Source organism: Rhodococcus sp. H-CA8f, from assembly GCF_002501585.1.
In the GTDB taxonomy this organism is placed as follows: domain Bacteria; phylum Actinomycetota; class Actinomycetes; order Mycobacteriales; family Mycobacteriaceae; genus Rhodococcus_F; species Rhodococcus_F erythropolis.
Genome location: NZ_CP023720.1, coordinates 854,425 through 968,119 on the forward strand (window position 1 = coordinate 854,425; position 113,695 = coordinate 968,119).

Annotated in this window: 111 protein-coding genes (1 of these 111 cut by a window edge); 66 read left to right on the forward strand and 45 right to left on the reverse strand. The window is 62.3% G+C overall.

All coding sequences use genetic code 11. The features are described from left to right. The first annotated feature begins 83 nt into the window (after positions 1 to 83). A complete protein-coding gene (locus CPI83_RS04120) occupies positions 84 to 1,619 on the forward strand; it encodes a LuxR C-terminal-related transcriptional regulator (protein ID WP_021345644.1) in 1,536 nt (511 codons plus the stop codon). Here CPI83_RS04120 and CPI83_RS04125 read toward each other — a convergent pair. Continuing rightward, positions 1,554 to 2,141, reverse strand: coding sequence for a TetR/AcrR family transcriptional regulator (locus CPI83_RS04125; protein WP_019745447.1), 588 nt, complete (start codon positions 2,139 to 2,141; stop codon positions 1,554 to 1,556). The two genes, CPI83_RS04120 and CPI83_RS04125, sit on opposite strands and share 66 nt — an antisense overlap. A gap of 95 nt (positions 2,142 to 2,236) precedes the next feature. Between CPI83_RS04125 and CPI83_RS04130 the strand changes: the two genes are divergently transcribed. The 4 genes from CPI83_RS04130 to CPI83_RS04145 all read left to right on the forward strand — a co-directional run bounded on the left by CPI83_RS04130 (position 2,237) and on the right by CPI83_RS04145 (position 7,058). Beyond that, entirely contained in the window at positions 2,237 to 4,015 is a 1,779-nt protein-coding gene (locus CPI83_RS04130) for an ABC transporter ATP-binding protein (RefSeq protein ID WP_084325467.1), read from the forward strand. A 75-nt stretch (positions 4,016 to 4,090) separates the two neighbouring features. Further along, the gene (locus CPI83_RS04135) at positions 4,091 to 5,302 is read left to right on the forward strand and encodes an acyl-CoA dehydrogenase family protein (RefSeq protein WP_097388120.1); all 1,212 of its coding nucleotides are present in this window, start codon (positions 4,091 to 4,093) and stop codon (positions 5,300 to 5,302) included. Beyond that, positions 5,299 to 6,324 carry a phosphotransferase family protein gene (locus CPI83_RS04140; protein WP_021345641.1) on the forward strand — a complete coding sequence of 342 codons (1,026 nt, stop codon included), beginning with the start codon at positions 5,299 to 5,301 and terminating at the stop codon, positions 6,322 to 6,324. Before CPI83_RS04135 ends, CPI83_RS04140 begins: the two co-directional genes overlap by 4 nt. Further along, on the forward strand, positions 6,321 to 7,058 hold the full coding sequence (locus CPI83_RS04145) for an SDR family oxidoreductase (protein WP_097386826.1): 738 nt from the start codon (positions 6,321 to 6,323) through the stop codon (positions 7,056 to 7,058). The genes CPI83_RS04140 and CPI83_RS04145 overlap by 4 nt, the downstream gene beginning before the upstream one ends. Before the next feature lie 4 nt (positions 7,059 to 7,062). On the opposite strand, the gene CPI83_RS04150 is transcribed toward CPI83_RS04145, so the two are convergent. Then, positions 7,063 to 7,608: a hypothetical protein gene (locus CPI83_RS04150; RefSeq protein WP_007729604.1), complete on the reverse strand. Its 546-nt coding sequence runs from the start codon at positions 7,606 to 7,608 to the stop codon at positions 7,063 to 7,065. 144 nt (positions 7,609 to 7,752) lie between these two features. Between CPI83_RS04150 and CPI83_RS04155 the strand changes: the two genes are divergently transcribed. The 4 genes from CPI83_RS04155 to CPI83_RS04170 are packed head-to-tail and all read left to right on the forward strand — an operon-like array spanning position 7,753 to position 10,232. Further along, positions 7,753 to 8,253, forward strand: a complete 501-nt coding sequence (locus tag CPI83_RS04155; RefSeq protein WP_019745441.1) for a methylated-DNA--[protein]-cysteine S-methyltransferase — start codon at positions 7,753 to 7,755, stop codon at positions 8,251 to 8,253. Further along, positions 8,240 to 8,794: a sigma-70 family RNA polymerase sigma factor gene (locus CPI83_RS04160; protein ID WP_097386827.1), complete on the forward strand. Its 555-nt coding sequence runs from the start codon at positions 8,240 to 8,242 to the stop codon at positions 8,792 to 8,794. Before CPI83_RS04155 ends, CPI83_RS04160 begins: the two co-directional genes overlap by 14 nt. Continuing rightward, positions 8,791 to 9,390, forward strand: coding sequence for a methylated-DNA--[protein]-cysteine S-methyltransferase (locus CPI83_RS04165; protein WP_097386828.1), 600 nt, complete (start codon positions 8,791 to 8,793; stop codon positions 9,388 to 9,390). Before CPI83_RS04160 ends, CPI83_RS04165 begins: the two co-directional genes overlap by 4 nt. Continuing rightward, positions 9,387 to 10,232, forward strand: a complete 846-nt coding sequence (locus CPI83_RS04170) for an AlkA N-terminal domain-containing protein (RefSeq protein WP_097386829.1) — start codon at positions 9,387 to 9,389, stop codon at positions 10,230 to 10,232. The genes CPI83_RS04165 and CPI83_RS04170 overlap by 4 nt, the downstream gene beginning before the upstream one ends. Before the next feature lie 3 nt (positions 10,233 to 10,235). Here the strand turns inward: CPI83_RS04170 and CPI83_RS04175 are convergent, their stop codons facing one another. The 5 genes from CPI83_RS04175 to CPI83_RS04195 all read right to left on the reverse strand — a co-directional run bounded on the left by CPI83_RS04175 (position 10,236) and on the right by CPI83_RS04195 (position 16,130). Then, positions 10,236 to 12,461 carry an MMPL family transporter gene (locus CPI83_RS04175; protein WP_097386830.1) on the reverse strand — a complete coding sequence of 742 codons (2,226 nt, stop codon included), beginning with the start codon at positions 12,459 to 12,461 and terminating at the stop codon, positions 10,236 to 10,238. 102 nt (positions 12,462 to 12,563) lie between these two features. Next, positions 12,564 to 14,114, reverse strand: coding sequence for a bifunctional 3'-5' exonuclease/DNA polymerase (locus CPI83_RS04180; RefSeq protein WP_097386831.1), 1,551 nt, complete (start codon positions 14,112 to 14,114; stop codon positions 12,564 to 12,566). 47 nt (positions 14,115 to 14,161) lie between these two features. Further along, positions 14,162 to 15,025 (reverse strand): biotin-dependent carboxyltransferase family protein, encoded by an 864-nt coding sequence (locus CPI83_RS04185; protein WP_097386832.1) that lies wholly within the window; start codon positions 15,023 to 15,025, stop codon positions 14,162 to 14,164. After that, the gene (locus CPI83_RS04190) at positions 15,022 to 15,654 is read right to left on the reverse strand and encodes an allophanate hydrolase subunit 1 (RefSeq protein ID WP_097386833.1); all 633 of its coding nucleotides are present in this window, start codon (positions 15,652 to 15,654) and stop codon (positions 15,022 to 15,024) included. Before CPI83_RS04190 ends, CPI83_RS04185 begins: the two co-directional genes overlap by 4 nt. Further along, a complete protein-coding gene (locus tag CPI83_RS04195) occupies positions 15,651 to 16,130 on the reverse strand; it encodes a MarR family transcriptional regulator (protein WP_097386834.1) in 480 nt (159 codons plus the stop codon). Before CPI83_RS04195 ends, CPI83_RS04190 begins: the two co-directional genes overlap by 4 nt. A gap of 75 nt (positions 16,131 to 16,205) precedes the next feature. Here CPI83_RS04195 and CPI83_RS04200 point away from each other — a divergent pair, with 75 nt between their 5' ends. Beyond that, entirely contained in the window at positions 16,206 to 17,039 is an 834-nt protein-coding gene (locus CPI83_RS04200) for an alpha/beta hydrolase (RefSeq protein ID WP_097386835.1), read from the forward strand. 4 nt (positions 17,040 to 17,043) lie between these two features. On the opposite strand, the gene CPI83_RS04205 is transcribed toward CPI83_RS04200, so the two are convergent. From CPI83_RS04205 to CPI83_RS04215, 3 genes are all read right to left on the reverse strand, one after another. Next, positions 17,044 to 17,487, reverse strand: coding sequence for a hypothetical protein (locus CPI83_RS04205; RefSeq protein WP_020970887.1), 444 nt, complete (start codon positions 17,485 to 17,487; stop codon positions 17,044 to 17,046). Between the two features lie 101 nt (positions 17,488 to 17,588). Then, positions 17,589 to 18,965: an NAD-dependent succinate-semialdehyde dehydrogenase gene (locus CPI83_RS04210; protein ID WP_021345629.1), complete on the reverse strand. Its 1,377-nt coding sequence runs from the start codon at positions 18,963 to 18,965 to the stop codon at positions 17,589 to 17,591. Between the two features lie 99 nt (positions 18,966 to 19,064). Next, complete coding sequence (locus CPI83_RS04215; protein WP_097386836.1) at positions 19,065 to 20,378, reverse strand: DUF3533 domain-containing protein; 1,314 nt, start codon at positions 20,376 to 20,378, stop codon at positions 19,065 to 19,067. A 171-nt stretch (positions 20,379 to 20,549) separates the two neighbouring features. Between CPI83_RS04215 and CPI83_RS04220 the strand changes: the two genes are divergently transcribed. The 10 genes from CPI83_RS04220 to CPI83_RS04265 are packed head-to-tail and all read left to right on the forward strand — an operon-like array spanning position 20,550 to position 31,134. Continuing rightward, a complete protein-coding gene (locus CPI83_RS04220; RefSeq protein ID WP_019745427.1) occupies positions 20,550 to 21,182 on the forward strand; it encodes a DUF4178 domain-containing protein in 633 nt (210 codons plus the stop codon). Beyond that, on the forward strand, positions 21,179 to 21,679 hold the full coding sequence (locus tag CPI83_RS04225; protein ID WP_046379342.1) for a DUF2617 family protein: 501 nt from the start codon (positions 21,179 to 21,181) through the stop codon (positions 21,677 to 21,679). The genes CPI83_RS04220 and CPI83_RS04225 overlap by 4 nt, the downstream gene beginning before the upstream one ends. A 26-nt stretch (positions 21,680 to 21,705) precedes the next feature. Next, a complete protein-coding gene (locus tag CPI83_RS04230) occupies positions 21,706 to 22,083 on the forward strand; it encodes a DUF4247 domain-containing protein (protein WP_044480673.1) in 378 nt (125 codons plus the stop codon). Between the two features lie 29 nt (positions 22,084 to 22,112). Next, positions 22,113 to 22,583 carry a DUF350 domain-containing protein gene (locus CPI83_RS04235; RefSeq protein WP_024487862.1) on the forward strand — a complete coding sequence of 157 codons (471 nt, stop codon included), beginning with the start codon at positions 22,113 to 22,115 and terminating at the stop codon, positions 22,581 to 22,583. Positions 22,584 to 22,627: 44 nt separating this feature from the next. After that, complete coding sequence (locus tag CPI83_RS04240) at positions 22,628 to 24,157, forward strand: polyamine aminopropyltransferase (protein ID WP_232816948.1); 1,530 nt, start codon at positions 22,628 to 22,630, stop codon at positions 24,155 to 24,157. Between the two features lie 52 nt (positions 24,158 to 24,209). Further along, entirely contained in the window at positions 24,210 to 24,950 is a 741-nt protein-coding gene (locus CPI83_RS04245) for an enoyl-CoA hydratase-related protein (RefSeq protein WP_097386838.1), read from the forward strand. Positions 24,951 to 24,955: 5 nt separating this feature from the next. Further along, on the forward strand, positions 24,956 to 26,509 hold the full coding sequence (locus CPI83_RS04250; protein WP_170320384.1) for an acetolactate synthase large subunit: 1,554 nt from the start codon (positions 24,956 to 24,958) through the stop codon (positions 26,507 to 26,509). 48 nt (positions 26,510 to 26,557) lie between these two features. Then, positions 26,558 to 27,235, forward strand: coding sequence for a GAP family protein (locus CPI83_RS04255; RefSeq protein WP_097386839.1), 678 nt, complete (start codon positions 26,558 to 26,560; stop codon positions 27,233 to 27,235). Between the two features lie 18 nt (positions 27,236 to 27,253). Beyond that, complete coding sequence (locus CPI83_RS04260) at positions 27,254 to 29,176, forward strand: SEC-C domain-containing protein (RefSeq protein ID WP_047888290.1); 1,923 nt, start codon at positions 27,254 to 27,256, stop codon at positions 29,174 to 29,176. Positions 29,177 to 29,211: 35 nt separating this feature from the next. After that, positions 29,212 to 31,134, forward strand: coding sequence for an SEC-C domain-containing protein (locus CPI83_RS04265; protein ID WP_232816863.1), 1,923 nt, complete (start codon positions 29,212 to 29,214; stop codon positions 31,132 to 31,134). Positions 31,135 to 31,170: 36 nt separating this feature from the next. On the opposite strand, the gene CPI83_RS04270 is transcribed toward CPI83_RS04265, so the two are convergent. Next, positions 31,171 to 32,601, reverse strand: coding sequence for a coniferyl aldehyde dehydrogenase (locus tag CPI83_RS04270; protein ID WP_019745418.1), 1,431 nt, complete (start codon positions 32,599 to 32,601; stop codon positions 31,171 to 31,173). A gap of 109 nt (positions 32,602 to 32,710) precedes the next feature. On the opposite strand from CPI83_RS04270, the gene CPI83_RS04275 reads away from it, so the two are divergent. The 5 genes from CPI83_RS04275 to CPI83_RS04295 all read left to right on the forward strand — a co-directional run bounded on the left by CPI83_RS04275 (position 32,711) and on the right by CPI83_RS04295 (position 38,412). Continuing rightward, positions 32,711 to 33,508, forward strand: a complete 798-nt coding sequence (locus tag CPI83_RS04275) for an enoyl-CoA hydratase (RefSeq protein ID WP_029256329.1) — start codon at positions 32,711 to 32,713, stop codon at positions 33,506 to 33,508. A 44-nt stretch (positions 33,509 to 33,552) separates the two neighbouring features. Beyond that, entirely contained in the window at positions 33,553 to 35,073 is a 1,521-nt protein-coding gene (locus CPI83_RS04280; protein ID WP_029256328.1) for an acyl-CoA synthetase, read from the forward strand. Positions 35,074 to 35,193: 120 nt separating this feature from the next. Next, on the forward strand, positions 35,194 to 36,360 hold the full coding sequence (locus tag CPI83_RS04285; RefSeq protein WP_019745415.1) for an acyl-CoA dehydrogenase family protein: 1,167 nt from the start codon (positions 35,194 to 35,196) through the stop codon (positions 36,358 to 36,360). A gap of 42 nt (positions 36,361 to 36,402) precedes the next feature. Beyond that, a complete protein-coding gene (fabG, locus tag CPI83_RS04290; protein WP_029256327.1) occupies positions 36,403 to 37,143 on the forward strand; it encodes a 3-oxoacyl-ACP reductase FabG in 741 nt (246 codons plus the stop codon). A gap of 72 nt (positions 37,144 to 37,215) precedes the next feature. Beyond that, positions 37,216 to 38,412: a CaiB/BaiF CoA-transferase family protein gene (locus tag CPI83_RS04295; protein ID WP_097386840.1), complete on the forward strand. Its 1,197-nt coding sequence runs from the start codon at positions 37,216 to 37,218 to the stop codon at positions 38,410 to 38,412. Positions 38,413 to 38,417: 5 nt separating this feature from the next. On the opposite strand, the gene CPI83_RS04300 is transcribed toward CPI83_RS04295, so the two are convergent. After that, positions 38,418 to 39,638 carry an acetyl-CoA C-acetyltransferase gene (locus CPI83_RS04300; RefSeq protein ID WP_097386841.1) on the reverse strand — a complete coding sequence of 407 codons (1,221 nt, stop codon included), beginning with the start codon at positions 39,636 to 39,638 and terminating at the stop codon, positions 38,418 to 38,420. A gap of 310 nt (positions 39,639 to 39,948) precedes the next feature. Here CPI83_RS04300 and CPI83_RS04305 point away from each other — a divergent pair, with 310 nt between their 5' ends. Continuing rightward, a complete protein-coding gene (locus tag CPI83_RS04305) occupies positions 39,949 to 41,139 on the forward strand; it encodes an acyl-CoA dehydrogenase family protein (RefSeq protein WP_097386842.1) in 1,191 nt (396 codons plus the stop codon). Between the two features lie 50 nt (positions 41,140 to 41,189). Here CPI83_RS04305 and CPI83_RS04310 read toward each other — a convergent pair whose 3' ends face one another. Next, positions 41,190 to 42,860 carry a chitobiase/beta-hexosaminidase C-terminal domain-containing protein gene (locus CPI83_RS04310; protein ID WP_097386843.1) on the reverse strand — a complete coding sequence of 557 codons (1,671 nt, stop codon included), beginning with the start codon at positions 42,858 to 42,860 and terminating at the stop codon, positions 41,190 to 41,192. Between the two features lie 181 nt (positions 42,861 to 43,041). Here CPI83_RS04310 and CPI83_RS04315 point away from each other — a divergent pair, with 181 nt between their 5' ends. Further along, positions 43,042 to 43,932, forward strand: coding sequence for a LysR family transcriptional regulator (locus tag CPI83_RS04315; protein WP_020970870.1), 891 nt, complete (start codon positions 43,042 to 43,044; stop codon positions 43,930 to 43,932). Here the strand turns inward: CPI83_RS04315 and CPI83_RS04320 are convergent. Then, the gene (locus CPI83_RS04320; protein WP_021345613.1) at positions 43,866 to 44,810 is read right to left on the reverse strand and encodes a LysR family transcriptional regulator; all 945 of its coding nucleotides are present in this window, start codon (positions 44,808 to 44,810) and stop codon (positions 43,866 to 43,868) included. The genes CPI83_RS04315 and CPI83_RS04320 overlap by 67 nt on opposite strands. Before the next feature lie 187 nt (positions 44,811 to 44,997). Here CPI83_RS04320 and CPI83_RS04325 point away from each other — a divergent pair, with 187 nt between their 5' ends. The 6 genes from CPI83_RS04325 to CPI83_RS04350 are packed head-to-tail and all read left to right on the forward strand — an operon-like array spanning position 44,998 to position 51,056. Next, a complete protein-coding gene (locus CPI83_RS04325; protein WP_046379331.1) occupies positions 44,998 to 46,557 on the forward strand; it encodes a long-chain-fatty-acid--CoA ligase in 1,560 nt (519 codons plus the stop codon). Further along, positions 46,554 to 47,600, forward strand: a complete 1,047-nt coding sequence (locus tag CPI83_RS04330) for an MBL fold metallo-hydrolase (RefSeq protein WP_097386844.1) — start codon at positions 46,554 to 46,556, stop codon at positions 47,598 to 47,600. Before CPI83_RS04325 ends, CPI83_RS04330 begins: the two co-directional genes overlap by 4 nt. A 37-nt stretch (positions 47,601 to 47,637) precedes the next feature. Next, positions 47,638 to 48,399 carry a crotonase/enoyl-CoA hydratase family protein gene (locus CPI83_RS04335; RefSeq protein WP_042952989.1) on the forward strand — a complete coding sequence of 254 codons (762 nt, stop codon included), beginning with the start codon at positions 47,638 to 47,640 and terminating at the stop codon, positions 48,397 to 48,399. After that, positions 48,396 to 49,208: an enoyl-CoA hydratase-related protein gene (locus CPI83_RS04340; protein ID WP_020970866.1), complete on the forward strand. Its 813-nt coding sequence runs from the start codon at positions 48,396 to 48,398 to the stop codon at positions 49,206 to 49,208. The genes CPI83_RS04335 and CPI83_RS04340 overlap by 4 nt, the downstream gene beginning before the upstream one ends. A 30-nt stretch (positions 49,209 to 49,238) precedes the next feature. Then, the gene (locus CPI83_RS04345) at positions 49,239 to 50,141 is read left to right on the forward strand and encodes a LysR family transcriptional regulator (RefSeq protein ID WP_019745405.1); all 903 of its coding nucleotides are present in this window, start codon (positions 49,239 to 49,241) and stop codon (positions 50,139 to 50,141) included. A gap of 3 nt (positions 50,142 to 50,144) precedes the next feature. Beyond that, a complete protein-coding gene (locus CPI83_RS04350) occupies positions 50,145 to 51,056 on the forward strand; it encodes a LysR family transcriptional regulator (protein WP_042952988.1) in 912 nt (303 codons plus the stop codon). Here CPI83_RS04350 and CPI83_RS04355 read toward each other — a convergent pair. From CPI83_RS04355 to CPI83_RS04375, 5 genes are all read right to left on the reverse strand, one after another. Next, a complete protein-coding gene (locus CPI83_RS04355) occupies positions 51,053 to 52,015 on the reverse strand; it encodes a nitronate monooxygenase family protein (RefSeq protein ID WP_046379330.1) in 963 nt (320 codons plus the stop codon). The genes CPI83_RS04350 and CPI83_RS04355 overlap by 4 nt on opposite strands. Further along, complete coding sequence (locus CPI83_RS04360) at positions 52,012 to 53,667, reverse strand: AMP-binding protein (protein ID WP_029256319.1); 1,656 nt, start codon at positions 53,665 to 53,667, stop codon at positions 52,012 to 52,014. The genes CPI83_RS04355 and CPI83_RS04360 overlap by 4 nt, the downstream gene beginning before the upstream one ends. Positions 53,668 to 53,708: 41 nt before the next feature. Next, entirely contained in the window at positions 53,709 to 54,473 is a 765-nt protein-coding gene (locus tag CPI83_RS04365; RefSeq protein WP_007729494.1) for an SDR family NAD(P)-dependent oxidoreductase, read from the reverse strand. A gap of 54 nt (positions 54,474 to 54,527) precedes the next feature. After that, on the reverse strand, positions 54,528 to 55,658 hold the full coding sequence (locus CPI83_RS04370; protein ID WP_047888285.1) for a thiolase family protein: 1,131 nt from the start codon (positions 55,656 to 55,658) through the stop codon (positions 54,528 to 54,530). A gap of 134 nt (positions 55,659 to 55,792) precedes the next feature. Beyond that, a complete protein-coding gene (locus CPI83_RS04375; protein ID WP_176450530.1) occupies positions 55,793 to 57,256 on the reverse strand; it encodes an MFS transporter in 1,464 nt (487 codons plus the stop codon). A 195-nt stretch (positions 57,257 to 57,451) separates the two neighbouring features. Between CPI83_RS04375 and CPI83_RS04380 the strand changes: the two genes are divergently transcribed. Next, positions 57,452 to 58,609 (forward strand): acyl-CoA dehydrogenase family protein, encoded by a 1,158-nt coding sequence (locus CPI83_RS04380; protein ID WP_020970861.1) that lies wholly within the window; start codon positions 57,452 to 57,454, stop codon positions 58,607 to 58,609. Between the two features lie 66 nt (positions 58,610 to 58,675). Here CPI83_RS04380 and CPI83_RS04385 read toward each other — a convergent pair whose 3' ends face one another. The 3 genes from CPI83_RS04385 to CPI83_RS04395 are packed head-to-tail and all read right to left on the reverse strand — an operon-like array spanning position 58,676 to position 61,798. Next, a complete protein-coding gene (locus CPI83_RS04385) occupies positions 58,676 to 59,896 on the reverse strand; it encodes a CoA transferase (protein WP_097386845.1) in 1,221 nt (406 codons plus the stop codon). Positions 59,897 to 59,927: 31 nt separating this feature from the next. Next, positions 59,928 to 60,926, reverse strand: coding sequence for a MaoC family dehydratase (locus CPI83_RS04390; RefSeq protein WP_047888283.1), 999 nt, complete (start codon positions 60,924 to 60,926; stop codon positions 59,928 to 59,930). Then, the gene (locus CPI83_RS04395; protein ID WP_047888282.1) at positions 60,923 to 61,798 is read right to left on the reverse strand and encodes a CoA ester lyase; all 876 of its coding nucleotides are present in this window, start codon (positions 61,796 to 61,798) and stop codon (positions 60,923 to 60,925) included. The genes CPI83_RS04390 and CPI83_RS04395 overlap by 4 nt, the downstream gene beginning before the upstream one ends. A 200-nt stretch (positions 61,799 to 61,998) precedes the next feature. Here CPI83_RS04395 and CPI83_RS04400 point away from each other — a divergent pair, with 200 nt between their 5' ends. From CPI83_RS04400 to CPI83_RS04420, 5 genes are read left to right on the forward strand one after another with little or no spacing between them, the layout of a single operon-like run. Then, positions 61,999 to 63,150: an acyl-CoA dehydrogenase family protein gene (locus CPI83_RS04400; protein WP_003940468.1), complete on the forward strand. Its 1,152-nt coding sequence runs from the start codon at positions 61,999 to 62,001 to the stop codon at positions 63,148 to 63,150. Between the two features lie 31 nt (positions 63,151 to 63,181). Further along, positions 63,182 to 63,928, forward strand: a complete 747-nt coding sequence (locus CPI83_RS04405; RefSeq protein ID WP_003940169.1) for a GntR family transcriptional regulator — start codon at positions 63,182 to 63,184, stop codon at positions 63,926 to 63,928. A 44-nt stretch (positions 63,929 to 63,972) separates the two neighbouring features. Beyond that, positions 63,973 to 64,425: a MaoC family dehydratase gene (locus CPI83_RS04410; protein WP_020909210.1), complete on the forward strand. Its 453-nt coding sequence runs from the start codon at positions 63,973 to 63,975 to the stop codon at positions 64,423 to 64,425. 40 nt (positions 64,426 to 64,465) lie between these two features. Next, positions 64,466 to 65,662, forward strand: a complete 1,197-nt coding sequence (locus tag CPI83_RS04415) for an acetyl-CoA C-acetyltransferase (RefSeq protein WP_069145568.1) — start codon at positions 64,466 to 64,468, stop codon at positions 65,660 to 65,662. A gap of 60 nt (positions 65,663 to 65,722) precedes the next feature. Then, positions 65,723 to 66,112: a metalloregulator ArsR/SmtB family transcription factor gene (locus CPI83_RS04420; protein WP_097386846.1), complete on the forward strand. Its 390-nt coding sequence runs from the start codon at positions 65,723 to 65,725 to the stop codon at positions 66,110 to 66,112. A 7-nt stretch (positions 66,113 to 66,119) separates the two neighbouring features. Here CPI83_RS04420 and CPI83_RS04425 read toward each other — a convergent pair whose 3' ends face one another. The 3 genes from CPI83_RS04425 to CPI83_RS04435 all read right to left on the reverse strand — a co-directional run bounded on the left by CPI83_RS04425 (position 66,120) and on the right by CPI83_RS04435 (position 68,350). Next, positions 66,120 to 66,617 carry a glycine zipper family protein gene (locus tag CPI83_RS04425; protein WP_019745392.1) on the reverse strand — a complete coding sequence of 166 codons (498 nt, stop codon included), beginning with the start codon at positions 66,615 to 66,617 and terminating at the stop codon, positions 66,120 to 66,122. A gap of 111 nt (positions 66,618 to 66,728) precedes the next feature. Next, the gene (locus tag CPI83_RS04430; RefSeq protein WP_097386847.1) at positions 66,729 to 67,379 is read right to left on the reverse strand and encodes a pyridoxamine 5'-phosphate oxidase family protein; all 651 of its coding nucleotides are present in this window, start codon (positions 67,377 to 67,379) and stop codon (positions 66,729 to 66,731) included. Positions 67,380 to 67,396: 17 nt separating this feature from the next. Continuing rightward, positions 67,397 to 68,350, reverse strand: coding sequence for a DNA-3-methyladenine glycosylase (locus CPI83_RS04435; RefSeq protein WP_019745390.1), 954 nt, complete (start codon positions 68,348 to 68,350; stop codon positions 67,397 to 67,399). Positions 68,351 to 68,395: 45 nt separating this feature from the next. Here CPI83_RS04435 and CPI83_RS04440 point away from each other — a divergent pair, with 45 nt between their 5' ends. Further along, positions 68,396 to 68,947 (forward strand): ribonuclease H, encoded by a 552-nt coding sequence (locus CPI83_RS04440; RefSeq protein ID WP_007729467.1) that lies wholly within the window; start codon positions 68,396 to 68,398, stop codon positions 68,945 to 68,947. Positions 68,948 to 68,952: 5 nt separating this feature from the next. Here the strand turns inward: CPI83_RS04440 and CPI83_RS04445 are convergent, their stop codons facing one another. The 3 genes from CPI83_RS04445 to CPI83_RS04455 form a co-directional block, all read right to left on the reverse strand. Continuing rightward, positions 68,953 to 69,951 (reverse strand): MDR family oxidoreductase, encoded by a 999-nt coding sequence (locus CPI83_RS04445; RefSeq protein ID WP_019745389.1) that lies wholly within the window; start codon positions 69,949 to 69,951, stop codon positions 68,953 to 68,955. Between the two features lie 105 nt (positions 69,952 to 70,056). Beyond that, positions 70,057 to 71,190: a 12-oxophytodienoate reductase gene (locus tag CPI83_RS04450; protein WP_019745388.1), complete on the reverse strand. Its 1,134-nt coding sequence runs from the start codon at positions 71,188 to 71,190 to the stop codon at positions 70,057 to 70,059. Positions 71,191 to 71,194: 4 nt separating this feature from the next. Next, entirely contained in the window at positions 71,195 to 71,722 is a 528-nt protein-coding gene (locus CPI83_RS04455) for a nuclear transport factor 2 family protein (RefSeq protein ID WP_019745387.1), read from the reverse strand. 125 nt (positions 71,723 to 71,847) lie between these two features. Between CPI83_RS04455 and CPI83_RS04460 the strand changes: the two genes are divergently transcribed. Next, complete coding sequence (locus CPI83_RS04460) at positions 71,848 to 72,753, forward strand: amidohydrolase family protein (RefSeq protein ID WP_172403435.1); 906 nt, start codon at positions 71,848 to 71,850, stop codon at positions 72,751 to 72,753. 21 nt (positions 72,754 to 72,774) lie between these two features. Here the strand turns inward: CPI83_RS04460 and CPI83_RS04465 are convergent, their stop codons facing one another. Together CPI83_RS04465 and CPI83_RS04470 are read right to left on the reverse strand one after the other, a co-directional pair. Next, positions 72,775 to 73,518 (reverse strand): SDR family oxidoreductase, encoded by a 744-nt coding sequence (locus CPI83_RS04465; RefSeq protein ID WP_019745385.1) that lies wholly within the window; start codon positions 73,516 to 73,518, stop codon positions 72,775 to 72,777. A 27-nt stretch (positions 73,519 to 73,545) separates the two neighbouring features. Further along, complete coding sequence (locus CPI83_RS04470; RefSeq protein WP_007729451.1) at positions 73,546 to 74,484, reverse strand: 3-oxoacyl-ACP reductase; 939 nt, start codon at positions 74,482 to 74,484, stop codon at positions 73,546 to 73,548. 369 nt (positions 74,485 to 74,853) lie between these two features. Here CPI83_RS04470 and CPI83_RS04475 point away from each other — a divergent pair, with 369 nt between their 5' ends. Then, positions 74,854 to 76,449: an acyl-CoA synthetase gene (locus CPI83_RS04475; protein ID WP_097386848.1), complete on the forward strand. Its 1,596-nt coding sequence runs from the start codon at positions 74,854 to 74,856 to the stop codon at positions 76,447 to 76,449. 56 nt (positions 76,450 to 76,505) lie between these two features. Here CPI83_RS04475 and CPI83_RS04480 read toward each other — a convergent pair whose 3' ends face one another. From CPI83_RS04480 to CPI83_RS04490, 3 genes are all read right to left on the reverse strand, one after another. After that, a complete protein-coding gene (locus tag CPI83_RS04480) occupies positions 76,506 to 77,753 on the reverse strand; it encodes an Nramp family divalent metal transporter (protein ID WP_021345600.1) in 1,248 nt (415 codons plus the stop codon). Between the two features lie 128 nt (positions 77,754 to 77,881). Further along, entirely contained in the window at positions 77,882 to 78,373 is a 492-nt protein-coding gene (locus CPI83_RS04485) for a nuclear transport factor 2 family protein (RefSeq protein ID WP_003939809.1), read from the reverse strand. A gap of 32 nt (positions 78,374 to 78,405) precedes the next feature. Next, positions 78,406 to 79,281 (reverse strand): TIGR03619 family F420-dependent LLM class oxidoreductase, encoded by an 876-nt coding sequence (locus CPI83_RS04490; RefSeq protein WP_060937959.1) that lies wholly within the window; start codon positions 79,279 to 79,281, stop codon positions 78,406 to 78,408. Positions 79,282 to 79,419: 138 nt separating this feature from the next. On the opposite strand from CPI83_RS04490, the gene CPI83_RS04495 reads away from it, so the two are divergent. The 4 genes from CPI83_RS04495 to bphC all read left to right on the forward strand — a co-directional run bounded on the left by CPI83_RS04495 (position 79,420) and on the right by bphC (position 83,589). Continuing rightward, complete coding sequence (locus tag CPI83_RS04495; protein WP_020970849.1) at positions 79,420 to 80,328, forward strand: IclR family transcriptional regulator; 909 nt, start codon at positions 79,420 to 79,422, stop codon at positions 80,326 to 80,328. Positions 80,329 to 80,404: 76 nt separating this feature from the next. After that, positions 80,405 to 81,274, forward strand: coding sequence for an alpha/beta fold hydrolase (locus CPI83_RS04500; protein WP_019745379.1), 870 nt, complete (start codon positions 80,405 to 80,407; stop codon positions 81,272 to 81,274). A gap of 180 nt (positions 81,275 to 81,454) precedes the next feature. Then, on the forward strand, positions 81,455 to 82,633 hold the full coding sequence (locus CPI83_RS04505) for an acyl-CoA dehydrogenase family protein (protein ID WP_003940250.1): 1,179 nt from the start codon (positions 81,455 to 81,457) through the stop codon (positions 82,631 to 82,633). Positions 82,634 to 82,668: 35 nt separating this feature from the next. Continuing rightward, a complete protein-coding gene (gene bphC / locus CPI83_RS04510; RefSeq protein ID WP_020909199.1) occupies positions 82,669 to 83,589 on the forward strand; it encodes a biphenyl-2,3-diol 1,2-dioxygenase in 921 nt (306 codons plus the stop codon). 64 nt (positions 83,590 to 83,653) lie between these two features. Here the strand turns inward: bphC and CPI83_RS04515 are convergent, their stop codons facing one another. The 3 genes from CPI83_RS04515 to CPI83_RS04525 all read right to left on the reverse strand — a co-directional run bounded on the left by CPI83_RS04515 (position 83,654) and on the right by CPI83_RS04525 (position 86,523). Then, entirely contained in the window at positions 83,654 to 84,967 is a 1,314-nt protein-coding gene (locus CPI83_RS04515) for a bifunctional o-acetylhomoserine/o-acetylserine sulfhydrylase (RefSeq protein WP_019745377.1), read from the reverse strand. A 37-nt stretch (positions 84,968 to 85,004) separates the two neighbouring features. Next, the gene (locus CPI83_RS04520) at positions 85,005 to 85,520 is read right to left on the reverse strand and encodes an OsmC family protein (RefSeq protein ID WP_019745376.1); all 516 of its coding nucleotides are present in this window, start codon (positions 85,518 to 85,520) and stop codon (positions 85,005 to 85,007) included. Between the two features lie 241 nt (positions 85,521 to 85,761). Next, complete coding sequence (locus CPI83_RS04525) at positions 85,762 to 86,523, reverse strand: enoyl-CoA hydratase-related protein (protein ID WP_029537047.1); 762 nt, start codon at positions 86,521 to 86,523, stop codon at positions 85,762 to 85,764. A 116-nt stretch (positions 86,524 to 86,639) separates the two neighbouring features. Between CPI83_RS04525 and CPI83_RS04530 the strand changes: the two genes are divergently transcribed. Beyond that, positions 86,640 to 87,233, forward strand: coding sequence for a TetR/AcrR family transcriptional regulator (locus CPI83_RS04530; protein WP_019745374.1), 594 nt, complete (start codon positions 86,640 to 86,642; stop codon positions 87,231 to 87,233). Between the two features lie 24 nt (positions 87,234 to 87,257). Here CPI83_RS04530 and CPI83_RS04535 read toward each other — a convergent pair whose 3' ends face one another. Further along, complete coding sequence (locus CPI83_RS04535) at positions 87,258 to 87,944, reverse strand: TetR/AcrR family transcriptional regulator (RefSeq protein ID WP_070386443.1); 687 nt, start codon at positions 87,942 to 87,944, stop codon at positions 87,258 to 87,260. 223 nt (positions 87,945 to 88,167) lie between these two features. On the opposite strand from CPI83_RS04535, the gene CPI83_RS04540 reads away from it, so the two are divergent. From CPI83_RS04540 to CPI83_RS04605, 14 genes are all read left to right on the forward strand, one after another. Beyond that, positions 88,168 to 88,971, forward strand: a complete 804-nt coding sequence (locus tag CPI83_RS04540; RefSeq protein ID WP_019745372.1) for an SDR family oxidoreductase — start codon at positions 88,168 to 88,170, stop codon at positions 88,969 to 88,971. Between the two features lie 56 nt (positions 88,972 to 89,027). Then, on the forward strand, positions 89,028 to 90,149 hold the full coding sequence (locus tag CPI83_RS04545) for a DUF5938 domain-containing protein (protein WP_019745371.1): 1,122 nt from the start codon (positions 89,028 to 89,030) through the stop codon (positions 90,147 to 90,149). 73 nt (positions 90,150 to 90,222) lie between these two features. Further along, on the forward strand, positions 90,223 to 91,743 hold the full coding sequence (locus CPI83_RS04550) for an AMP-binding protein (RefSeq protein ID WP_029256300.1): 1,521 nt from the start codon (positions 90,223 to 90,225) through the stop codon (positions 91,741 to 91,743). Between the two features lie 205 nt (positions 91,744 to 91,948). Then, positions 91,949 to 93,328 (forward strand): MFS transporter, encoded by a 1,380-nt coding sequence (locus CPI83_RS04555; protein WP_020909195.1) that lies wholly within the window; start codon positions 91,949 to 91,951, stop codon positions 93,326 to 93,328. A 136-nt stretch (positions 93,329 to 93,464) separates the two neighbouring features. Beyond that, positions 93,465 to 94,007, forward strand: coding sequence for a VOC family protein (locus tag CPI83_RS04560; protein WP_020909194.1), 543 nt, complete (start codon positions 93,465 to 93,467; stop codon positions 94,005 to 94,007). A gap of 2 nt (positions 94,008 to 94,009) precedes the next feature. Next, positions 94,010 to 94,774, forward strand: a complete 765-nt coding sequence (locus CPI83_RS04565; protein WP_019745367.1) for an SDR family NAD(P)-dependent oxidoreductase — start codon at positions 94,010 to 94,012, stop codon at positions 94,772 to 94,774. After that, entirely contained in the window at positions 94,764 to 95,684 is a 921-nt protein-coding gene (locus tag CPI83_RS04570) for a 3-keto-5-aminohexanoate cleavage protein (RefSeq protein WP_019745366.1), read from the forward strand. The genes CPI83_RS04565 and CPI83_RS04570 overlap by 11 nt, the downstream gene beginning before the upstream one ends. A 58-nt stretch (positions 95,685 to 95,742) precedes the next feature. Further along, positions 95,743 to 96,099: a hypothetical protein gene (locus tag CPI83_RS04575; protein WP_127160019.1), complete on the forward strand. Its 357-nt coding sequence runs from the start codon at positions 95,743 to 95,745 to the stop codon at positions 96,097 to 96,099. Continuing rightward, the gene (locus CPI83_RS04580; protein WP_020909192.1) at positions 96,099 to 96,533 is read left to right on the forward strand and encodes a hypothetical protein; all 435 of its coding nucleotides are present in this window, start codon (positions 96,099 to 96,101) and stop codon (positions 96,531 to 96,533) included. Before CPI83_RS04575 ends, CPI83_RS04580 begins: the two co-directional genes overlap by 1 nt. After that, positions 96,530 to 97,525, forward strand: a complete 996-nt coding sequence (locus CPI83_RS31155; protein ID WP_029256297.1) for a dihydroxyacetone kinase subunit DhaK — start codon at positions 96,530 to 96,532, stop codon at positions 97,523 to 97,525. Before CPI83_RS04580 ends, CPI83_RS31155 begins: the two co-directional genes overlap by 4 nt. Positions 97,526 to 97,554: 29 nt before the next feature. Further along, complete coding sequence (dhaL, locus tag CPI83_RS31160; protein WP_020909190.1) at positions 97,555 to 98,187, forward strand: dihydroxyacetone kinase subunit DhaL; 633 nt, start codon at positions 97,555 to 97,557, stop codon at positions 98,185 to 98,187. Next, positions 98,184 to 99,077, forward strand: coding sequence for a 3-keto-5-aminohexanoate cleavage protein (locus tag CPI83_RS04595; RefSeq protein ID WP_020909189.1), 894 nt, complete (start codon positions 98,184 to 98,186; stop codon positions 99,075 to 99,077). The genes dhaL and CPI83_RS04595 overlap by 4 nt, the downstream gene beginning before the upstream one ends. Continuing rightward, positions 99,070 to 100,800, forward strand: coding sequence for an IlvD/Edd family dehydratase (locus CPI83_RS04600; RefSeq protein ID WP_097386849.1), 1,731 nt, complete (start codon positions 99,070 to 99,072; stop codon positions 100,798 to 100,800). The genes CPI83_RS04595 and CPI83_RS04600 overlap by 8 nt, the downstream gene beginning before the upstream one ends. Continuing rightward, the gene (locus CPI83_RS04605) at positions 100,787 to 101,542 is read left to right on the forward strand and encodes an SDR family oxidoreductase (RefSeq protein ID WP_029256294.1); all 756 of its coding nucleotides are present in this window, start codon (positions 100,787 to 100,789) and stop codon (positions 101,540 to 101,542) included. Before CPI83_RS04600 ends, CPI83_RS04605 begins: the two co-directional genes overlap by 14 nt. Before the next feature lie 5 nt (positions 101,543 to 101,547). On the opposite strand, the gene CPI83_RS04610 is transcribed toward CPI83_RS04605, so the two are convergent. The 3 genes from CPI83_RS04610 to CPI83_RS04620 form a co-directional block, all read right to left on the reverse strand. Continuing rightward, positions 101,548 to 102,333, reverse strand: coding sequence for an IclR family transcriptional regulator (locus CPI83_RS04610; protein ID WP_019745363.1), 786 nt, complete (start codon positions 102,331 to 102,333; stop codon positions 101,548 to 101,550). 92 nt (positions 102,334 to 102,425) lie between these two features. Continuing rightward, a complete protein-coding gene (locus CPI83_RS04615) occupies positions 102,426 to 103,982 on the reverse strand; it encodes an alpha/beta fold hydrolase (protein ID WP_097386850.1) in 1,557 nt (518 codons plus the stop codon). 84 nt (positions 103,983 to 104,066) lie between these two features. Further along, on the reverse strand, positions 104,067 to 104,882 hold the full coding sequence (locus CPI83_RS04620; RefSeq protein ID WP_019745361.1) for a MerR family transcriptional regulator: 816 nt from the start codon (positions 104,880 to 104,882) through the stop codon (positions 104,067 to 104,069). Positions 104,883 to 105,010: 128 nt separating this feature from the next. Here CPI83_RS04620 and CPI83_RS04625 point away from each other — a divergent pair, with 128 nt between their 5' ends. From CPI83_RS04625 to CPI83_RS04640, 4 genes are all read left to right on the forward strand, one after another. Next, a complete protein-coding gene (locus tag CPI83_RS04625) occupies positions 105,011 to 105,961 on the forward strand; it encodes a TauD/TfdA family dioxygenase (RefSeq protein ID WP_020970840.1) in 951 nt (316 codons plus the stop codon). A 143-nt stretch (positions 105,962 to 106,104) separates the two neighbouring features. After that, entirely contained in the window at positions 106,105 to 107,235 is a 1,131-nt protein-coding gene (locus tag CPI83_RS04630) for an ABC transporter permease (RefSeq protein ID WP_097388122.1), read from the forward strand. After that, positions 107,232 to 107,918, forward strand: a complete 687-nt coding sequence (locus CPI83_RS04635; RefSeq protein ID WP_097386851.1) for an ABC transporter ATP-binding protein — start codon at positions 107,232 to 107,234, stop codon at positions 107,916 to 107,918. Before CPI83_RS04630 ends, CPI83_RS04635 begins: the two co-directional genes overlap by 4 nt. 27 nt (positions 107,919 to 107,945) lie before the next feature. Continuing rightward, positions 107,946 to 108,497: a TetR/AcrR family transcriptional regulator gene (locus tag CPI83_RS04640; protein WP_021331952.1), complete on the forward strand. Its 552-nt coding sequence runs from the start codon at positions 107,946 to 107,948 to the stop codon at positions 108,495 to 108,497. A 9-nt stretch (positions 108,498 to 108,506) separates the two neighbouring features. On the opposite strand, the gene CPI83_RS04645 is transcribed toward CPI83_RS04640, so the two are convergent. Continuing rightward, entirely contained in the window at positions 108,507 to 108,881 is a 375-nt protein-coding gene (locus CPI83_RS04645) for a nitroreductase family deazaflavin-dependent oxidoreductase (RefSeq protein ID WP_097386852.1), read from the reverse strand. A gap of 110 nt (positions 108,882 to 108,991) precedes the next feature. On the opposite strand from CPI83_RS04645, the gene CPI83_RS04650 reads away from it, so the two are divergent. Continuing rightward, complete coding sequence (locus tag CPI83_RS04650) at positions 108,992 to 109,645, forward strand: TetR/AcrR family transcriptional regulator (RefSeq protein WP_097386853.1); 654 nt, start codon at positions 108,992 to 108,994, stop codon at positions 109,643 to 109,645. Here CPI83_RS04650 and hutG read toward each other — a convergent pair. The 4 genes in view from hutG to CPI83_RS04670 are tightly spaced (at most 43 nt apart) and all read right to left on the reverse strand, a layout consistent with a single transcriptional unit that may run on beyond the window. After that, positions 109,642 to 110,610 (reverse strand): formimidoylglutamase, encoded by a 969-nt coding sequence (hutG, locus tag CPI83_RS04655; RefSeq protein WP_021331955.1) that lies wholly within the window; start codon positions 110,608 to 110,610, stop codon positions 109,642 to 109,644. The two genes, CPI83_RS04650 and hutG, sit on opposite strands and share 4 nt — an antisense overlap. A 23-nt stretch (positions 110,611 to 110,633) precedes the next feature. Continuing rightward, entirely contained in the window at positions 110,634 to 111,827 is a 1,194-nt protein-coding gene (gene hutI, locus CPI83_RS04660) for an imidazolonepropionase (protein WP_021331956.1), read from the reverse strand. Positions 111,828 to 111,864: 37 nt separating this feature from the next. Next, positions 111,865 to 113,538, reverse strand: a complete 1,674-nt coding sequence (gene hutU, locus CPI83_RS04665) for a urocanate hydratase (protein WP_019745352.1) — start codon at positions 113,536 to 113,538, stop codon at positions 111,865 to 111,867. Positions 113,539 to 113,581: 43 nt separating this feature from the next. Beyond that, positions 113,582 to 113,695, reverse strand: the end of a protein-coding gene (locus tag CPI83_RS04670) for a cytosine permease (protein WP_020909179.1). Its footprint extends 1,323 nt past the window's final position; 114 of the gene's 1,437 nt are visible here — the last part of the coding sequence; its start codon lies off the right edge, out of view — the gene reads right to left on this strand; its stop codon occupies positions 113,582 to 113,584.

Sequence of the window (113,695 nt, forward strand, 5' to 3'; positions counted from 1 at the left end):
CCGCATGCTTCGATCGCTGTCTCATCCGAAGCGGATGAGACGGGATTTCCACGGCCGTCGAACGTCTCGAGTATCTTCGACACATGATCGAAGCCGTGCGTGACGCACTTGCCTCCGGTGAGGCGGAGCAGGCTCGACGCGTCCTGCGGAAGAACTGGCTCCGTCTGATTCTCGAATCTCATACCAGGGAACTCGAGCAACTCTGCCTTGCGCATCCCGATCCGCACGATCCACACATCCTGCTGATACGGGCGTGCTGCCGCGACCTCAGCGGCGATCCGTACGGCGCGGAGTTTCTACGCGGGCAGGGTCTACGGGTCGCGTCCGACGATTTTGTCGTCTGTTTCACCGACCTACTGCTCGCTCCGGACACCTCGACCAAGGCCGTCATCGCCGATCGCGCGCGTCACGCCCTCGCCCAGTGCGAGCCCGAGGACGATTACCCGTCCGCACTTTTCCTCCTCGGGTGGACCGAGATCAGGCTTCGTCGTGATCTACCTCGCGCCATCGCGCTACTTCGCTCCGCCGGCGATGAAGCGCGGTTGCAGTCGCGTGCGGAGACGTTGCGTCTCGCGCAATCCAATTTGGCTTTTGCACTCACCCACGCGGGAGTGTTCACCGAAGCCGAACAGATCCTCGACGGCCTTCCTGCCCGAGAGGTTGCATCCGACTGGGAACGCTTCGAAGGTGGACTCCCACAGTCGAATCGAGGGTGCATCGCCTATTGGCGTGGCGACTTCGAGGAAGCGATCGCTCAGTTCGACTCGATAATCGTGGAGGGCAGTCCCGGAACCAACTTCGAGGCGCTCGCCCGTCTGTACCTGGTGATGAGCCTGATCGCTCTGAACCGGAAAGACCGGTACCACAACGCCGCTCGGCTGCTGCGAGGCGTGAGCACTGCGGACAAGCACGGCATTCCTTGGGATACGCTGCGGCGCGTCACCACGGCCTGGCTCGCCCACGCTCAGGGGCAGGACGAGCAAGCGCGCCGCATCGCGAAGCCCACGCTGACCAGAACAGGTGCTGCGGTCGCTCACGCGCTGCTCGCCGAGCTCTATCGAGTCTTGGGGGATCCGGAACCGTCGGCGCAGGCGCTTCGGTTGGCAAGCTCGGCCGCGCTGCCGCGATATGCGCTGGTGAGCACACTTGTCACCTCTGCAGCGCTGAGCTCCGTCGCAGGGCGTGGGCCGCAGGCGCACGAGCAGCTGGATCGTGCGCTGGCTGAGGCAATCCCGGAGCAGATCCTCGCCCCCTTTCTCAGCGGCGATCCGGTAATTGTCGATCTCTTGAACGCGCACGCAATACAGGGGTCGAGACACCAGGACCTCCTGCGCACGATTCTGGAAAAACGGAGCCGGCTCTCTGCCCAGCTCGCCGGAGTCCTGACCGAACGCGAGAACGAGATTCTCACTTTTCTGCGCACCACGATGACTGCAGACGAGATCGCTGCGCACCTCGGCATCGCCTATCCCACTGTGAAGACTCACATTCGCTCGATTTACCGCAAATTAGGTGTGGCCAAGCGGCGTGCCGCTGTTCAAGCAGCCGACAACCTAGACCGCGGGATCGGGGGCGATTCCGCGACGGAGGCTGCGAACCGTCAGATCCAAGGCTTGTAGTCGAGTCCCGGAACCGCGGTTCACGTAGTCCATCGACGTGTAAAGCAGTGACCACAGTAGGTTCTGCACCCAGTCCGAACCCATGTCGGGGTCGATGGACCCGTCGGAGTGTCCGCGTTCGATGGCGTCGGTGACTCCGTCGTCGTTCGACGCGGACTCGGCAAACGAATCTTCTTGATAGACGCCGGGAGTGAAGAACAGGACCGTCAAAAGGTCGGCCAGTTCGAAGTATTCGTGGCAGAGGCGAACCAGTGCCTCGGCTCCGGTGCCCTCACCGAGTCGCGCCGCTGCTGCGGCCTCACCGACGGCGCGAGTGGCCTCGGCCGCGACTGCGTCGACCAGGTCGGATCGTTCGGGAAAGTAGCGGTGCAAAGTGGTCCGGCCGACCTTCGCGGCCGAAGCGATCTCGCTGAGGGTCGCAGCAGGCTTGGATGCGAACACCGAAACGGCAGCATCGAGGATGGCCTTCCGTGTGCGCTCGCGGGTCGCGCTTTGTTCTGGTGCGCTGTGGATCGTTGTCACGAATTCGAAGCGTAGCCGTGTCCGGTTTCGGTATCCAGTGTTTCCGAATCGGAATTTCTCTTGCCCTTTATGGAACATTCGTGTTCCATAAATTCATGCTTGAATCCGACGCTTCTCAGCCCGCACCGAAATGGAGCAATCTCCGCGTCCTCTCGGAGTTCGCTCGACCGCATCTGCCGTCGCTCCTCCTCGGATTGGTACTGGCGCTGTGCGGCTCGGCGGCGACGCTGGCAACGCCGATGGTCACCAAGTGGGTTCTCGACACCCTCGATACCGGTGCGTCGCTGAAGGGACCGATCCTCACGCTCGTCGTCCTTCTGATCGTCGGTGCTGTGCTCGGTTGTGCTCAGTGGATCGTTCTCGGAACCGCCGCCGAGAAGGTTGTCTTCGACGCCAGGTCTTCGCTGGTGAGGCGATTCCTGGCGGCGACCGTACCTTCGCTGCAATCGCGATCCGTGGGTGAATTGGTCACCCGGGTCACGTCGGACACCTTGCTGCTGCGGGAGGCGGCGTCGTCGGCCGCGGTGAATATTCTGAACGCAGCCGCGTTGACCATCGGAACGATTGTTCTGATGGGCGTTCTGGATCTGCCGTTGTTGGGGGTCACCATGGTGGCAATCGTGTTCGCCTCCATACTCTTTGCCGTTCTGATGCCTCGGATTTCCGCAGCCGAAGCGCGAACCCAGGAATCGCTCGGTCAGCTCGGCGGCGTACTCGAGGGTGGCTTGCGTGCGATCCGGACGGTCAAGGTTTCCCTCGCCGAGGATCGCGTCGGCGCTCTGGTGACGACCAATGCGTCCGATGCGAAAAAGCATGCGATCACGGCGGTTCGAGTGTCGGCAACCGCGTGGACTGTCGCGTGGACCGCCATTCAGGGATCGATCATTGCCATCCTGGGCTTCGGTGCCTGGCGAGTCGCCGACGGCGAAATGGCAGTCTCGACGCTCATCGCGTTTCTGCTCTACGCCTTCACCCTGATGGGGCCGGTGTCGGAGCTTGCGCAGAACGTGACTTCCGTTCAGTCGGGAATCGCGGCAGCTATCCGGATTCGCGAGATGCAGTCGTTGCCCACCGAGCAGTACGACGAGGTCGTGGACGTGGTCGCGAAAACAAATGCTGCCGCGCCGCTGATCGAGTTGCGCGACGTCACCGTGAGTTACCACGGGTCGAGCCAGCCGGCGTTGCGCGATGTCTCGCTGGTCATTCCGACGCGTGGGCACATGGCCATCGTCGGCCCGTCGGGTGCCGGAAAGACGACCTTGCTCTCGACTGTGCTGCGATTTGTCGAACCGCGATCGGGTGAGGTTCTCCTGCATGGAGTCGGTTACGACGCGCTCGATCACCGCGCTGTGCGCGAGAGTCTCGCGTACGTGGAGCAAGAGACACCGGTGGTGCCCGGAACGATTCGGGAGAACGTCGTCTTCAGCCATCCCGACGCGACGGACGAAGAAGTCCAGGCCGTTCTGCGCCTGCTCCGCCTCGACGACGCGATCGAGGCCCTGCCGAACGGACTCGACACCGCTCTGACGGCCACCTCGCTGTCGGGCGGCCAACGTCAGCGGATCGCGATGGCACGCGCAGTTCTGCGACCGAGTGCTTTGCTTCTGCTCGACGAAGCCACTGCCCAGGTCGACACACTCACCGAAGCCGCGATTGTCGACGCGATCAACGAACGTGCACGTACCGGGGCCGTGGTGACTATCGCTCACCGGCTCTCAACGGTGCGTGACGCCGACTGGATCGTGGTCATGGAAGACGGTCGGATCCGCAACATCGGCAACCATGACGAGCTCATGGACAAGGACGATCTGTACCGCGACATGGTGGTTGCCGGCCGGCTCGATCAGGGCGAGGCGATGCTCGAAGATTGTTGACCCGGCGCATCGGCATGTGCGAGAGTGCTGTTACCGAGCGATCGCTCGGTCGGGAAGTTCTTTCGGAGGTGGCTGGTGGCAATCGATCTGACGTACGCGCCCGAGGTGGTGGCGCTGATCGAGAAGACGCGCGACTTCACGCGCAACGTAGTGCTCCCCATCGAAGACGAACACGCCGGTGACATCGCCGTCGCGGGTGGCGATGCCATCCGCATCGAGATGCAGGCGGCAGCAAAAGAAGCCGGTGTCTTCGCACCGCATGCACCGATCGAGTACGGCGGCCACGGACTCAACATGAGTGATCGCGCGCCTGTTTTCGAGGAAGCCGGCTACTCGCTCTTCGGGCCGACGGCGCTCAACATCGCTGCGCCGGACGAGGGCAATGTTCACATGCTGGCCCACGTCGCGAACGAAGCACAGAAGCAGCAGTTCCTCGCGCCGCTCGCAAGCGGGGACATGCGGTCGGCATTCGCCATGACCGAACCCGCGCCGGGAGCGGGATCCGATCCCTCGGCTTTGAACACCCGCGCCGAGAAAGTCCCCGGTGGCTGGAAGATCAACGGTAAGAAATGGTTCATCACCGGCGCCGACGGCGCCGGATTCTTCATCATCATGGCGCGCACCTCCGGCGAGCCCGGGCAGCGCGGCGGAGCGACCATGTTCCTGACGCCGACGGACACAGCGGGTCTCATCGTGGGTCGACACATCGACACCCTCGACAAGGCCATGATCGGCGGGCACTGCGAGGTCACGTTCGAGGATCTCTTCGTTCCCGACGAGGCCGTTCTCGGTGAGGTCGATCAGGGATTCGCCTACGCGCAGGTTCGTCTCGGTCCCGCCCGCATGACGCACGTGATGCGCTGGCTCGGTGCAGCACGCCGCGGCCACGACGTCGCCGTGGCCAGGGTTGCCGAACGAGAAGGCTTCGGCTCGAAACTCGGTGATCTCGGAATGATCCAGAAGATGGTCGCCGACAACGAGATCGACATCGCAGCCAGTCGCGCACTTCTGGTGCAGGCCTGCTTCGAACTCGATCAGGGCGGGCACGCGAGCAACGCGACGTCCATCGCCAAGACCTACGCGGCCGAGGCGATCTTCCGGATCGTCGACCGCTCCATTCAGATGTGTGGCGGAATAGGCGTGTCCGGCGATCTGCCGCTGGCACGGTTGTCCCGCGAAGTGCGTCCCTTCCGCGTTTACGACGGTCCGTCCGAGGTTCATCGCTGGGCAATTGCGAAACGTGTTGTCGGCGCCGCAAAGCGCGCTGCTCGGGAGGAGTCGAAGTGACGGACTTCCCAGGACTCGATCTCGCGGCGCTCCACAAGTATCTGCAAGCCGCAGGCGTCGAGGTGAGCGGTGAGTTGCGAGCCGAACTGATTTCAGGCGGCAAATCCAATCTCACCTACGGAATCTTCGACGACAACTCGAAGTGGATTCTGCGTCGTCCACCCACGGCCGGCCTGACGCCTTCGGCGCACGACGTTGCGCGCGAGTTCCGAATCACCTCGGCGTTGCAGAACACTGCCGTGCCGGTCGCGCCGACCGTCGTGCTGTGCGAGGACGCCTCGGTGATGGGTGCGTCGTTCACGGTGGTCGAGTTCGTCACCGGTCAAGTGATCCGGACCAAAACCGAGTTGGAAGCTGTTCCGGCAGAGCTGGTCACGCAGTGCACCGACGAGTTGGTGCGTGTTCTCGCTGCCCTGCACGACGTCGACTACAACGCAGTGGGTCTCGGCGAACTCGGCCGACCCGACGGTTACGTAGCCCGCCAGGTGAAGTTGTGGGCCGGTCAATGGTCACGCGTCAAGACCGAGGACTCGGCCGATGTGGACAGGTTGGCGTCGAGCCTCGCGGAATTGATTCCGGCTGAATCGGCCTCGTCGATCGTGCACGGCGACTACCGGATCGACAACACGATTCTCGCGGCGAACGACGTCACCAAGGTTGCCGCAGTGGTGGACTGGGAACTGTCGACGCTGGGAGATCCGCTGGCGGACATCGCGATGATGTGCGTCTATCGGCATCCCGCGCTGGATCTGGTTCTGGGTGAGCCTGCTGCGTGGACGAGCCCGTCGCTACCGTCCGTTGTCGATCTGGCGCAACGGTATTCGTCCGTTTCGGGTCGTGAACTGGCGCATTGGAACTTCTACATGGCGCTCGGGTTCTTCAAACTCGCAGTCGTGGCGCAGGGCATCGATCACCGATTCCGAGCAGGAGCCACCGTCGGCGGGGGATTCGACAAGGCTGGATCTTCTGTGCCGGAACTGATCTCGGCCGGACTCAACGCACTGCAAGGGAAATTCGAATGACTCGATCAGCACTGGTCACCGGCGCCTCCAAGGGAATCGGGCTCGGCATCGCAACACGCTTGGCTTCGCAAGGGTACGGGCTGACCATCACGGCGCGTGATGCCGAACGGCTCGCCGTTGTCGCCGAAGAACTTACGCGCGCCGGATCGCCGGACGTCGTCGTCTCGGCCGGCGACATGGCGGACGAGAACTTCGCCGCAGCACTCGTAGCCACGCACGGCGAGCGGTTCGGCTCCATGCGAGCCCTCGTCCTCAACGCCGGAGTGGGAACCAGTGGGCGAGTGGCTGACTACCCCATGCGACGTTTCGACAAGACCGTTGCCGTCAATCTCCGGACACCGTTCGCACTATTGCAAGCGTCGCTGCCGCTCCTGCGTACAGCGGCGGACGCGGACCTCGCCGGCGGAGCAAAGGTGATCGCTCTCGCCTCGATGGCCGGTGTGTATGCCGAGAGCGGGCTGGCCGTCTACGGAGCCACCAAAGCTGCGCTGATTTCGATGGTCGAGGCACTCAACGCCGAGGAATCCGGAAACGGCGTCAGTGCGACGGCCATCGCTCCCGGTTACGTCGATACCGACATGTCGGCGTGGACGCACGATCGGATCACACCGGACACCATGATCAAGGTCGACGACATCGTGGAGTTGGTGGACGGTCTGCTCAAGCTCTCGTCTCGAGCGGTGGTTCTGAAGGTCGTCATGACGCGTGCTGGGACCAACGGCTACTCCGCCTGAAATTTCAATCCAGCTTGGCTTCGCCCCGCTTGCGAAAGAAGTGAAAGCCAGGCACTCCGACGATCGCCTGCCGCAGGTCCTTGACCACTCCGAGGAGTTCGTGGATCTCGGGTGAGACGGAGTCGAGGGTTCCGAGGATGGGCAGCACCGCGGCCACCCGGTCGGTGAGCTCCGGTAGTTGGTCGATCAGCTTGATCGCGGCGCTGACCTCTGCCTCGGAAAGGTCGTCGGCGAACCTGGCGGCCAACGGCGCGAGCTGTAGGGCGATGGGCTCGTAGATCTCGAGGAGTTGTCCCGCGATGTCCGAGGTCTGCTCGACGGCCTCGACCAGCGTCTCAGCTCGAACGGTCACGGCGGCGGCTCCGATGACGACGCGGTCGGCGTTGTCGGCGATCTGGTTGATGCGTGCCACCAACCTCTCGACCGAGAAGAGGAGCGCCTCGAGTCGAGTGGGCAGGGTGACCGCAAAAGCGACCGTGGACAGGGACCAGTGCACCACGTCGCCGACGGAGCGGACGACGGTGGAGCTGCCGGGCAAAACTAGAGCCATCCCTCGATACTGCCTGATGTGACGTCAAAGTACAGGTAAATCTCACATTCACGAGGCCAGCGGCGTCTTCGAGGTGTCGGTGCCGGCACGGACAATCAATTCACCCGCTGCCTGCTGCACCGCGCAACCTGGAAGGATCGAGACATGACGGCTATCCGTACGCACACCGTGATCGACTCGCCGATCGGGGCGTTGACGCTGGTAGCAGCAGGTGACGACCTCTGCGGGCTGTACATGGCGGAGCATCGCCACAAGCCGGACGAGTCCACGTTCGGTGATCGTTCCGCGGCGGTCTTCGGTGAAGTCGAATCGCAGCTCACCGAGTACTTCGAGGGTGATCGCACGGAGTTCTCCGTGCCGCTGGCGCCCGTGGGTACCGAGTTCCAGAAGCGGGTGTGGGATACCTTGCGAACGATCCCGTACGGCGAAACCTGGACATACATGGAGCTCGCGCAAACTTTGGGTAACCCGCTTGCGATCCGTGCCGCCGCCGCGGCAAACGGCAAGAATCCGATCAGCATCATCGTTCCCTGCCATCGTGTGGTCGGTAGCGACGGAAGTCTGACCGGTTTCGCCGGCGGCCTCGAACGCAAGCGGTTCCTGCTCGACCGCGAGCACGGCGGCGAATCGGATGTCCTCTTCTGATGCGCTCGGCTCACAATTCGGTGATCGGGAACGTCTACCGATCGTGAGACTCAAACCGTTCGAAGACGTCGTGACCGAATACGGTGCAGTGGTCCTCCGTGTCTGCCGTGCGGTGGTCGGTCCCGTCGACGCCGAGGACGCGTGGTCCGAGACGTTCATCGCAGCGATGCGGGCATATCCGGATCTGAATCCGGACGCGAACATCGAAGCCTGGCTGGTGACCATCGCGCACCGCAAGGCAATCGACATCACCCGAGTGCGCGCCCGCGTGGCCGTGCCGACAGACGAGGTTCCGGAGTTGCCGACGCGAATCGGCGTACCCGGAACGTGGGATCACGAACTCTGGGACGCACTCGAACAGCTACCGCTCAAACAACGTGCGGCAGTCGCCTATCACTTTCTGGGTGGGCTGCCGTACGCAGAGATCGCGGACATCCTCGGCAACACCCCGGCAGCCGCCAGACGCGCGGGTGCCGACGGTATCGCCACACTACGAAGAACCTACTTGTCCGCTACCGCTACGGAAGGGAGTCACTCATGAGTAACGATGTGTTCGAGGCACTTCCAGCCGTTGACGCTGACGACATGATCCGCCTACGGGCGCGCCTGGCTGCGCAGGCGTCCGAAGCTGAATTGATCGACGTGGCATATCGAACCGTCGATTCGCCGGTCGGAAAGCTGCTCCTGGCGGCGACCGATGTCGGCCTGGTGCGGGTTGCCTTTGCCGTCGAAGGGCACGACCTCGTTCTGGAACGATTGGCCGACACCGTCAGCCCCCGTGTGCTTCATTACCCGCGCAGGCTGGACACTGTCGCTCGCGAGTTGGACGAGTACTTTGCCGGTGCGCGTCGAGAATTCGATCTGCGCTTGGACTTCCAACTCGCGAAGGGGTTCCGACGCGAAGTGTTGCGTCATCTCCCCGAGATCGAATACGGCCACACTGCAAGCTATTCGGTGGTCGCAGCAGCGTCGGGAAGCCCACGTGCCGTGCGTGCCGTGGGGACCGCATGCGCAAAGAATCCGCTGCCGTTGGTGGTCCCGTGTCACCGGGTGGTGCGCAGCGACGGCAGCCTCGGGCAGTACGCCGGCGGCCCCGAACTGAAAGCGATTCTGCTGGATCTGGAAGCCGGCCGGTGAGCGCAGTGACGCTGCGCTTTCAGGCACCCTACGCAGTCGAACCGCTCACCGGTGCCCTGCGGGCTCACTGCGTCGCAGGCCTCGAGCGTCACGACGACGGTGTTCACACCAGAGTCGTACCGTTGCCTTCCGGCCCGGTAGTTGTGTCGGTGTCGTGGACAGACGACGGTGTCGTCATGGATTCCGATGTGCCGGCGGAGGATTCCGCAGTGCTGGAGGTGATCGTGCGTCGTTGGCTCGACCTCGACGCCGATCACACTGCTGTCGAAGCAGCGTTCGGTAGCGATGAGTTGTTGGCCCCACTCGTTGCCGCCCGTCCAGGATTGCGGGTGCTCGGCTCGGTGGACGGTTTCGAGACCGCAGTGCTCACCGTTCTGGGGCAACAGGTTTCGCTCGCCGCAGCGAGGACGTTCGGTGGTCGTTTTGTCAGCGCATTCGGAGCGCCGGTGGAAGGGGAGTTTCTTGCCTTCCCTGATCCGGACGCGGTTGCAGCGCAATCGCCGGAGGACATACAGAAAGCCGTCGGATTGACCACAGTGCGCGCAAGAACAGTGCACACGTTGGCAACTGCGGCAGCGAACGGTCTCGATCTCTCCTGGGATGCGGATCCTGTCCAATTTCGACAAGAGTTGTTGGCGCTACCGGGAATCGGACCGTGGACCGCTGACTATCTCACTGTTCGAATTCTCGGTGATCGCGACGCCTTCGTACCCGACGATCTGGTGTTGAAGCGAGCGTTGGGGGTCTCGTCGGGCAAAGAAGCCGCAGCGTTGTCCGAGCGCTGGCGACCCTGGCGAGCGTACGCACTCTTTCATCTGTGGACCAAGGAAGCGTTTCTGTAGTGGTCAATCTTTCGCGCGGGCCAGTTCGGACGGCCACCATATACGTTTCCCGATGTCGTGAGAGAGCGCAGGCACCAGGACACTGCGCACGATGATCGTATCGAGCAGCACACCGAAGGCCACGGCAAATCCGATCTCGGCGAGGAAGACCAGCGGCAGGATGCCCAGTACGGCAAATGTTGCGGCCAAGACGATTCCGGCTGAGGTGATCACACCCCCGGTGACCGCAAGACCGCGCAGGACACCTGCGCGGGTGCCGAATTCTCCGGTCTCCTCTCGCACACGGGTCATCAGGAAGATGTTGTAGTCGATACCCAGAGCGACCAGAAACACGAAGGCGAACAGTGGGAACGATTGATCCGCCCCGGCGAACCCGAATACGTGTGTGAAGAAGAATCCGCTCACACCGAGCGTCGCCGCGAAGGAAAGCACCACGGTGACAATGAGAATCACCGGGATCAGCAGAGCACGGAGCAAAGCGGCCAAGACCAGGAAGATCACCACCAACACGATCGGGATGATCAGGTTTCTGTCGCGGACCGAGGCCGCCTGGACATCGAGGGTGGTGGCCGTGCTGCCGCCGACGAGCGCGTCGGCGCCGGGCACGTCGTGGACGACACTCCGCAGTCGCTTGACAGTTTCGAGTGCCTGCGGCGAATCGTAAGAGTCGGCGAGGGTTGCATTGATCATGGTTCGGCCGTCGATCGGTGCAACGGTGAAAGCCGCAGGGGCGCAACCCGCAGCGGCGGCTTGTGCGACGGCAGCGGGGTTGGTCTTGATCAGCTCGCTGACCTTTGCGACGTCCACCTGGGTGCAGACGGCGCCGGGATCCTGCGAGATACCTTCGACGCCGCTGGCTGCTTTGATGACGGCGTCGGCCTGGTCGGCGTTTGCGGTGATCACGGCCGGTGCGCCGGCTCCGGGATCGAACTTCGAGTCGTAGAGTTCCTGTCCGACAACGGCGTCGGGACGATTGGTGAAGCTTTCGGTGGATGTCAGGCCATCGGTTTTGAGACTGCCGATCCCGGCCGCGAACAGGATGATCAACAAGACTGTGGCGCCGATCCACAGTGGGCGGTCCTTGCTGCCGACGGCCTCGGCGATCTTGCCCCACATCCCGTGCGTCGTAAGGTCTGCGGCGTGATCGACCTTGGGCTTGCGCGGCCAGAAGACCCACCGTCCGGTGGCGGCCAGAGCGACCGGCATGAACGTCATCATCACCAGATAGGTGCAGGCGATCCCGATGGCGGCGACGGGTCCGAGGCTCTTGTTGGAGTTGAGTTGAGAGAACGTCAGGCAGAGCAGACCGAGAATGACGGTGACAGCCGAAGCGGTGATGGCCGGCGCAGACTCGCGCCAGGCCTTGATCATCGCGTCGAAGCGGTTGGGATACGTGTGTAGTTCTTCGCGATAGCGAGAGATCAAGAGTAGGGCGTAGTCGGTACCGGCACCGATCACCAACACGAAAAGGATGCCTTGAGATTGTCCGGTCAGAGTGAGTAATTCGGCTTTCGCGAGGAAATAGATCACCATCGACGACAAGCCGATGGCGAGGAGCGCGGAGAACAGCGGGAAGAACCACAACACCGGCGATCGGTACACGACAAGCAGGATGAGGATCACGACCAGGAGTGCCGCGCCAAGGAGCGCTCCGTCCAGACCGGCAAAGGCGTCGATGAACGCAACGAGTAGCCCACCTGGCCCGGCTGGGAGTACCTCGACATCACCAGCTGCTTGTTTTGCTGCGTCGATGACGTTCTGCTCGGTGGTCGCCAGGACATCGCCTGCCACGGATGTGTCTCCGTCTTTGGCGACGAGTGGCACGAAGATCGACGCAGTTGTGCCGTCGGCGGAGTACTGAGTGGGCTGCATACCGTCGGCGTCTACCCCGGAGATGCCGGCAATGGCGCCGTAGGCCGAGTTGATTGCAGATTTGTCCGCCTCGGTGAGGGCCGAATCTCGATGGAACAGAACAAATCCAGGGATCGTCTCGACTGCGAGGAAGTTCGCGGATTGGTTGCTGACGATTGTCGATTCGGCGGAACTCGGGAGGTACGAGGCGTTGTCGTTCTTTTGAACCTCGGCGAGTTTGCCCTGGAAAGAACCGCCGAATCCGCCTGCGACGAAGGCAAAGATTGCAAGCGCGATCACGGTGAAGATCGGCACGCGAAGGCGTTTGACCGTTCCGCGCTCGTTCCGTTCTGCATCAGTTGTATCCAGCTTGGTCATGGTTCTCCTCGAACACAGTCGACCAGCACCAACAAAGCAACATTTTCCAGTAGAACACGCAATACGGGCGCGGTGGAACCACTTGGAGTGGAATTGACGACGCTACGAAGTGCTTTTGCCGTAAGTCTCGCGGGCTGCGACGTCCATGGGAAAACGAACGACTGTGTCGCCGAACAACAATCGAGTTGCCGAAGCCGCGGCGGCCAGCACGTGGGCGGCACCTGACTCGGGGTTTCGGGTATGCACGACCACTTCGTCGTGCTGGAAGAAGACCAACTCGCCGTCCGGATCTTCGGCGAGGCGGCGCCTGAGGTCGGCGAGCAGGCACAACGCCCACTCGGACGCAGTGGCCTGAACGACGAAGTTTCGCGTGAAACGACCGCGGGCATGAGCGTCGCCGTGGGAGTAGAAGTCGGGAGACGGTGGGGGACAGGCCCGGCCGAGCAGTGACTTCACCACCTCGCCGCGCTCACCTGCCTTGGCAGCTTGCTCGACGTACTCGACGGCGACCGGGAATCGCTTCCGCAACAAGATGAGCAGTGCTTTGGCTTCACCCGCCGTCGCCCCGTACAGGACTCCGAGGATTGCGACCTTGGCTTTTGCGCGATCCCCGCCGAAGGCTTCGGCACCGACAAGTGCGTACAGATCGTCGTCGCCGGCGGCAGCCATCATGCGGCGGTCGCCGGACATGGCGGCCAGAATTCGGGGTTCGAGCTGACCGGCGTCGGCGACGACGAACACGTGGCCCGGATCTGCGACGACGCTCGAGCGCATGGTCTTAGGAATCTGGAGGGCCCCGCCGCCCCGGCTCGCCCACCTGCCGGACACGACACCACCGGGAACGTAGATCGGGCGGAATCGATCGCCCCGCACCCAACTGTCCATCCATTGCCAACCGTTGGTGCTGTACAGCTTGGCGAGTTCGCGGTGACGTAGGAGCAGCGGCACAGCCGGATGATCGATTTCCTGCAGAAACCACTTGCGCGTCGACGGTAGTTCGATGCCCTGACGCCCGAACGCCTCGGTGATCTCCACCGAAGACGAAGGATTGACGGTGCGCCCGAAGACCTCGCTGATCTGGGCGGCAAGTTCCTGCATGCGTGCGGGGAGGTCGTATCCCGTCGGCCGCGGCCCCAGTCGTTCTTCGAGGAGTTCGCGGTGCTTCTGCGTCGAGAACGGCAGGCCCGTGTGCGTCATCTCGGCGGCGCTGAGAGCGCCGGCCGATTCTGCTGCGATCAACAAGTCCAGTCGAGCGTCCGTGCCGATGGTTGCGCGCTGATCGGCGAATTCGGTGGCGACGGCGAGAGGATCGAGAACGGGTGCAGTGTCGAAGAGTCCGAGTCGATCGTCGTCGAACTCCTCGGCAGACGGTGACGGTTTGCCGACGCGCATTCCGAGTATCGCGCGGGTCAGGGAGATGTCGTGGCACCGCTGAACCCGTACGCCTGCCCGCAGTAGCGGTGGGTACACGGTCGCCGTACTCGGCCACACCCACCGCGGGTGCTCGGCTTCCTCGATGGTGCGCACCGCTGCGATCAGGTCGGGGTATTCGACGGGATCGGCGAGCGGCGTTCCACCGGGGTCGGTCCGTAGGACAGTTGCCGTCACAGCTCCCGTGGACGTCGTACTACCGGGGACCAGGACAACTCGCACGACATCAGTGTGACGGCAGGGTCCGACACGCCATCGCTCGGCGCTGCTCAGGCCCCGACGAACCGGATGTGCTGACCCGGGCGGGCTTGGCCGAGTCGGTCGATATCTGCGTCCGCGACCACTCCGACCACCGGATACCCGCCGGTGATCGGGTGATCGGTGAGGAACACGACAGGTTGGCCGCTGGGTGGGATCTGGATCGATCCGAGCGCTACGCCTTCGGTGGGGAGTTCGGCGTCATTCGTTTGTTGCAGCAGTTCGTCGGTGCCGACACGATCGAGTCGCGCCCCGATTCGGTCCGAATCGGTGGAGACCGCCCACTGCCCCCGCAGGAGCGATTCGGGGTTGGTGAATCGATCTGCGCGCGGCCCGAATACGACTCGAATCTCGAGAGTCTCGTTTGTCATCGGTGGAACTGGTGCAAGGTCGACGAGCGAGAACGCGGTCGGCGAAGGCCCGATCGGGAGAACAACCTTGGGCTCGAGAGGCGCCGGACCTATCCCGGACATGGTGTCGGTGCTGCGCGATCCCAGGATCTCGGGAACCACAATGCCGCCCCGGACGGTCAGATACGTCCGCAGGCCACTCGGTGCGTAGTCGAGGCGGACGGTCTGACCGACGTCGAGAGCGATCACGCTCGAATGCCCGACCGGAATGCCGTCGCGGTAGGCCTGTGCGGGCGCCCCGGTGAACGCGATCGTTGCCTGTTGCTGCGCTCGAATGCTCAATCCGCCCAGGAGGACCTCGACGCCTGCCGCGCTCTCGTCGTTGCCGACGAGCCGGTTGCCGAGTTTGAGCGATCGCCTGTCCGCAGCACCGGAAACCCCGACGCCTGAGCGAAGGTGTCCGGTCCGTCCGAGGTCCTGGATCAAGCTCAGCGGCCCGGTGTCGAGTATCTCCAGACCGCTCATCGGTCGTCCTCGTTGACGAAGCGCACGCGGCACCCGGGCTGAACGGCGGCCGGTGGCGTTGAGTTCAGGTCCCACATCACGGCGTCGGTGCTCCCGATGATCTGCCAGCCACCCGGCGATGCCCGCGGGTAGATCGCGCTGTATCCAGCGGCCAGGGCGACGGAACCGGCTGGCACTGCGGTTCGCGACTGAGTTCGACGTGGAACGTCGAGCCGAGTGTCGCCTGAAGTCAGGTAGGCGAAGCCGGGTGCGAATCCGATGAAGGCGCAACGCCACATCGCCCCGGTATGGGCCGCAACCACCTCGGAACGGCTCATTCCGAGTGACTGTGCGACGTCGTCGAGGTCGGGCCCGTCGTACCTGACGGCGATGGTGAGTGCATCCGTCTCGGAATGCTCGTCTGTGGTCGCGGCAGAATTGGTTTGCTCGAGATCGTTCAAGCACTTCCGGACGTACGTGAGATCTGCGGCCGGGGTGCACGTGACCAGGACCGTGCGAGCTGCGGGGAGGAAGTCTTCGACCCCGACCGGGGTGTTACGCGTCAGTGCTTCGGTGAACGCGAGAACGTCAGCTTCGGAATCGAGGTCTACGAGAAATGCGCGTTCTCCCGCGGGAAGTATGCGAGTCACAGGGAGGGCTCCCGATCGATTCGAGTCCGCTCCACGTCCGCTCGCATCGCCACGATGAAACTCGCGATGGTGGCTCGCTCGGCCGCGGTGTAATTCCCGACGGTGCTCGCAGCCCGTGAAATGAGGGGGCCGAAGAAGCTCTCGCCCAGAGTGACCGCCGATGGTGTGACCTGCAAGATCACTCGCCGGCGGTCCTCCGAATCTCGCTCCCGAGCTACGTGGCCCGCTTTGACCATCCGGTCGACCAGTGCAGTCACCGACGCCGAGTTGATCCCGAGCTGTGAGCCCAACCAACCTGGCGTCGCCGATGTGTTCGAGCGCTCGGCATCGAGAAGACAGATCAGTGCGCGGACGTCGGTGGAGTGCATTTTGTATTTGTTCGCAAAGCCGGAAACCGCCACGTTCAAGTCGACGGTCAGTGCGCGAAGCGAGTGGACGATCGCCATTGCTTCGTCTTCTGCATCACCGACGTTCATGGATGCCTCCAGCCCTGGTGTGTTGTCTCTCGATTGTCTACTATCTCGATAGTCGAGAGAAAATGGGGGTGGGGAATGGACTTCAATCGCGCATACGACGCCGTACTGACCAAATGGCCGCAAAAACCGCTGGGTGTGGATCTCGCAGGCCGGTTCGGCCGAACGCATGTGAACGTCTGTGGACCTGAAGACTCGCGGCCGTTGATCCTTCTGCCCGGGGGAGGTGCCACTTCGACGGTGTGGTTCGACAACGTTGCGGCGCTGTCGAAATCCCGGCGTGTTTTTGCCGTCGACACCCTGGGCGATGCCGGACTCAGCATTCCCAATGGTGATCCGATGAAGTCCGTCGACGATCTGATCGAGTGGATGGACTCGATAGTCGATTGCACCGGCGCCGACACCGTCGATGTGATCGGACATTCCTACGGCGCAATGATTGCGTTGGCCTTTGCGCTGCATCGACCGGATCGTGTCGGGAAACTTGTTCTGCTCGATCCTAATTCGAGTTTCGCCGGCATGAAGGCGGGCTACCTTCTGCGTGCGCTTCCGCTGTTGCTGTCCCCGTCGCGAGCACGCCGAAAGCGACTGTTGGAGTGGGAGACGGGTGAGTCGAGTATCGACTCCGACTGGCTGTCTCTTGTGGAAGTGGGCACTTCGGATCTACCGCGACCCGATCTCGTAGTGCCTCAACGCCCTTCGAAAGAGGACTTGAGCGCACTGGATGTCGAGTTGCTGGTGGTCCTCGCACAGGACGGACGGGTGCATGATGCGGAAACGGTGTCGAGGTCGGTGCGGGAGAGGATTCCCGCAGCACGTGTCGAGGTGCTGAAAGATGCTTCACATCACAGTATTCCGATGGTTCCCGCCGATGAACTCAACCGGGTGCTCGTCGACTTCTTGGAGGGCTAGCGGATCAGGGTGCGACGACGCACCCCGGACCGATCGGGGTGGCCGGATTGACATCGACCGTTGTGACCGGCCCGCCCGCTGACGTCTGGTAGGCCATCAGAGAATGTTCGCCGGGTGCGGTCGGAGTCCACAGCGTGACGGCGTGGCCGAGTACAACCGGCAAGGTGAAATAGGGATTGACGGTGTCCCAGATCAATTCCTGCGGGAACATGGTCGACGCCCGGTTCAGGTCGACAATCGAGACGTTCGACTCGTCCAACGCTGCTGTCCTGGCAACCACCAGATACGTGCAGCCCGCCCCGTACGGCGTTGTCGGCCCGCTACTGAGACCCGGAAGGACCGTGACGTCTACTACGTCCGCGGAAGCTGACGTCGCGGAACAGATGGCGGCGCTCGCGCTGATGGCGGCGGCGATCACGGTAGTGCGAGCGATTCGTGAAAGTGTCATACCAGCAGGTCGGTTTCATCCTGCGGAGCGTTACAGTTGAAAGGCCCCGACCTCAACAGAGATCAGGGCCTTCCTTTGTATTGCGCTACTTTTGCACCGAGCTACTTCTTGGAGACGCGGAGCAGCTTCTTGTTCACGAACTCGTCCATTCCCCACGGACCGAGCTCGCGGCCGACTCCGGAGCGCTTGACTCCGCCGAAGGGCAGACCGGGCAACGTCGTTCCGTGCTCGTTGACAAACGCCATTCCCACGTCGAGATCGGCAGCGACCGACCGGGCGGAATCGAGATCGCTGCTCCAGACGGACCCGCTCAGACCGTAGACCGACGAATTGGCAAGTTCCACAGCCTCGCTGGCCGACTTGACCTTGTAGACGACGCCGGCAGGTCCGAACAGTTCTTCGCTGTAAGCCCGCATGTCCGGGGTCACGTCTGCGAGCAACGTCGGCTGAACGTAGGCGCCCGGGCCGTCGATCTTCTTCCCACCGGTGAGCAGCGTTGCTCCCTTGGACACAGCGTCGTCGATCTGCTCGATCAGAGTGTCTGCCGCGCTCTGTGAGGACAGCGGGCCCAGGACGGTGGATTCGTCCAACGGGTCACCGGCAGAAACGGATTCGAAGGACGTCGCCAATTTGCGGGTGAAGTCGTCGTAGAAATCTTCGGTGACGATGAAACGCTTGGCCGCATTGCAGGCCTGGCCGGCATTGGACAGACGCGCCTTGGTTGCGGACTTGACGGTGGCATCCATGTCGTCGGAATCGAGGACGATGAACACGTCCGATCCGCCGAGTTCGAGGACGACCTTCTTGAGATTTCGTCCCGCAGTTTCGGCGACGCTGGTGCCGGCGCGTTCGCTGCCAGTCAGTGACACGCCTTGAACTCGTGGATCGGCGATCATGTCCGCGATCTGCTCGTTGGTCGCGAAGACGTTGACGTAGGCGTCGTCCGGCAATCCGGCTTGTCGCAAGATCTCTTCCATCAGCAGAGCCGACTGCGGACAGTTGGACGCGTGCTTGAGAATGATCGTGTTGCCCAGCATGAGATTCGGTGCCGCGAAGCGGGCGACCTGGTAGTACGGGAAGTTCCACGGCATGACGCCGATCAGGGCACCGATCGGTCGCCGGTACACAACCGACTCCTCGGCCCCGGGAACGTCGAGTCGTTCTTCCTCGAGCAAAGCCGGACCGTGGTCTGCGTACCACTGATAGATCGCGGCCGAGAGTTGTACTTCGCCCTTGGCCTCGCGGACCGGCTTACCCATCTCCAACGAGATCATTCGGGCCAGTTCGTCCGCCCGCTCTGTGTACAGTTCGGCGGTCTTGCTCAGGACTGCCGCACGTTGCTGTGGCGCACTGTTGCGCCAGGTCAAGTAGCCGCGATGCGTGTTCGCAAGTGCGGCTTCAACTCCGGCGTCATCCAAAGTATCGAATTCCCTGACGGTTTCACCTGTCGCGGGATTGACTGTTTTGTAATTAGCCATAGTTGTACAACGTGCGGAAGGGGGTCGAAGATTCCCGAAACGCGCAATCACATTGAATCGGCCCAACAGGTTTCGATCAAATCCCGGCTGGGTACCATCTCACGCCACCTTGGGGCGATGGGTGCGTTCGTAGCCCTTGCGGTCGTAGAAACGGGTGGTCACGATGCCGAGTACGACGCCGATCAGTAGACCCACCAACGTCATCCAGACGGCATGCAGCAGCCCTGCCTCACCGCGTGCGCCGAAGAACAGGATCGATCGCGTACCCATGTAGATCTGGTGCATCGGCTCGAATTGCGCCAGCCAGGCATACAACCTGGGGCTGGCTTCGAGGGGGATGGTGCCACCGGACGAGGGCAGCGCGAGAATGACGAACACGAACAGGTTGATCAACATGCCCAACGAGCCGAATGCGGCCATCACCGACATCGCCGTGATGCCGACTGCAGTGATGACCAGCGCGCCGTACTCCCACAATGCAAGCCCGTGAGTGACCGGCATTCCGAGGGCGCGACTGATCCACTGGAACAACGCGGAGACTATGCCGGACAACACGATCATGAACGCCCATTTGACGAGCAGCGTCCGAAACCTGTTGATACCCACAACGTCGTTCTGAACGAAGAGCGGACCGAATTCGGTAGGCGCATATCCGAGCATGCCGTCCACCAAGGAATTGACCACGGTTGCTCCGGTGAATCCCGCAAGGACCAACAGCAGCGCGAAATAGAATGCAACCAAACCGAATCCGGTGCCGTCGGGAAGCGGATCGTGGGCCACCGTGAGTACGTTCACCGGATTTTCGAGCAGCAGGCGGCTCGCTCCTGAGATCTGGGTTCCGGTGCCTCCCGCTTCCAACTGCTGGGTGACCAGGGTGGTGAGTTGCTCGCCCATGTTCTTGTTGACCGAGGCGAGGGCTGTAGTTCCGATCGACTGGACCAGAGATGCGGATACGGAACCGGCGCGCGGATTGGTGTAGATCGTGATGATCGGTTGCTCTACGTCACCGGCGACGACGCTGGCCTCCGCCAGGATGATCGTCCTCTTCGTGAAATCACTGGGAATCACGATCGCGCCGTACAGCGTGCCGGAGTTCAACCGAGATTGGGCTTCGGCGAAACCGATCTGCTGCAGGTCGATCTTCTGGTGGTCGATTCCGTTTTCGAGGCCGGCGACGATGTCGTTTCCGAAATTCTTGCGGTCGGCGGGGTCGCCGCCGGGGAGGGTGTCGCCTTCGTCCTGGTTGACCAGGGCGATCGGGAACTGGTCCAGGTGTTTCTTGGGGTCGAGTATTCCGCCCATGTACAGCGCTGCCAGCGCCGACATCAAGAGGGTGACCACTATCAACGGCGTCAACCAGAATCGTGGTGTGTGCATGACGGTGCGGGCAGACGGCTCCGTGTTCTTGCTCATCGTCAGTCGACCGGCTTTCTTTCGCGCGGAGTTCCTCGGGCTGAGCGTAAACGCAAAGGTGCGCCGGGGCAGTCTTTCGATCTGCCCACGGCGCTGGAGACCTGCCCGGCCGGCGGCGGGTCAGCTTGCCGGCAGTCTCATCCGAAAAGGCTGAGAACGGATCGGTAGGGTATGGCCCGCGGCAACCCTGCCGAGACGATTTCGGAGAAACCGTTGACCAACGTGCTGATAGTTGTCCTGATACTCGTAGTGATCGCTGCCGTCGCGTTTGTGGTCCTGCGTGGACGCCAGGGCAAGCCGAATGCTCGCGTGGACCCGCTCGCCGACTATCCCGAGGTGTACGACCCCCACAAGATCGGGGTCGGCGACATCATCACGTACGCGGGTATCGACCACGTTGTTCGAGGGACCATCACGCTCGACGAAGAGGGATACATCTGGCGTGAGCATCTTCTCGACGGGTCGACCGGTCGTCGTTGGCTGACAGTGGAGGACGACGAGGGCGAACTCGAGATGACTCTCTGGATGCGTCGAGAAGGAACCAACCTGGTCCCGAACGGCGACGTCATTCTCGACGACAAGGTTCACCGCAAGATCGAAAGTGGAACGGCGAAGTTCACGGCCGAGGGTACGACGGGTACGGCCCCCTCCGGCTCGATGGAATACGCGGACTACGCGACCGCCGACAAGACCGGGCTGATCGCATTCGAGAAGTGGGCGCGCGGACAGTCGTGGGAGGTTTCCACGGGACGGGCGGTCACCCGCAGCGAACTCACCGTCATCCACTCGGGCCCACCGGAATGAGTCTGTATCGACTCGATGTGGAACCGACCGACGTGAATGCCTCGGCACTGGGGTTGGTGCTGGGAGCCCCCTCGCCGCCGACCCTCGCCGAGTTGGTGATCGAAACTTCCGATGCGACGTTGACACTCGGAGTGCTCGGGGCATCTCACGTGGTGACGGCCCGGGCATCGGGAAAGGAACTGACCGAGCAGGTTTCGTGTGATGCTCTTGCCGCCGGCGGTGAACCCTTGCCGGCAGTGGAGTCCACGGGAAACTACCGGTTCGAGTCTTCCTCGCTGGTCCTGGACCGAGTCGAATTCGATTCGGAAGCTGCATCGTTGAGAGAGTCCGCCGGCCAGGACGGTTGGATCTGCGGATCCTTTCCCGGCGACGACACAGCGTTGACCGCGTTGTGTGGCGTGCGAGACCGCCAGGGGTGGAGTTGGCAGAGTTGGCATTTGTACCCGGGGGAGGGGACAGGAGTGATCGTGAAGACGCGCAGTAGGTGGCGCCCGTGAGGGGGCGGACGTGGTTTGCTCCGGTGATGGTGGCAGCCGCAATTATGTTGTCGGCGTGCGGTGGTGGAGCCAAAGACTTCATCGCGGACAACTATTCCAAGACGTCCCAGGATGGCGACGTCGTGTTGTACTCGTCGAAAGATCCAGTGGGCACGACCGTCTCACGGATTGTCGACGCGGACGAACCAGCGGCGCGAAGTGCTGACGGCGGCAACGAATACCTGCGCTACGACGATGACATCGTCACTGTCAGTTCGGCTTCGGGCGGTGGCAGCACCATCAAGGTAGAGGACATCGACGGCACGTATCGCAGCGGCGGATACGCGTACCTGGGACCGGGCTTCAACCCGGGATCCCCGGCGGGTGGAAGTAGTGGCAGCGGCGGCTCGGGTAGTGCCAAATGACGGTAGTGCTCAATGAGAAGGAGAACGGCGTGACGAACATCTTTGCATCCACTTCCGTCGAGATCGGAACGGTGGATCCGGCATTGCTCGTCGGGGGCGTTCTCGGCACCCTCGCCTACTTCGTCGTCGGCGTAGCGGTTCTGGCGACGGGATTCCTGGTCCTCGACCTCATGACACCCGGAAATCTCCGCCACCAGGTTTACGTCGACAAGAACCCGAACGCTGCGATTCTGTTGGCTTCCAACCATCTTGCGCTGGCGATCATCGTGGTGACGGCAATCCTGACCAGTTCGGACGGCTTTGCCCAGGGACTCGCCGACTCCGCGGTGTACGGACTGTTCGCGATCGTGTTGCAAGCGATCGCGCTGCGTTTGATGAACGCATTCCTTCCCGGCAAGTTGGTTGCACTGGTGCAGGATCCGAAGATGTGCGGCGCCGCGTGGGCGGTGGGTGTGAGCTTGTTGTCCATCGGTTTGGTGAACGCCGCAGCGCTCACCTGATGGTTGCCGCTGATCGCGATGTGAAAGTTGCCGAGCGTTCGACGATGCTCGGCTCACGCGCACGCGTGCTTCTCCTTGCGGCTGTTGCCGCGTGCGCGGCGTGCGGCCTGATCTACGAGCTGGCCCTGTTGACGCTCAGCGTGAGTCTGACCGGCGGCGGCATCACCCAGACGTCGTTGATCGTCGCGGGATTTGTTGCGGCGCTGGGTATCGGAGCGCTGGCCGCCAAACCGCTGTTGGGGCATGCGGCCATCTCGTTTGTGACCGTCGAAATCCTGCTCGGGCTGATCGGCGGATTCAGTGCCGTCACGCTGTACGTGACCTTCACGTTCTTCGGTTCCAGCGCAGCAGTTCTGGTGGCTGCGACCGCGCTGATCGGTATCCTCGTGGGTGCCGAAGTGCCTCTGCTGATGACGCTGTTGCAGTCCGGTCGCAGCGACAACGACGCACAGAGCACCGGAAAGGTATTGGCCAACCTCAATGCAGCCGACTATCTCGGCGCGCTGATCGGCGGCCTCCTGTGGCCGTTCGTATTGTTGCCGTGGGCGGGCATGATTCGCGGTGCCGCACTCACCGGCATGATCAATCTCGTGGCTGCGGCAGTTGTCGCGCTGATACTTCTTCGGTGGCAGCTCAGCCTGCGTGCACGATTGATCGCCGTCGTCGCAATGCTGTTGGCGGCGAGCTTGATCGGGTGGCTGCTGATCGCGGCCTCGGACATCGAGACCACGTCGAGGCAGCGGCTCTACACCGATCCCGTGGTGGCCGCCGAGCGATCGGTGTACCAGGAAATCGTCGTCACCGAGCGGGGAAACGACGTGCGACTGTTCCTCGACGGAGACCTGCAGTTCTCCAGTGTCGACGAGCATCGGTATACCGAGTCGCTGGTGTATCCGGCCCTGGTCAACGACCCACGGCGCGTGCTGATTCTGGGCGGAGGTGACGGCCTCGCTGCACGGGAAGTGCTGCGAATGAACAGCGTCGAGCAGATAGTTCAGGTGGAACTCGATCCGGCAGTCATCGAGTTGGCCAACACGCGTCTTCGTGATCTGAACGCGGGAGCACTCGAGGATCCACGGGTGGACGTCGTACTCGACGACGCGTTTCGGTGGTTGCGCGAGCGTCCGGATCCAGGCTTCGATGCGGTCATCGTCGACCTCCCGGATCCTGACACCCCCGCACTTGGCCGCTTGTATTCGATGGAGTTCTACGGACTTGCCGCTGCCGCGATGAATCCGGGCGGGCTGATGGTCGTCCAGTCCGGCAGTCCGTACTCGACGCCGGATGCGTACTGGAGAACGGTGTCGACGGTATCGGCTGTCGGACTGAGCGTCTCGCCCTACCACGTTTTCGTGCCGAGCTTCGGTGACTGGGGATACGTGCTCGCGCAAAGAGGTTCCACGCCGCCCGAGCTTCGTCTGCCCGCTGGTGTGCCGAACCTGCGGTTCCTCGACGAGCCCACCCTGGCGTCGGCCTCGGTGTTTCCTCGCGATCGCCCGAGGCGGGAAATGGAGCCTTCGACACTCGACCGGCCGCGCATCGTCGACGATATGCGCAAGGGCTATGAACGCTGAACTCCCGACCGAGTAGCTTGAATCGAGACTCTCGGCCACGACGGAGGTACGGATGACTGTTCGGATCGAGGAGCACGCACCGGGAGTCCGGTTGCTCACGATGGACCGCCAGGAGAGGCGCAACGCGCTCGACGCGAAGACTTACCGCGAGCTCACGAACGCGATCCTGGAGTCTGACGACGATGACGCAGTGCGGGTTTCGGTGCTGACGGGCGCCGGTGGTGTCTTCACCAGCGGCAACGACATCGGAAGTTTCCAGGACACTGCCGGGAAAGACGGCGGCGAGGCCAAAGACCTGCTGATCGCACTCGTCACCGCACGCAAACCGATTGTCGCAGCGGTCGAAGGGTTTGCAGTCGGAATCGGCACCACGATGTTGTTGCACTGCGACTTGGCATTCGCGGGGCGAGGTACACGATTCCGATTGCCGTTCGTTCCGCTCGGGCTCTCGCCCGAGGGCGGATCGAGTTACCTGTTGCCGCAGATCGCGGGGCTCAAGCGGGCAACGGAACTACTGATGCTCGGAGAAATGTTCGGGGCGGAGGAGGCTGCCGAAGCCGGCCTGATCAATCGAGTCGTGGAGGCCGAGACCGCGCTCGACGTGGCATTGGAGCGCGCGGTGCGCATTGCAGACTCCCCGGCTGAATCGGTGACGCTGACGAAGATGCTCCTCCGCCGCCCACATCTCGATGCCCTGCTGGAAACCATCGACGTGGAGTCGGATCATTTCGCGAGACGGCGGCGATCCGACGAAGCGCAAGAAGCCTTCGCAGCTTTCATGAAGAAGAGGTGACCGAAATGAATGGTGCACAATCGCTTATCCAGAGCTTGGTCGACTCGGGTGTCGAGGTGTGCTTCGGCAATCCCGGAACGTCCGAGATGCATTTTGTTGCCGCACTCGATTCCGTTCCCCAGATGCGTGCGGTACTCGGTTTGTTCGAGGGCGCCGTCACCGGTGCCGCGGACGGGTACGCGCGTATCGCCGGAAAGCCTGCCGCGACGCTGCTTCATCTCGGCCCCGGAATGGCGAACGGACTGGCGAACCTTCACAACGCGCGCCGCGCCCACACCCCCATCGTGAACATCGTCGGGGACCACGCGACCTACCACCACGGTTTCGACGCTCCACTCGAATCGAATATCGACGCGCTGACCGAGTGGCTGGAGGGATGGAGTCGACGTTCCGACTCCACCGCGACCGTCGGTAGCGATGCGGCCGACGCCGTTGCCGCCTCCATGGATCCGCCCGGACGCATTGCCACACTTGTCCTCCCCGCCGACGTCTCGTGGAGCGAAGGTGGAGTTCTTGCGGGTCCTCGAGACATACCGGGGCGGGCGGAAGTAACTGCAGCACAGATCGACTCGGTGGTAGGCGCGCTCAATGCCGAGGGGCGCGCCACGCTACTGCTGGGCGGCGTAGCGTGTTCCGAAGCCGGACTGCGCGCCGCTTCCCGAATTGCAGTCGCGACCGGTGCACAGATTCTGGTCGAGACCTTTCCGGCCAGGCTTCAACGCGGTGCGGGACTACCGTCATTCGAGCGCTTGGGATACTTCGCCGAGCACGCCACCGAACAACTTCGCGGAACAACTCAGCTCGTCCTGGCCGGCGCGGTTTCGCCGGTCTCGTTCTTTGCGTATCCCGGAAAACCGAGCGATCTGGTCCCGGACGGCGCCGCGGTGACAACGCTGGCGAATGTCAGCGACGATGTTGTCGGCGCGTTGGAAGCAGTGGCGGAACTCGTGGCACCCGGAGTGGAACCCGTTCTGCAGGAGGCAAATCGGCCGTCGCTGCCGAGCGGGCCTCTCGACGTGCGAAATTGGGCCGACGTGATCGGGGCCCTGCTGCCAGACGACTCCATCATCTCCGACGAGGCGGCCACTTCCGGTTGGGCGATCCCGATTGCCCTTGCCGGAGCGCCGCGCCACGACGTGCTCACGCTCACCGGAGGTGCCATCGGCCAGGGCATCCCGGTGGCGACGGGCGCCGCTGTGGCAGCGCCGGAGCGGCCGGTGATCAATCTCGAAGCCGACGGAAGCGCGATGTACACCATCACGGCGTTGTGGACGCAGGCGCGAGAACAGTTGAACGTCACGACGATTCTGCTCAACAATCGCGCATACGCCATCCTGCGTGGCGAACTGCAACGAGTCGGCGCAGAAGGTGGCGGCGTCGTCGCACAGTCGATGTTGGATCTGTCGTCTCCGAACATGGACTACGTCAAGATCTCCGAGGGGTTGGGAGTGCCCGCGTCGCGGGCGAACACAGCGGAGGAGTTGGCCGAACAGTTTGCCGCAGCGCTGGCGGAACCCGGCCCGCATCTCATCGAGGTCATGCTGCCTCCGCCGTCGTGATTTCGACCTCGAATCGATCGTCGATTTTGCATTCAACTGGAGGTTTTGGTGCTAGCTGCGATCGGTCTGTCTCTTCCGATTGCCCTCGGCCTGCTTTTCGTCTCGATGCCCATGGCGGTGATCGTGCTCGTCATGATCACCGCTGGAGCACATCGAGGGGCGGCATCTTTTCTACTCGGGTGGGTCCTCGGAATCTCGGCAGTCGTTGCGGTGACGATCGTGATCGCGGACTATTCGTTTGCGGAGTCGGAGTCGTCGCAGACTTCGGTGTGGTCGAGCGTCGTACGAATCGTGTTGGGGCTCGTTCTGTTCGGATTGGCGTACAAGCAGTGGCGAGCGCGTCCGAGGGACGGAAGTGATCCGACAGTTCCGAAGTGGATGAAGAGCATCGACGGCTTGACTCCGCGGAAGGCGTTCGGGTTGGCGTTCTTGTCCGCGGCGGTCAATCCCAAAAATGCAGCGCTGGCGGTATCCGGTGCGGCCACTATCTCGGTCGCCACGAATGTTGTTGCCCAACAGATTGTTGCCGCGGTGATCTTCACGGTCATCGCGAGCGTCGGCATCGCGTCGCCGATCCTGGTCAAGGTGTTCTCCGGCAAGCGAGCCGACGAGATCCTCGCATCAGCGAAGTCATGGATGACCGCGAACAACGCAGTGATGATGACGGTCATCCTGGCAATCCTCGGTGCGACCGTGCTGGGCGAGGGGCTCAGTGGACTGCAATAAGTCGCCTACCATTGGCGGGTGACTGATTTCGACGACGAAACCGCTGGTTCCGACGCTGCTGGTTCCATTGCCTCCGCTGCTTTGGCTGTTCTGCGCGAGCAAGGCCCGCTGAGTCTCGAAGAGTGGGCGACCCATCTCGAGGAGTACGGAGCTGCGACCGAGTTGGCCGACGTGCTCGAGTATCTGTCCGAACCGATGCTCGGGTACCTGCCCAACGGAAAGTACGTCGCCCTCGACACGGTCCTCGAAGGGCTCGTGTTCACTCACCGGCTAAGCGAGCTCGAGATTGCGTCCGACATCCTCGACGCGAGCCCCGATCTGGAACCGATCTTGGCATTCGGCGACGGCGACGGCGACGGCGAGGACGGGGCGATCCGGGTGGCCCTGGCGGAAGAAGCGGCCGTGGAACGTGGAGCTGCTCCCTTCCGGAGTCGACGAGTTGTGGTTCTTCCAGCCGGAACCCTCGGCGAGTGCGCCGACGGTGATCTCATCGGCCTGGCAGTCGAAGACGGAAGACTTGCGTTTCGTCTGGTCGAGATCGAGGACGAACCCGATCTTGCTCCGGCGCTCGGCGAACTCTTCGAGGAGGACGGAGTCGAGGCCCTGGATTCGGTGTGCTGGCAACTCCTGCTCGAGGATCCGTCTCTCTTCACGGTTCCTGTTGCGCCGCTGGGTGAGATCTTCGAGGCGGCAGGTTACGAGCACGAGCGTGAACTACTGGCTCGGCGGGGATTCGACTTCGATGCCTACGACCTGCAGATTCGGACAGCTTTGGTCGCCAGTACCTACGACCTGACCCACGACGAGGCCGTCGCTGCTGTTGCATTTGTCGATCTGGCGGACCGCGGATACACCGATGCCGTCATCGCCGACTTCGACATCGTGGACTGGGCTCGCCGTCACGTCAGCGCCGCCCCGGACTTCTTTGTCTCACTGGCAGATCCGGGTGCTGCAGTGGCCGTGTTCGATCTCGGATTTCGGAATCAGGACCCGGTGACCGACGCAATCCTCGAAGCGCTTGCGTCCGAACTGGCCGAGCGAGGGCCACGGTCGGTCAGGGCGGCGGCTCATTGGCTCGCCGGTAAGGCCGTCGATCGGCTGGGGCGCGTCCTCGAAGCGGAGGCGCACTACGAGAAAGCGCTCCTTGCCGAATCCGGTTGGGGTCCGGCCTTGTTCGAGCTGGCTCAGTTCGCGTCGGACCGCGGCGACGCGACCCGGGCGCTGTCACTGCTCGGGCGGATCGACGGCGGAAGTGAAGAGAATCTCTACGCCGTACTGCAGGACTTCGTCCCAGTCGATCACCCGGAACTCGGGCGAAACGACAAGTGTTGGTGCGGTTCCGGCCGCAAGTACAAGGTCTGCCACCTCGGAAAGGCCGATGAATCGGTCAAGGCAGATGGTCGCTGGTTGTACAAGAAGGCGTGCCTGTTTGCGTTTGCCTCCGAATTCGTCGACGTCGTGACCGGGCTCGACGATCTCGAAAACGCGAATCTCTCCGAGGACGAACTGATCGCCGCCACGATCTTCGACGGCTCGGCACTGGACGTGGCTCTGTTCGAGGGTGGGATCTTTGCCGACTTCCTGGCCAGACGCAGCGAACTACTTCCCGAGGCGGAAGTAGTGACAGCCGCACAGTGGCTCGGGGTCCGGAGGTCGGTGTACGAGGTGATCGAAACTTCCGACACCGGCGTCGTGCTGCTCGATCGTGTGTCCGAGGAAACCGTCACCGTTGGTCACCCGGTCGAAGGAAAGCCCGGCGACCTGATCAGTGCCAGGCTCCTGACGGCCCCCACTGGTGCGCTTGCGGTGGGCGTTGTCGTCATGTCCTCGGAATCGCAGGCTGCGAGGGTACTCGAGGTTCTCGCTTCCGAGGAACTCGACGCCGAAGAACTGGTCCGCGAGTCGCGTGGAGGCGCCGATCACTCGACCGATGACCGGTGACGATGTATCGAGTCGACCCCGTTAAAGTTGGATAGGTGAACGAACCGATGGATGCCAATGACTTGATCGCCGAAGCCGCGATGGAGTTGTTGCGTGAGCACGGCCCGCAGACAGCGGCGGACTGGGGCACCCTGTTGGCCGATGCCGGCCACGGTACAGCCGACGACATGGCCGAATTCGTCGAGTACGTCGAGGACCCACTGCTCGGCTACTTGAGTGAGGAGCGGTACGCCGCACTCGACACGTTGTTCGAGCATCGAGTGCTGACCCATCGGCTCACCGAAGCCGAAATAAAGTCCGGCGTTCTCGACGCGAACCCTGATCTGATGATGCTGCGGGTGTTCCTCGATCGTGACGACGACGAGATTCATGGCATCAGCGTCGTGCACCGCGGGATCGACGACGACCTGTTGGCTGATCGTGGGATCGAAGATCCGGAGTTCCCGCACGACGAGGGTTTTCTCCTCGACACCGATACTCTCGCCGAATGTTCTGCGGGCGATTTGATCGGACTGTTCGTCGCTGACCGTGAGCTGACGCTCTGCACCATCCCCGAGGTACTGGATCCCGCACCCGGATTCGGCGAGAGCCTGGGGACGGTCCTCGCAGACATCGGTGCTGACACCCTCGATGCCATTGTCTGGCAATTGATGCTCGACGAGCCGTCGCTGTTCCGTCAGCCCACCGCACCGCTGGGCGAAATGCTCGAGGCGGCAGGTTACGTCCGCGACGGTGATTACGTTGCGGTCGACGGATTCGATTTCGAGGCATACCACCTGGCGAACCGAGCCCGCATGCTCGAGGTTCGGGAGAACCTGCACCCGGAAGAAGCCGCCTCGGTGATTGCCTTCGTCGATGTGGTCATGGCCGCGAAAGCCGAAGCCGTCGAGGATGTCTCGGACTGGGCGCGCAAGCAGATCAAGGAGGATCCGCAGACCTTCGCCGGCATCGCCGAGCCGCCCGCGGCTGCGGCAGCGTTGGAGCTGTTGTCCGAACTCGACGATCATGATTCCGTATTGCATTCTGTTGCAACTGCTCTCGCCGAGAATGGGTCGCGTCGTGTCAAGCCGGCAGCGCATTGGCTGGCAGGCAAGGCTTCGGATCGTCTCGGCAAGATCCTTGTCGCTGAGGCGTCGTACGAAACGGCGCACGATCTCGATCCCGACTGGACTCCCGCGATCTTCGATCTGGCACTACTGGCGGCCGATCGCAGCGACGTGACCCGCGCGCTGGCACTTCTCGGCCGGATCGAGGGTGGCGAGTCCGAGGTTCTGCACGAGGTTCTTCAGCGCTATGCCCCGGCCGAGCACCCCGAACTCGGCCGAAATGACAAGTGCTGGTGCGGTTCCGGTCGCAAGTTCAAGGTCTGCCATCTGGGCAAGTCCGAGGTGACGTTCGATGATCGGGCCAACTGGCTCTACGTCAAGGCTCAGTTGTTCTCGCGCACACCGGAGTACTTCGACGCCGTGTTCGATCTTGCGCTCATCCGTGCCGAGCAGTTCAACAGCGAAGAAGCACTGACGTTGGCCGTCGAAGGCGGATTGGCCGTCGACGCTGCCTTGTTCGATGCGGGTATTTTCGCGGCATTTGTCGAGCGGCGCGGAGAACTGTTGCCTGCCGACGAACGCGAACTGGCCGATCAGTGGTTGCCGATTCCGCGCTCGGTGTACAAGGTCGCCTCGACGGAGCCGGGACAGTTGGTGACCCTCAGCGACGTCCGCAACGGGCATCTGGTGAAGGTCACGGACGAGTGGGGCTCAGTCAATCTCGAGCCGGGCACGCTCGTCTGTGCACGCGTTCTCCCCGCCGGCTCCACGATGCGCACCTTCGGTGGCATCGAACCGCTTGCAGCAGAGGACAAGAAGGAACTGATCCAACTGATCGAGTCGGTGGATACCGAACCGGGTCAGCTGGTGGAGTTCCTCAGCCGCGGCCTTGCCGGTGCGCCTTTCCGGTAGCGTGCACTACCAAAAAGGCGCACGGGGCCGGAGGCCTCAGGGCGTGACCTGAGCCAACATCATCTGCTCGAAACCCTCACCGTACGGCGGGAGCATTCCCCATTCACCGCGCGGGTCATGCTGCGCTGCTTCGAATACCGTTCGGGCGTGACTGAACTCGAGGAAACCCTCGCGGCCGTGGTAGTGCCCGATACCCGAAGCTCCGACGCCGCCGAAGGGTGCGTCGCTCAGGCCCGGGTGTGACATCGCGTCGTTGATGGTGACGCCGCCCGAGACGGTGCGTTCGAGCACGGATTCCTTCTCGTCCAGGTCGGTTCCGAAGTAATACAGCGCCAACGGTTTCGGCCGTGAATTGATGTCGGCGACGACGCTGTCGAGTTGGTCGTACGGCAGGATCACGACGGCCGGTCCGAAGATCTCCTCCTTCATGATCTGCGCGTCGGTCGGAGGGTCGACCACGATTCGCAGTGGGCGGCGGCGAGTGTCTGCGGAGAGTTCTTCGTCGGGAACGGTGATGATTCGTGCCCCACGCTCTTCCGCGTCCGCGATGTACCCCTCGATGCGTGCGAGGTGACGATCGCTGACTATCGAGACCATGTCTTTGTTGTCGGCGATCGTGGGGAACAGTCCGGTGAACTGATCGGTGAACGCGTCGATGAACGCTTCTGTGTTCTCGCGCGGGACGTAGATCAGGTCGGGAGAGACGCAGAGTTGGCCGGCATTGGTCGACTTCGCGATGGCCAAACGTGATGCAGCAGAGCTGATATCGGCACTGCGGCTCAAGACGCTCGGTGACTTGCCGCCGAGCTCGAGGGTGACCGGCACCAGGTTCTTCGCAGCATTGGCCATGACCAGCTTTCCGACGGTTGTGCTGCCGGTGAAGACGAGGTGGTCGAAAGGCAGCGACGTCAGCAGATCAGCGACCTCCGGTCCACCTGTCACCACCGCGACCTCCACGGGGTCGAGCGTTCGACGCGCCGCCTCGGCCAGGACCGCCGCAGTGTTCGGCACGATCTCCGACGGTTTGAGAACGGCGCGATTTCCCGCTCCGAGGGCGCAGGCGAGCGGGCTCAGGAGAGTGAAAAGGGGAGCATTCCAGGTTCCGATGATGCCGATCGAACCCTTCGGCTGGTACGACACGTACGCCGTGGCACCCAGCTGATCCTGCATCGCCCCGGTGGCTCTCGGTGAGCGAATCATCCACTCTTCGAGTGAATCACGAACGTGCTTGAGTGAAACCATGGATCCCAGAACATCATTCATCACCGAGTAGGCCGGGATTCGGCCGCCGAAGTCTTCGTTGATCGCTTCGGTCAGATCCTTGTGGTTTGCCACCAGAAGATCGACGACGCGTTGGATGCGCTCGCGTCGTGTCTGCGCGGACGGAAGACCAGCGGCGCGAGTTGCTTCCTGCTGGGCCCGCAGAATCTCTTCGAGATCGGTGGTGACGGCGGCATCGGTGCTCATGGGCACTCCTCGTAGTGGCGAAGTATTGACCGGACCGTATCGACGCGGCGCGAACAGATGCCCCTTTCGTCTCGTTGACCGGGACGGATTCGATTGGTAGAGAGAACACATGTCGCAGACACAGGTAGAAGACACTGCAGTGAAGATTTCCGTCGAGGAGTCGGTGGGACTCGGATTCCTGACGCTCGATCGGCCGGCGCGGCGCAATCCGCTCTCGGCGGAGACCATGCGCGAGGTGACGGCTGCCCTTCTCGAATTGTCTGCAGACGAGCGCGTGCGGGTCGTGATCGTGCGCGCCGAAGGCCCGGTGTTCTCCGCCGGCCACGATCTGACGGAGATGATCGGGAGAACCCTCGAAGACGAGCGGGCGATCTTCGACGGCTGTACCGAGATGATGGAGACCGTACAGCGGATTCCGCAGCCGGTGATTGCCGCAGTACAGGGCCCGGCTATCGCGGCGGGCTGCCAACTGGCCGCGTCGTGTGATCTGGTTGTTGCTGCGTCGAACGCTGTCTTCGGTACTCCCGGCGTCAAGATCGGACTGTTCTGCTCGACGCCCATGGTGGCCCTGAGCAGGGCAGTAGGGCGCAAGCGCTCGATGCAGATGTTGCTCACCGGGCAGACGATCGACGCCGACACCGCTGCGGACTGGGGTCTGGTGAACTTCGTCGTCGCGCCCGAAGACCTGGACCGAGAGGTGCGCGAACTGGCCGGCAAGATCACGACGGCCAGCCCCCTGACGGTGAAGATCGGTAAACAAGCGTTTTATCACCAGATCGATCTGCCGCAAGCCCAGGCGTACGAGGCGATGGCGGAAACGATGGCAACCAATGCCGTGACCTGCGACGCTCAAGAAGGTATGCAAGCTTTTGTGGACAAGCGAAAGCCTGAATGGCGCAATAAGTAACGATCGCTCTTCCGGTTTAGTTGGACGTCCTATAACCTGAGCGAATGAGCCTGGATCCACGCACCAACACCGTCGACGGAGTGCTTCGGCGCTCGGCAGCCAAGTACCCCGACCGCGTAGCCGTCGTCTTCGAAGATCGCACTCGCACCTACCGCGAACTCGACGACGCGGTGACGCGGGTCGCGGCCCACTTGCTCGGTCTGGGCCTCGAACACGGCGACCGCGTCGCGGCATACGGAACCAACTCCGACGCCTATGCAATCGGATTCCTTGCCTGTGCGCGAGCAGGTTTGGTGCATGTTCCGGTCAATTACGCACTCAAGGGGGAGGAACTCCGGTACCTCGTGGCGCAGTCAGGCGCCCGCGCGGTGTTGGTGGATCCGGCATTGGCGTCGACGCTCGACTCGGTTCGCTCCGACCTCGATCTCGACCACGTGATCGCACTGCGGGACGCGGAACTGTCGGTGGTCACGATCGGCGAGGCCGGCGAGGTGCCTGTTTTCGAACCGCGTGCGACGTCGACGGATCTGGCGCAACTGCTGTACACCTCGGGCACCACCTCGAAGCCCAAGGGCGCCATGATGTCTCACGGCGCGCTGGTTCACGAGTACGTGTCCTCGGTGATCGCGCTCGGGCTCGACAAGAACGACAACCCGCTGATCTGCATGCCGATGTACCACTCCGCGGGCATGCACGTCTTCATGCTGCCGTACCTGTCCGTCGGTGCGACGGTCAGTCTGATGCAGGCGCCGGACATCCCGGAGATTCTGCGCCGCGTCGAAGCAGAAAAGATCGGATCGCTGTTCCTGGCCCCGACCGTGTGGGTACCGTTGGCCAACCATCCGGACCTCGAGACCCGCGATCTGTCTTCGCTCAAGAAGGCGCAGTACGGCGCCTCGATCATGCCGGTCACGGTGCTCAATCGTCTGCGTGAGCGTTACCCGGACATCGGCTTCTACAACTGCTTCGGCCAGTCCGAAATCGGTCCGCTGGCAACAGTTCTCCAGCCCGGCGAGCATGCTGATCGTCCGTCTTCTTGCGGGCGAGCGGTGTTCTTCGTCGAAACCCGTGTCGTCGACGCCGACGGAAACGACGTTGCCGACGGTGAGTCCGGTGAGGTTCTCTACCGCTCACCGCAGCTGTGCAACGGCTACTGGGAAAATCCGGAAGCCACCGCCGACGCCTTCCGCGACGGCTGGTTCCATTCGGGCGATCTTGTCGTGCGGGACGAAGAAGGGTTCATCACGGTCGTCGACCGAATCAAGGACGTCATCAACACCGGCGGCATCTTGGTGGCGTCGCGCGAGGTCGAAGATGCGGTCTACACACACCCGGCTGTGGCAGAAGTTGCCGTGATCGGTACGCCCGACGAGAAGTGGATCGAGGCCGTCACCGCGATCGTCGTGCTCAAGGACGGCAACGACGAGTTGACGCCTGAGGCGTTGATTGCCCACGTCAAGGAGCGAATTGCCCCGTTCAAGGTCCCCAAGCACGTGCGTTTCGTGGCCGAACTCCCGCGAAATCAGAGCGGAAAGCTGCTCAAGCGGGAACTGCGCACCGTCTGACACCTGCTATAGGTTCTGCCTTACCTTCGGTTCGTTTTCAGGTCTTTGACTCCGATTGCCTCACGGTATTGACTTCGGAGGACGGCATGGACTTCGGAAACAGCAAGGTGAGTGGTGGGAATGCAGGTCGATGCAGATGACTTCGCAGATATCTTGGCGACTGCGCGGGAGTTCATCCGTAAGGAAGTAGTTCCGCGTGAGCAGGAGATTGCCGACACCGACGCCATTCCTGAGGACATACGCAAGAAGGCCGCAGCCATCGGGCTGTTCGGCTACGCGATTCCTCAGGAATGGGGTGGGCTCGGACTCGATCTCACCCAAGACGTCGAACTGGCAATGGAATTCGGCTACACGTCCCTGGCGCTGCGTTCGATGTTCGGTACCAACAACGGAATTGCCGGGCAGGTGCTGGTCGGCTTCGGTACCGACGAGCAGAAGGCTCAGTGGCTAGAGCGCATCGCCTCCGGCGACGTCGTGGCTTCCTTTGCTCTCACCGAACCCGGCGCGGGCTCAAACCCGGCCGGCCTTCGGACCAAGGCCGTTCTGGACGGATCCGAATGGGTGATCGACGGCAACAAGCGGTTCATCACCAATGCTCCACTGGCACAGCTGTTCGTGGTGTTCGCGCGCACTCGCCCGGCGGATTCCGATGGTCCGGGAATTGCAGTCTTCCTGGTTCCGGCTGACACGCCAGGAGTCACAGTTGGTCCCAAGGACAAGAAGATGGGTCAGGAAGGTGCCTGGACCTCCGAGGTCACCTTCGACAACGTCCGGGTTCCCGAGTCGGCCCTCGTCGGTGGCGACCAGGACACCGGATACCGCGCAGCGATGACGTCTCTCGCGCGCGGACGAGTCCATATCGCGGCGCTCTCGGTGGGAGCAGCACAGCGAGCGCTCGACGAATCTGTCGCGTTCTCCGTGGTCACGGAACAGGGCGGCACCGCTATCGGTGACTTCCAGCTGGTTCAAGCGATGCTGGCTGACCAGCAGGCCGGTGTCATGGCCGGGCGTGCGATGGTGCGTGAGGTGGCTGCGCGGTACGTCAGCGGTGAGGATCGACGTCTCGGCCCCTCGGCGGCAAAGCTTTTCTGCACCGAGATGGTGGGCAAGGTCGCGGATCTCGCCGTGCAGATCCACGGTGGCAACGGGTACATGCGCGGTGTGCCGGTCGAACGCATCTACCGTGAAGTTCGCCTGTTGCGCCTGTACGAGGGAACCAGCGAGATCCAGCGACTGATTCTCGGCGGTGGGCTCGTGGCGCAAGCGAAAAAGCAAAACCAGCGCTGACACCTTTACCTGACGAGCTTTAACCTCACGAACGGAGTGGACATGGGATTGTTGGACGGCAAGGTTGCGGTAGTGACCGGCGGAGCGCAGGGCATCGGGCTCGAAATTGCGCGCACCTTCATCAAGGAAGGTGCGACCGTCGTTCTCGGCGACATCAACGAAACCGTCGGAACGGCTGCGGTCGCCGAACTCGGTGGAGAGTCGGTCGCCCGTTTCGCTTCCTGCGACGTGCGTGATTCCGGACAGGTCGAGGCCATGCTCGATCTGGCCGAAAGTGCTTTCGGTCCAGTCGATGTCATGGTCAACAACGCCGGCATGACGCGCGACGCCACGATGCGGAAGATGACCGAGCAGGACTTCGACGACGTGATCGCCGTTCACCTAAAGGGCGCCTGGAACGGAACACGCGCTGCCGCAGCCCGCATGCGCGAGCGTGAGACGGGCGCAATCGTGAACATCTCGTCGATCTCCGGCAAGGTGGGCATGCTCGGGCAGACCAACTACTCGGCCGCCAAGGCCGGCATCGTCGGTCTGACGAAGGCCGCGGCAAAGGAGGTCGCGTTCAAGAACGTTCGCGTCAACGCCGTTCAGCCCGGACTTGTCCGCACGGCGATGACCGAGGCAATGCCCGAACGGATCTGGAACGAGAAGCTTGCCGAGATCCCGATGGGGCGTGCGGCCGAGCCCTCGGAGGTTGCTTCGGTTGTACTGTTCCTCGCGAGCGAACTCTCGAGCTACATGACGGGCACGGTTCTCGAGATCACCGGCGGCCGCCACATCTGACCCGTCCTGTTCGAGTGCAAGAATTCAGAGTGTAAAACTTCTGGGTGTAAAACTTCTGGGGTGACTACTGACATGGGACAGCCGAACTCGGATCTTCCGCTCGACGGAATCACCGTGGTTGCACTCGAACAGGCGGTGGCGGCACCGCTCGCCACCAGGCATCTCGCGGACATGGGTGCGCGGGTGATCAAGATAGAACGCGTCGGCGAGGGCGATTTCGCGCGTCACTACGACCGGGCGGTTCATGGTCAGGCGTCACACTTCGTGTGGCTCAACCGTTCCAAGGAATCGATCGCTGTCGACGTGAAGTCGGAATCCGGCCGGCAAATCGTTCTCGATCTTGTCGCGCGAGCCGATGTGTTCCTACAGAATCTGGCACCCGACGCAGCTGCGCGACTGGGGTTCGGCGCGGAGGAACTGCGCGAGAAATTCCCACAGCTCGTCGTGATCGACATGTCCGGATACGGCAGTGCCGGCCCACGGCGTGAGCGCAAGGCGTACGACATGCTGGTCCAAGCCGAGACCGGAATGATCTCCGTGACAGGCACACCGGAGACGGCCACCAAGACGGGTATCCCGGTCTCGGACATCGCCGCTGGAATGTACGCGCTGACTTCGATTCTGAGCGCCCTGTTCCGTAGAGAGCGAACGGGTAAGGGAGCGCTCGTCGAGGTCTCGATGTTCGATTCCACCGTCGAGTGGCTCGGGCATCCGATGTACATGAAAATGTATGCAGGAAAGCAGATTCCGCGGGTCGGGCTCGGCCATGCGGCGATCGTTCCCTACGATTCGTATCCCACGGCCGACGGCGAGATCCTGATCGGCGTCCAGAACGATCGTGGATGGCGTGCACTGATGGTGGACGTGTTCGAGCGAGAGGATCTGGTCGACCATCCGCGCTTTTCCACCAACATCGTGCGCGTCGAAAATCGCGGCGAGGTAGACGAATTGGTGGGTTCCCTGACTCGTCTGTATTCGACGGCAGATCTGGATCAACGCCTTGCCGCCGCCGGTGTCCCGGCCGCTGCACTCAACGACATGGCAGGTCTACTGGAACATCCGCAGTTGGAGAAGCGTGCCAGGTGGAGGTCCGTGGGCACCGAAAACGGACCGATCGATGCCGTGCTACCTCCGATGACGTACTCGGACGTCGAAATGCGCATGGGTGACGTTCCGGCACTCGGCCAGCAGACGGATTCTCTACTGGCCGAGTTGGGGCGTACGGGCGACCAGATCGCGGACCTTCGCCGCGACGGATCGATCGGTTAACGCTTCTAGCGTCGCAGGTTCTCGAACACCGCTGCAATCCCTTGTCCGCCACCGATACACATGGTCTCGATCCCGTACCGTCCCTGGCGCCGGTCGAGTTCGCGCAGCAGATTGGCGAGGATCCGCCCACCGGTGGCACCGACAGGATGTCCGAGCGAGATCCCGGAACCGTTGACGTTGAAGCGCTCCTCGATGTCCTGCGCGCTCAATCCCCAAGCCTTGGCGCACGCGAGAACCTGTGCGGCGAATGCCTCGTTGACTTCGATGAGGTCGATGTCGTCGAGCGACAGATCGACACGGGAGAGAGCTTTCGCCACGGCAGGCACCGGTCCGATGCCCATCCGGTTCGGCTCCACACCCGCCACACCCCAGCTGACCAGTTTCGCGAACGGTCGCAGGCCAAGGCGTTCGGCGTTGGCCGCAGTGGTGACGATGGCCGCGGCTCCGGCGTCGTTCTGGCCGCAGGCGTTTCCGGCGGTGACTGTGGCTTCGGGGTCGACTCGACCTCGAATAGGGCGCAGTGCAGCAAGATCGGACAGCTGAATCCCTCGGCGTGGATGCTCGTCGCGAGTGACGACTGTCTGCTCACCACGGCGCCCGCGCACCGAAACGGGAATGGTCTCGTCGTCGAAATACCCGCTGTCCTGGGCATGAACGGCCCGTTCGTGCGATCGCACCGCGTATCGGTCCTGCTCGTCGCGGGTGATCGAGTACTCCCGGCGCAAGTTCTCGGCGGTCTCGATCATGCCGCCTTCGACCGGGAAGTTGACTCCGCCGGAGTTCGTGCGCGGTTTGGCCAATCGGTCGTGGAACTCGACCGAAGGGCGCTTTGTGCCCCAACGCATATCGGTGGAGTAGAACTCGGTTCCGCTCATGCTCTCGGCGCCGCCGGCGATGACCAGATCACTCATCCCGGTCTGTACCTGCATCGCGGCGTAGATGATCGCCTGCAATCCCGAACCGCAACGGCGATCGAGTTGTATTCCGGGAACGGACACGTCCAGACCGGCGTCGAGTGCCGCGATTCGTCCGATGGCCGCGGCCTCTCCGTTGGCGTAACCCTGACCGAAGATGACGTCGTCGACATCGGTGGACGCAATGCCGGTTCGTTCGACGAGGCCACGCACAACAGTGCTGGCGAGAGTGGTGACGGGAACGTCCTTGAAGACTCCGCCGAATCCGCCCACCGGGGTGCGAACGGCTTCACAGATGACTGCGTCGTGCATGGAATGCGCCTGTCTCGAGGAGAGGTGGGGAATGCGTCGCGTGAACGGGCCGATCGAAGGGCCCCATAGCGACCTGGCCACTCGAATATCCAGCACGCGTGGCGCGGTTGTCAACAGCAGGAACGACCTGTTCGGACATAGTTTCCGCCATACGGTTCGTATGCGAAATCGACTTTGACACATATACCGTTCGGGGATTGAATGGATGCAGCGTCTCTGCCGCACACATGTCGCGGTGGGGTGAAAGTTCCTGGAGTCGAATCAGTTTCGTCGACAGGAGAGCACGAAGTACCGACAGACAGGTGGAACAGTGACTCGTTTGGCGCAGACGGCGGGATTGACCGAGACCCAGAGCGACATCGTCGGGGCGGTACGCGAGTTCGTCGATCGTGTGGTCATCCCCGCGGCGCAGGAGCTCGAACACTCCGATACGTACCCGACCGACATCGTCAAGCAGATGAAGGACATGGGTCTGTTCGGACTGACCATCGACCCCGAGTACGGGGGTATCGGCGAATCATTGCTCACCTACGCGCTGTGCGTCGAAGAGTTGGCCCGTGGATGGATGAGCGTGTCCGGCGTCATCAACACGCATTTCATCGTGGCTCACATGATCTCCGCGCACGGGACGCCGGAACAGAAGGCGAAGTACCTTCCACGTCTGGCGTCCGGGGAACTCACCGGCGCATTTTCCATGTCGGAACCGGCCCTGGGTTCCGATGTTGCTGCCATATCGACCAAGGCGAAGCATACGGAGTCAGGCGATTACGTGATCACCGGCCAGAAGATGTGGCTGACCAACGGTGGTTCGTCGACGTTGGTGGCAGTCCTCGTCAAGTCGGACGAGGGCGCGGAGAAGCCGCACAACAATCTGACGACGATATTGATCGAGAAGCCCGCAGGTTTCGGCGAGGTACTCCCGGGCCTGACCATTCCGGGCAAGCTCGAGAAGATGGGCTACAAGGGAATCGACACCACGGAGATGATTTTCGACGGCTTCGAGATCGGAGCCGAAGAGGTCCTCGGTGGCATTCCTGGCTTGGGATTTCGGCATATGATGGACGGCGTCGAGGTCGGCCGGGTCAACGTCGCCGCGCGTGCGTGCGGAATCGCCCAGCGCGCTTTCGAACTGGCTGTCACCTACGCCAAGCAGCGCGAGACGTTCGGCAAGCCGATCGCCGAGCATCAGGCCATCGCGTTCCGGATCGCCGAAATGGGCACCAAAGTCGAAGCGGCACATCTGATGATGGTCAACGCTGCCAGGCTCAAGGACTCGGGTGAGCGCAACGACGTCGCCGCGGGTATGGCGAAGTATCTGGCGAGTGAATTCTGCTCGGAGGTCACGCAGGACAGCTTCCGTATCCATGGTGGATACGGCTACTCAAAGGAATACGAGATCGAGCGGTTGATGCGTGAGGCGCCGTTCCTTCTCATCGGTGAAGGCACCAGCGACATCCAGAAGCAGATCATCAGCAAGGGCTTGTTGCGCACCTACAACTGAGCCGACAAGCGGCACCGCGAACATGCGCGGTGCCGCTTCGTCGTGTCGGATCAGCGGGTGAAGGCCAGGGTTGTCACCGGTGACCGATTGCCGTATGCGTCAACGGCTTCGACACGGGCTTCGTATGCGGTGCCCGCTGCGGCATCGGGAATCGGAATGTCGAGGCTGTTCGGCCGCGGCATGAAGTAGAAGTCCGAGAGCACCTTCGACGAGACCACCTTCGCTCCGGTGGCTGTGTCCGTGACCTCGACGGCGTAGTGGTGCACCATCTGATCGTCCTTGGCCTGCGCGATCCTCAGTGCGGTCGCACCGTTTTCGCCGGTCGTCACCGAGAGCGGAGTGCTCGAGGTGAACTCCGGCGCGTGCGTGTTCCGTGCGCCCGAGGTGTAGCGGAAGTTGTCCTTGATCTGCTGGTTGGTCGACCCGTCGAGCTCGACCGTCCACCCCGAACCGCTCAGCGTGCCCGCGCTCGAGTACGGCGGCTGCCAGTTGGCTGACCACGCGCCACCGGCGTAGATGTCGTGCTTGTCTGCCGCCATGTTGATGCGGTTGATTTCCGTGCGGTCCTGGTAGACCTCGACGAAGAGCGCTTGGGCAGTGGGTGATTCGAAACGGTTCGCGAGACCGGACTCGGTCACCATCTGGTAGCCGTGATCGATTTCGATGTACGACATCGAGCCGTCGTTGACCGACGTGAAGTCACGCTGATGGATCGACCGGTCGTCGTTGTTGTTCAGATGTGAGTGCCCGGAGAAGAAGATTGCCTGAGGGAAGGCGCTCAAGTCTTCGGTCAGTCGAGGGTTCGACGCCTGCTGGCCGTCCATGGCTGTGTTGCTTGCCGGCCGGTGTCCCTGGACCAGGATCGGCTTGGTCAGGTTCCCGGACTCCGCGGTGATTTCGGTCAGGCGGGACTTCAGCCAATTACGTTGCGCTGAATCATTGTTGTATGTCTCGGTGTTGACCGTGAAGAGATGGACACCGCTGACATCGGATTCGTAGTATCCGCCACCGGAATCCGGGAACCACTCCGCCGGATATCCGGCTCTGATTGCCGCGAGACTTGCATCGTGATTGCCGTTGGAGATCAGGAGTTGTGTGTCGTTCATGCCCTTCCTGGCGAGGTTTGCCTGGAAGATTTCTGCGACGATCTTGTGGTCAGGCCCCTTGCCGTCTCCGTTGTCGTTGATCATGTCGCCGTTGGAGAGGATCGCGTCGGGTTTCGGGAAGATGGAACCGATTGTGTCGAAAAAGCTTTCGTACTTCTGGTCGTTGTTCGCGTGGTCGCCGACGTGGACGTCGGACATCACGACGACCTGAGCCAGCGGCTTCTCCGAGGTCTTGATCAGGTAGCCGAACGAGACTGCCGCGCTCGCGTGATCGCCGCGGAAAGCGGCGACAGTGACGTTGGTGTCCTGTGCGATCTGCAGCGGACGTCCCGGTGTGGCAGCTTGGCTGTCGGTGGTGGGTGTCGTTCCGTCCAAGGTGTAGCGGACAGTGGCGCCGCGCTCGGCGGTGAAGGTCAGATCGACAGGGTGCTCGTACCGTCCGCCGGGGACGCTGACGCCGGGCGCTGCGGGCGGCGTGTTGTTCTCGCCCGAAGAGCTACCCCATTCGAAGGACGAACTGCCCCAGCTGGGTTCGGCTTGGGATTCGGCGGGGGCGATGCCGGGAACGGCGAGAGCCGCGGTCACGGCTGCTATCGCGATGGTCGTACGTCTCACGAGGATTCCTTGTCTTCGACGCGGTGGTTCAGACCCATCCGTAATTGGTCTGGACCAATTACGCTAGGTGGCGCCGGGTAGAAAAAGGTGTGTCCTGTATGTCCGACTAGTGAAGCGTGCATGAACACCGTCCGCGCTTGCCGGCGGTACTGTCGGCTGCGCTTATGGCAAAGTCGATGGCGTGGACCTACGTCAGATCGAGTACTTCCTTGCCGTTGCCGGTGGGGAGTCCCTGTCGACCGCTGCGCAGAATCTGTCGGTCACCAAGCCGTCGCTGTCGCAGGGTATTCGTGGTCTCGAGCGTGAACTCGGAGTCGAACTGTTTCACCGTGTCGGTCGCGGTTTGGTTCTGACGGCGGCAGGTCGGGCGTTGGTAGGGCCGGCGCGGCAGATGATGCGCAGCAGTGCGGCCGCATTCAATGTCGCGACCGGGACGGCCGACGAGCCTCGTGGGCGGCTCGACATCTGCTCCGCGGCACATGGTCTCGAAGGTCCGATCGCACGCATCGTGGCGGACTTTCGTGAGCGGTGGCCTGCTGTGACCGTTCGGGTCGGTGAACTGCCGCAGGGTGCAACGTCTGAGCAGGTGTTGGCAGACGGCGCATGTGAGGTGGTCTTCAGCTATTGGCCACCCGACATGTCGGCGCTGTCCACGAAAGTGATCGGGGTGAACGAATACTGGCTGGCAGTGCCGTCGGGGGTTCATCCTGACGTCTGGCCGAATGGTGTGAAACCCGCTGCGGGAGAGCCGGTGTCATTGACGGCTTTGCCCGATCTCCCCGTGGTGGGTGTGCTCAAACACTCGCGGGCTCGGCTTGCCATCGAGTCGTCTCTGCAGGCCGCCGGGGCCCGGACTCGGATGTCGACGGAACTGGCGCAGCGGGAGACCGTCGGCGCGTTCGTCTTTGCGGGTTTGGGTATGGCATTCATGGAGCGTTCGTTGGCCGAGAGATCGGTCGCGTCCGGCGCGGAGATATTTCCGGTGGAGCCGGCGATCTCACTGAATTACGGCATCGAGTTCGATCCGGAGACGCTCTCGCCGTTGGGCAGGCTGTTCGTGGACGGCTTGTGACGTGTGGAGACGTTCTCGATGTACGCAGACCCGGCCGGCGAGAGCGGGCCGTCGCGGTAGACCAAGATCGTCTGCCGCGTGATCGGTGGGAAAAGCGAGCGAACCTCAGATGCTGGGGAGTCTTGTTCGGCGATCGATCTGGGCAGCAGCGCGGCGCCTACACCTTGCCCGACCATTTCCCGGACGGCAAGGCGATCAGGTACTTCCACGACGACGTTGGTGAGCTCCAGATCGTCGTCGATCGAATGCCCGCGCCGAAATGTCGATGCCTCGACCACCATCGGCAGGCGCGCAACCACGGCGCGCGGAACCGGATCGGGGAGGTCTGTGGCCAGGCGAACGGGGATCGACAAGACCGTTTCCTGGGTACTCACGGCAATTTCTCGAAGCCCGTCGGAGACATCGGTACCCGGGTGGGTCTCGAGAAACCCGAGTTCACACGTGCCCGCTCTGACCAGCGCGCGCACGTCCTGTGCGTTCGGGACGGCGTTCGTGGAGAACCGAATTCCGGGCGCCGTCAGATGGAGGCGTCCGGCGACCTCTGCGACAGGGTCGATGGCAAGATCGGACTGAACAGCTATGGCGAGTTCGCCGGCGCGCAGAGCGGTTACTGCGGCCACCGCGGCTTCGGCCCGAGCAACGTCGGCGAGCAGCGCACGTGCAGAATCGGTAATTGCCAGTCCGACTGTGGTGGGAGCCAGACCGCGAGTGGTGCGCTCGAAGAGTGTGGCTCCGAGTGCTCGTTCGAGGTTGCGTACGGCCTGCGAGAGTGACGGTTGCGAGATACGCAGGACGTCCGCGGCGGCGGTGACGCTGCCGTGATCGACGACGGCGACGAGATACTGCGCGCTGCGTATGTCCATCCCGGGTGCCTGCATCTGGCAAATTCTCCCAGATGACCGGACCTTGGCGGCGGTGACTTGCTGCGACCTGCAGACATAGGTCTCAGCTATGGCTCTGTGCGCCTTCTCGTCTTTGTGGCGCAGGCCATAGCGATGATCGACTGTTCCAGTACCACCGACCGCGGTTCGTGCTCGGTGAGTACCTGGAACACAGGAGCGTGATGTGAGCGAGCTTCACCTACCCAACCGGATACGCCACTCGGCGTCGACACGGCCGTCCGATCCGGCGATCACGTGCGGCGACCGAACTTTGACATGGGCTGAGCTGGATGGCGAGACCAGTACCTTGGCGAGCGCGCTGGCAGAAGTGACCGCTGCCGGTGCTCGCGTCGGTGCGCTACTGCGGATGGGGCTCGAAGGTGCGGAAACCTTCATCGCGTGTGCGAAGGCAGGCGCTGTGTTCATCCCGTTGAACTGGCGGCTCAACCCACTCGAACTCGTCGACATCGCCGAGGATGCGGAGCTCGACGTCTTGATCGTCGATGACGAGTTCGCCGCGGGGGCGGCGGCGATGTCCGCAGCGTTGCCGGAGATCGAGGTCATAACCGTGGGAGCTGCAGGGGGCCTGCCGGATTCGCGAACCTGGGCGGAGTTCGTGGCCTCCGGGAACGGCGTCGACCCCGGACATGGGCACGATCCGGACGCAGCAGTTCTGCAGCTGTACACGTCCGGGACAACCGGCCGGCCCAAGGGCGTCGTGGCCACGCACCGGAATCTGTACAACGAGCCCGAGGGGTTCGATGTCTACGAATTCGGTTCGAATGCAGTCGCACTCGACGCACTTCCCCTCTTTCACATCGCCGGCGCCGGCTGGATGAGTACGTGCTTGTCGGCCGGAGTGCCATTGGTGCTGCTCGGAGACATGGCGCCGGCTCGGGTCGCTGATGCCATCGCGACTCACCACGTCACCCACGCATTTCTGGTGCCTGCCGTCATTCAGACGCTGGTAGATCTGCCCACTCTCGACAGTTTCGATCTGACCAGCCTGGAGGTGGTCGCCTATGGGGCGTCGCCGATCACTCCGGCACTCCTCGCTCATGCGATGACTGTCTTGAACTGCAAATTCGTCCAGCGATACGGGATGACCGAGACAACGGGTTCGGTATCCGTCCTTCGTGCCTTCGACCATCATGTGAGCGGTCCGCGTTCGGAGTTGCTCCGCTCGGCGGGAAAACCGATGATCGGCGTCGAGATCTCCATTCGAGACGTCACAACTGGTGAGGTATTGCCGCCCAACAAATCCGGTGAGATCGTTGCGCGCAGCAGAAACAACACTCGCGGGTACTGGCGACGTGACCGAGAGACCGCGGAACTGTTCACTCAGGACGGCTTTCTCCGAACAGGCGACGCCGGCCATTTGGACGACGAGGGGTATCTGTTCGTCACCGACCGCCTCAAGGACATGATCATCACCGGCGGTGAGAACGTCTATCCGATCGAGGTGGAATCCATTCTGGCCGAACACCCCTCGGTTGCCGAGGTCGCGGTGGTCGGGGTTCCGGACAAGCGCTGGGGTGAATCCGTCACCGCGGTGGTCAAACTGGTCGACGGTGCCGACGTGCCGAGCGTCGACGAGTTGATCGCGTTCAGCACAGCGAAGTTGGCGTCGTACAAGAAACCTCGCCAGATCCATTTCGTGGACTCCTTGCCTCGCAACGCGAGCGGGAAACTGCTCAAGTCGAGCCTGCGGACCATGCTGAACGCGAGCGGAGAAGCATCATGATCGTGACCGAAGACGTCGGTGTCGCACAACGTGAGGCGTGGGCGAACAAAGTCCTTCCACCGGTGGAACAGGCGCGGGACGGACTGTGGTCGATCCCTGTTCCCATGCCGGACAACCCTTTGCGTTACGTGCTCGTCTACGCACTCGCGCTCGACGACGGACTTGCCCTCATCGACGTCGGTTGGGATCACGAACAGTCGTGGCAGGCTCTCGTCGACGGCATAGCATCGATCGGATACCACGTTTCCGAAGTGCGCTATGCGGCAATCACGCACCTGCATCCCGATCACTTCGGTCTGGCGCCGCGTCTTCGGCAGGTCAGCGGCGCAACGCTTGCGATGCACGTGGCCGACGCGACGCTCCTCGGATACCACGGTCCCGAGCAGACCCGCGACGACATCAGTGGCTGGAACCTGCAATTGTCCGAACTCGGCGCACCGGCCGAAGTGCTCGACGCGTCTCGGGTCGACCTGGTGCGGTTCGCTGAGCACGAAACCATCGACATTGTTCTGGGAGATGGTGATTCACTCGATCTTCCCGGGTGGAATCTCCGGGCTCAGTGGACACCGGGGCACACTCCCGGACATCTCTGCTTCGTGGAAGAGGACAGAGGCTTGTTGTTCAGCGGCGATCACATGCTGCCGAGGATCAGCCCGAACATCTCCACGATTCCCGGTGAACTCGAGAACCCGCTTCATCGTTATCTTCTCTCGCTCGAGGCGACGACAACACTGGGCGAGTGTGAAGTGCTTCCGGCACATGAATATCGATTCCGTGGGATCGCCGATCGTGCACGTCAATTGATGGGGCACCACGAGGAGCGATTGGCGGAGATCGTGGCTGCGGTTCAGGATGAGCCCGAATCCACGGCCTGGGAACTCTCACGCACGATCTCCTGGTCTCGCCCGTTCGAACAGATGTCGCCGCGACTACTTCGCTTGGCAGTCCGCGAAACCCATGCTCATCTCGTTGTTTTGGCCAAGCGGGAGATCGTGACACCGTCCGGCGGCACACCCGTGCGCTGGAGCATTCGCGCGCAGTGACCTTTCAAGAATCTCATCACGGAAGTAGGAACCGAACATGAGCGTCGTGCTCACCGACTTCGCCGACGGCGTTGCCGTCATCACCCTCAATCGTCCCGAGGCCAAGAACGCGGTCAATCTCGAACTTGCCGAAGCCTTGGCTGCCGCCATCGACGAGTTCGAGAACAGGTCCGACCTCACCATCGGTATTCTGACCGGATCCGGTGGAACCTTCTGCGCCGGTATGGATCTCAAGGGATTTGCGCGCGGGGAACGGCCATCGCTGCCGGGTCGTGGTTTTGCCGGTCTGACCGAGGCTCCGCCGTCGAAGCCGCTGATCGCAGCCGTCGAGGGGTGGGCCCTCGCCGGCGGGTGCGAACTTGCGTTGGCGGCCGATCTGATCGTGGCGTCCACGGATGCGAAATTCGGCTTGCCCGAAGTGAAGCGTGGGCTTGCCGCGGCCGCCGGTGGCCTTTTGCGTCTGCCCAAGATCCTCCCGTACCAGTTGGCCATGGAAATCGCGATCACCGGGGATCCGCTCAGTGCCACCGTGGCGCATCATCACGGCTTGGTCAATCGGCTCGCCGAACCTGGACAGGCACTGACCGTCGCACGCGAGCTTGCGGCCCGAGTAGCGGCAAACGGTCCACTGGCTGTTCGCGCGACCAAGCAGGTACTGGCAATGTCCGCCAAGTACACTGATCCGGATGCCTTTGTCGCGCAACGCGAATTCATCGATCCGGTCTTCACCTCACGTGACGCCAAGGAAGGTGCAACGGCGTTTGCCGAGAAGCGCTCTCCCGTGTGGAGTGGCTCATGAGTGCCGAGACGATCGAGCGCGCGGCCGTAAGCATCGAACGTGACGGTGCTGTCGCGACGATTGTTCTGTGTCGGCCGCACCGCCGCAACGCTCTCGATCTCGACGCCTGGATCGCTCTACGTGAAGCAGTCCTCGAACTTCAAGAGGATTCGCAGATTCGCTCTGTGATCCTGACCGGCGCGGACGGGACCTTCTGTGCGGGCTCCGATCTGGACAAACGCGGCTCGTCGCACCCGCTCGATCGCATGCGTGTCATCAACGCAACGGCCATCGCACTGGGTGAGTTTCCCAAGCCTCTGGTGGCGAAGGTCGACGGGTTTGCCGTCGGAGCCGGATGGAACATGGCGTTGCTCTGCGACTTCGTCGTAGCAGCCAAGGGTGCGAAGTTCAGCCAGATCTTCGCCAAACGGGGGTTGTCTGTCGACTTCGGGGGTTCGTGGATCCTGCCGAGACTGGTCGGCCTCCAGCAAGCGAAGCGACTGGTGATGCTCGCCGAGACGATCGACGCACAGGAAGCCTACGAGCTCGGGCTGGTGACCTATCTGGTCGAGCCGGGTGAACTGGACGAACACACGTCGAAGCTTGCGCAGCGGCTCGCTGACGGTCCGCCAGCCGCACTGAGTCAGTCTGCCGCCATGCTCGAACATCACACGTCACTCTCGTTGCGGGAAGCCTTGGACAACGAGGCGAGGGCGCAAGCGGTCAATTTTGCGACGGATGCTACCGACGCGGTTCGTGCCTTCGTGGAAAAGCGGGAGCCGGTCTTCACCGGAGAGTGGGCCGTACCAGGGCTAACTCGAGTGGAGTGAGCGTCAGATCGCTGGTCGTATGATGGATGAGTGGATCTGCATTTCGTTACCTACTTCGTCGCTGTCGTCGACCACGGTGGGATAACGAAGGCCGCTCAGGCTCTCTACATTTCGCAGCCCTCGCTGTCACAGGCAATTCGCACGCTCGAGCGTCGACTCGGCGCCACGCTGTTCGACCGGACCGGCAGACGGTTGGTTCTTACCGACGCGGGCCGCACGTTCGATCTCGCGGCCAGGAGAATCCTTGCCGACGTCGAGCGCGCGAAGGCGAAAGTGACCGCCGTTCGCGAACTCGAGTTCGGCCGGGTGGACGTCGTCTCGTACTCGGCGTTCTCCATCGATCCGATGGTCGAGTTGGTTCGTCGATTCCGGGCCAACTTTCCGAAGATCGTCGTGCGCGTCCTCGACACGTACGGCCCGGCCGGGGTCGACAATGCGTTACGGCGAGGGTCGGCCGAGGTCGGCGTCACCGATCTGAGTATCGGGTACGAAGGTTTGGTCACGGCTCCGATTGCCGCTCAGGAGTTGGTACTCGCCACCCATGCGTCGTTGTCCGGGCGGCTTGCAACGCCGTTGGCGGATCCGGTTCCGCGAACGCTCTTGCACAGTTTGCCGCTGGTGGTCGATCTCGGTGATCAATCGAATCAGTTCCGGGGTCTACTCAGCGAAGGCGCCGAGAATGTAGTCGTGGACTGTGTTCACCCAGTGACGACGTGGGAACTGGTTCGCCGCGGAATTGGCGCCACTGTCGTGCCGAGAAGGGTTGCGCAACAGCAGATGACAGACGTCTGCGCCTTCTCCTTCGACCCGCCGCTGACACGCGACGTCGGCATCGTCTATCGCTCGGGCGAGCAATCCCCGGCAGCCGCTGCATTCATCGCGACGGCTGCGGAAATGGCCACCTCCGCCGTTCCGTCCAAGGAAGAGGAGTGAACTGTGGAGTTCCGGCAGATGGAGTACTTCCTCGCGGTCGTCGAAAACAAGGGGATCAACGGCGCCGCAGCTGCTTTGGGCGTTGCTCAGCCGACCGTGTCACAAGCGTTGCGCGGGCTCGAACGTGAACTGGGAGTGCGGCTTTTCCATCGCATCGGGCGCGGCATGGTCCTCAGTGCGGCCGGTCGCAGCCTGGTCGGCCCGAGTCGACAGGTTTTGCGAGACGTAGCTGCGGCGGCTGAACAGTTGACGGCATCCGATGGCGCCATCGTCGGTCGCCTCGACATCATGGCTTTCCCTGCACTGACCTCGGGGACGATCGTCGATCTGATTGCGGAGTTCTGTCGACGGTATCCGCAAGCACGAGTCAGATTTTCGGAACTCGAGCGTGAGGACAATCTGGAAAGTCTCATCAGGGACGGCCACTGTGAATTCGCGGTGGCTCATCTGCCTCTCGAAGCGGGCGAAGGGCTCGAGATCGTCGAATTGGGGGAGCAGGAGTACCGCCTGGTCTACCCGGCGGGAACCGAACTACCCGAGGGGCCGGTACGCCTTTCGGAAATGCCGGACATTCCCATGGTATTCGTTCCTCGCGGGGCAGCGATGGGCGACGCGATCGAAGATTCGATCCGAAAGGCCGGTACCAGAACGGAACTCGCGGTGGTGACCGAGCAACGGGAGTCACGGCTCCCGATGGTCATCGCCGGCCTCGGCGGTTCGTTGGTCGAGCGCTCGGTGGCGAAATCGATGCCTGGTCAGGTCGTGGAACGGGCCTGCGAGCCGAGATTCCTGCGTGCGTACGGTCTCGCCTTCGACCCCTCGACGTTGTCGCCGGTGGGACAGGTATTCGTGAACCTGATCCACGAGTACCTGTCCGACGAGTACCTGTCCGACGAACACCGGTCACAGCACTAGAGTCGGCAGATGCGTTCTCGAGCGGCAGCGTACTCGGCGGCGAGACGCTCTACTACTGCATGCGTCGGAAGTACGGCGTCGATCGCTCCGATGCCCTGTCCGGCGCCCCAGATGTCACGCCACGCCTTGGTATCGGTGTCGGTGGTCGCGAAACTCATTGCGGAAGGATCGGATTCGGCTAGGTTGTCGGGGTCCAAGCCGGCGGCAACGATGCTGCCCCGCAGGTAGTTTCCGTGTACTCCGGTGAACAGGTTGGAATAGACGATGTCGGAGGCCCCTGAACCCACGATCATCTCCTTGTACGCAGGATCCGCGTTAGCCTCTTCGGTTGCGATGAAAGCTGATCCGACGTATGCCAAATCGGCTCCGGCCGCGAGCGCAGCGAGAATCGAATCACCATGAGCGATGGCACCTGACAACAGCAGTGGACCGGCGAACCACTCACGAATCTCCCGAATCAGGGCAAACGGCGACTGCCTACCGGCATGACCACCTGCCCCGGCAGCTACCGCGATCAGTCCGTCGGCGCCCTTCTCGATCGCCTTGCGTGCAAAGCGATTGTCGATGACGTCGTGAAGAACGATTCCACCGTATGCGTGGACGGCGTCGTTGATGTCGGTGCGAGCGCCGAGGGACGTGATGACGATCGGAACCTCGAACTCGGCGATGGTCGCCAGATCCTCTTCCAAGCGGTTGTTGGACCGGTGGACGATGAGGTTGACGGCAAATGGCGCCGACGGATTATCCGGGTGCTCACGATCATGGTCCTCACGAGCGACGGTGATCAGTTTGAGCCAATCCCGAAGTGCCGACTGCGGACGAGCATTCAGTGCCGGGAAGGACCCGATGATCCCAGAGGTGCACTGCGCGATGACGAGGTCAGGAGTCGAGATGATGAACATCGGTGAAGCGAGAACCGGGACACGCAGTTGCGACGTCAGGTCTGCGAAGGTCGTCACCTGGAACCGCCTTTCTGATCGACGGATTCGAGAAGTCTCGAGCGGAGGTCGGTCTTGAGGACCTTACCGGCAGCCGATGTCGGAAGGAGTTCTACCTCGACGACCTCGCGAATCTTCTTGTACGGCAGCACCTGCTCGGCGACAAACGCCTTGATCTGCTCGGCGTCGAACTCGGCGCCCGGAATCATCACCACGAAGGCTACGGGCTCCTGGCCGTTGCTCCCCACTTCGCGGCCGACAACCGCGGCAGTCGAGATCGCCGGGTGCGAAACCAGAATCTCTTCGAGTTCACGCGGATAGACGTTGTACCCCTTGTAGATGAGCATGTCCTTCGCCCGGTCACAGATGAAGAGGTATCCGTCCGAGTCCAGGTACGCGATGTCACCCGTGTCCAACCAGCCGTCGACGAACTGTTCTGCGGTGGTTTCCGGGTGTCCGAGATAGCCGTCGGTGACCTGAGGCCCACGCACCCACAGTTCGCCGCGTTCGTTCTCGCCCAGAACGGTCTTCCGGTCCAGCTGATCGCGAATCTGGATTTCGGTGTCGAAGATCGGGAGGCCGACGCTGCTCTGCCGGTACTCCGAGCCGTTGATCAGCGGAGCTGCCGTGACCACACAGGTGGCCTCGGTCAGCCCGTACCCCTCGACGACGAGCGCTTTGGGAAATGCCCGGCGGAGTGCGGCGAGCGTGACGCTGTCGATCGGGGCAGCGCCCGAAGATACGACGCACACGCTGTCGGTGTTGCGCACCGTAGCGTCGGGATGAACCGACAGTGCATGCCACATGGCAGGAGACCCGGTGAGATAGGTGGCCTCGTGCTTTTCGATCAGCTCGAGCATCCGGCCGGGTTCGAACCGACCGGCAAATACCTGGGTGAGACCGGAAATCAACAGGAACGACGTGTTGAGCAACGAATGTGCGTGGAAGAGAGGTGAGACCACGATGGTCGCCCCTGTTCCCGGCGTCGGACCGAGCACGTCGAGGCCGTCGATGCGTCGAGGCGTGACGAGACCGTCAGGACCTGCCTCCAACTCGTGCCCGGTTCTCCACCCACACATCTGCGTGATGTTGCCGACGACGTTGCGGTGAAGAACACGAACACCTTTGGATACTCCGGTGGTTCCGCCGGTGAACGCGATGTGTGCGATGTCGTCGCTTCGGACGGAGGCAGGGGTGAATTCGGTGGGTAGATCGGCGATGAAGGCGTCGAACGCGACGACCGACTCCGGTGTGTCGAGCGCACCCTCGGTGTCCTGGACCATCACGATCGTACGTACGGAGGTTCCGGAAGAGGCCGCGAGCAGTGTGTGCAGCTGCGAACTCTGAGTGACCGCAGCAACGGCGGACGTCTCCTCGATCTGCTTGCGCAGTCCAAGTTCTGGCTGCAGCGGATTGACCAATGTAACGGTCGTCCCGGCCTGCAGGCAGCCGTAGTAGGCCTGGAGGAACTCGACGCAGTTCCCGAGATGTAGCAACACGACGTCGCCGACGCCGACCCCGGCCTGCCGCAGTGCGCCGGCGAATTGTGCACTGCGCTGACCGAGTTCGCGGAACGTGCATGTGCGCTCGCCGTCCACGACGGCGAGGCGATCACCGTAGAGCGCCGCCATGCTGGGTGCCCAGTAGGCCATGGTGGTGTCCGGGTAGTGCATGTTGTGGCGCAGTTGTGGATTGGCGATCACGCTGATGCCCGTCACCGGGGAGCCATTCGGATAGCGCCGTCGAGTCTGATGGTTTCGCCGTTGAGATAGCCGTTCTCGAGCATCGAGACGGCCAGCTGGCCGAACTCGTCCGGGCGACCCAGCCGTGAGGGGTTGGGAACCGAGGCTTCGAGGGCCGTGCGCACGTCTTCGCGCAGGCGCGCCAGCAGGGGAGTGTCCATGATGCCGGGAGCAATGGTGTTGACGCGGATTCCGCGGCTGGCGAGATCGCGGGCAGCGGTGACCGTCATACCGACGATGCCGGCTTTGGACGCCGTGTAGTTGATCTGACCGATCTGACCTTCGAATGCTGCGACCGACGCCGTCATGATGATGGCTCCTCGCTCACCGTCCACGGCATCGAGTTCTGCCATCCGCTCGGCGCCGAGACGGAGTGCGTTGAACGAACCGACAAGATTCAGTTTGACGACGAACTCGAAATCTTCGACCGATCCGGCTTTTCCGTCCTTGTCGAGAATGCGCATGCGACGCCCGGCACCCGCGCAGTGGACGACGCCGCGAAGGCCGCCGCGCTCGTGCGCCGCGTCGAGTGCTTCGGCGAATTGTTCGCTGTCGGTGACGTCGGCCGGGGCGAATTGCGCGGCAGCTCCGAGATCGGCCGCCACCTGCTTACCGTCGGACGAAGGCAGATCGATCAACGTGACCTGCGCTCCGGCGTCGAGCAGCCGTCGAGCGGTTGCCAGGCCGAGACCTGAAGCGCCGCCGGTGATCGCGGTGGAAAGTCCCTCGAGTTTCATGGATCAATTCTTCTTTCCTGCTGGATGACGTGTCGGCCCGAAAGCGTTGTCGGGTCAGATCAATTCGAGAATGGTCGCATTGGCCATGCCGCCGGCCTCACACATCGACTGGAGACCGTATCGAATTCCGTTGTCGCGCATGTGATGTGCCAGGCGAGTCATCAAGATCGCACCTGATCCGCCGAGTGGGTGGCCGACCGCGATAGCGCCGCCGAGCGGATTCACACGATCGATGGCTGCGCCGGTTTCAGCCTGCCAGGCAAGCGGGACGGGGGCGAAGGCCTCGTTGATCTCGAAGGCACCGATGTCGTCGATGGACAATCCGGAGCGGTCCAGTGCCTTTGCGGTGGCGGCAATCGGACCGGTGAGCATGATGACCGGGTCGTCGGCTGCGACCACTGCGGTGTGAATACGAACGAGCGGCTTCCAACCGCGTGCCCGGGCGTACTCGCTGGTCGTGACGAGTGTGGCGCCCGCCCCGTCGGAGATCTGCGAAGAGTTGCCGGCGTGGATGACACCGTCGGCGTCGAAGGCCGGGGGCAACTTCGCGAGCGACTCCAGACTTCCACCTCGCCGAATGCCTTCGTCCTGGGACAACCCGGCGATCGGAGTGATCTGCCCGGTGAATGCTCCAGCATCGGTGGCGCTGGCCGCGAGCTCGTGTGAGCGGAGGGAATATTCGTCCAGAGCCGTTCGTGTGAGTGCCCATTTCCGGGCCATCATCTCGGCGCCGGTCCCCTGGCTGAAACTGTCCACACCGTAGCGTTCGAGTACCGAAGGCGGGAAATGCTCACCGTTCTTGCTGGCGGTTCCCATCGGAACTCGCGACATCGATTCGACGCCTCCGGCTACGACCACGTCGTTCTGACCGGAGATGACGGTGGCGGCAGCAAAGGAAACTGCCTGCTGGCTCGATCCGCAGGCCCGGGTCAGTGTGACGCCGGGAACGCTGTCGGGCCAGCCGGCGGCGAGTGCCGCTGTGCGGGCGATGCTTCCGGCCTGTTCGCCGACCTGACTGACGCATCCCCAGATCACGTCGTCGACCGTGGCCGCGTCGAGTCCGGTCCGTTCAGCGAGTGCACGCAGTACATGTGCGGACAGTTCGGCCGGATGGATCTCCGAGAGGGCGCGTCCTCGACGGCCGATCGGTGTACGTACTGCGTCGACGATGACGGCATCTCGCATGTATCTCTCCTGCTGTTCGTGCCCGGTGTTGCGATTGTGCGGTCGGGGCGTGCCTCGAGTCGATCACGAGCGGGTCGACCCGGCAATGTCTTTCGGTGAATGGCTTTGTTAGCGAATGGCTATACGTGGAGCATTCAGCCGCGGATGAGCTTGCGATCGCGCTCGGGATTGGCGAAGACGAGGACCAGAACCGCGGCGACGACTCCGATGATGCCGATTGCCTGGAAGGACTGGGCGTAACCGTCGGCCGGGGTTGCTGCGTTGTCCACGATGACTCCCGTTGCGTAGGGAGCAATCAGGCCGCCGATCGACATGATGGCGAGGAAGAATCCCATGGTGCCTGCAGTCTGCTGCGGCGGGCACAGTTCGGAGATCGCAGCGTTGATGAGCGGGAAGGTGATTGCCGAGAATCCGTAGCCGATCGAGACCATGGCGACAGCGACGATGGGAGTGGAGATCTGTGGCAGGAACAGGAGAATCGATCCGCAGATCAGAACGCCGACGCAGGGAACGATGACGCGAACCGTGCGAGAGGTGAAGCCGCGGCCGATCAACTTGTCCGTGACGGAACCGGAGGTGATCATGAGGACGAGGCCGACGATCGAGGGCAGTGCGAACATCGAACCGGCTTGCATCGCACTGTATCCGAGGCCGACCTCGAAGTACGACGGCAACCAGGTGAGAACGACGGTGGTCAGTGCGTAGATGGTGGCGATGAGGAAGCAGCAGCTGACGAAGGTGCGGGAGAGCAGGATCTTGCGCCACGGAACGTTGGGCTCGGTGACTGCCTTCGTTGCCGTCCCGGTCGCCTCGGTTGCTTCTGTATCTGCAGTCTTGGTCGCCTTGACGGCCTTGCTCGTGTACGGGCCTTCGGACCAACCGGCCAGCCAGCAACCCATCCACACGAGTCCGAGGACAGAGAGCGAGAGAACCGCTGCGCGCCAGCCGTAGTGAACGGCGATGAAGGTCAGTACGGGCGCGAGGGCGATCTTCGCGACGGAGGCGGATCCGGCGAGCATTGCACCGGGAAGGCCGCGCTTGGCCGGCGGGTGCCACGAGTACGCGGCGGTGTGCATCAGCGCCGAGCTGGGGCCTTCGGCAAATCCGAGGAGCATGCGCGAGACGATCAACATCGCGAGGCTGGCACCGAGAACGAGGGGGAGCATGACCACGGACCAGATTGCGGCCAGGATCAACAGAGCCCAACGTAGGGTCAGGTACTTGTTGAGCGGTCCGGCGAGAAATCCGCCGATGCAGAACATCAGGAAGAACAGCGAGCCGACCATGCCGATTTGCGAAGACTTCAGTCCGAGCTCGCGAGCGAGGGGCTGAGCGATGATTCCGAGGACTGCTTTGTCCGCGTAGTTGACGATGTAGAGGAAGACGACGAGCCCGGTCATCGTCCACGCACGCTTGCGGGTACCGAAGACGGGGACTGCTGACGAATCTGGCGTTGCTGTTGCTTCGGGCTGGACGTCGTTACGCTGTGGCGCGATGGGGGTCACGTGGCGTCCCTTCGAGACTGGTGGGCGGATGCGATCGTGCTCGAAGCGCGGCCTCGAAGCGATCGGTGGTGTTGTGTTTGCCGGCTGACCCATTCAACGTGTTCTGGATCACTTTGAGCAATGTCGCGTCGATGATCGGAACGATAGCGGTTGCCTATGTATCGCAGGTCAGGCCATATTGGTACGCCCTATCGGACGCATAGCCGATGAGTGTTGGATCGAATACGGAACGTTGAGGCAAGGTGAGATCAGGATCACCCTGTTCCCTTGACCGACTGGAGTTCATACATGCAGCGCACCGTGTTCAACGAGGATCACGAGGCATTCCGGGCTACCGTCCGCGATTTCATCGCGAAGGAAGTAACCCCGGTCCACGAGAAGTGGGAAGAGGACGGTCACCCGCCCCGTGACTTCTACCGACGACTCGGAGAGCTTGGCGTACTCGGAATTCAGGTGCCGGAGGAATACGGCGGAGGCGGCGAGAAGTCGCTCAAGTTCAACGTCGTCGTCGCCGAGGAGGTTGCTGCCGCCGGGGCGTCTTTCGGCTCGCAGTCGGTGCATACGAACCTGATCCTGCCCTACCTGCTCGAGTACGCGAACGACGAGCAGAAGAGCCGCTGGTTGCCGGGCTTCGCCTCCGGCGATCTGATGTTCGCGATTGCGATGACCGAACCGGGAACAGGGTCGGATCTGGCGAACATCGCGACGACGGCCAAGCTGTCGGAGGACGGTACGCACTACGTGGTCAATGGTTCCAAGACGTTCATCACCGGCGGGGTACTTGCCGATCGCGTCCTGGTAGTGTGCCGCACCGCGCCGAGCACAGCGGAGAACCGACGCACCGGGTTGTCGATCCTGGTGGTCGACACGTCGTCGCCCGGATACTCGGTGGGGCGCAAGATCAACAAGATCGGTCTCAAGACCTCCGACACTGCGGAGCTTTCGTTTGTCGACGTACAGGTGCCCGTCGAGGACCGGCTCGGAGAAGAGGGCGACGGATTCAGCTATCTGACCCACAACCTGGCTCAGGAGCGGTTGACCATCGCTTTCGGAGCGGCCGCCACTGCCAGTGCAGCGCTTCGCTTTGCCATCGACTACGTCAAAGACCGCAAGGTGTTCGGTAAGCCCGTCGCGGCATTCCAGAACACCAAATTCGTTCTGGCCGAATGTGCTACCGAGGTTGATGCCATCCAGCTGGTGTCCGACAACGCACTCGAATGTCATGACCGCGGCACTCTGACGATTCCCGACGCCGCGAAGGCGAAACTGTTCTGCACCGAGGCAGCAGGCCGAGTTATCGACAAGTGCCTCCAATTGCACGGCGGGTACGGCTACATCACCGAGTATCCCATCGCGCGTCTTTACGCAGACACGCGTGTCACACGAATCTACGGTGGCACAAGTGAAGTCATGAAGACCATCATCGCGAAGGATCTTGGTCTCTGACGCACTCTCGACATGTTTTCGGCCTCGGAACATTTGTTCCGAGGCCGAAAACATGTTCCAGGTAGATCAGTTCGCCGGAACGCCGACGATGCCGTCCGCGATCAGTGCCGAAGCGTGATCAGCAGTGGTTCCGAGGACATCCGCGAGCACCGCAATCGAATCGCCGCCGACCTCGGAGGCCGGTCCGGTGCTCAGGTGTGCGCCGTCGAACGAGGCTGGGTTCGCGGCAGCCAGATAACTTCCGATTCGAGGCTGATCGAGTGCGGAGAACATCGGGTTGTTCTCCAGTTCACCGGAATTCACCACTTCATCGAAACTGCGGTACCTCTCGAACAGAACCGACGATGTGTCCAGCGCTGCAGCGATCTCGGCGCCGCTGTGTTCCCGGAACCAATGTGAGAACAGAGCAGTGAGTACCTCTCGATGACGGTAGCGATCCGCTTCGGTGGAGAAGTCGGCTCCGAGGGCACCTTCGACGGCGTCGACAGCCGCCGTGGTGCCGGTGACCGACGCAAGGTCACGGAAATGCCGAGTAGTGAGTGCAACGATCATGAACCGTTCGTTGTCGCTGGAGACGAAATCGATTCCGTACGTGCCGTAGACGGCGTTTCCGCCGGACTCGCGACTGCGACCGTTCACTTGTACTTCGGTGAGGTAGCCGAGTGTTCCTGCGGTGGCCAATGCGACGTCTTCGAGTGGCAGCGTGATCTGCGTGCCGTGTCCGGTCGAGTCACGTTGGCGCACTGCGGCAGTGATCGACAGGGCGGCATAGAGCCCGCAGGCGACGTCCCAGGCGGGCAGTGCGTGGTTGACAACTCCGGCGTAGTCGGCGGGGCCGGTGATCTGTGGAAATCCCAACGCGGCGTTGACCGTGTAGTCGACCCCGGGGCTGCCGTCGCGGCGTCCGAGAACCTCGAGGGTGATGACGTCGCTACGCAACTGGGCCAGGGAGTCGTGGCTCATCCAGGTGCGACCGCCGGCATTGGTGACCAGGATTCCGCCGCCAGGTCCCGGAGCCGTGACCAGTTGGCGAATCAGTTCTTGACCGCGCTCGGCGCGCATGTCCACTGACAGTGACCGTTTGCCTTTGTTGAGTCCGGTCCAGTAGATGCTTTCACCCGTGTCGGTGACGGGCCAGCGTTTGTAATCGGAGGCACCTCCGATCGGGTCGATCCGGATCACCTCGGCGCCGAGCTGGGAGAGAGTCAGTCCGCACAGGGGTGCGGCGACAAAGCTCGAGACCTCGACGATGCGAAGCCCGGACAGCGGGCCTTGGGTCTGAGTCATCTGTGATCCTCCGTGGTAGAAGAGTGTGCGATCATGCCATCAACACGGTGAAACGCCAGTCGAGAACCGGAGTCTGTGTTGCAGAAGCATTGTGGGAGAACACGAGCGAACGCAGTTGCACTGCGGTTCCGTGTTCGAGGGGCGACGAACTTTCGACGTGCAGTTCGCTCGTGAGGGTGTCGCCCTCGTGAACGGGCCCGGTGTGATCGCACGAGTGCCATCCGAGAACCGTCACCACATTGGGCAGAGCGCGAGTTGCCTGGGCAAGTGCAATTCCGATGGTGTGGCCGCCGTAGACGAGGCGACCGTGGGTGCCGACGCGATCGTCGTGGTGCGTCGCTGCGATGTTCAAGCTCAGCCGGGCAAGTTCGGGTGCACTGGTGACGACGTCGCCGCTGCTACGGAATACCGAGCCCACCAAATCCGACTCGAAGTGCCTGCCGGGTACCCGATCTCGATATGTGTCGAGGTCCCAACCGTCAGGTGATACGTACGGCGCCGGTTCGGACGGACCGATCACGGAGAGGTCGTCGGCGTGGCGAGTTCTCGTCTCGATCGGGTCGGGGCTCAGTGGGAGCATGGCGCAGCGGTAGAAGTCGAGGACCGTGTTGCCATTCTGATCAGCGGACGTCATCCGTAGCGCGGCAAGTCCGGTGGCGCCGCGTCCCGGCTTGGCCGAGTTCTCGCGTAGACCGACAACCTCGGTGCGCGTGTACAGGGTGTCACCGAGTACCGGGAAACGGTGGAATCGCAGTCCACGGTAGAAGAGGTTTGCCTTGACGTGGTGTGTGACCACGGTTGACTGGCCGATGGCGACGTCGGTGACCAGTCCTGGATTCGCCACTGGTGCAGCGGAACCTGTGACGCTCGACGACAGGTGTGCGTCGAGAGGCAAGCGCATGCGGTCACCGAGGATCGCCTGATGGGAGGCGGCGAGTCCACTGGTCAACGTCACCGCTGGTGCTTCGTCGAAGATCTGACCGTGGGTGAGTTCGTCGAAGTACGGTCCTCCTACGTAGTGCTCGCTCATACGGTGACTCCTTCGGCCCGGGCAAGCGTACGACGCGCTGCCACGGCCACTGCTTCGTCGAGCATTTGGCCGTCGAGCTGGGCGGCGCCGGAACCCAGGGTTTCGGCTTCTTCGAGTGCGGTCAACACCCGTCTGGCGTCATCGACGGCGTCGTCCGAAGGAGTGAATGCGGTAGTGGCCGAGTCGATCTGCGCCGGGTGGATGACCCATTTACCGTCGAACCCGAGAGCGCTGGTCCAGTGCGCGGCGCGGCGGAAGGCGTCGTCGTCGGTGATGCCGAGAAAGGGTCCGTCGATGGCGGCGACGCCGGCTGCGCGGCAGGCGATCAGGATTCTGTCCTGGACGGCAAGCCAGTGTTCGGGCAGTGCCGAGCGTGAGCGACCCAGCGCTGCACCGAGATCTGCGTATCCGATGATCGCGGCCTGCAGACGAGGAGTCGCGCGGGCGATGGAGTCGGCATTCTGGACGCCGAGCGGAGTTTCGATCAGGGCTTGCAGGGTGGTGTGGTGCCCACCGGCAGCGAAGAGGATGTGCTCGGCCTCGAGGAGTTCGTCGGCGGACTCGACCTTCGGGACGATCACGCTCGTCAGCGATTCTCCGAGGGTGCCGCAGGCGATCAGGTCGTCGCGGGCCCATGGTGTGGTGAGGCCGTTGATTCGGACCGAGATGGTGCGCGCCTTACCGAACTCGTGCACCAAGGAGCTCACGAGGGTTCGCGCAAGGTCCTTGTTCGCCGAAGTGACGGCATCTTCGAGGTCGAGAATCACCTCGTCTGCGTTCGAAGAGAGTGCCTTGCGGGCCTTGCGCTCGTCTGAACCCGGAGCGACCAGGGACGCGCGGCGTCTGGTCGCGCGGTAGTGGTTCTCGTCCATAGTGTGTCGATTACCTCGATCTGGTGATCAAATGTACGGCCAGTTGCGAAATAGATGTGCTGCCGTGAACGGCGTTGATGTGCAGCGAACTGCCTCGATGCTGGCAGTTGCTGCGTATCGATGTCAAGGCGCGGTATTGACATTGCGCGAACAATATCGAAATATGGCCGTACAAACTTATTTCAAGTCGAGGCGGATTCATGCTCAAGCTCAACGACGAAGAGACATTCCTGATCGAAACCGTGCGCCGGTTCGTCGACCGAGAGGTCAAGCCCACGGTCCAGGAGGTGGAGCACGCGAACGAGTATCCCGAGAAGTGGATCGATCAGATGAAGCAGATCGGGATCTACGGCCTCGCGATTCCCGAGGAGTACGGCGGATCACCGGTGTCCATGCCCTGTTATGCGCAGGTGACGCAGGAACTGTCGCGCGGATGGATGTCCCTGGCAGGAGCGATGGGTGGACACACAGTGGTCGCCAAGCTCATCTCGCTGTTCGGTACCGAAGAGCAGAAGGTGAAGTACCTGCCGCGAATGGCAACCGGCGAGATCCGGGCAACGATGGCCCTCACCGAGCCCGGCGGTGGTTCCGATCTGCAGGCCATGACGACCAATGCCAAGAGCGACGGCACAGATCTGGTCGTCAACGGCGCCAAGACATGGATCACCAATGCCCGCCGGTCCGGCGTGATCGCCTTGCTGTGCAAGACCGATCCCAGCGCAAGCCCTCGTCATGCGGGCATCTCGATCGTTCTCGTCGAGCACGGCGAAGGGCTGACCGTGTCCCGCGACCTCCCGAAGCTCGGATACAAGGGCGTCGAGAGTTGTGAACTGTCCTTCGACAATTACCGCATCTCCGAGTCGGCCATTCTGGGCGGTACTCCCGGAAAGGGTTTCGGGCAGATGATGAAGGGGCTCGAGACCGGCCGTATCCAGGTGGCTTGCCGTGCACTGGGCGTCGCCACGGCCGCACTCGAGGATTCACTTGCGTACGCGCAGCAGCGCGAGAGCTTCGGCCAGCCGATCTGGAAGCACCAGTCGATCGGCAATTACCTCGCCGACATGGCAACTAAGCTGACGGCCGCACGGCAGCTGACGTGGCACGCGGCACAGATGTACGACAGCGGCGAGCGGTGCGACATGGAGGCAGGCATGGCCAAGCTGTACGCCTCCGAGGTGGCGATGGAAATCGCGTTGTCCGCCGTCCGCATTCACGGCGGTTACGGCTACTCGACGGAGTACGACGTCGAGCGGTATTTCCGTGATGCGCCACTGATGATCGTCGGGGAGGGAACCAACGAAATTCAGCGCAACGTGATCGTTTCGCAACTGGTTGCCCGCGGCGGTCTGTGACGGACCGGTGAGCAAGTAGGATCATGTCGCTATGAGCGGTAAGGAAAGAGAGACGGAGCCGGCGTACCAACGCCTCTCTCGTGAGCTTCGTCAGCAGATCTCTGCCGGTACCTACCGCGACGGCATTCAACTGCCCACCGAATCCGAACTGGCGCAGCATCACGGCGTGAGTCGGCAGACGGTCCGCCGAGCCTTTCACGATCTTGTTGCCGAGGGCATCGTGTACCGAGTACCCGGGCGCGGGACTTTCGTGACCGAGAACAGCGGCCGCTATCTCCGTCATCTCGGATCCATCGAAGATCTCATGAACCTTTCGCGGGACACGACGATGGAAGTGGTGTCACCGCTGCAACGGCGCGTGGACATCGAGGCGGCCAGTCGGCTTCGGCTCGACACCGACGTCGTGTACACCGTGGTCTTCCGACGGATACACGAGGGAGTTCCGTTCGTGCAGACGACGGCGCATCTGCCGGAGGCGATCGCGCGGCAGATCATCGACCTGCCCGCCATGGCGGCCGGTGCGGTGAGCGCCAATACGGTGATCGGCCTGCTGGAACCGCTGATCGACAGTCCGATTGTCGAAGCAGCACAATCGATCACGGTGTCCCCGGCAACGGCAGACGTTGCCAGGGACGTCGATTGCGAGATCGGCCACGCCATGTTGCGGGTGGACCGTTTGTACTCCAACGCGCAGGGCGTTGCCAACGAGTTGTCGGTGAGCTATTTCTTGCCGGAGCAGTACACGTATCGGGTCACGCTGCGCCGCGGCGCACATTAGCGCTGCACTTTTCTTTGCTGTTCAACACCTTTCAGGAGAGAACTATGCGAATTTTCAACGGAATCGACGAAGTTGAGACGGCTGTCGGTGAGCACTTGGGCTACAGCGCGTGGTTTCCGGTCACACAGGATCGGATCGACAAGTTCGCCGACGCCACCGAGGATCACCAGTGGATTCACGTGGATCCCGAGCGCGCAGCGCAGGGTCCGTACGGCGGCACCATCGCCCACGGCTATCTGACTCTTTCGTTGTTGCCGGTGCTCGGCGCTCAGGTGATGCGTGTCGACGGAATCTCCATGACCGTGAACTACGGCAGCAACAAGGTGCGATTCCCCGAACCGGTCAAGGTCGCTTCTTCGGTGCGGGCAGGTGCGGAGATTCTTTCCTTCGAGCGCACCGCGAAGGGCGCGACGATTGTCGTGCGGTACACGATCGAAATCGAAGGAGCAGGTAAACCTGCGCTGGTGGCGGATACCGTGCGCCTGTTGGTCTCCTGAATCCTTTTCCATTCTTCCAGAACGAGATTCGAGGTCAGTTGTGAAACGAGCAGCATTGGTCGCGCCGGTCAGAACCGCGGTGGGCCGTTTCGGAGGGGCACTTCGTGACGTGCCTGCGGAAAGTTTGGCTGCCACTGTCGTCAAGGAGACCGTGCGTCGTAGCGGAATCGATCCGTCCCGCATCGACGACGTCGCGATGGGGCAGTCGTATGCCAATTCGGAGGCACCGTGCATCGGAAGGTGGGCGGCGCTCGAGGCCGGGTTGCCGATTTCGGTAGCCGGCTTCCAGACGGATCGCCGATGCGGAACGGGTCTGCAGGCCATCGTTACCGCGGCCATGATGGTCCAGACGGGTGCTGCCGACGTGGTTCTCGCGGGCGGCGTCGAATCGATGAGCGGGATCGAGCACTACACCACCGGAGCGCGGTGGGGCACCAAATCCGGTGGGCTGCAACTGTTCGACCGCCTCGATCGTGGTCGAGAGCGCTCGCAACCCGAGTGGCGTTTCGGCCGAATCAGCGGAATGATCGAAACGGCCGAGAACGTCGCGACACGCTGCGGGATCACGCGGGAAGAGTCGGACGCCTTCGCCGTCGAGAGTCACCGAAAAGCTACACTGGCAAGAGAATCCGGCCGATTCGATGCCGAAATCGTCGCCGTCGAACTGACGGATCGAAAAGGGAACGTCACACAGTTTCGTGCTGACGAGGGGATCCGTCCGGATACCTCACTCGAAACCCTGGCACGGCTGCGTGCGGTGTCCGAGGGAGGCGTCGTGACCGCCGGTAACGCCAGCCAACAGAATGACGCTGCGGCAGCGATGTTGGTGGTCGCCGAGGATCGCCTGGACGAGCTGGGGCTGGAACCCATCGGGTTCCTCGACAGTTGGGCCGCGGCCGGTTGTGAACCGGCGCTGATGGGCCTCGGACCGGTTGCCGCCGTCTCGAAACTGTTTGCTCGCACAGGGGCAGGCTTTGCCGACTTCGATCTGGTCGAGCTGAACGAGGCGTTTGCGTGCCAGGTTCTCGGCGTCGTGAAGGAATGGGGCTTCGAGGACCTCGATCGACTGAACGTCAACGGTTCCGGCATCTCGCTCGGGCACCCCGTGGGAGCGACGGGTGCGCGTATGGCAACAACCGCGCTTCACGAACTCGGCCGTCGCGGCGGCGGAAAAGCGCTGTTGACCATGTGTATCGGCGGTGGCCAGGGCATGGCAGCCGTGGTGGAGTCTGCCTGACGAGGTTCGCTTCTGGGTACACTTGCGGCGGGGGATCGGAAGTTCTACGGAGGCAGTCGGTTGACGAATGCAGGCGCAGCAGACACCAGTGGCGCGCTGAGCGTCGAGGATGTTCGTCGCGCCAGGGCTGCACTCGAGGGTCTCGATGTCACCAGTTGGTCCGGTCGCTTCGAGCTTCTCTCCGACGCCAACCGTCTGCGTCTGTTGCTCGGCCTTCACCACGCACCGGGTATCTGCGTCACGGATCTGTCCGTGGCGCTGGGGATGAGCGGCACAGCCGTCTCACATGCGCTGCGGCTACTGCGTAGCCAGGGGTGGGTGAGCGCGACGCGCGACGGCCGATCGATGCGATACCAACTGGCAGACGACACCGTTCACCAGCTGTTGCATTCGATCGGCGCCACACATTTTCACGACGAGACACCCACCCCAGGGCACACGCACAGCTGAGCGTCTCTCAAGGAGTCGCGAAGAACTTCTCGACGGCCGGCGCAGCGTTCGGGTTTCCGTTGGTGATTCCCGCGCCGACTCCGGCAACCGTGCCGATGACTCCACCGACGATGCAGCCGGCGATGAAGTTCGGGAAGATCGACAGGCAGCCGATTCCGACGCCGAGGTTGGCTCCGATGAGCGTCGACTGCACGCCGCCGTTGTTCCAGCCGATATTGACCTCGTTGGCCATCGTGTCGAACGCGGCTTGCTTCGGATCGTTACCGGGGAAGAGCATCAACGCCGCCTGGCTGTTCGACTCGGCGGTCGGTGTCAGTAGGGGTTGGGACGGATCGAAGCCCGCATTCGGGGGCGCTGCGACCGCGGTGCCGGCTCCGGCGCCGACAGCGGCGACGACGAGTACGGACATGGTGAGAGTTCGGGACAGTTTCATGGGGACGGCCAATCTGTCTGTGTGGAACCAGTCGTGAATGGTGGCGGTGCAGTTCGTTAACCAGAACTCCACCGTCTGGATCGATCGTGCGGACCTCCTCGGGCACAACGGGACCCGTCGTCTCCGCGCGACGGGCCGTGTTTGGTGGCTACCCGACTCAGGGGGCCCTGAAACCGCCCAGTCTCATTCGTTTTTCGACAACCGCGCGCGCAATTCTTCGACCTCGGCAGTAAGCCGATCGACCTCGGCTTGCAGGGGTTGGCGTGCCAGAGCGAGGGATTCGTCCATGCGCTCCTTTTCGAAGCGAGGTGTGATATTTCGACTGCAGTTCCAGTCGAACGCTTCGACCTCGACGACGATGGAGCGCTGCGCTTTTGCTGTCATGGTGCCGCCGGGGACCTGCAAGAGTTGTTGCAGCAGTTCAGGGTCCTCGTCCGCTTCGATCACGTGTGCACGCCCGTAGATCTTCAATCTCGTTCGCGTCGGGTAATCGATGACGAACAGCGAGATGCGATTGTTCTCTTCCAGATTGCCGAGCGTCACGAACTGCTGATTGCCGGGGAGATCGGCGAATCCGATTCGATTCGGGCCCAACATATGCAGGAATCCGCGCGGGCCGCCGCGATGTTGGACGTACGGCCAACCGTCGGGCGTCACAGTGGACATGAAGAAGGAATCCACGGATTTCACGAATCCCTGAGCGCGGAAATCGAATTCCATCGGGCCTTCGTCGGGCTGATCGAGCTTTGAACCGTAGACGGTGAAACTCCCGGTCGACCGCTGACGCTCCACCGCAGCGGGGGAGAAGGCGATGTGTGCGTATCGGGTCGACATTCTTTATCTCCTGGTGCTCAGTGCCAGCGGTGGTCGGCAACGGCAGTTCGCGGACCGAACTTGGGTTTGACGGCTTGGCCGCTGACCTGCAGAAGCCTCACGGCACGGTATCGATGCGGTTGGAGGGGAGCGAGGTACTGCACCATCTGGGCGTCGTCGATCGGTTCACCCAGGAGCGACCAGCCGACGACCGCAGCGAGGTGGTAGTCGCCGACCGAGAGTGCGTCCGAATCGCCGAAGGCGCGCTGAGCCACTTCCGCGGCAGTCCAGATCCCGACGCCGGGCACCGCTCGCAATCGTTTGGTCGCTTCGGCCCGGGGGAACGATGACGCCTGCTCGAGGCGGTCGGCGACCCGAGCGCACTGAACGATCGTCTTGGATCTCGCGGGATCGACATTTGCGCGATGAAACTCCCACGACGGCATTCGTCGCCATTGGTCCGCGGTGAGTGGAACTCGCATTCCGTCGGGCGCGGGGCCGGGTGGGCGCTCCCCGAATTTGGTCAGCAGCCGGCGCCATGCGGCAAACGCGTCGATGCCGTGGACGCGTTGCTCGAGGATCGCGGGAACGAGGGCTTCCATGACGCGTCCGGTGCGGCCGATGCGCAGATGAGGGAAGCGTCGATGAGCTTCGGCGAGCTTGGGATGCTCGGGCGCAAAATCTTCGGCCTCGTCGTCGAGACCGAGCAGAGCTTCGGCGCCGGTCAGAAATTCCGTGGCGCCGGGACCCCAGGCCTGTACCCGGACCGTATGGCGATCCGACTGCGTGATGCGGTAGGTCACAGGACCCGAAAGTTGGCGGGAAACTCGCCAGATCGCTCCGTCGGCTGACCGTCGATGTGCGGGGTCGCCGGGTCCGCGCTGATGCGGGCTGAGCGTCAGCGCGGCATCGAGCGGTCGCTGAGAAGTCACCGTGACTTCGTCGACCGGAGATAGCGGCGTCATCGAGGTCAGCGTATCGCCACCGTCCATCCTCCGTTAAGGCGTGTGTCGGTGGCGCAACGTATTGTCCGAGCCATGATCATCGTGAGCACCGACGGATCCTGTCTGCGAAACCCCGGCGGGGCTATCGGCTGGGCGTGGGTCAATCACGAGGGTCCGAGCATGTCCGGCGGAGAAGCGTCCGGCACCAATCAGATTGCCGAGTTGCGTGCGCTCTTCGAGGCCGTCGTCGCCCATCCCGGTGCTGATCCTCTGCTCATCGAATCCGACTCGCAGTACGCCATCAAGTGCGCGTCGGAATGGCTGCCGAGTTGGAAGCGCAAGGGCTGGAAGACCGCGAGCGGCGGGGCGGTCAAGAACCTGGAACTGGTGCAGAGCATCGACCGAGCCATCACCGATCGAGTCGGTCCGGTGCGCTTTCGTTGGGTGCGCGGGCACGTCGGCAACCACTACAACGAAATGGCAGACAAGCTGGCCGGCGAAGCCGCACGCGCCATCGTCTCGGGGGACATCGCATCGGTCCCGCTTGCTGCCCCGGTGAAGAAGGAACCGACCGCCGTGAACTCCCCTTACAAGGAGAAGTCCACGACGGCCGAAGAACCGGCAGATCTGTTCACACTTTTCTGAGCGGTTCAGAAACCGTCGGCAACCTGAACCAGCGCCCGGCCGGTGTACTTGCCTTCGCGTACCTGATCGATCACCGAGACGACGTCGCGGACGGCAACGAGGTTCGTGATCTCCTTCAGATGACGTGGGGCCAAGTCGGAGCCCAGACGGGCCCACAGCGCGCGACGGGGTTCGATCGGCATCAATACCGAGTCCATGCCCAGCAGTGAGACTCCGCGGAGAATGAACGGCAGCACGGTCGTAGGCAGCGCGGCGCCGCCGGTCAATCCGCTGGCGGCCACAACACCGCCGTAGTTGATCGTGCTCAGAACGTGAGCGAGGGTCTTCCCACCGACGCAGTCGACCGCCGCCGCCCACTGCGATTTTCCGAGCGGGCGAGGCTTGGCGTCGGGATCTTCGGGGAGCCGGCCGATCACCGAAGACGCACCGAGTGACGTCAGAAGGTCTGCCGCGCCTGGCTTGCCGCTGGAGGCGACCACGTCGAAGCCTGCGCTTGCCAGAAGGTCGACGCTGACGGTGCCGACTCCGCCGCTCGCGCCCGTCACCAGGACGGGACCGTCGGCGGGCTTCACTCCGCTGGCCAGAATGGCTTGGACGCTCATGGCTGCGGTGAATCCTGCCGTGCCGATCGCAGCAGCGTCGGCGGTGGAAATGCCGTCGAGCTTCACGACCCACTCGGCAGGCAAACGGGCGATCTCGGCGTAGCCGCCGTTGCGGGCGGTCCCGATCTCGTAGCCATGTGCGACGACCTTGTCGCCCGGGGCGAATGCGTCGGACTCGGAGGCAATGACCTCGCCGGCGACGTCGATGCCGGGGACGATCGGGTACTCGCGAACCACCCCGCCTTTCGGGGTGACCGCGAGCGCGTCCTTGTAGTTGACGCTCGAATACTCGACGCGAATGGTGACCTCACCTGCCGGGAGGAAGGATTCGTCGACGGTTTCGGGGGCGAAGTCGATGGTGCCGTCGCTTTCGCGGGCGACCCAGGCGTTGAAAGTAGTCATGGGTCGAACATAAAGGCCTTCGGCCCTGTGCGCCTTTTCGGTAGTGCGAACTACCGGAAAGGCGCACAGGGGCGGAGCCCCTAGATCAACACAGGGGCGGAGCCCCTAGATCAAGCTGCCCTCATGCACCGCTCGATCGAAGGCCGGCAGCGGACTACCGTCGCGCAGGGTTGTCGCCAATGCCGGATCGGCGAGGTGGAGACGGCCGATCGCGATCAGATCGAACTCTCCACTGCCGATGCGCTCCTCGAGCTGTGGGATGTTGTCGACGACAGGGGCGACGCCTTCGATGCGGCTGTCCCGCAGCGACTTTCCGATACCGACGCTGCCGACGGCCATCGTGACGGCGCCGGTCAATTTTTTCGCCCAACCGGCCAGCGAGAGATCGCTGCCTTCGAAGGCGGGGACGTCGAAGCGCCTGATGCTGGCATCGAGAACGTCGACTCCGGCGTCGACCAGCGCGCCCAGGATGACGCCCAACTCCTCGGGAGTCTCCGCGATCTTCGCGGTGAAATCCTGCTGCTTGTGCTGCGAGAAACGGTAGATGATCGGCAGATCCGGTCCGATGGCCGCGCGGATCGCAGCGACGACGGCGGCCGGGAACTTGGTTCGACGCTCCAGGTCGCCGCCCCACGCGTCGTCGCGCTGGTTGGTGCCCTCCCAGAAGAAGGAATCGAGGAGGTAGCCGTGACCGCCGTGGATCGCGATACCGTCGAAGCCGAGTTCGACGGCGTGCTTCGCGCTACGGACATACGCGTCGATGACGTCCTGGATGTCTTGCTCGGTCATCGCTTCGGTGCTCGCCTGCGCGCGTTCGACGTAGGCCGCGGAGTACGAGGTGACGCCGAGCGGACCCCACTCGCCCGAGGGACGCATCGGCTTGAGCGAAGGGTCCATCTGCGTCATCGCGCCCCACAGAGGCCCGACGTGCCAGAGCTGAGGCACGATCTTGCCGCCAGCAGCGTGCACGTCGTCGACTACCTTGCGCCATCCGGCCTGAGCAGCGGGAGTGTGGAGGTTGGGGACGTTGGCGTGGTCGACAGCAGTCTCGTGATCGATCGCGACGCCTTCGGTGACGATCAGTCCGGTACCGCCCTCGGCGCGTCGGCGGTAATAGTCGGCGACGTCGCGGCCAGGCACGCCCTCGATGGAGTACGTGCGCGTCATCGGCGACATGACTATGCGGTTGGACAATTCGAGCGAACGGATGCGGAGCGGTTGGAACAGCGGGTTGGTCACTTCGTCACAGCGCTTTCATGAATCGGAAGAATCCGGGGTCCTGGTCGACACGGAGCCGGGTGAGGGTTCGGTAGCTGATCAGCCACTTGCCGTCTTCTTTGCGGTATTCCTCGTGGTAGTGGCCGTAGCCGTGCAGGTGTAGTTCTTTCTCGCCGTCGTTCCACCACAGCATGTCTTCCATCGCCCAGATACCGGTTGCGGTGGTGGGTGAGGTCAGCACGATTTCGGGAGTGTGTGCGTGGTGCGCCGTGGTGAGGGGGATGTCGCCGTCGAGCATGTTCCGAATTGCCGCGGTGAGTTTGTCGATGCCCACTACCTGGTTCGAGGTGTCACCGGTCTTGGGTTGCTTGTCTGTCGGGAGTCCGCCCCACGTCTCGCTGACGACGTCTGCGGTGTGCAGGGTTGGGTAGACATGCCACTGCTTGGTGTCCATGCAGCGTAGGCGCGCGGCGAAGACACGTTTGATTTCCTCGATTGCGAGCAGTTCCTCGACGGCACTGATCGATCCCACTTCGGACTCGGCCTGAGACATTCAACCTCCAACGGTGATCGGCAAGATGGGTTCACATTCGGGTGCTCAGCGCGGGCCGTCAACGACCTGTCCCGGTGAGCGCGACGGCACTCGGTATGGTCGAGCGAACGAAAGGGGTGTCAGACGTGTGTACCGAAGAGGTCCCATCGACCGGACCGGAGGAGATCGCCGAGGTTCGGGCTTTCTGGCGCGAGTTGGGTGTTCCTGGCGTGATCGACGTCCATACCCATTTCATGCCGAAGAGCGTCATGGACAAGGTGTGGGGCTACTTCGATTCGGCGGGACCGATGATCGGTCGACCATGGCCGATCGCGTACCGACTTGCCGAGGAGGAGCGGGTACACCGTCTCCGCGAGTTCGGTGTCCGGGCTTTCACGTCGATGATCTACCCGCACAAGCACGCGATGGCCGAGTGGCTCAATCAGTGGGCCGTCGAATTTGCCGCGCAAACACCTGATTGCCTGCACACGGCCACGTTCTATCCCGAGGAGTCGGCGGCGTCGTACGTCGGAAAGGCCCTGGATTCGGGCGCGCGAATCTTCAAGTCCCACATCCAGGTCGGAAACTACGACCCGAACGACCCTCTGCTCGACAAGGTCTGGGGTCAGCTCGAGGACTCCGAGACGCCCATCGTGATCCATTGTGGATCGGGACCGGCGCCGGGGGAGTACACGGGACCTGATCGCATTGCTTCGCTGCTCGCACGGTACCCGCGCCTGTCGTTGATCGTCGCCCACATGGGGATGCCCGAGTACAGCGAATTCCTCGATCTGGCAGAGGCTTACGGCAACGTCCGCCTGGATACGACCATGGCGTTCACCGATTTCACGGAAGAGCAGTGCGCCTTCCCGAAGGCAGACGTTTCACGGCTCGTCGACATGCAGGACCGGATTCTGTTCGGTAGCGACTTCCCGAACATTCCGTACCCGTATCTCACGGCTTTGCAAGCGGTTACGCGCTTCGATCTCGGGGACGAATGGCTGCGAGCCGTCGTGCACGACAACGCTGCGAAACTCTTCTCGGTGAGCTGAGCCCACCGAGAAGTATTTCGCTCAGCGCAATTTGATGCTGCCGCCGTCGGCCATCAACGTCTGTCCGGTCATGTACTTGGAATCCTCGCTCGCCAGGAATACCACGACGGGAGCGATGTCGGTTTCGGGATCACCGATGCGTCCGAGAGGTACCTTGGCAACCGATGCGGCTGCGCGCTCGGGGAAGGCTTCCTGCCACTTGACGACGCCTTCGGTGGCGGCGAACGGGCAGACCACGTTGACCCGAATGCCTTCCGGCGCCCACTCGTTGGCGACGACGCGCGTCAGGCCTCGCACAGCTTCCTTGGCCGCAGCGTAGGACGTCTGGGTGGGCATTCCGTCCAAACCTGAACCCGATGCGAAGTTGACGACCGAACCCTTGGTCTTCGCGAGTTCGTCGTGGCATGCCTGCATCAGGTGGACAACGGGGTAGAAACCGGTGTTGAAGGACAGGTCGAACATGTCCTGCGTGGTTTCGAGCAACGGAGCCTGACGGGATGCGTGAGCGTTGTTCACCAGGATGTCGAGCTTGCCGAAAGCCTCGAGCGCGGCGTCACGGATCTGCTCGGCCGAACCGGCGGCAGCAAGGTCGACGTTCAGGAACTTGCCGGAGCCGGCCAGTTCTTGTTCGAGGGCCTGGCCCTGCTCGTCGTTGATGTCGACGAACAGGACCTTCGCGCCTTCACGGGCGAAGACTCGGGTGATAGCGCGACCGATTCCGCCGGCGCCGCCGGTGACGATCGCTACCTTGCCGTTCAACCTCATGAAAACGCTCCTCTTCGTAAGTGCTGCTTAAACTGTTGCGGTCTCGTCGACTGCAAGTGCGATCTTTTCGAGGCCGGCGATGCTGTAGGCAGCGTAGGTCTCGTACGGCCCACGGCCGGAGAAGTAAGACGAGAGCTGACCACCGAGTTCTTCGACGGTGAACGCGGATCCGGCTGCGTCGAAACGGTTCTCGACCTTGGGTGCTTCCATCAACGCCACCATCTTGCCGTAGACGACGAAGACCTGTCCGTTGATCTCGTCGGAATCGGGGGATGCGAGGTAGCTGACCAGGGTCGCGACGCGCTCGGGTGCAAGCGGATCGAGGCCGACGACGCCGGTGTTGTTCTCGCCGAAGGCTTCTGCCGTCATGGCGGTGCGGGCACGGGGGCAGATCGCGTTCGTGCGGACGCCGTAGCGGGAGAGACCTGCTGCGCTCGAGAGCGTCAGAGCGGTGATGCCGGCCTTGGCTGCCGAGTAGTTGGGCTGTCCGGCGCTGCCGAAGAGGAAGGCCTCGGAAGAGGTGTTGATGATGCGGCCGTAGACCGGTGCGTCGGCTGCCTTACTGGCTGCGCGCCAGTGGACTGCGGCTGCGTGCGAGGTGGCGGCGTGGCCCTTGAGGTGCACGCGGATGACGTCGTCCCAATCGGATTCGGTCAGGTTGAAGATCATCTTGTCGCGCAGGATGCCTGCATTGTTGACGAGGATGTCGAAGGATCCGAAGTTCTTGACAGCCTCTTCGATGATGCGCCCGCCGAGTGACCAGTCGGAGACGTCGCCGGTGATGGCGAGCGCCTGTCCACCTGCGGCCTTGATCTCGTCGACCACGTCGTTGGCCGCTGCACCCATGTCGTTGACGATGACGGCTGCACCGGCAGCCGCGAGTCCGAGTGCTTCGGCGCGACCCAGGCCGGCGCCGGCGCCGGTGACGGCGGCAACTTTGCCTTCCAAGCTCAGTGATTGCGTCATGTCGTGCTCCTTCGATCCGGGCTGGCGGGTAGGTACAGCAAAATTAGTATTCATTCTAATTTGAAGTCGAGAGTTCGGCAGTCTTTCCGAAAAAATCATTCGAGCGAAATCAGAATTAGTTCTAGTTTTGAGCAGAAGTTTGACCAACTGAGGAGCAGTCTCACTCAGCGGGAGCGGTGATCTGGGTCACGAGCGCTGCATGCCACCTTGGGTCGACGCGGCGATCCCACCGCGTACGCGTTTGCGTCACCACCGATCCGCTCAGTTCTCGGCCGCATTCGTCGGCTCCAGGGTCGGATAGTTCTCACCGAAAACGCAGTACGGTCGGCCCCGAATTCACCGGGCCGGACATCAAGGAAGGCACAAGCAGTGTCACTGAATTTGGCAGATCTGTACGAGGGCATTTCGGATCTGATTCCGGACCGCACGGCGCTCGTGTGCGATGGCCGTCGTCGCACCTACGTCGAACTGGACGAGGGATCGAACCGCATTGCCCGCCACTTGGCGAGTGTCGGTGTCGGGCCGGGCGATCACGTCGCTCTGCACATGCGCAACAGCGTCGAGTTCGTCGAGAGTTTGCTCGGCTGCCTCAAGATTCGTGCGGTCCCGATCAACGTCAACTATCGCTACGTCGACGCCGAACTGACCTACCTGTACAACGATTCGCAGTCGGTGGCACTGATCGTGGACGAGGAGTTCGTTTCCGTCGTGGAGACGGTTCTCCCGGCCGCGCCCGGCATCAAACACGTCGTTGTCGTCGGCGAGTCGGCCGTCCGCGATATCGAAGGCGTCGACGTCGTTCGATTTGCCGACGCTGCCGCGGAGCAGCCCGCCACTCGTGACTTCGCGCCCCGCAGCAACGACGACCTCTTTGTCATTTACACCGGTGGCACGACGGGGATGCCCAAGGGTGTCATGTGGCGTCATGAAGACTTCTACTTCGCGGCGCTCACCGGCGGAAATCCGTTCGGTCCGCCGCACACGACCGCACAGGCTCTGTTCGCCGCGGTGCCGAACGTTCCCGCGATGAACATGCTCAGTACCGCACCCCTGATGCACGGTGCGGCGTCGTACTCGCTGTTCACCGGATTCTTCATGGGTGCCAACGCAATTCTCATGGCGCGGTTCGACGCGAAGACGACCCTGCAGCTCGCCGGGAGTGAGAAGGCCGTCTCCATCACCGTCGTCGGAGACGCGATGGCCCGTCCGCTCGCAGACGAATTGGCAGCAAACGCAGCAGATTACGACCTCGGCACGGTCGGCATGGTCTCGTCCGGCGGGGCCTTGTTCTCGCTCTCACTGCGGGAGCAGCTCAAGTCGATACTTCCGAACCTGGTGATCCGCGACGGATTCGGCTCCTCGGAGTCGGGCGTCGACGGCAATCTCGAGATCGGCGAAGACGGACTGATGCGCATCGCCGCTCGCGACGAGACCCGCGTCGTGGACGAAAGGATGCGGCCGCTGGAGCCGGGATCGCCCGAGACCGGTTACATCGCTCGCAGTGGTCACGTGCCGGTCGGTTACTTCAACGATCCGGTCAAGACCGCGGCTACGTTCCCGGTGATCGACGGGGTGCGGATGTCGGTGCTCGGCGACGTCGGGCGCGTGGAAGCCGACGGCTCGATCGTCCTGCTGGGGCGTGGTTCTCAGTGCATCAACACCGGCGGGGAGAAGGTGTACCCCGAAGAGGTCGAGCAGGCACTCAAGAGTCACCCGGCGGTGCTCGACGCTCTGGTCGCGGGAATTCCGGATGCGAAGTTCGGTGAGCGCGTCGCTGCGGTCATCACGACCCGAGAAGGTTTCGACGTTCCGGACGCTGCCGAGATCGGTGAGCATTGCGCGTCGCAGGTCGCTCGGTACAAAGTGCCGCGCACCGTCATGAATGTTCCGTCGATCAGGCGTTCTCCCAGCGGAAAGGCCGACTATCGCTGGGCCAAGGCCACTCTCGCCGAGCAAGTTTCCTAGTCCGGCCGGAGCCATCCAGCGCGTTTGTGAGGGACGCGTTGGGTGGCTCTGGTGCTCTAGCCTGTCACCGTCAGAACCAGCAGAGCGACGTTGAGTGCAACGATCAAGCCGGCCGCAATCCATGCCGCGACGGTCGTGAACGGGGCATTGCGCGCGTCGCCCATGAGTTCGGGGTCCGAGGTCATTCGCACCAGCGGGATGATCGCGAAGGGGATGCACAGGCTCAAGACCACTTGGCTGAGCACGAGTGCCAGCGTCGGGTCGACGCCGAGTCCGAGCACGATCAGTGCCGGGATGAGAGTGACGATTCGGCGTGTGATCACCGGAATGCGAATGGCCAGAAGACCATGCATGATCTCGGCGCCGGCCGCGCACCCCACGGAGGTCGACGCGAGTCCGGAGGCGAGGAGTCCGATCGCAAACACCACGGCTACACCCGGACCGAGTGAATTCTCGATCGCGGCATGCGCGCCGTCGATGGTGTCGGTGCCGGGTACTCCGCGCAGCGCCGAAGCGGCCAGAAGCAGCATGCCGATGTTCACGCCACCGGCGATGATCAACGCGACTACGACATCCCAACGGGTGACTTTGAGTAGTCGCTGCAACCGTGGCCCGGGTTTGATGTGGCCGTGGCGATCACGTGCCAATGCGGAGTGAAGGTAGATCGCGTGCGGCATGACCGTTGCTCCGAGCATGCTGGCGGCGAGCAGTACGGTCTCGGTTCCTTCGAAGCGGGGGACCAGTCCGGCGACCGCTTCGCTGCCGGAGACGTCGGTGAAGGCGAGCCCGGTCAGGAAGCCGATGGTGATGATGGCCAGCAATCCCATGACCACGAACTCGAAAGTGCGCTGTCCGCGCCGACTTTGGATCGTCAGGATCACCATCGACACGCATCCGGTGATCAACCCGCCGAGGAAGAGCGGGATGTTGAAGAGCAGGTTGAGTGCGATGGCGCCGCCGATGACCTCGGCCACGTCGGTCGCGATCGCCATCATCTCGGCCTGGAGCCAGAAGGCGCGGCGGTTGTTCTTACGCAGGCGCTGACCCAGCATTTCGGGCAAGGATCTGCCGGAGACCAGCCCGAGTTTCGCGGACAGGTACTGCACCAGGACGGCCATTGCATTGGCGAGTACCAGCACCCAGATGAGGAGATAGCCGTACTTCGCGCCGGCGGTCAGGTTGGCGGCGACGTTACCCGGATCGACGTACGCGATTGCCGCGACGAACGCCGGACCGAGCAGGGCGATGGATCTTCCCGTAGGTCGTCGGCGCGGAGTCGTCGGCTCTTGCGTACTGGTGCTCATCGGTCTCCTGGTCACACGTACTCGGACCTGTTGGTTCGAATATGTGAACTATAGAGTTCGGGGAGCCGAACTTTCAATAGCTGTGCGCGGTCAGCGACCGCAGAGGGTCCCTAACCGCGCACAGGCGGTTAGGCAGTCACCCCGGCAGCCAGGAGAGCGCGGGCCTCGGGTCGGCCGTCGAGGAGGGCGTTGGTACGCAGTTCGACCTTCCACTCGCCGTCGGTCTTGATCAGTTCCCAACGGTTCGCGGTGATACGGAGGACCTTGAACCCCGTCGGGTTCTCGGGGTCCTTGATGACCAACTGCGAATGGCAGGTCGCGACGGCCTTGTTGCCGTCGATGCGGATGTGCGCGGGCGTCATCATGTGAGCCGCGCCGTTCATGATCCAGTTCTGGTGAGAGGCGCTGTGAACCATCGCGCGCAGTTCGCCGCGGCCGTGCATCGCGCCGGTGTCGACGTCGTAGACACCGTCCTCGAGCCACAGGTTCGCGACCTCGTCGGCTGATCCACTGTCGACGGCAGGGCTGTACGTGGTCAGCAGTTCGGTGATCGCGAGCTTGTCCTCGAGCAATTCCACTCGGGCGAGCAGAGATTCGATCAGGGCGGTCGAGTCGGTCATCGGTACGTCCTTTGCATTGGATTGTCGGCAAATCAGGAAGTGGTGAAAGAAGAGCCCTCGGCGAGGGCGATTCGGTGAAGTTCTTCGAGTTGTTCGCAGTAGTGTTCGACGCTTCGAGCGCCGACCGAGCAACTGGCTATGGTCGCCCCGGCGTCACGGACGCGTGTCAAGGCGCGAAGGGCGGATTCGCGATTGCCGAGGGGGTCGAGCGGAGCACCGGCGGGAAGCACTACGTCGAATCCGTCGGGGAGCGTCGTGGCGTCGAGCATTTCCTTCAGTTCGGAGAATCGCAGCCCGAACGGCACCCACCCGTCGCCGTGTGTGGTGGCCCGGCGCAACGATCTCTTGGTCCGGCCGCCGATCCAGAGGGGCACACGTTTCTGGACGGCATGGGGTTCGACGACAAATCCGGAGTAGTCGTAGAACTCGCCGTGATACTCCGGAGTCGGAGTCGACAGTGATGCTCGAAGTGCTGCCAGAGCGTCGTCGGCACGTGCTCCTCGGTCGACGAACGGAGCATTTATGAGATCGAATTCTTGTTTCAGAGTCCCCACTCCGAGACCGAGTATCAGGCGTCCGTTGCTGACGCGATCAAGCGTTCCGTAGCGCTTGGCGATCTCGAGGGGGTGGTGATAACCCAGTACCAGCACCTGCGTCGCCAGGAGGATCCGCGACGTGCGTGCGGCCAGGTAGCCCAGCGTGGCGAGCGGATCCCAATAGGTTCCGCCGCGTTCGGTGGCAATTTCTTCGGGAACCGCCACGTGTTCACTGCAGGTCAGATGATGGAAACCGAGTCGATCCGCCGTGGCAGCCACTGTGGCGATCTCGCCGATGTCAGCACTCGCCTCCCACTCCGAACGCGTGCTCGGGTGCTGAATCAGGACCGGCGTGACGATTCCCAGGTGCATCGGGCGTTTATAGCGCTCCCACCGACGCGGCGGCGGGTGAATTACCGCTGATCGGGATCGAAACGACCGATTCACTTTCCAGAAACTGTGACCTGGGTTATAGTCGGTAGAATCAATTCCAGTTTTCGGGAGGCGTCCATGACCATCGTTGACATGAACGACACACTGTCCACCGTCCAGAACGCCGCCGGGCAACCCAAGAAGGATCTGCCGCCGTCGATGGTCGAGCGGATGACATTGATTCTCGACGCTTTCGACGGCCGCGCCGCGCGGCTGACGCTGGAAGAAGTCGCGTGCCGCACTCAGTTGCCGCGGTCCACCGTCCACCGCATTCTCGATCAGCTCGTCAAGCTGGACTGGGTCGATCACGCATCGTTCGGCTACTGCCTCGGGCGCCGCGCGCTCGGCCTCGGTGGTGGCGACGGCGGCCACAGCCAGATCCGCGAAGCCGCAGCACCGCTTCTGCACGAACTGCACCTGCAGACCGGCATGGTCGTTCACCTGTCGGTGCTCGACGGACGCGAGAGCGTCTACCTCGACAAGGTCGGCGGACGATTCGCCGCGGCGCTGCCGTCCCGCGTCGGCGGCAGAGTGCTCGCTCATTCGACGGCCGGTGGCAAGGCGATGCTGGCATGGATCGACCCCGAGCGCGTCGACGCTCTGTTCGGGTCGGCACTTCCCCGCTGCACCGAGAACACCATCACCGACGTCGCCGTGCTCCATCAGGAACTGAACCGCATCCGTCAGCGTCGGGGACTGGCCTTCGAACGCGGGGAGTCGGCGCGTGGAGTCGCATGTGTGGCTTCGGCAATTCGCGGACACGAGGGTCCCGTCGGCAGCATCGCGTTGTGTGGTGACATGCGGACCGCTCAGCTCGAGCGAGTTGCCCCGCTGGTCGTCGACGCGGCTCGCGAGGTCTCGCGGACGTTGTACCCCGAACTGGGTGCTCCTCGACGCGGCCGCAAGACGCCTCCCGTTCCGACCAATACGTTCTCGGCGGAGACGATGGATCGCCTGCTGGCAGCGTCGTCCGACCACTGGATCTGACGTATTTTGATCGACTTGTCTCGCTGATCGGGACGAGTCATAGCAGCTCAGCGGTACTGATGGCACCGTTCGGACCATGACGACTGAACTGAGCTACGAGGGAACCCTGAAGGAACTGCAGACCGATCTCGGTGTGCTCCGGTACCACGAAGCCGGCGACGGCCCGCCGCTCCTGCTGCTGCACGGTTCGGGCCCCGGTGTCACGGGTTGGCGTAATTACCGCGGCGTTCTCGCGGACTTCGCGGAGCACTTCCACTGCTACGTTCTCGAGTTCCCCGGATTCGGCGTCAGCGATCCCGGCCCCGACCACCCGATGATGATGGCGCAGGCATCGGTGGGGATGTTCCTCGACGGCCTCGGCCTCGGACCTGTCCACATGATCGGCAACTCCATGGGCGGCATCGTCGCCACCAAGGTCGCGATCGACGAACCGCACCGGGTGAGCAAGCTCGTCACCATCGGCGGCATGGGAAAGAACACCTTCTCGCCGGGCCCCGGTGAAGGCATCAAACTTCTCATGGAGTTCACCGACAACCCCACTCGCGAAGCTCTCGTCCGCTGGTTGCATTCGATGGTCTTCGACCGCGCGGTCGTCACCGAGCAGTTGATCGAAGAGCGCTGGGCTCTGGCCACCGAGCCGACGACGCTCGAGATCGCCCGACGGATGTACAGCAGCAAGGCCATGGCCGCCATGGGCGCGGCTGCCGCTGCGTCGACCGCCGTGCCGTACTGGGCGCAGCTGAACAAGATCAAGGCGCCGACGCTGTTGACCTGGGGACGCGACGACCGCGTCAGCCCCGTGGACATGGCGATACTGCCGATGCGTGATATCCCCAACGGCGAAGTTCACATCTTCCCCAACTGCGGACACTGGACGATGATCGAAGCCCGTGACGCCTGGGTCGCGTCCGTTCTGGCATTCCTGACGCGTCCAGAAGGCAAGTAGGGGCTTCGCCCCCGTGCGCCTTTTTGGTAGCTCCCACTACCAAAAAGGCGCACAGGGGGTGCTCCCACTCACCGGGAAGCGTTTCTGCACTTCGGCGGGCTACCTGCCACCGTTTCACCAACAGATTTTCATTCTGCCCAGGCACTCGCCGGGTAGCGAAACCAGAAAGCCGGAAAAATCATGGGTCAGGTTCTGGACAACATCTCACAGTTCGCCGACGAGATCCGCGCCGACGGAGTCGAGGGCGACAAGCTGATGCGCTTGACGGACGGCAGCGCGAAGCGTTTGCGCGACTCCGGCGTGATCCGGATGTTCCAGCCGAAGGAGTTCGGAGGCCTCGAGGCACATCCGCGTGAATTCGCCGAGACGGCAATGGCTATCGGCGCGATGGACGGTGCCACGGGCTGGGTCAGCGGCATCGTCGGTGTTCATCCGTGGGAGCTTGCGTTCTTCGACCGCAAGGCTCAGGAAGAGGTGTGGGGAACCGATCCCGATACGTGGATGGCGTCACCGTATGCGCCGATGGGCGTGGCGAGGCCGGTCGAGGGTGGGTACATCCTCAACGGTCGTTGGTCGTTCTCGTCCGGTACCGATCACTGTGACTGGATCATGATCGGCGCGATGGTCGGTGACGAGTCCGGTAAGCCGTTGATGCCGCCGAAGCACCTGCACGTACTGCTGCCGCGCTCCGATTACGACATCGACCAGGACAGCTGGAATGTCGTGGGCCTGCGCGGAACCGGGTCGAAGGATCTGATCGTCAAGGACGCGTTCCTGCCCACCTACCGCACGATCGACGCCGGAAAGGTGTACGACGGGACGGCGTGGAAGGAAGCGGGCCGTACGGAGACGTTGTACAAGTTCCCGTTCTCCTGCATTTTCCCGTTGGGGATCACTTCGTCGTTGATCGGTATCGCGGAGGGTGCGTTGGCGTGCAACATGGCGGCGCAGCGTGAGCGCGTGACGGTCAGTGGTGTTCCGATCAAGGAAGATCCGTACGTGCTGTTCGCGATCGGTGAGGCGGCGGCCGAGATCGCTGCTTCTCGGGCTGCGATCTTGGAGACGGTGGATCGTTTCTGGGACATGACCGAGAAGGGTCAGGAAGTTTCGTTCGAGCTTCGTGCGATCGGTCGGCGTACGCAGACTGCGGCGGCGTGGCGTGCGGTGCGGGCGGTGGACGAGATCTTTGCTCGTTCCGGTGGTGGCGCGTTGCAGTTGAACACGCCGATGCAGCGGTTCTGGCGTGACGCGCATGCCGGTCTCGCGCACGCGATCCACGTACCCGGTTCCATCTTCCACGCGTCGACGCTCTCGCAGCTCGGTGGCGAACCGCAGGGCATCCACCGCTCGATGATCTAGTCCCACAATCACTCTCGAAGCAAGGACGGTTAGGCATGACTGAAATTCGGGGCCTGGGGTATCTCAGGATCCAAACGCAGGACGTGGCTCGCTGGCGCGAGCTCGTGGTCGACGGACTCGGCCTCGCGGTCGGTAGTGGCCCGGAAGCCGACGGCCTCTACTTGCGCCTGGACGAGCGTCGTGCGCGACTGATTGTCCTGCCCGGTGAGACGGACAAGGCCCTCGCAGTGGGCTGGGAAGTGCGAGATCAGTTCGCGCTCCAGCGTGTTCGTGAAGAGGTCGAGAAGGCCGGAGTCGAGGTCGAGGTTCTTTCCGAGGTCGACGCCAGCTACCGCGATGCCGAGCAGGTCATCGCATTCGACGATCCCAACGGCAACCGTGTCGAGGTCTTCTTCGGACCGGTACTCGACCACAGCCCGTTGGTCACCCCGCACGGCGGCCGCTTTGTCACCGGTGATCAGGGACTCGGCCATGTGGTGCTTCCGGTTACGCGTTTCGACGAGGCGTACACCTTCTACACCGAGGTGCTCGGATTCCTCCCGCGCGGTTCCATCCGTCTCGGCGGAATCGATGCGCCGCCGCCGGCTCGCCGCGTTCGCTTCATGGGTGTCAACCAGCGCCACCACAGCCTGGCGCTGTGCCCGGCGCCGCCGGTTGACGAACCCGGTCTCGTGCATCTGATGATGGAAGCCGAGACTCTCGACGCCGTCGGTCAGGCTCTCGATCGTGTTGCCAAGCTCGGCTTCTCGATCTCCTCGACGTTGGGTCGCCACACGAACGACAAGATGGTCTCGTTCTACGTGCGCGCACCCGGTGGCTGGGATCTCGAGTTCGGTTGTGAAGGCACGCTTGTCGACGAAACCTTCTACACTGCTGAGGAAATCACGGCGGACAGCTACTGGGGCCATGACTGGTCCGACAGTGAACCGCTGGCCGCGTTCACTCCCAAGAGCTAGTTCTGACGCAACAAAAAAGCTCGGTCCCGACGCCTGTCGGGACCGAGCTTTTTCGTGTGCTCGATCAGGAAGCTGCTGCTGCCAAACCGGTTTCGAGGTCGGCGAGGATGTCGTCGATTCCTTCGATACCGACCGCGAGGCGGACGAGCCCCGGGGTGACACCCGAAGCGAGCTGCTCCTCGGGGGTGAGCTGCGAGTGCGTCGTCGACGCGGGGTGGATGACGAGTGAGCGAACGTCACCGATGTTGGCGACGTGGCTGTGCAGCGTCAGTGCGTTGACGAACTTCTTGCCTGCATCGACTCCACCGGCGAGCTCGAACGCGACGATAGCGCCGGTTCCCTTGGGAGCCAGCTGCTTTCCACGCTCGTGCCAGGGTGAGGATTCCAGTCCGGCGTACGCGACCGACGTGACTTCGGCGCGGCCCTCGAGGAACTTCGCGACCTTCTGGGCGTTGGACACGTGGCGCTCGATGCGCAGGCTCAGTGTCTCGATGCCCTGCGAGATGAGGAAGGCGTTGAACGGTGCGATGGCCGAGCCGAGGTCGCGCAGAAGCTGAACGCGTGCCTTGAGGGCGTAGGCGGGTGCACCGAGATCGGCGAAGGTGACGCCGTGGTAGCTGGGGTCGGGGGTCGTGAAGTTGGTGTGGCGTCCCTGGGTCCAGTCGAACGTGCCGCCGTCGACGATGACGCCGGCGATCGCGGTGCCGTGTCCACCAAGGTATTTGGTGGCGGAGTGGACGACGATGTCGGCGCCGTGCTTCAGCGGCTGAATGAGGTACGGAGTTGCAACCGTGTTGTCCACGATCAGCGGGATACCGTGCTCATGAGCGACTGCGCTGATGCCGGGGATGTCGAACACGTCGTTCTTGGGGTTGGAGATGGTTTCGCCGTAGAACGCCTTGGTGTTCGGACGGATCGCCTCACGCCAGTGATCGAGGTTGTCCGGGTCCTCGACGAAGTCGACGGTGATGCCGAGCTTGGGCAGCGTGTAGTGGAAGAGGTTGTACGTGCCGCCGTACAGGCGAGGGCTGGAGACGATGTGGTCCCCGGCCTCGGCGAGGTTGAGGATCGCGAAGGACTCGGCGGCCTGACCGGACGCAACCAGCAGAGCCGCGACTCCGCCTTCGAGAGCGGCGATGCGCTGCTCGACGGCGTCCTGCGTCGGGTTCATGATGCGGGTGTAGATGTTGCCCGGCTCGGCGAGGCCGAAGAGCGCCGCCGCATGGTCGGTGTTGTCGAAGACGTAGCTGGTGGTCTGGTAGATCGGAAGCGCTCGAGCGTTGGTAGCGCTGTCCGGGCCCTGTCCGGCGTGGACCTGCTTGGTTTCGAACGACCAATCGGCGGTCGGATCGGTGTCGACGGGGGTGTTCTCGCTCATGAATTCATACTCCGTGGTGAAGGTGGGTTGGTGCGGGTCAGGCGGTTTCGACGACTGTATGTACTGGGACGGGATTTCGGGTGAGATCGAGTACGGGGCAGTGGGCGTCGACCGTCTCCTGCAACTCGAGGTATCGCTCGCGAGTTTCCGGACCCGTCAGGGTCACCACGACGCGAACCTCGGAGAATCCCGGGCGGACGGCATCGTCGAATCCGAAGAATCCACGAACGTCGAGGTCGCCTTCTGCCCTGGCCGAGATGTCGTCGAGCGCGATACCGAGTTTGTCCGCCCACACACGGTAGGTGACCACCTGGCAGGAGAGCAGGGATGCGAGGTAGTACTCGACGGGATTGGCTGCGGTGTTCTCGCCGCCGAGGGCCGGCGGCTCGTCGACCTCGACGGTGTACTTACCGAGAGAAATGGTGCTGGCAACGGCGTCGTGCGCCTGAGCGGATGCCTTGAAGACGACGTGCGCTTTGCTTGCGTCCTTGTCGATGGCGTCGGCATTGGCTGCTACGACGGAACTCAGGTGCGAGATCGAAGCGGTGGTCATGACAGAAATGTCCCCTGATCTGGGTGTACATACGAGTATCGACGTGAGCGGCGCTCACGTCGTAGGTCCGATCAGTAGATCGGACACCCGGATGTACAGACGTGCGCAAAATCGACATGGCGTCGCCGCGTCAGCAGCGTGCCCGTCTCGTATGCGCCAATTCCCGTCACGGAAGAGACTGTAACCGGTTCCCACCCTTTCCGACCAGCCCTATAGGAAATCCGTCTCGGATCGTGGTCGCTCATGTGGGCGGCAGTCCGCTCCACTGCGGCGTCCGACGGCTCGCAAAAGCGTCGAGTCCTTCGGCGATGTCCGGCGATCGGAGCACCGCGTCCTTCGCGTCGTCGGTGATGGTCCATCCGGCAGTATCGGCCTCGGCGTAGAGAGCGTCGATTGCCTTCAGGCTCAGGCTTACCGAGGTCGGAGAGGACTCGCAGATCTCGGCCGCCATCACCAGAGCCTCGTCGAGCGCCTTACCCGGGGCAGTCACTGCATTGACGACGCCGAGATCTTTGGCCCGATCGGGATCGAGAGTGCGCCCGGTGATCAGGAGTTCGCGAGCGACATTGATCGGAAGGGCACGTGGCGCCCGAAAGAGCGCACCGGACGTCGCAACCAGACCACGTTTGGTTTCGGGTAGACCGAATTGGGCTGTGGCGGAAGCGACGATCAGATCGCAGGCCAATGCGATTTCGAAGCCGCCGCCCAGCGCGTATCCCTCCACTGCGGCGATCAGAGGCTTGTTTCGCTGACGCCGAATGACGCCGTACTCACCGCCGCGAGGCATGCGAAGGTCGGCTCGCTCTCGGATATCGGTTCCGGCGCAAAAGATGTTGGGGGTTCCGGTGATGATGCCGACCCACAGAGAAGGGTCGTCGTCGAGAAGGTTCAGTGCGGCTTCGATTCCCTCGGCAGTTTCACGATTGATCGCATTACGACGTTCTTCGCGTTCGATCCTGACGATGAGAACGCGGTCGTGGCGTTCTGTGGAAACAGTCGACATAATTGGACTGTAGTCCATCTATCGAAGGAGTGGTGCGTCAACTGGCGAGACCGACATTGGACACATTCCGGACTGTGGCGAAGACTGTGTCCTGAGGCGGAGAAAGGCAGGTCGACGTGATTTCCAAACGAGAACAGAACAAGCGCGATACCAACGACAGGTTGCTCTTAGCTGCTCGAATTCTGTTCTCGGCAAAGGGTTTCGCCAGCACGACCGTCGACGACATCGCCGAGCGAGCCGAGGTGTCGCGAGCCACCTTCTTCAATTACTTCCAGGGCAAGGACTCGGTTCTCGAGGCGCTGCACAGTGATCATCTCGATCAGCTTGCGGCACTGGTGGATCAGCTCATGGAATCTCCGATGCCGACCTCTGATCGGATCTCCCGGATTTTTCAGGACTTTGCGCAACAAGCGATCATGCATCCGCGCTATCTGCGCATGGTGACTGCAGAACTCGAGCGCGACTTCGCCTCCTCCGGAGCGGGGGCGGCACACGATCATCGGTTCCATGTGGAACTTCTGCGGATCGTCACTGCCGGTATCGAAGCCGGCGAAGTGAGATCGGACTACCCGCCGCTGTTTCTCGCGCAGATGATCGGCGGTACGTACGGAGCGTTGGTCCGCTTCTGGCGGCAAGACGCCGATTACGACGTGGTCGGCGAATTCGATCGCGGTGCCAGGTACGTCGCGGAAGGCATCGCTGCTCGCTGAGCCGACTCAGGACGTGGTGCCGGCTCAGGGTGTGGGCACTACCAGGGGCAGCATCTGCTGGACGCTCTCCGAAAGATAGTTCGCGGCAGTCTGATCACCGGACAGGTGGCGAAGAAGACTCTGCTGGAACAGGCCGTCGAAGATCGCGTACATCGCCGGCGAGGTGACCGAGGGCTCCACGTCGAGAAGCTCGGCATAGCGAGAGACGATGCGCCAGATCATGTTTTCGAGACTCTCGTCGATCGCGGCCACGTCGGTTCGGAACGACTCCTCGAACATCGACTGCGCGCGCAGGTCGTACCAGAGGCGGTGCATCGTCGGCTCGTCGATCATGGTCTCGGCGAGCAGCGCGCCGAAACCCGTTTTCAGTTCCTCCGGCGTCTGAGCGGTGGCGACGATGCCGTCGTAGCGGGTGACGCAGCGTGCCTTGTAGTGGCGCACGCAGTGGGTGATGAGATCGACCTTGTCGCTGAAGTAGTAGTGCAGGACGCCGTGGGAGAACTCCGAATTCTGGGCGATTTCGCGCAGGCTCGTGCGTGCGTAGCCCAGTTCGGCCAGCGTTTGCAGTGCGGCCTCGGCCAGTTGATCACGTCGCTCGGAGAATTTGTCGACCTGACGACGTGACACCTTGTCTGCGTTGGACCGCTTCTCCGAAGAGACAGGAACCGCCTTTTTTCCTGCCCCACTTGGCTTCTCGACTGTCGTGGTCACGATGGCACGTCCTGTTCCCTGCGGTTTCCACAGCGGCACGATCGCCGCGTCCGAATCAGTGTAACCCCTGGTCTTTGACGAGCGTGTAACAAAATCTTGACAGTCGTCAAGATTTCTCTTGACACTCGTCCAAAGTTGAATACTCTGTGACTCACACCACTTGGCAGCGTCGCTGTGAACGGTGGCATCGCGAGAGTCGTTTCAGTCATGGAGGCAGTCGAAAATGAGCGTGTTTGATCTCGAGGGACGAAAAGCACTGGTCACAGGTGGTGCCAAGGGGCTCGGAGCCGGAATGGCTGAGGCGTTGGCGAAGGCGGGGGCGTCGGTGATGATCGGCGATGTTCTCGAAGACGAAGGTCGTGCCACCGCAGAGGCCGTTGGTTCGGGCGGAGTCAAAACCGGGTTCGTAAAGCTGGACGTCACCGACGACGCCAACTGGGAAGAGGCAGTCGCCGCCACCGCGGAGACTCTCGGCGGCTTCGACATCCTCGTCAACAACGCAGGCATCGAGATTTCCTCGCTGGTGGTTGACCTCGATCCGGGCGACATCCGCCGTATGTGTGAGGTCAACATCCTCGGAACAGCGCTCGGAACCAAACACGGACTGCGCAGCATGCGTCCGGGTGGCGTAGCCGGAACCGGCGGCTCCATCATCAACATCTCTTCAGTGGCCGCAACCATTCCGTTTCCCGGGATAAGTGGATACTCCGCGACCAAGTCCGCGGTCGATCGCTTCACCAGAGTTGCCGCCGCCGAGTCGGGCAAGCTCGGCTACGGAGTCCGCGTCAACTGCATCTACCCGGGCCTCGTCGCCACGGAGATGGGTCTCGGACTCGCGGCGGACATGGAGAAGCTCGGCCTGTGGCCCAGTGCCGAAGCGGCAGTCGGCGACGTCATCGGTCTCACCCCGCTCGGCCGCCTTGGTGAAGTGAACGACATGGCTGACGCCGTGGTGTTCTTGTCCTCCGACGCCGCGCGATTCATCACCGGAATCGGCCTACCGGTCGACGGTGGTATGGGCATGTAACTGCCCTCCCCATTCGTACGTACACCCTTCTCACGTCTTCGAAAGGTTCCACGAACATGTCCGAAAAGAAGCCAGTCATCGTCTACGGAGTCTCCGGGTACACCGGCCGTCTGGTGTGTGAATACCTGCGCGAGTTCAACATCCCGTTCATCGCAGCCGGCCGCGATGCCGCTCGAATCCAAGAGGTCCTCGACAAGATCCCCGGTTTGGACACCGTCGATCACGAGGTCGTCGAGGTCGAGCACACGGTCGAGGCTCTGACCGAATTGTTCACCGGCGCACAGGTTGTCAGCAACATGGTCGGGCCGTTCATCAAGCTTGGCGGCACCGTCGTCGAGGCTGCGTTGAATGCCGGTTGCCACTACATGGACACCACCGGTGAGCAGGACTGGGTACTCGACGTCCAGGAGAAATTCGGCGACAAGTACCAGGAGAAGGGTCTGCTTCTCTCGCCCGGTATCGCGCAGATGTACACCACCGGTGAGATCGCGGCCAACATCGCACTGGAAACGCCGGGTCTCGATACGCTCGACATTCTCGTGCTGTGGAAGGGATTTCCCACCTACGCCTCCACTCAGACGATCTTCACCATCCTCAAGGCGAACTGGTACTACCTCGAGCAGAACAAGTACGTGCAGTGGGCGCCCGGCCAGACTTTCGACGTCGTCGTTCCCGGCCAGCACGAAACTGCGCTTGCATTGCCGTGGGGCGGAACTTGCCACCCCGTGTGGTTCAAGAACGATCCGCGAGTTTCCAACGTCAAGGCTGCGGGCGGGGTGTTCGACCGCACCGTGATGGAAGGTGTTGTCGCGACACAGAAGATCGTGGAGGAGCAGATCAAGACCCTGCCCGCCGACGAGCAGGAAGCCGCCTTGGCCGAGATCGCCGGTTCGGTTCAGGCGGGTATGCCCCCTCGTGAAAATCCGCGCATCAACACCTCACTCGACTCCGTCTACGCGTCGGGACCGCTGGGTCGCTCGCACGTCGTGATCCACGGAAACTGCAACTACAAGCAGACGGGCCTCCTGCACGCTTATGCAGCGCATTCGTTGCTTCAGCAGGCGCCCAAGAGGACCGGGCTTGCCTCGGCCTGCCAGGCGTTCGGCCATCGCGAACTACTCGGCGCGCTGCGTAGTTTCGGGCTGGCTCTGGAGCCGGAAGTAACCATCAACGCCTAGCTCGTCGCCCTCGTCATCATGTTCACGGCTCCCGGCGTGCATCGCGCCGGGAGCCCCGCCCTGGAGGCTCCCCATGCGTTTGACCGACTATCTCGACAAGGGAGCCTCTCTTGGTTCCACCGCACCGTGTTTGACGATGGGGGAGCGCACTCTCTCCTACAGTGAGGTGCAACAGTTCAGCCGACGCTTCGCAGCTTCGCTCGCTGCTTCGGGCATCGCGGCGGGCGAGAAGGTCGCGATTCTGTCCGGCAATGACCCGATCTCGTTCTCCTGCGTATTCGGTATCAGTAGGGCTGGCGCGGTCTGGTGCCCGATTAACCCTCGCAACGAAGCTGCGGAAAACCGAGACCTGTTGGATCTGTTCGATTGTCGTGCTCTCTTCTTCCAGAAGTCCTATGCGCCGCTCGTCGACCAGATCAAGGACGCGCTTCCACAGTTGGTGACGCTCGTCTGTATCGACGGCGAATGGGATTCGGCACAGTCCCTCGAAAGCTGGCTCGGGGAAGAAGAACTCGACGCCGCGGCGCCCGGCGACGTCACCATGCTGGTCGGCACCGGTGGTACGACGGGCCGCCCCAAGGGCGTGATGTTGACCGGGCACAACATCGAGACGATGACCGCAATCACTTTGATGAGTTATCCATTCGAGGGGCGCCCGGTGTATCTGGCGTTGGCGCCGTTGACTCACGCCGCCGGTGTTTTGTGCTTCCCGATCATGGCCCTCGGCGGCGAAGTGGTGATCATGCCGAAGCCCGATCTCGGGTACTTCCTCGCGAACGTTCAGAAGCACAAGGTGACTCACACCTTCCTGCCGCCGACGCTCATCTACATGTTGCTCGAGCACGAGGACCTCGCGGTAACGGATCGTAGCTCGCTGCAGTGTTTCTGGTACGGCGCGGCACCGATCTCCCCGACCAGGCTAGAGGAGGCGATCGACAAGATTGGACCGGTCATGGCTCAGCTGTTCGGGCAGAGTGAAGCCCCCATGATGATCTCGACGATGTCACCGAAGGAGCATTTCGGCCCGGACGGCACTGTCGCAACGTCACGACTTTCGTCGGCGGGTCGACCTTCGCCGCTGGTGACCGTGGGGATCATGGATGACAAAGGCGCGCTGCTCGGACGTGGCGAGCGTGGTGAGGTGGTGATTCGCAGTTCATTGGTGATGGCGGGTTATTACAAGAACCCCGACGCAACCGCGGAAGCGTCAGCCCACGGCTGGCATCACACCGGCGACATCGGGTACCTGGACGAGGACAATTTCCTGTTCATCGTCGATCGTGCGAAGGACATGATCATCACCGGCGGTTTCAACGTCTATTCGGTCGAGGTGGAGCAGGCACTCATGGCGTATCCGGGGATTCAGGACTGCGGAGTGATCGGGTTGCCGGACGACAAGTGGGGCGAACGTGTTGTGGCAGTGGTGCAGCCACACCTCGGCGCAGACATCGACGGCGCCGAGGTGATGGCTTTCGTGAAGTCTCGCATCGGAAGTGTGAAGACTCCGAAGCAAGTCATCGTCTGGGACGATCTACCTCGCTCCAAGGTCGGCAAAGTTCTCAAGAACGAGATCAAGAGCGAGCTGACTGGCTGAATACCCCCGGAACGCCTATGTTTCACCGCGCGGAGTGCCTGTCGAAACCGACAGGCACTCCGCCTTCTTGTCACCGCGGCCGGTCGATTGCTCACGAATCGAGTACCGATCATCGGGAATCGTGTCTGTGAAGTTCGAATCGCGACCCGCATCGTCTCTGTGTCAGCCATCACAATGATGTGTTCGAATGAGTACGAGGTGAATCATGCGTCACGAAAGAACAGTCACCGAGCAACTTCCCCTTCCGGCCAGGACCGTCCGGAAGGTCATGCTCCGCTTCATGCCGGTCATCGGATTGGCATACATCGTCCTGTATCTCGACCGATTGAACATCGGCGTTGCAGCATTGACGATGAACAAAGAACTCGGAATATCGGCCTCGATGTTCGGGTTTGCGGCCGGAATCTATTTCTGGAGTTACACGATCTGCGAACCCCCCAGCAACTACATCCTCACAAAGGTCGGTGCGCGGCGCTGGATCACACGAATCATGATCACGTGGGGCGTGGTCACCATCGGAACCGCGTTCGTTCAGGGTGCCAGCGGATTGGTGGCAGCACGATTCCTGTTGGGTATTGCCGAAGCAGGCTTTTCGCCCGGCATGCTGTTCTTCGTCTCGAAGTGGTTCCCGAATCGGGATCGAGGCAAAGCAATGGCGTGGATCGTGACCTTCATCTGTATCTCCGGCCTGGGTACTCCGATCACCACACACCTGATGGCTATCGACGGCTTTCTCGGGCTTTCCGGATGGCGATGGGTATTCATTCTCACCGGCGTCCCCGCCGTGGTCATGGCGTTTGTGATCTACAAGGTTCTGCGGGACAAGCCTTCCGAGGCGGAGTTCCTCTCCGAGGAAGAACGCGGTTGGCTCGCCGATACGCTCGAGTCGGAGGCGCAAGAGCGCGAAGCGGTCGTCGGTAAGCACAGCTTCCTCCAGGGACTCGTGCACCCACGAGTACTGGTGTTGATCGCCGTGTTCATCTGTTTCACCTTCAGCCTCAACGGTTTCCAGATTTGGATGCCGCAGATTTACGCGCAATTCGGGATGAGCACCAATCAGATCGGATGGGTTGCCGCACTACCTGCACTGATTGCGATCGGACCGATGATCTGGTGGACGCGCCATTCGGACCGCGCCGGAGAGCGCCCCGTGCACTTCGCCATCGCCGCATCGGTCGCAGCACTCGGTTTTGCTATTGCTGCGCTGTTCTTCACCACACCGGTTGTCGCCATCTTCGGATTCTGCATCGCCGGGATCGGTCTCTACAGTTCGATGAGCATCTTCATCACCATGCCTTCGAGCTTCCTTACCGGCGCTGCCTTGGCGGCAGGTTTCGGTGTCATCAACGGAATGGGTAACCTCGGAGGCTATTTCGGTCCACAGGTCACCGGCTGGATCAAGGACGCGACCAACAGTTTCACACCGGCAATCGGGGTGTACTCCGCGGTGCTGGCGACGGCAGCATTGATCGTGCTGCTGCTCAAGGTGATCACCAGAAAGGCCGACAAGGCCAACGCCCAACTGACTCTGGATTACCGGGCGGAGCGCGACGCCGGAACCTTGGTTGCACCTGAGCAGGTTTGAGCCGAGTCTCGGCCCGGAAGATTCCCGATCAACGGGAATTCTTCATTCTTCAGGCGAGCATGCGCAGGACATCATCACTTATCAGGATCACAGTCGTCGACCGTGGTTTCGTCGGCAACGAACAAACGAGGACTTCGTGAGTAGATACTTCGGGCCTTTGCGCCAATTGGGTTTTGTGGTCAACGACATCGACAGTGCGCTGAAGCATTGGATCGACGTTGTCGGCGTTGGCCCCTTCTTCTTCGTGGAGGACCAACCGTTGAACGACTTCGTCTTCCGTGGCAAGTCGAGTGCGCCTCGATTCAGTGTGGCGCTCGCGCACAGCGGAAGCGTGCAGATCGAGCTGATTCAACAACACAACGATGAGCCGTCGGCATTTCGCGAGTTCGCCGATCGCGGGCTCGAAGGACTTCAACATGTTGCCTACTGGACAACGGATTTCGATCGATATATGGAGGAATCCAAGAACCGAGGGCTCGTCGAATTGCAGAGTGGTAGGTCCGGTAGTGGCGCTCCGGACGAGCGATTCGTGTACTACGAGGACGGCCCGTATCCGGGAACAGTCATCGAAATCTCGGAGGTCAGCGGAAGGAAGGGTGATCTGTTTCGCGCAGTCGAGGCTGCATCGAAGGAGTGGGACGGGTCGAATCCCATTCGCGACATGAGGAAGGTGCTGTAGTCGTGAGTAGGAAGGTAGCGATCGTCACTGGTGGCGCATCGGGGATCGGCCTGGCAACGTGCAAACGATTCGCCGACTTGGGTTGGAATGTCATCTCTGCCGACCTGTCGCATACATCCGGAGACACTGCGCCAGAACCAGATACACGGACAGTCGGCGTTCGAGTGGATGTCACCGATGAGGGGGATATCCGACGGCTTCGCGACGTCGCCGAAAAGCTGTTCGGTCGTGTCGACACGGTTGTGACCTCGGCGGGAACCGCGGACAACGCGCCGATCCGGCACACCACACCCGATCGATTCAGGCGAACCCTCGAGCTGAACCTCGTTTCCACGTTTGCGGTGGTCAGGGAGTTCGTGGATCTGCTCGCCGGAGATGGCGGCGGATCGGTGGTGACAATTGCCTCGGTTTCCGGCCTACGCGGCAGCGTAGACCGTGCCGCGTATTCCGCCTCGAAAGGTGGCGTGGTCGCGTTGACCACACAACTCGCGATCGAGCTCGCCGGCGAGGGGATCCGAGTCAATTGTGTTGCACCGGGTTCGACGCGGACACCGCTTGCAAGTCGGGCCCAGAGCCCTGAAATGCAGAGCGCCATCTTGCAGTCGATCCCGTTGAGCCGTTACGCGGAGCCGGCTGAGATTGCCGAAGTCGTGACCTTTGTCGCTGGTCCCGGCGCCGGTTTCGTGACGGGTCAGACGTGGACGGTCGACGGAGGTCAGTCGATGACAGCCGGTTGGAATCTTGCGAAGGAGCGACATGACTCTTGACGCAACGTCCAATACAACGGAGAAACCGGTAATCATCGGAGTGCACGTCAACGAGAACACCATGCGCGCACCCAATCCCCACATTCCGTGGACGCCCAGCGAAATAGCCGACACTGCTCGCGCTTGTGAGGATGCGGGGGCGTCGTTGATGCATTTTCACGGTCGAGCCGTGGACGGCGGCGTGGATCACTCGGCGGCGACCTACGGAGAGATCGTCGAGCGGGTTCGGGCGGTATCGAATCTGCTGCTTGCGCCGTCGATGGCCAATGTTCCCGGCTACACGATAGATGAGCGGCTGTCGAATCTTGCCCCGAACCAAAGTGATCCGAAACGACGTTCCGACTTCTTGGTCGTCGATATGGGCTGTGCGGCGATGGACTTGATCGATGCGACGACAGGCTTGTTCGCAACCGATTCCAGGGTCTTCGTCAACGACACTCGAACACAGATCGAGTTACTTTCGCGCGCTGGTGAATTGGGTCTGGTGCCGTATCAGACGTCATTCAACGTGAGTTGGACGCGCGCGATCTTCGCCCACGCAAGGGTGCGGAATCCGTCGTCACCATTGGTGATCGCTTTCATTCTCGGTGGTGACGAGTTTCCGGCTGCACATCCGGCGACAGCAGCAGGGCTACGTGCGCAACTGGACCTCCTGCCGACTGATCTTCCAGTGGAGTGGATCGTCTCGGCCTACCGAGGCAATGTTCTTGCAGCAGCGGAGGAGTCGATCAAGCGCGGGGGCCATGTAGCAATCGGTGCCGGTGACTACCACTACGAAGAACTGGGATACCCCTCCACACCTGATCTGGTCGCCGAAGTTGTTTCGATCGCTCGGCGGTACGGGCGTGAACCCGCAAGTCCTGATCAGGCACGTCGAATTCTAGGGGTGGATGTCCATGCGAGTAGTTGAAACCGAAGGTGCCGAACCTACTTTGGTTCATTCCTCTAACGGAAAGAGAGTGTGGATCATGGATTCGATTGCGTTTGCTTCCTCGGCTCAGGCCGGTGATGTGATCGTGACCGGATCACACGGAGGGACGAGTGCTGGAGAGTACGCCGTCGGGTTCGGGGTTCGTGTTGTGGTGTGCAATGACGCCGGCATAGGGAAGAACAAGGCAGGAATCGCAGGTTTGGCTGCGATCGACGCCCAGAAGATCGTCGGCATTGCAGTCGGACACGAGAGTTCGCGTATCGGAGATGGCAAGGACGTGTGGGAGTGCGGCATCGTGACGTATGCCAATCCGACTGCAGTCGCAGCGGGTGTGCGTGTGGGCAGCCGCGTTTCCGAAGAAGTGCTGGCACTGATAGAGAGGAGCGTCGACTGATGTTTCGGAACATTGTCGGTGTGGAGAACGGTAGACAGATTGTCGTCATGGACAGTATGTCGCAGATCGAACGGTCGGACCGCGACCGCATCGTCGTTGCGGCATCCAACGGCGGTCAAGAGTCAGGGCGGATGGCGATTGCGACGGGCTGTGCGTTGGCTGTGCTGAACGATGCCGGAATCGGCAAGGACAACGCGGGGATCATCGGAATCGTCCGCATGGGAGATTCGGGACTTGCCGGCGTAGCGGTCAGTCACGACTCTGCCGAGATCAGCAATGGAATGGATATGTGGCACAACGGAACTGTTTCGTATGTCAACGAGCCCGCAGCGGCGGCTGGGATACGGGTCGGTGACAACGTTCGCACGTGTGTGAGTGCGTTTGCGGTTCGCTTCCCTGTCGGCCCAATGTCGGCGTCCGAGAGTTCGTCATGATCGGCCATGTGGTCAACCGGCCCGAGGATGTAGTCCGCGAAGCGCTCGAAGGACTTCAGATCCTGCACCCGGAAATGCTCTCCTACCACCGAGATCCGTTGTTTGTGACTCGCGCGGTTGTCGCCCGAGACAAAGTTGTGTTGGTCTCAGGTGGCGGGGCCGGGCATGAGCCGTTACACGCGGAGTTCGTCGGATCCGGCATGTTGGACGCCGCAGTTCCTGGGTCGGTCTTCGCCAGTCCCACAGCCTTTCAGATCCGTGCTGCGGTCAATGCTGTCGAGACCGGACGGGGTGCACTTCTCATCGTGAAGAACTACACCGGAGACAAACTGAATTTCTCGATCGCGGCCGAGTTACTCGGAACTGAGCGGCAAGTGGAGATCGTGATGGTCGACGACGACCTCGCGACGACGACTGCAGACGAGGGTGGACCTGGACGTCGTGGTACCGCTGCGGTAATCGCCGTGGAGAAGATTTGTGGGGCGGCCGCGGAACGGCACTGGGCGCTTTCCGAGATCGCTGACCTGGGGCGCCGGGTGGTGGCGGCGTCGGCGACGTTGGGTGCAGCTTTCCGCTCGTGCACGGCTCCCGGACAGGATCGTCCGTCCTTCGAACTGGCGCCGGGGGAGATGGAGTTCGGCATCGGAATCCATGGCGAGCGTGGACGTGAGACGCGTCCGACGGTTCCTGCCGCCGAACTCGTGGCGCAGTTGTCGGAGCCGATCCTCGATGCTGTCGGGGTGGAGCGCGGGGATGGTGTGATAGCGATAGTGAATGGGCTAGGGGCAACCCATGGACTCGAATTATCGATTGCCACTGCAGAATTGAAGTCTTTCCTCGGGGATGCCGGTATCGGTTTGGATCGGGTGATTGCAGGTTCTTTCGTCACTGCATTGGATATGCACGGGCTCTCTATCACCCTTCTCCGTTCGACCGAGGAGTTTCTGGATCTTTGGGATGCAACGGTACGCACTCCCGCACTCGCTTGGTAACTCGAATATGCACTACTGAAAAGAGTTTCATGATGACAACGTTGAGCGTTGGGGACACTCGGGCGTGGATCGATCGATTTGCCGACGCCGCCGAAGATCAATTCGATTCCCTCACAGATTTGGACCGGCTTGTCGGAGACGGCGATTTCGGAATGAATCTGCGGACGGGCCTGCGAAGTGCGGTGCAACGACTTCGTTCCGACCCGCCGACCAGTCCTGGTGAAGTGTTCGCCCGTACGTCGGATGCGTTTCTCGGCATCGGTGGGACAAGCGGACCACTTCTCGGTCTGTGGTTCGGCCGGATCGGAGCAGTCTCTGGAGTTGAAGTGACCGCAACAGACCTGGCTTCTGCCCTAGGTACGGCGACAGCTGCGGTGCAGCGTCTCGGCAATGCCCAGGTGGGTCACAAGACCATGGTCGACGCCATGGTCCCCGCAACCAGCGCATTGACCGAGGCGGCAGTCAGCGGGGCAACCTTGTCTGCTGCCTTGAGCTCTGCGGCCACGGCTGCGAGGCTCGGCGCCGAATCGACTCGCGCGATGCTCGCCCGCCGCGGACGCGCGACCTACGTGGGAGAACACGCCAGGGGCGTCGAGGACCCTGGGGCATCGGCGATTGCCATGTTCTTCGCCGCATCCAGCTACAAGAGCGTTCCGGCATGAGCGATCTGCGAGACAAGGTCATCGTCACAGTTGCCCCGACGGGTGGCTTCCTCACTGTTGCCGACAATCCGTTCATTCCGACTCAGCCTGAGCAGATTGCGGCGGATGTGGCACGCTGCCACAGCGCTGGAGCCAGCGTGGCAGCACTTCATGCTCGACGACCGGACGATCAAGCGACCTGTGATGCCGCAATCTATCGGCGGATGAATACGCTTGTCCGCCAAAGCTGCGACATCGTGATCAACAACTCGACCGGCGGCGGAGTCAACGGTGACATGGTGAGTGTTCGCAGTGACGGAACGCGCGTCGTGGACTGGGACGCGAGGCTGCAGGGCCTGCATGGCGGAGCAGACACATGCACGCTCGATGCCATCACGGCCTATGTGACATCACCGGTCGGTGAGGTACTGATGGACACGCCGCCCAGTCGTGCCGCCGAACTGGCAGCGTCAATGCGCGAACTAGGAATCAAACCTGAATGGGAGGCCTTCAGCCCGTCACATCTGCTCCAGGAGATACGTACGTTGACCGAAGAGCAGCCTGGCCCGCACCTCGTCAATCTTGTACTGGGACTCGATCGAACTTTTCAGAATGCGATGCCGTACTCCCCGCAGATCTTGCAGCAGATGGTGGAACACCTACCGGAGAAATCGGTCTTCTCCGTGAGCATCAGCGGGCCAGATCAACTGCGTGGTCTGACTCATGCACTCGTGCTCGGTGGGCACGTGCGTGTGGGAATCGAAGACTATCCGTTTCTCGCGAATGGGGAGCCGGCCGAGAACGTTCGTTTGGTGGAGAACATCGTCGACATCGTCCAGCGACTCGGAATGCAGCCTGCAACACCTGGGGAGGCAAGGGCAATCCTTGGTTTGGAGGGTTCGGATGAGTAGAACACCGACGAGTAGAACACTTCGCTCGCAGGATTGGTTCGGAGGCAATGATCTCAATGCATTCATCCACCGCTCGTGGATGAAGAACCAGGGTATCCCTGATCGGATGTTCGACGGCCGACCGGTTATCGGTATCTGCAACACGTATTCCGAGCTCACGCCGTGCAACGCTCACTTCAGAGATCTGGCCGAGCAGGTGCGACTGGGTGTCATCGAAGCGGGCGGATTTCCAGTTGAGTTTCCGGTGATGTCATTGGGTGAGACGATCATCCGCCCCACCACGATGCTCTATCGGAACCTCGTCAGCATGGACGTGGAGGAGTCGATTCGAGCCAATCCGATCGACGGCGTCGTACTGCTCTGCGGCTGCGACAAAACCACCCCGGCACTGGTAATGGGCGCAGCCAGTTGTGACCTTCCCACCATTGTCGTATCCGGTGGGCCCATGTTGAACGGCCGCCATCAAGGTAAAACTGTCGGATCTGGAACCTCGGTGTTCGAGATGAGTGAAGCAGTGCGAGCGGGGTGCATGAGCGAATGTGAGTTCAGAGCAGCGGAATCGGCGATGTCTCGATCGCCTGGTCACTGCAACACTATGGGCACCGCGTCGACGATGGCTTCGATTGTCGAGACTTTGGGCCTCACGCTGCCCGGTAATGCTGCGATCCCGGCAGTGGATTCACGGCGACGTGTACTTGCACGCGACAGCGGCGTGAGAATCGTGGAGATGGTCGTCGAGAACCTGACGATGTCTTCGGTCGTCGACCGAAATTCATTCGAGAATGCGATCAAGGTGAACACGGCTATCGGTGGGTCCACCAACGCTGTGGTGCACTTGCTTGCCATCGCCGGGAGGCTGGAAATTCCCCTCGAACTCAGCGATTTCGGGGAGCAGAGTCGTGACGTTCCCCTGCTGGTCAACCTCATGCCTTCGGGTAGCTATTTGATGGAAGATTTCTTCTACGCAGGCGGACTGCCCGCGGTGATCGCCGAGCTCGGAGACATCCTCCATCTGGATGCCGCCACGGTTACCGGAAAGACTCTCGGTGAGAACAACTCCGGCGAAACGATTTGGGATGACGACGTAATTCGTAGCACGGCGGCACCGTTGCTGGAGCAAGCCGGCATAGCGGTATTGACCGGCAATCTCGCGCCGAACGGTGCAGTGATCAAGCCGTCTGCGGCGTCGCCCGAGTTGCTCAGCCACGTGGGTCGTGCGGTCGTGTTTCACGGAATGGACGACTTCTCGGCGCGCGTCGACTCGCCGGATCTCGACATCGAAGCCGACGACGTCATCGTCCTCACCGGTGCTGGGCCGAAGGGGTTTCCGGGTATGCCAGAGGTAGGTAATCTGCCACTCCCTCGAAGGCTGCTCGAGCAGGGTGTGCGAGACATGGTCAGGATCTCGGATGCGCGAATGAGCGGAACAGCCTTCGGCACAGTCGTTTTGCACGTTGCGCCTGAAGCGGGAGCCGGTGGGCCTCTCGGCGCGGTCAGGGATGGTGATTTGATCGAGTTGGATGTTGCTCGTGGAGTCTTGCGTGTACTCGTCGACGACGACGAGCTGGCCAGGCGTCTCGAGGCGTTGCCGCCACGCGTACAAAAGAGTACGAGTGGGTATCAACGACTGTTCGTGGATCATGTGATGCAGGCCGACCGCGGAGTCGATTTCGATTTCCTGGTGGGCAGGCGTGGAACGGAGGTACACGGTGACAATCACTGAGCGTGTCGGCCGAGTCGTGGTCGTGACCGGTGCAGGGTCGGGACTCGGCCGCGCAATGACCAGAGGTCTACTCGATGCAGGACACCACGTTGTATTGGCTGGTCGAAACAGCGTGAGCTTGGAAGCGACAGGTGGGGGTCACGAGCGTGCAGTGGTAATTCCCGCTGATGTGTCCTCGCCCGAATCGGTTCATCGGTTGTTCACATCCGTGACTGAGCGTTTCGGCAGACTCGATGTGCTTGTCAACAACGCAGGGACATTCGGGCCGTCGGGGAGTGTGGACGAGATCGATCCTGAAGCGTGGAACGCGACAGTCGCAGCCAATCTCACCGGCGTATTCCTTTGTGCGCGTGAAGCGATTCGTATCATGAAAACACAGGATCCGAGAGGAGGCCGGATCATCAACAACGGGTCGCTCTCCGCTCACACGCCCCGGCCCGACAGTGCCGCCTACACCGCGACCAAACACGGTGTGTCAGGTTTGACGAAGTCGATCTCTCTCGACGGCCGAGAATTCGACATCTGTTGCAGTCAAATCGACATCGGCAATGCGGCAACTGACATGACAGCCGGAATCGGCCACTCGGCACGACAAGCTGACGGCACCACCAGGCCCGAGCCGACATTCGATCCTCGTCATGTCGCGAACACCGTTGTGCAACTGATAGATCTACCACTCGACGTGAATGTCCCGACTTTGACGATCATGGCAAACCGGATGCCGTACGTCGGGCGCGGTTGACGGCGTCAGCGTCGTTGTAGGACAGGGCGGACGACGGACTGGGCACTCGAGAGATCACGTGAGATGGCGATTGCCGTCGTCCGCACCGCCGCGTCGATACGGGTCAGATTTATTCGGCCTGCCATACCGGAAATGGAGATGGCGCCGAGGACGTCTTCGTCCGGGCCGAATATTGGTGCTGCGGCGCCGACGATCCGGGGAAATGCTTCCTGGCGGTCGAAGGCGACACCACGCTTGCGAACACGATCCAGTTCTCGGTGGAAGAGTTCGGGGTCGGTGATGGTGTTCTCGGTGTGTGCTTCGAGGACAGTGGGCATCGTGAAATCCCGAGAGTTGGTGAACGCCAATACTGCTTTGCCGGAACAACTTGCGTGTGCAGGCCACCGACCACCGATTTGCTGCGGAAGGCGTGGTCCGTCGTCGCCACGGAAGACATCAAGGTAAACCACGTCGAAACCGTCCAATACAGCGAGTCCCACGTTGTGTCCCGTTGCTTCACGCAAGGCCGAAAGGTGGCGCCGGGCTGCTTCGCGGAGGTTTCGCTGCCGTGGAACAGATTCGCCGATCTCGAACAGGAGGAGACCCAAGCGGTAGTTGGTTCCTTGCCGTTCGAGCAACCCGACTCGGACGAGATCGTCGACCATGCGATACACCGTTGTTTTGGCCATGCCTGTCCGTCGAACAAGCGCTGCTGCGCTGAGAACGCCTGAGCTGTCACGAAAAGTCTTCAGGATCTCGGTGGAACGACCAATTGCGGAAACCTCGCCATCGGCCCGATGAATGGGACTCACCGAACTATTCTGTCTGCCTGATGCGCGATTGTCGAGGGGAAATCGCGCATCAGATCACGCAGGTCATCCGGTGATGGGATCGCCGGATATCGTCACGACTCGCACACCACGTCTTCGGCGGGCAGTGAGCCGTCGAGCAGGTACGAGTTGACGGCGGCGTTTGCGCAAGTATTCGCGTAGCCCGGGAACACCGCATGAGTGCGGCCTGGAACTGTCACGAGCCGTGAACCTTTCATCGCTTCATGCATGCCGAGGCCTTCGTCGTACGTCGTGCGGGTGTCACCGGTTGCCTGGATCTGCAATGCCGGAACATTGTTGTCGATGTCGATCCGCTTCGGGGCCTCACTGCGCCAGAACGCGCAGGGCATGATCGTGTTGTGCGTGCCGGCGAAGATCGGCTGATCACCACGGTGCTCCTCCAACTTGTTGCGATACCACGCGGGATCGCTCGGCATCGACACGTCTCCGCAGACAATGGCGATCGTTCCGGCATAGTCAGGGCCGGTCCCCAATTCGGTCTGGAACCATGCCTGCATCAGTCCCGTCAGCTGGGGATGGATGTTCTCGACGGTCCTGCCGGCGGCGAGTTCGCGCAACTGAACCAATACCTGCGCGAATGCCTCGCTTTCCTTTTCGGTGTCCCCGGTTCCGTTGACGTACATCAGGAATGGAAGGACGTGATCGTCGACGGCGTAGTCACCGATCTGAATCGGAGTGGTGGCCGCGTCCGAGATCAGCTTCTCGATGAGGGCGCGAACTTCGGCGGGCGTCGATCCGAGTGCATAGGTGGAGTTGTGTTTTGCTGCCCACTGTGAGAATCCGTCGATCGCTTTCTCGTTGGCCGGGCCCATGTCCTGGAACATCTCGTAACCGTATTTCTTCGGGTCCGGTGCGCTGTCGAGAACCACACGGTCGATCCTGTCTGGGAACATTTGCGCATAGGTCGCACCAAGATATGTGCCGTACGACCACCCGAAGTACGACGCCTTCTCCTGGTCGAGGGCGCCACGAATCACGTCGAGGTCGCGGGCGATGTTCTGAGTATTGATGTGCGGCAGATAGTCCGGGTACTTGTCCCAGCATGTGTCAGCGGCTTCGCGTGCGAGCGCAACACTTTCGTTCCACCCTTCCTCTGTGGTACCCGGTGAACGCATCCATGTCATCTGCTCGACGCCGCAGTCGATCGGCGTGCTCTTGCCGAGTCCTCGGGTGTCCATGCCGATGACGTCGTATGCCGCTGCAACTTCCGGTGTCATCCCGGCATTCAGAATCTCGGGCAACCCCAGACCGCGGCCGCCCGGGCCGCCAGGGTTGGTGAGCAGGATCCCGCGTCGCTGTGCAGGATCGGTGGACGCGACCCGCGAGATTGCCACTTCGATTGTCTTGCCGTCAGGGGCCGAATAGTCCAAAGGTACTGTGACCATTGCGCAGTCACTTGCAGTCGATGTTCCGGTGTCTGTGGCGCATGGCCCCCATTCGACATCCTGGTCGTAGAACGCGCCGAGATTCGATTGTGGATCTTCCTGCGGAGCAGCAGGATCCGAGCACGCCGCCAGTGCAGGTACTGCGAGTGCGGCAGCGGCGATTGTGGTAGCCAGCCACTTTCGTGGTCGAGGCGTGCGTGATCTGGGCATGATGGATCCAGTCATTGTCGTGTCGTGTCCTTGTTTCGAGCCCATTTTCGGGCAGCGTTGATCACCCCACTTCCGATGTGGGGATTCAGTGGCGGAGTTTCAGGGTCGAGACTGGCGGGCAGCGAACTCGGCCGCTACAGCCTTCGCGAATCTTTCCTGGGTCGGGGTTCTTCGATCTGCTTGGTGCTCGCGCAGCACCGCTACCAACCGGGTGGGTGAAGGGCGTTCCGGTGCGGCCTGTTCAGGAAGCACTCTCTCGGTGAAATCGCAGAACTGAATGGCAAGGGCCGCAATCGTGTCGGCGTCTGCCGGAGCGTCGGTGAGGGCGTACATGCGAGTAATCAATTCGATTGCCTGCTTGCGGTTCGGCTTCGCCAACGCCCGGCGGTGTGCGCTCAGGAGTGAATCGCAGACTTCGGGATCACCCCCGGAGACGGTGAGCGCGAGGATCAGGAGTTCGCGCTCGTTGTCGATCCACGCTGTCGGTGCACCGGCAACGACATACTGTGCGAGCACTTCCGAAAACGCGTCGGGTAGTTCGGGATCGGCGTTGCGGCGTAGCGACTCGATGTGAGCACGTTGAACCGCGATCTGTTCGGCCTTGGCTGCCAGTTCCTTGTCGAGTGCGTCGAGTGCGGACCGGGTGTCGTGAGCGTCGCCGTCGAGCAGTTCGGCGATCTTGGCAACAGGAATCCCCAGATCGCGCAGGCGGCGGATGCGGCTCAGTCGTGCCAGGTCCACCGCCCGGTACATGCGGTAGCCGTTGGGTTGGCGTTGTGGTTCTTCGAGAAGCCCGTTCGAGTGGTAGTAGCGCACGGATCTGACGGTGGTGCCGGCCAGATTCGCCAGCTCGCCGATGGTCATCATCGCCTCGCCCTCCCGTTTGTCGATTCGGATTTCGTCTGTGGAAACCATTCTCCAACCCTGACGCGGCGTCAGGGTCAAGGTGCGCGCCGGAGAACGTGACCGTTGACATGTTAAGGACATAGCCTTAATCTGGATTTTGTCCGTTACGACATCGTCGATTCCGAGGAAGTGCCTTGATGGCTACCCTTTTGCCTGCGGCAACGATCTTTCCGATCCCCACCGATCCGCTTGCTGCCTATGGTCCACTTGTCGCTCGCCGGAATCCCGAGTCCGTAGTTCCGGCGCCGTACGAACACTTTGCGGTCAAGGCGGTCACGCCCACGATCGGAGCGGAAATCTCCGGCATTCGACTCGGTGGGGACCTGTCTGATGCCGTGATTGCGGAACTTCGCCGCGCTCTCCTCGAATGGAAAGTCCTCTTCTTTCGGGATCAGGACCTCGGCCGAGCAGAACATCGAGCTTTTGCCGAGCGTTGGGGCGATCTCGAACAGCATCCGTTCTTCAAGTACACGCAGCCAGGGCAGACGGACGTCGATGTCACGACGCTGGCCAAGGATGCGATGGTCGGCGGCGTCGAGAACAACTGGCACAACGACGTGACGTGGCACGAGTTTCCTTCATTTGCCGCCGTACTTCGTGCAGTCGAGGTGCCAGAGGTGGGTGGTGACACGTTGTGGGCTGACACCGCTGCTGCCTACGATCTGCTTCCGGAAGACGTCAAGAAGCGTATCGACCCGCTTGTTGCAGAACATGATTGGATCAACTCGTTCGGTCGGTCGATGCCGGCGGATGCGGTCGAGATGTTGCGTCCGAAGTTCCCCGCGGTGCAGCATCCGGTGGTTCGGGTCATTCCGGAAAGCGGCAGGCGGGTGTTGTTCGTCAACATGACCTTCACGCAACGGATCTTGGGCGTATCCGAAGAGGAATCGAACGAACTTCTCACGATGCTGTATCGCCACGTCAATCGTCCGGAATTCCAGGTCCGACTGAAGTGGGAGCCGAATACTGTTGCCTTCTGGGACAATCGGACCTGCCAGCATTACGCGGCCAGTGACTACTTCCCGGCTCGTCGTGTGATGGATCGAATCTCGATTGTCGGCGATCGGCCAGTGGGCGTCGGGGACTGATACGACGCTCAGCGCCTCACGATGCCTACTACGAATAGTAGTAACGCACCTCACATATTTTTTCGACGCCTTGTCGATATGATTTCGACAAGGCGTCGATAAAAGTCGGCGTGACTCGCACCGACGACTTTGGAGCTTCCCGAATGTTCCTCGCCCTGCGTGAACTGTGGTTTGCGCGAAACCGATTCCTCTTGATGGGCGCCGTGGTTGCCCTCATCTCGATCTTGATGGTGATCCTGTCCGGCCTCTCGTCCGGCCTGGTCAACGACGGTGTCTCCGCTTTGCAGCGGACGCCGATCCAGGCGTTTGCCTTCGCCCCGGACACCAAAGCCGACTCGGCGTTTTCGCGCTCGGTCGTCACCGAAGAGCAGGCGCAGGCATGGCGCATGCAACCCGATGTCCAAGACGCCGAGCTCTTCGGCAACATGATCGTCAATGCAAAAACTCGCAGTGGCACGCCTGTCGATCTCACGCTCTTCGGTATCGAACCTGGTTCCTTCCTCGAGCCCGTCACCGCCGACGGGAGGGGACTGCAAGCCGACACGGACATCGTCGTCAGCTCTACCTTTCGTGATGATGGTGTTGCGATCGGTGACACGGTGATACTCGATCGACTCGGTACGGAGCTGACAGTTGTCGGATTCACCGAAGACAAGCGCACTTTCGGGCACGTAGACGTCGCCTACCTGCCCCTGCGTACCTGGCAGGAGGTTCACGCCGGTGCCAAGATCGGCGAAACCGCCAACGCCAGTGCGTATTCCGAAGCGAGTGTTGTCGCGATTCGGGGCCTGGACGATGTAGTGCCGGACCTCGTGTCGGGAGATGCGGCGGCGGGAACGTCTGCAAAGACGCTCGAGGAATCTTTCGACTCCTCACCGGGCTTCTCCGCGGAAATGATGACAATGTCGATGATCAAGGCGTTTCTGTACGCGATCTCCGCACTGGTCGTCGGCGCATTCTTCAGTATCTGGACAGTTCAGCGTGGTCGCGAACTCGCAGTGTTGCGTGCGATGGGAGCCTCCACCGGCTTCCTGCTTCGCGACGGCATGGCACAGGCACTGGTAGTGCTGCTTGGTTCCATCGGCATCGGTGTGTTGCTGGGCTTGGGGCTCGGCTCGGGACTCGAAGGCGGTGGGATGCCGTTCGCTCTGGAGTCCGGCCCTGTCGTCAACGGCGCAGTGCTCTTGGCGGTACTCGGGCTGATCGGCGCAGCCGTTTCCATCGTCCGCGTTACGCGTGTCAACCCGCTCACCGCATTGGGGGAAAACCGATGACCACAGTCGAAAAAACCACTACCGGACTGGTATTGACCGCTGTCAGTCTTCGATTCGGTGACGGTGACTCCACCGTGCTCGCCCTCGACAACGTGGACCTCGAGGTCACGGGCGGCGAACTCGTCGCGATCGTCGGGCCGTCAGGGGCTGGAAAGTCGAGCTTGCTCGCTGTGGCAGGCGGACTCGGTCGGCCGTCGAGTGGAACGATTGTCATCGACGGCGTCGACGTGTCGACGATGCCGGCCCGTGCATTGGCCAAACTTCGACGAGACAAGGTCGGCTTCGTCTTTCAATCCGGCAATCTGATTCCAGCGCTGACGGCGCGCGATCAGCTTCGGCTGATTCCCAAGCTCACGGGGCGGCCGGGGCGCGATCCCGAGGAATTGCTCGACTCGGTCGGTATGAGCCACCGTGCGGATCGTCGACCTGGTCAACTCTCCGGCGGCGAACGACAGCGCGTCGGTATCGCTCGGGCATTGATGAGCAATCCCTCGCTACTGCTCGTCGACGAGCCGACGGCTGCTCTCGACCGCAAGCGTAGCCATGAGGTGGTTGAACTGCTCTCGCGCGAAACTCACGAGGCCGGCGTCGCTACGATCATGGTGACCCACGATCACGACGTGCTCGGGCACTGCGACCGCATCCTCGAAATGGTTGACGGTCGATTGCGTCAGAGCGAGTAAGCCCGCAAGGGGACTGGAGGAGATTCGGTGCCGAGGATCGATGCCCCCACTGTGGTCGAGCATCGTGCTGCTCAGCGGCGTGCCCTCCTCGACGCTGCACACGCTCTTCTGTCCGAGACCCCGGACCGGCCGCCGGGGCTCGGTGAGGTGGCAGCGAAGGCCGGGCTCGCCAGGTCGAGTGCCTACCACTACTTCCGGTCCCGAGAAGATCTCCTCAGTGCCGTCGTCGAAGACATGTTCCCGCGCTGGAACGACAAGATCGTCGAAGCGATGGCAGGCGCAGACGATCCGGTATGGGCGTACGTCGAGGCAAACCTCCAGCTGGTTGCCGACGGGGAGCATGCGATAGTCGGAGCGCTGGCGACGCTGACCCCGCAAACGTTTCGAGATTCGCGGATCATGGAAATGCACGACAGTCTTGTGCTTCCGCTTGTCGAGGCCCTTCGCCTCCGTGGCGTGTCGGACCCGAAGCTCACCGCCAAGTTGATCAACTCGCTGGTGCATACGGGTACTGAACTGATCGAATCCGGTTGCAGCATGGACGAAGTCAGGTCCGCCGTGCGTGAGGTCCTCGCGTGACGGGCAGCCTCAGGCCGTAATCAGATCCATCCGAAGGTACTCGGTGATGCGGAGCAGTCTCGGGGGTTGGGACACGTCTGAGGAAAGTGCTTGAAATGCTTCGTCTTTCGTGACGAGGCGCGGGGCGCCGAGGCCCACCTCCGTCTCGTCGACCGACAGTCGAGCGCTTCCCGCTTTCAAGACGTTCTGCACCCAGTCCGAGCCTGATCCGTACACCAGAATGAAGACATAGCCACCCTCGACCGGATAGGCGTCGAGAGGTGTCCGGTAGGTCGTGCCGGATGTGCGTCCGACGTGTGTCAGTATCGGCCATTTCCCGCTCGAGATCGCGCGAGGATTGAACACTCGCTTGTTGACGTGTCCCCACCATCTCGGCATCGGCATTGCGGTCTCCCTTCGCGAGCGCCTTACGAACGTAAGGCTGGCTTACACCTGTAAGGGTGACTTACGGATGTAAGGTTGTCAACGTATTCGTTCCTCGGAGGGGAGTCTGTGTGTCACGGCAACCGCGACAGTCGCTGAACAGGACTCGCGTAATCGAGGGCGCGATCCGCGTTGCCGACGCGGGTGGTGTCGAGGCCGTCACGATGCGACGGGTGGCCCAGGAGTTGGGCATCGAGGCGATGTCGCTCTACCACCACGTGCCCAACAAAGATGCGATTCTCGACGGCGTCGTCGATGCGGTCTTCGAGGCGATCGACCTGCCTGACAGCGAGTGCGCGGATTGGCGAGATGCAATCCGCGGACGCGCCTTTTCCGCTCGCACAGTCCTGTCGCAGCACCGTTGGGCTCTCGGTTTGCTGGATTCGCGACGCAACCCTGGCTCGGCGACCATGCGTCATCTCGACGCTGTGCTCGGAGTCCTCCGGAAGGCCGGGTTCACGCTGCCGATGGCCGCCCACGGAGCCTCGCTGATCGACAGCTACATCGGCGGATATGTTCTCCAGGAGGCGAATCTGCCGATCAGCGGGCCCGTCGACGTCGAAGAAGTTGCGAGTGACATCCTCGAGCACCTTCCGGCTGAAGAGTTGCCCTTCCTTCACGAGATGATCGTCGATCACGGTCTGAGTCCGGCTTACGACCACACGAGTGAGTTCGCCTACGGTCTCGATCTCATCCTCGATGCGCTGGAGGCGCGCCGATGCTAGCGCCGAACCGGCACGTGCTTGGTGACTATCCGGTGGATCAGGCGAGCAGCGGTCCGGGCAGTGCGATTGTCGATGTCGAGGCTCGGGTTCAGTTCGGCGACATCGAGAACCGCGAGCTTTCCGCTGGATGTGACTCGATCACATACGTATTGGATTGTTTCCAGGCTGACGCCGTAGGCCGCGGGTGCGCTGACGCCCGGCGCCACGGCGGCGGGAAGCACGTCGAGGTCGATGGTCAGGTAGACCAGATCGACGTCGTCGAGGAAGTCTGCGAGGAACTGATCCACGACGCCTCGAGCGATCACTCCGCATTCTTCGTCGAGCAGATAGCGAACGCCAAGGCGGTGAGCCGTGTCGAACAGAGCAGTGGTGTTGCTCGGTTGGCTGATTCCGATCACGCTGTACTGATGTGAGGTGCCTGCCGCGGCTTCGTCCTCGGCGATCTGACGAAAGGGCGTGCCGGAACTGGGGATCGGGTCGCCACGAAGGTCGAAGTGCGCATCCAAGTTGAGGATTCCGAGTTTGGCTCCGGCGGTTCGCAACTCGGAGCCCGCGACGCCGAGGTATGTACCGTAGGCGATTTCGTGTCCTCCCCCGAGAACCACGGGGAAGTGTCCCGAATCGAGCGCGGCACTGACGGCGTTCCCGAGTGCGGCCTGACCGGCCTCGAGTTCTTCACCCGACACGGCAACGGTTCCCGCGTCCTGAATCTGCAGTGGTTCGGCCAGCGCCATGGAGGCCAACCCCGCTCGCAATGCGTCCGGGCCATCCGCGGCGCCGCGGCGGCCCTTGTTGCGGCGGACTCCTTCGTCGCTGGAGAATCCGATCAGAACACAGTCGCCGGGAGCTGTTTCGGCTGAATACGGTTGCACGGCATGATGCCACCGCAGATGCTCGGCAGTGGTGCCGTCGGAGCGCCCGGTCCACGGCTTGGGTTCGATGTCGACTGCGATCTGATGTGCCACGACGGCCTCCCGGTGAGTGTATTTCAGTAGCTTGTGGCGAGTGCGCCGTTTTTCCAGACCTCGCGCACCAGTGGCACGCCCGGGCGGTAGGCGAGGTGGAGGTACGACGGTGCATCGAGCGCGATGGCGTCGGCACGTGTTCCGAGAGAAAGGGTTCCGACGTCGGTGCGCTGCAGCGCCCGAGCGCCACCTGCAGTGGCTGCCCAGACTGCCTCAGCGGGCGTCATGTGCATGTCTCGCACCGCAATTGCGATGCAGAACGGAAGGCTCGTGGTGTAACAGGTACCGGGATTGCAGTCGGCGCCCAGAGCTACGGTGACTCCGGCGTCGAGCAGTGCGCGTGCGTCGGGGTACTTGTTGCGGGTGGAGAAGTCGGCGCCGGGCAACAGTGTTGCGACGGTGGAACTCTGAGCCAGGGCGTCGATGTCCTCGGCGGTGACGTACGTGACGTGGTCGACGGACGCTGCTCCCATCTCGACGGCGAGCTGAACTCCTGGCCCTTCGCCGAGCTGATTGCCGTGGACGCGGGGGATCAGTCCGGCGGCTACGCCTGCGCTCAGGACTGCATGAGCCTGTTCGCGGTTGAATGCTCCTCGCTCGCAGAAGACATCGATCCACTTTGCGTGTGGCGCACAGGCAGGGATCATCTCGTCGCACGCCATGGCGACGTAATCATCGGCGCGGCCGGCATATTCGGGTGGTGGAACATGGGCGGCCAGCAGTGTGACCTCGTCGGTGAACTGTCCGGCGATCAGTGCGCTGCGTAGTTCGCTCTCGGTGTTCTGCCCGTACCCGGTCTTGCATTCGACGGTTGTGCTGCCCGAGCGCAGGGATTCGTCGAGTAGGCGCCGAACATTGGCCTGCAATTGTTCGTCGGTGGCCGAGCGCGTCGCTTCGATGGTGTTGCGAATGCCGCCGGCGGCGTACTTCTCGCCCGCCATGCGAGCTGCGAATTCCTCGGCCCGCTCGCCACCGAACACCAGGTGCGAGTGACTCTCCACGAAACCGGGGAGCAGGGCCCGACCGCCGATATCCTGACCGATATCGGCAGCCGGGGCGTCGGCGGAATCGCCGACCCAAGCAACAACGCCGTCGTCGTCGAAAACGATTGCCGCGTCGTGGCGTACGCCGAGCTTGCCCTCACCCAGAGTCGGGTCATTGGTGACGAGGGTTCCGATGTTGGTCAGAACTGTGGTTCGAGAACCATTCGTGGTCAATGTCATTCCTAACTCAGGGTGAGGTGGTGGAGCTGTTTCAGTTCTCGGTCATCGGGATACGGACGCCGCGCGTGGCCGCCGTGTCGATGGCGTGGTCGTATCCTGCATCCGCATGCCGGATGACGCCCATCCCGGGATCGTTGGTGAGAACCGCTTCGAGTTTCTTGGCCGCGAGTTCGGTGCCGTCGGCGATGCACACCTGTCCCGCGTGGATGGAGCGTCCCATACCGACGCCGCCGCCTTGGTGAAGTGAAACCCACGAAGCGCCGGACGCGGTGTTGACCAGGGCGTTGAGCAGCGGCCAGTCGGCGATCGCGTCGGACCCGTCGATCATCGATTCGGTTTCGCGGTACGGCGAGGCGACCGATCCCGAGTCGAGGTGATCGCGGCCGATGGCGATCGGCGCGGACAGTTCGCCCGAGGCGACCATCTCGTTGAACTTGAGGCCCGCGAGGTGGCGCTCACCGTATCCGAGCCAGCAGATGCGGGCCGGAAGGCCCTCGAAGGCAACCTTTTCGCCTGCCATGGTGATCCAGCGACGCAGGTGCTCGTTCTCGGGAAAGAGTTCGAGGATGGCCTTGTCGGTGGCCTCGATGTCCTTGGGATCACCGGAGAGAGCTGCCCAGCGGAAGGGGCCGAGACCTTCTTCGAAGAGCGGGCGGATGTAGGCGGGAACGAATCCGGGGAAGTCGAAAGCGCGGTCGTAGCCGGCCTTGCGGGCCTCGTCACGGATGGAGTTGCCGTAGTCGAACACCTCGGCGCCGGCGTCCATGAATCCGACCATGGCCTTGACGTGCGCGGCCATCGCGTTGCGGGAATCTTCGGTGAACTTCTGCGGATCCTTCTCCGACATGATCTTCATGTCGGGGAAGTCGATCCCGATCGGCAGGTAGGCGAGGGGATCGTGCGCCGAGGTCTGGTCGGTGACGATGTCGATGGGGGCCTTCATCTCCAGCAGAGCCGGGAAGATCTCTGCCGCATTGCCTTCGAGGCCGATGGAGAGCGGCTTCTTGGCGTCACGTGCCGCTGTCGCCAGTTCGAGCGCGTGCTCGATGCTGTCGGCCTTGGTGTCGAGGTACTTGTGGGCGATGCGACGGTCGATGCGGGTGATGTCGCAGTCGACGCAGATCGCGACGCCGTCGTTCATGGTGACGGCGAGAGGCTGGGCGCCGCCCATTCCGCCGAGACCTGCAGTGAGCGTGATCGTTCCGGCGAGCGATCCGTTGTAGCGCTTCTTCGCAATGGCGCCGAAGGTCTCGTAGGTGCCCTGCAGGATTCCCTGGGTGCCGATGTAAATCCAGGAGCCTGCGGTCATCTGGCCGTACATGGTCAGGCCGAGGTCTTCGAGACGGCGGAACTCTTCCCAGTTCGCCCAGTCACCGACGAGGTTGGAGTTGGCGATCAGCACTCGCGGTGCCCACTCGTTGGTGCGGAAGACACCGACCGGCTTGCCGGACTGCACCAGCATGGTCTCGTCGTTCTTCAGCGTCTTCAGTGTGGCGACCATGGCGTCGAATGCCGCCCAACTACGTGCTGCGCGACCGGTTCCGCCGTAGACGACGAGGCTGTCCGGGTGCTCGGCAACATCGGGGTCGAGGTTGTTCATGAGCATGCGCAGGGCGCCCTCCTGCTGCCAACCGAGCGTCGTGAGTTCGGGGCCGCGGGGAGCACGGACGGGGCGCGGCTCGTGGCCGGGGGTGCTGATTTCCATGGTGTTCTCCTTGCTTAACTGAAGTTCGAAAGATGTTGGGGGATCAGACGCGAGAGTCGGTCATCGCGGTGTGATCGGGGTAGATCATCGACGAAGGTGGATTGCTGGTGCGTTTGGCGAGCGGGTAATAGATCAGCCCGGTGAACACGATGCCGAC

Coding starts and splice junctions, on each gene's coding strand:
- CPI83_RS04120 (WP_021345644.1), top strand. CDS start 84: ATGATCGAAGCCGTGCGTGACGCACTTGCCTCCGGTGAGGCGGAGCAG.
- CPI83_RS04130 (WP_084325467.1), top strand. CDS start 2,237: ATGCTTGAATCCGACGCTTCTCAGCCCGCACCGAAATGGAGCAATCTC.
- CPI83_RS04145 (WP_097386826.1), top strand. CDS start 6,321: ATGACTCGATCAGCACTGGTCACCGGCGCCTCCAAGGGAATCGGGCTC.
- CPI83_RS04150 (WP_007729604.1), bottom strand. CDS start 7,608: ATGGCTCTAGTTTTGCCCGGCAGCTCCACCGTCGTCCGCTCCGTCGGC.
- CPI83_RS04155 (WP_019745441.1), top strand. CDS start 7,753: ATGACGGCTATCCGTACGCACACCGTGATCGACTCGCCGATCGGGGCG.
- CPI83_RS04160 (WP_097386827.1), top strand. CDS start 8,240: ATGTCCTCTTCTGATGCGCTCGGCTCACAATTCGGTGATCGGGAACGT.
- CPI83_RS04165 (WP_097386828.1), top strand. CDS start 8,791: ATGAGTAACGATGTGTTCGAGGCACTTCCAGCCGTTGACGCTGACGAC.
- CPI83_RS04175 (WP_097386830.1), bottom strand. CDS start 12,461: ATGACCAAGCTGGATACAACTGATGCAGAACGGAACGAGCGCGGAACG.
- CPI83_RS04185 (WP_097386832.1), bottom strand. CDS start 15,025: ATGAGCGGTCTGGAGATACTCGACACCGGGCCGCTGAGCTTGATCCAG.
- CPI83_RS04195 (WP_097386834.1), bottom strand. CDS start 16,130: ATGAACGTCGGTGATGCAGAAGACGAAGCAATGGCGATCGTCCACTCG.
- CPI83_RS04200 (WP_097386835.1), top strand. CDS start 16,206: ATGGACTTCAATCGCGCATACGACGCCGTACTGACCAAATGGCCGCAA.
- CPI83_RS04205 (WP_020970887.1), bottom strand. CDS start 17,487: ATGACACTTTCACGAATCGCTCGCACTACCGTGATCGCCGCCGCCATC.
- CPI83_RS04210 (WP_021345629.1), bottom strand. CDS start 18,965: ATGGCTAATTACAAAACAGTCAATCCCGCGACAGGTGAAACCGTCAGG.
- CPI83_RS04215 (WP_097386836.1), bottom strand. CDS start 20,378: ATGAGCAAGAACACGGAGCCGTCTGCCCGCACCGTCATGCACACACCA.
- CPI83_RS04220 (WP_019745427.1), top strand. CDS start 20,550: ATGGCCCGCGGCAACCCTGCCGAGACGATTTCGGAGAAACCGTTGACC.
- CPI83_RS04225 (WP_046379342.1), top strand. CDS start 21,179: ATGAGTCTGTATCGACTCGATGTGGAACCGACCGACGTGAATGCCTCG.
- CPI83_RS04230 (WP_044480673.1), top strand. CDS start 21,706: ATGGTGGCAGCCGCAATTATGTTGTCGGCGTGCGGTGGTGGAGCCAAA.
- CPI83_RS04240 (WP_232816948.1), top strand. CDS start 22,628: ATGCTCGGCTCACGCGCACGCGTGCTTCTCCTTGCGGCTGTTGCCGCG.
- CPI83_RS04245 (WP_097386838.1), top strand. CDS start 24,210: ATGACTGTTCGGATCGAGGAGCACGCACCGGGAGTCCGGTTGCTCACG.
- CPI83_RS04250 (WP_170320384.1), top strand. CDS start 24,956: ATGAATGGTGCACAATCGCTTATCCAGAGCTTGGTCGACTCGGGTGTC.
- CPI83_RS04270 (WP_019745418.1), bottom strand. CDS start 32,601: ATGAGCACCGATGCCGCCGTCACCACCGATCTCGAAGAGATTCTGCGG.
- CPI83_RS04275 (WP_029256329.1), top strand. CDS start 32,711: ATGTCGCAGACACAGGTAGAAGACACTGCAGTGAAGATTTCCGTCGAG.
- CPI83_RS04280 (WP_029256328.1), top strand. CDS start 33,553: ATGAGCCTGGATCCACGCACCAACACCGTCGACGGAGTGCTTCGGCGC.
- CPI83_RS04285 (WP_019745415.1), top strand. CDS start 35,194: ATGCAGGTCGATGCAGATGACTTCGCAGATATCTTGGCGACTGCGCGG.
- fabG (WP_029256327.1), top strand. CDS start 36,403: ATGGGATTGTTGGACGGCAAGGTTGCGGTAGTGACCGGCGGAGCGCAG.
- CPI83_RS04295 (WP_097386840.1), top strand. CDS start 37,216: ATGGGACAGCCGAACTCGGATCTTCCGCTCGACGGAATCACCGTGGTT.
- CPI83_RS04300 (WP_097386841.1), bottom strand. CDS start 39,638: ATGCACGACGCAGTCATCTGTGAAGCCGTTCGCACCCCGGTGGGCGGA.
- CPI83_RS04320 (WP_021345613.1), bottom strand. CDS start 44,810: ATGCAGGCACCCGGGATGGACATACGCAGCGCGCAGTATCTCGTCGCC.
- CPI83_RS04330 (WP_097386844.1), top strand. CDS start 46,554: ATGATCGTGACCGAAGACGTCGGTGTCGCACAACGTGAGGCGTGGGCG.
- CPI83_RS04335 (WP_042952989.1), top strand. CDS start 47,638: ATGAGCGTCGTGCTCACCGACTTCGCCGACGGCGTTGCCGTCATCACC.
- CPI83_RS04340 (WP_020970866.1), top strand. CDS start 48,396: ATGAGTGCCGAGACGATCGAGCGCGCGGCCGTAAGCATCGAACGTGAC.
- CPI83_RS04360 (WP_029256319.1), bottom strand. CDS start 53,667: ATGCACTACCCGGACACCACCATGGCCTACTGGGCACCCAGCATGGCG.
- CPI83_RS04365 (WP_007729494.1), bottom strand. CDS start 54,473: ATGAAACTCGAGGGACTTTCCACCGCGATCACCGGCGGCGCTTCAGGT.
- CPI83_RS04370 (WP_047888285.1), bottom strand. CDS start 55,658: ATGCGAGATGCCGTCATCGTCGACGCAGTACGTACACCGATCGGCCGT.
- CPI83_RS04375 (WP_176450530.1), bottom strand. CDS start 57,256: ATGGGTCAGCCGGCAAACACAACACCACCGATCGCTTCGAGGCCGCGC.
- CPI83_RS04380 (WP_020970861.1), top strand. CDS start 57,452: ATGCAGCGCACCGTGTTCAACGAGGATCACGAGGCATTCCGGGCTACC.
- CPI83_RS04385 (WP_097386845.1), bottom strand. CDS start 59,896: ATGACTCAGACCCAAGGCCCGCTGTCCGGGCTTCGCATCGTCGAGGTC.
- CPI83_RS04390 (WP_047888283.1), bottom strand. CDS start 60,926: ATGAGCGAGCACTACGTAGGAGGACCGTACTTCGACGAACTCACCCAC.
- CPI83_RS04395 (WP_047888282.1), bottom strand. CDS start 61,798: ATGGACGAGAACCACTACCGCGCGACCAGACGCCGCGCGTCCCTGGTC.
- CPI83_RS04400 (WP_003940468.1), top strand. CDS start 61,999: ATGCTCAAGCTCAACGACGAAGAGACATTCCTGATCGAAACCGTGCGC.
- CPI83_RS04405 (WP_003940169.1), top strand. CDS start 63,182: ATGAGCGGTAAGGAAAGAGAGACGGAGCCGGCGTACCAACGCCTCTCT.
- CPI83_RS04410 (WP_020909210.1), top strand. CDS start 63,973: ATGCGAATTTTCAACGGAATCGACGAAGTTGAGACGGCTGTCGGTGAG.
- CPI83_RS04430 (WP_097386847.1), bottom strand. CDS start 67,379: ATGTCGACCCGATACGCACACATCGCCTTCTCCCCCGCTGCGGTGGAG.
- CPI83_RS04435 (WP_019745390.1), bottom strand. CDS start 68,350: ATGGACGGTGGCGATACGCTGACCTCGATGACGCCGCTATCTCCGGTC.
- CPI83_RS04440 (WP_007729467.1), top strand. CDS start 68,396: ATGATCATCGTGAGCACCGACGGATCCTGTCTGCGAAACCCCGGCGGG.
- CPI83_RS04445 (WP_019745389.1), bottom strand. CDS start 69,951: ATGACTACTTTCAACGCCTGGGTCGCCCGCGAAAGCGACGGCACCATC.
- CPI83_RS04455 (WP_019745387.1), bottom strand. CDS start 71,722: ATGTCTCAGGCCGAGTCCGAAGTGGGATCGATCAGTGCCGTCGAGGAA.
- CPI83_RS04465 (WP_019745385.1), bottom strand. CDS start 73,518: ATGAGGTTGAACGGCAAGGTAGCGATCGTCACCGGCGGCGCCGGCGGA.
- CPI83_RS04470 (WP_007729451.1), bottom strand. CDS start 74,484: ATGACGCAATCACTGAGCTTGGAAGGCAAAGTTGCCGCCGTCACCGGC.
- CPI83_RS04480 (WP_021345600.1), bottom strand. CDS start 77,753: ATGAGCACCAGTACGCAAGAGCCGACGACTCCGCGCCGACGACCTACG.
- CPI83_RS04485 (WP_003939809.1), bottom strand. CDS start 78,373: ATGACCGACTCGACCGCCCTGATCGAATCTCTGCTCGCCCGAGTGGAA.
- CPI83_RS04490 (WP_060937959.1), bottom strand. CDS start 79,281: ATGCACCTGGGAATCGTCACGCCGGTCCTGATTCAGCACCCGAGCACG.
- CPI83_RS04495 (WP_020970849.1), top strand. CDS start 79,420: ATGACCATCGTTGACATGAACGACACACTGTCCACCGTCCAGAACGCC.
- CPI83_RS04500 (WP_019745379.1), top strand. CDS start 80,405: ATGACGACTGAACTGAGCTACGAGGGAACCCTGAAGGAACTGCAGACC.
- CPI83_RS04505 (WP_003940250.1), top strand. CDS start 81,455: ATGGGTCAGGTTCTGGACAACATCTCACAGTTCGCCGACGAGATCCGC.
- bphC (WP_020909199.1), top strand. CDS start 82,669: ATGACTGAAATTCGGGGCCTGGGGTATCTCAGGATCCAAACGCAGGAC.
- CPI83_RS04515 (WP_019745377.1), bottom strand. CDS start 84,967: ATGAGCGAGAACACCCCCGTCGACACCGATCCGACCGCCGATTGGTCG.
- CPI83_RS04520 (WP_019745376.1), bottom strand. CDS start 85,520: ATGACCACCGCTTCGATCTCGCACCTGAGTTCCGTCGTAGCAGCCAAT.
- CPI83_RS04525 (WP_029537047.1), bottom strand. CDS start 86,523: ATGTCGACTGTTTCCACAGAACGCCACGACCGCGTTCTCATCGTCAGG.
- CPI83_RS04540 (WP_019745372.1), top strand. CDS start 88,168: ATGAGCGTGTTTGATCTCGAGGGACGAAAAGCACTGGTCACAGGTGGT.
- CPI83_RS04545 (WP_019745371.1), top strand. CDS start 89,028: ATGTCCGAAAAGAAGCCAGTCATCGTCTACGGAGTCTCCGGGTACACC.
- CPI83_RS04550 (WP_029256300.1), top strand. CDS start 90,223: ATGCGTTTGACCGACTATCTCGACAAGGGAGCCTCTCTTGGTTCCACC.
- CPI83_RS04555 (WP_020909195.1), top strand. CDS start 91,949: ATGCGTCACGAAAGAACAGTCACCGAGCAACTTCCCCTTCCGGCCAGG.
- CPI83_RS04570 (WP_019745366.1), top strand. CDS start 94,764: ATGACTCTTGACGCAACGTCCAATACAACGGAGAAACCGGTAATCATC.
- CPI83_RS04575 (WP_127160019.1), top strand. CDS start 95,743: ATGGATTCGATTGCGTTTGCTTCCTCGGCTCAGGCCGGTGATGTGATC.
- CPI83_RS04580 (WP_020909192.1), top strand. CDS start 96,099: ATGTTTCGGAACATTGTCGGTGTGGAGAACGGTAGACAGATTGTCGTC.
- CPI83_RS31155 (WP_029256297.1), top strand. CDS start 96,530: ATGATCGGCCATGTGGTCAACCGGCCCGAGGATGTAGTCCGCGAAGCG.
- dhaL (WP_020909190.1), top strand. CDS start 97,555: ATGATGACAACGTTGAGCGTTGGGGACACTCGGGCGTGGATCGATCGA.
- CPI83_RS04595 (WP_020909189.1), top strand. CDS start 98,184: ATGAGCGATCTGCGAGACAAGGTCATCGTCACAGTTGCCCCGACGGGT.
- CPI83_RS04600 (WP_097386849.1), top strand. CDS start 99,070: ATGAGTAGAACACCGACGAGTAGAACACTTCGCTCGCAGGATTGGTTC.
- CPI83_RS04615 (WP_097386850.1), bottom strand. CDS start 103,982: ATGACTGGATCCATCATGCCCAGATCACGCACGCCTCGACCACGAAAG.
- CPI83_RS04620 (WP_019745361.1), bottom strand. CDS start 104,882: ATGGTTTCCACAGACGAAATCCGAATCGACAAACGGGAGGGCGAGGCG.
- CPI83_RS04625 (WP_020970840.1), top strand. CDS start 105,011: ATGGCTACCCTTTTGCCTGCGGCAACGATCTTTCCGATCCCCACCGAT.
- CPI83_RS04630 (WP_097388122.1), top strand. CDS start 106,105: ATGTTCCTCGCCCTGCGTGAACTGTGGTTTGCGCGAAACCGATTCCTC.
- CPI83_RS04635 (WP_097386851.1), top strand. CDS start 107,232: ATGACCACAGTCGAAAAAACCACTACCGGACTGGTATTGACCGCTGTC.
- CPI83_RS04645 (WP_097386852.1), bottom strand. CDS start 108,881: ATGCCGATGCCGAGATGGTGGGGACACGTCAACAAGCGAGTGTTCAAT.
- hutU (WP_019745352.1), bottom strand. CDS start 113,538: ATGGAAATCAGCACCCCCGGCCACGAGCCGCGCCCCGTCCGTGCTCCC.